The 113525-nt window shown below is 55.0% G+C and carries 109 protein-coding genes and 4 pseudogenes (2 of these 113 cut by a window edge); 64 read left to right on the top strand and 49 right to left on the bottom strand.

Annotation, left to right across the window (positions count from 1 at the left end):
• Nucleotides 1–303 carry the final stretch of a hypothetical protein gene (locus PSES9_RS0112725; protein ID WP_010487478.1) on the top strand. It extends 711 nt beyond the left edge of the window, so only the last 303 of its 1014 coding nucleotides appear in the window; its start codon lies beyond the left edge, outside the window; the stop codon is at nucleotides 301–303.
• A gap of 597 nt (nucleotides 304–900) precedes the next feature.
• On the opposite strand, the gene PSES9_RS0112720 is transcribed toward PSES9_RS0112725, so the two are convergent.
• Both PSES9_RS0112720 and PSES9_RS0112715 read right to left on the bottom strand, forming a co-directional pair.
• A complete protein-coding gene (locus tag PSES9_RS0112720; protein WP_010487476.1) occupies nucleotides 901–3189 on the bottom strand; it encodes a hypothetical protein in 2289 nt (762 codons plus the stop codon).
• Nucleotides 3186–4328, bottom strand: a complete 1143-nt coding sequence (locus PSES9_RS0112715; RefSeq protein ID WP_010487474.1) for a hypothetical protein — start codon at nucleotides 4326–4328, stop codon at nucleotides 3186–3188. Before PSES9_RS0112715 ends, PSES9_RS0112720 begins: the two co-directional genes overlap by 4 nt.
• Before the next feature lie 653 nt (nucleotides 4329–4981).
• Here PSES9_RS0112715 and PSES9_RS0112710 point away from each other — a divergent pair.
• The 3 genes from PSES9_RS0112710 (at nucleotide 4982) to PSES9_RS24320 (ending at nucleotide 7375) form a co-directional block, all read left to right on the top strand.
• Nucleotides 4982–5362 carry a hypothetical protein gene (locus PSES9_RS0112710; protein WP_010487472.1) on the top strand — a complete coding sequence of 127 codons (381 nt, stop codon included), beginning with the start codon at nucleotides 4982–4984 and terminating at the stop codon, nucleotides 5360–5362.
• Nucleotides 5355–5717: a hypothetical protein gene (locus tag PSES9_RS0112705; RefSeq protein ID WP_036988206.1), complete on the top strand. Its 363-nt coding sequence runs from the start codon at nucleotides 5355–5357 to the stop codon at nucleotides 5715–5717. The genes PSES9_RS0112710 and PSES9_RS0112705 overlap by 8 nt, the downstream gene beginning before the upstream one ends.
• A gap of 128 nt (nucleotides 5718–5845) precedes the next feature.
• Nucleotides 5846–7375 (top strand): hypothetical protein, encoded by a 1530-nt coding sequence (locus PSES9_RS24320; protein ID WP_010487468.1) that lies wholly within the window; start codon nucleotides 5846–5848, stop codon nucleotides 7373–7375.
• A gap of 464 nt (nucleotides 7376–7839) precedes the next feature.
• Here the strand turns inward: PSES9_RS24320 and PSES9_RS0112695 are convergent, their stop codons facing one another.
• Together PSES9_RS0112695 and PSES9_RS24595 are read right to left on the bottom strand one after the other, a co-directional pair.
• Nucleotides 7840–8838, bottom strand: coding sequence for a DUF2971 domain-containing protein (locus PSES9_RS0112695; protein WP_010487467.1), 999 nt, complete (start codon nucleotides 8836–8838; stop codon nucleotides 7840–7842).
• Between the two features lie 147 nt (nucleotides 8839–8985).
• Nucleotides 8986–9381 carry a site-specific integrase gene (locus tag PSES9_RS24595; RefSeq protein ID WP_010487465.1) on the bottom strand — a complete coding sequence of 132 codons (396 nt, stop codon included), beginning with the start codon at nucleotides 9379–9381 and terminating at the stop codon, nucleotides 8986–8988.
• Nucleotides 9382–9558: 177 nt separating this feature from the next.
• On the opposite strand from PSES9_RS24595, the gene PSES9_RS0112690 reads away from it, so the two are divergent.
• From PSES9_RS0112690 to PSES9_RS0112675, 4 genes are all read left to right on the top strand, one after another.
• The gene (locus tag PSES9_RS0112690; RefSeq protein ID WP_010487463.1) at nucleotides 9559–9792 is read left to right on the top strand and encodes a hypothetical protein; all 234 of its coding nucleotides are present in this window, start codon (nucleotides 9559–9561) and stop codon (nucleotides 9790–9792) included.
• Between the two features lie 112 nt (nucleotides 9793–9904).
• Nucleotides 9905–10615 (top strand): hypothetical protein, encoded by a 711-nt coding sequence (locus tag PSES9_RS0112685; RefSeq protein WP_138943102.1) that lies wholly within the window; start codon nucleotides 9905–9907, stop codon nucleotides 10613–10615.
• A gap of 61 nt (nucleotides 10616–10676) precedes the next feature.
• Nucleotides 10677–11171: a hypothetical protein gene (locus PSES9_RS0112680; RefSeq protein ID WP_010487458.1), complete on the top strand. Its 495-nt coding sequence runs from the start codon at nucleotides 10677–10679 to the stop codon at nucleotides 11169–11171.
• A 75-nt stretch (nucleotides 11172–11246) separates the two neighbouring features.
• Nucleotides 11247–11717 carry a hypothetical protein gene (locus tag PSES9_RS0112675; RefSeq protein ID WP_010487456.1) on the top strand — a complete coding sequence of 157 codons (471 nt, stop codon included), beginning with the start codon at nucleotides 11247–11249 and terminating at the stop codon, nucleotides 11715–11717.
• A gap of 1163 nt (nucleotides 11718–12880) precedes the next feature.
• Here the strand turns inward: PSES9_RS0112675 and PSES9_RS24315 are convergent.
• The gene (locus PSES9_RS24315) at nucleotides 12881–13618 is read right to left on the bottom strand and encodes a hypothetical protein (RefSeq protein ID WP_010487454.1); all 738 of its coding nucleotides are present in this window, start codon (nucleotides 13616–13618) and stop codon (nucleotides 12881–12883) included.
• A 1458-nt stretch (nucleotides 13619–15076) separates the two neighbouring features.
• On the opposite strand from PSES9_RS24315, the gene PSES9_RS0112660 reads away from it, so the two are divergent.
• On the top strand, nucleotides 15077–15658 hold the full coding sequence (locus tag PSES9_RS0112660) for a hypothetical protein (RefSeq protein WP_010487452.1): 582 nt from the start codon (nucleotides 15077–15079) through the stop codon (nucleotides 15656–15658).
• A gap of 26 nt (nucleotides 15659–15684) precedes the next feature.
• Here the strand turns inward: PSES9_RS0112660 and PSES9_RS24920 are convergent.
• Nucleotides 15685–15951 (bottom strand): annotated as a pseudogene (locus tag PSES9_RS24920) (tyrosine-type recombinase/integrase); the annotation flags it as partial.
• Between the two features lie 85 nt (nucleotides 15952–16036).
• Here PSES9_RS24920 and PSES9_RS24590 point away from each other — a divergent pair.
• Together PSES9_RS24590 and PSES9_RS0112650 are read left to right on the top strand one after the other, a co-directional pair.
• Nucleotides 16037–16294: pseudogene (locus PSES9_RS24590) on the top strand (transposase); the annotation flags it as partial.
• A gap of 224 nt (nucleotides 16295–16518) precedes the next feature.
• Nucleotides 16519–17868 (top strand): annotated as a pseudogene (locus tag PSES9_RS0112650) (IS110 family transposase).
• A gap of 35 nt (nucleotides 17869–17903) precedes the next feature.
• Here the strand turns inward: PSES9_RS0112650 and PSES9_RS25070 are convergent.
• Entirely contained in the window at nucleotides 17904–18062 is a 159-nt protein-coding gene (locus PSES9_RS25070; RefSeq protein WP_157998246.1) for a hypothetical protein, read from the bottom strand.
• Here PSES9_RS25070 and PSES9_RS25715 point away from each other — a divergent pair.
• The 3 genes from PSES9_RS25715 to PSES9_RS0112635 all read left to right on the top strand — a co-directional run bounded on the left by PSES9_RS25715 (nucleotide 18061) and on the right by PSES9_RS0112635 (nucleotide 22754).
• Nucleotides 18061–18531 (top strand): DDE-type integrase/transposase/recombinase, encoded by a 471-nt coding sequence (locus PSES9_RS25715; RefSeq protein ID WP_010487445.1) that lies wholly within the window; start codon nucleotides 18061–18063, stop codon nucleotides 18529–18531. The genes PSES9_RS25070 and PSES9_RS25715 overlap by 2 nt on opposite strands.
• Before the next feature lie 526 nt (nucleotides 18532–19057).
• Nucleotides 19058–21193, top strand: a complete 2136-nt coding sequence (locus PSES9_RS0112640) for a Z1 domain-containing protein (RefSeq protein WP_010487443.1) — start codon at nucleotides 19058–19060, stop codon at nucleotides 21191–21193.
• Between the two features lie 211 nt (nucleotides 21194–21404).
• On the top strand, nucleotides 21405–22754 hold the full coding sequence (locus PSES9_RS0112635) for a DNA cytosine methyltransferase (protein ID WP_010487441.1): 1350 nt from the start codon (nucleotides 21405–21407) through the stop codon (nucleotides 22752–22754).
• Between the two features lie 700 nt (nucleotides 22755–23454).
• Here the strand turns inward: PSES9_RS0112635 and PSES9_RS24580 are convergent.
• Nucleotides 23455–24616: pseudogene (locus tag PSES9_RS24580) on the bottom strand (IS3 family transposase).
• Between the two features lie 206 nt (nucleotides 24617–24822).
• Nucleotides 24823–24912 carry a hypothetical protein gene (locus PSES9_RS25710; protein WP_238530392.1) on the bottom strand — a complete coding sequence of 30 codons (90 nt, stop codon included), beginning with the start codon at nucleotides 24910–24912 and terminating at the stop codon, nucleotides 24823–24825.
• Between the two features lie 478 nt (nucleotides 24913–25390).
• On the opposite strand from PSES9_RS25710, the gene PSES9_RS0112615 reads away from it, so the two are divergent.
• The 4 genes from PSES9_RS0112615 to PSES9_RS0112600 all read left to right on the top strand — a co-directional run bounded on the left by PSES9_RS0112615 (nucleotide 25391) and on the right by PSES9_RS0112600 (nucleotide 29769).
• Nucleotides 25391–25999 (top strand): TetR/AcrR family transcriptional regulator, encoded by a 609-nt coding sequence (locus PSES9_RS0112615; protein ID WP_010487437.1) that lies wholly within the window; start codon nucleotides 25391–25393, stop codon nucleotides 25997–25999.
• 140 nt (nucleotides 26000–26139) lie between these two features.
• On the top strand, nucleotides 26140–27447 hold the full coding sequence (locus PSES9_RS0112610) for an amino acid permease (RefSeq protein WP_010487434.1): 1308 nt from the start codon (nucleotides 26140–26142) through the stop codon (nucleotides 27445–27447).
• 2 nt (nucleotides 27448–27449) lie between these two features.
• Nucleotides 27450–28730: an aspartate aminotransferase family protein gene (locus PSES9_RS0112605; protein WP_010487433.1), complete on the top strand. Its 1281-nt coding sequence runs from the start codon at nucleotides 27450–27452 to the stop codon at nucleotides 28728–28730.
• 7 nt (nucleotides 28731–28737) lie between these two features.
• Entirely contained in the window at nucleotides 28738–29769 is a 1032-nt protein-coding gene (locus tag PSES9_RS0112600) for a phosphotransferase enzyme family protein (protein ID WP_010487432.1), read from the top strand.
• A 93-nt stretch (nucleotides 29770–29862) separates the two neighbouring features.
• Here PSES9_RS0112600 and PSES9_RS0112595 read toward each other — a convergent pair whose 3' ends face one another.
• A complete protein-coding gene (locus PSES9_RS0112595) occupies nucleotides 29863–30531 on the bottom strand; it encodes a hypothetical protein (RefSeq protein ID WP_010487431.1) in 669 nt (222 codons plus the stop codon).
• Between the two features lie 283 nt (nucleotides 30532–30814).
• Between PSES9_RS0112595 and PSES9_RS0112590 the strand changes: the two genes are divergently transcribed.
• A complete protein-coding gene (locus tag PSES9_RS0112590) occupies nucleotides 30815–31498 on the top strand; it encodes a CatB-related O-acetyltransferase (RefSeq protein WP_010487430.1) in 684 nt (227 codons plus the stop codon).
• Between the two features lie 117 nt (nucleotides 31499–31615).
• On the opposite strand, the gene PSES9_RS0112585 is transcribed toward PSES9_RS0112590, so the two are convergent.
• Nucleotides 31616–32434 (bottom strand): AraC family transcriptional regulator, encoded by an 819-nt coding sequence (locus tag PSES9_RS0112585; RefSeq protein ID WP_010487429.1) that lies wholly within the window; start codon nucleotides 32432–32434, stop codon nucleotides 31616–31618.
• A 128-nt stretch (nucleotides 32435–32562) separates the two neighbouring features.
• Here PSES9_RS0112585 and PSES9_RS0112580 point away from each other — a divergent pair, with 128 nt between their 5' ends.
• A complete protein-coding gene (locus tag PSES9_RS0112580; protein WP_010487427.1) occupies nucleotides 32563–33081 on the top strand; it encodes a carboxymuconolactone decarboxylase family protein in 519 nt (172 codons plus the stop codon).
• An 11-nt stretch (nucleotides 33082–33092) separates the two neighbouring features.
• Nucleotides 33093–33347: a glutaredoxin 3 gene (gene grxC, locus PSES9_RS0112575; protein ID WP_010487425.1), complete on the top strand. Its 255-nt coding sequence runs from the start codon at nucleotides 33093–33095 to the stop codon at nucleotides 33345–33347.
• A gap of 114 nt (nucleotides 33348–33461) precedes the next feature.
• Here the strand turns inward: grxC and PSES9_RS0112570 are convergent, their stop codons facing one another.
• On the bottom strand, nucleotides 33462–34451 hold the full coding sequence (locus PSES9_RS0112570; RefSeq protein WP_010487424.1) for a sulfate/molybdate ABC transporter ATP-binding protein: 990 nt from the start codon (nucleotides 34449–34451) through the stop codon (nucleotides 33462–33464).
• Between the two features lie 399 nt (nucleotides 34452–34850).
• On the opposite strand from PSES9_RS0112570, the gene cysP reads away from it, so the two are divergent.
• The 4 genes from cysP (at nucleotide 34851) to PSES9_RS0112550 (ending at nucleotide 38181) form a co-directional block, all read left to right on the top strand.
• Entirely contained in the window at nucleotides 34851–35864 is a 1014-nt protein-coding gene (cysP, locus tag PSES9_RS0112565; RefSeq protein WP_029529534.1) for a thiosulfate ABC transporter substrate-binding protein CysP, read from the top strand.
• Nucleotides 35865–35935: 71 nt separating this feature from the next.
• Entirely contained in the window at nucleotides 35936–36787 is an 852-nt protein-coding gene (gene cysT / locus PSES9_RS0112560; RefSeq protein ID WP_010487419.1) for a sulfate ABC transporter permease subunit CysT, read from the top strand.
• Nucleotides 36784–37614 (top strand): sulfate ABC transporter permease subunit CysW, encoded by an 831-nt coding sequence (gene cysW / locus PSES9_RS0112555; protein ID WP_010487417.1) that lies wholly within the window; start codon nucleotides 36784–36786, stop codon nucleotides 37612–37614. The genes cysT (PSES9_RS0112560) and cysW (PSES9_RS0112555) overlap by 4 nt, the downstream gene beginning before the upstream one ends.
• Before the next feature lie 165 nt (nucleotides 37615–37779).
• A complete protein-coding gene (locus PSES9_RS0112550) occupies nucleotides 37780–38181 on the top strand; it encodes a hypothetical protein (RefSeq protein ID WP_010487416.1) in 402 nt (133 codons plus the stop codon).
• Nucleotides 38182–38187: 6 nt separating this feature from the next.
• On the opposite strand, the gene cysW (PSES9_RS0112545) is transcribed toward PSES9_RS0112550, so the two are convergent.
• The 4 genes from cysW (PSES9_RS0112545) to oscA form a co-directional block, all read right to left on the bottom strand.
• Nucleotides 38188–39060: a sulfate ABC transporter permease subunit CysW gene (gene cysW, locus PSES9_RS0112545; protein WP_029529533.1), complete on the bottom strand. Its 873-nt coding sequence runs from the start codon at nucleotides 39058–39060 to the stop codon at nucleotides 38188–38190.
• A gap of 9 nt (nucleotides 39061–39069) precedes the next feature.
• Nucleotides 39070–39888 carry a sulfate ABC transporter permease subunit CysT gene (cysT, locus tag PSES9_RS0112540; RefSeq protein ID WP_010487414.1) on the bottom strand — a complete coding sequence of 273 codons (819 nt, stop codon included), beginning with the start codon at nucleotides 39886–39888 and terminating at the stop codon, nucleotides 39070–39072.
• Between the two features lie 89 nt (nucleotides 39889–39977).
• Nucleotides 39978–40976 (bottom strand): sulfate ABC transporter substrate-binding protein, encoded by a 999-nt coding sequence (locus PSES9_RS0112535; RefSeq protein ID WP_010487413.1) that lies wholly within the window; start codon nucleotides 40974–40976, stop codon nucleotides 39978–39980.
• 166 nt (nucleotides 40977–41142) lie between these two features.
• The gene (gene oscA, locus PSES9_RS24570; RefSeq protein WP_010487411.1) at nucleotides 41143–41316 is read right to left on the bottom strand and encodes a sulfur starvation response protein OscA; all 174 of its coding nucleotides are present in this window, start codon (nucleotides 41314–41316) and stop codon (nucleotides 41143–41145) included.
• Nucleotides 41317–41561: 245 nt separating this feature from the next.
• On the opposite strand from oscA, the gene PSES9_RS0112525 reads away from it, so the two are divergent.
• From PSES9_RS0112525 to PSES9_RS0112505, 5 genes are all read left to right on the top strand, one after another.
• Nucleotides 41562–42143: an RBBP9/YdeN family alpha/beta hydrolase gene (locus PSES9_RS0112525; RefSeq protein WP_010487409.1), complete on the top strand. Its 582-nt coding sequence runs from the start codon at nucleotides 41562–41564 to the stop codon at nucleotides 42141–42143.
• A gap of 172 nt (nucleotides 42144–42315) precedes the next feature.
• Complete coding sequence (hmgA, locus tag PSES9_RS0112520) at nucleotides 42316–43608, top strand: homogentisate 1,2-dioxygenase (protein ID WP_010487408.1); 1293 nt, start codon at nucleotides 42316–42318, stop codon at nucleotides 43606–43608.
• 412 nt (nucleotides 43609–44020) lie between these two features.
• Nucleotides 44021–44815, top strand: coding sequence for an outer membrane protein OmpK (locus PSES9_RS0112515; protein WP_010487406.1), 795 nt, complete (start codon nucleotides 44021–44023; stop codon nucleotides 44813–44815).
• Nucleotides 44816–44933: 118 nt separating this feature from the next.
• The gene (locus PSES9_RS0112510; protein WP_010487404.1) at nucleotides 44934–45782 is read left to right on the top strand and encodes a DMT family transporter; all 849 of its coding nucleotides are present in this window, start codon (nucleotides 44934–44936) and stop codon (nucleotides 45780–45782) included.
• A gap of 99 nt (nucleotides 45783–45881) precedes the next feature.
• Nucleotides 45882–46379 carry an LEA type 2 family protein gene (locus tag PSES9_RS0112505; RefSeq protein WP_010487402.1) on the top strand — a complete coding sequence of 166 codons (498 nt, stop codon included), beginning with the start codon at nucleotides 45882–45884 and terminating at the stop codon, nucleotides 46377–46379.
• A gap of 1 nt (nucleotide 46380) precedes the next feature.
• Here PSES9_RS0112505 and PSES9_RS0112500 read toward each other — a convergent pair whose 3' ends face one another.
• Entirely contained in the window at nucleotides 46381–47466 is a 1086-nt protein-coding gene (locus PSES9_RS0112500) for a GGDEF domain-containing protein (RefSeq protein WP_010487400.1), read from the bottom strand.
• Between the two features lie 936 nt (nucleotides 47467–48402).
• On the opposite strand from PSES9_RS0112500, the gene PSES9_RS0112495 reads away from it, so the two are divergent.
• Nucleotides 48403–48744, top strand: a complete 342-nt coding sequence (locus PSES9_RS0112495; protein WP_010487399.1) for a zinc ribbon domain-containing protein YjdM — start codon at nucleotides 48403–48405, stop codon at nucleotides 48742–48744.
• Nucleotides 48745–48924: 180 nt separating this feature from the next.
• Complete coding sequence (locus PSES9_RS0112490; protein ID WP_010487397.1) at nucleotides 48925–49653, top strand: substrate-binding periplasmic protein; 729 nt, start codon at nucleotides 48925–48927, stop codon at nucleotides 49651–49653.
• A 3-nt stretch (nucleotides 49654–49656) separates the two neighbouring features.
• Here PSES9_RS0112490 and PSES9_RS0112485 read toward each other — a convergent pair whose 3' ends face one another.
• The 5 genes from PSES9_RS0112485 to PSES9_RS0112465 form a co-directional block, all read right to left on the bottom strand.
• Complete coding sequence (locus PSES9_RS0112485) at nucleotides 49657–50187, bottom strand: AAA family ATPase (RefSeq protein ID WP_010487395.1); 531 nt, start codon at nucleotides 50185–50187, stop codon at nucleotides 49657–49659.
• Nucleotides 50184–50750 carry a nicotinamide riboside transporter PnuC gene (pnuC, locus tag PSES9_RS0112480; protein ID WP_010487394.1) on the bottom strand — a complete coding sequence of 189 codons (567 nt, stop codon included), beginning with the start codon at nucleotides 50748–50750 and terminating at the stop codon, nucleotides 50184–50186. Before pnuC ends, PSES9_RS0112485 begins: the two co-directional genes overlap by 4 nt.
• A 282-nt stretch (nucleotides 50751–51032) precedes the next feature.
• On the bottom strand, nucleotides 51033–52529 hold the full coding sequence (locus tag PSES9_RS0112475; protein ID WP_010487392.1) for a CoA-acylating methylmalonate-semialdehyde dehydrogenase: 1497 nt from the start codon (nucleotides 52527–52529) through the stop codon (nucleotides 51033–51035).
• 96 nt (nucleotides 52530–52625) lie between these two features.
• Complete coding sequence (locus PSES9_RS0112470) at nucleotides 52626–52922, bottom strand: cupin domain-containing protein (RefSeq protein WP_010487391.1); 297 nt, start codon at nucleotides 52920–52922, stop codon at nucleotides 52626–52628.
• Complete coding sequence (locus tag PSES9_RS0112465; RefSeq protein ID WP_010487388.1) at nucleotides 52922–54268, bottom strand: aspartate aminotransferase family protein; 1347 nt, start codon at nucleotides 54266–54268, stop codon at nucleotides 52922–52924. The genes PSES9_RS0112470 and PSES9_RS0112465 overlap by 1 nt, the downstream gene beginning before the upstream one ends.
• Nucleotides 54269–54389: 121 nt before the next feature.
• Between PSES9_RS0112465 and PSES9_RS0112460 the strand changes: the two genes are divergently transcribed.
• The 13 genes from PSES9_RS0112460 (at nucleotide 54390) to PSES9_RS0112395 (ending at nucleotide 68990) form a co-directional block, all read left to right on the top strand.
• Nucleotides 54390–55310, top strand: a complete 921-nt coding sequence (locus PSES9_RS0112460) for a LysR family transcriptional regulator (protein ID WP_010487386.1) — start codon at nucleotides 54390–54392, stop codon at nucleotides 55308–55310.
• Nucleotides 55311–55577: 267 nt separating this feature from the next.
• A complete protein-coding gene (locus PSES9_RS0112455; RefSeq protein ID WP_010487385.1) occupies nucleotides 55578–56501 on the top strand; it encodes an aldo/keto reductase in 924 nt (307 codons plus the stop codon).
• A gap of 31 nt (nucleotides 56502–56532) precedes the next feature.
• Nucleotides 56533–57825, top strand: coding sequence for an NTP/NDP exchange transporter (locus tag PSES9_RS0112450; protein ID WP_029529530.1), 1293 nt, complete (start codon nucleotides 56533–56535; stop codon nucleotides 57823–57825).
• A 301-nt stretch (nucleotides 57826–58126) separates the two neighbouring features.
• On the top strand, nucleotides 58127–58792 hold the full coding sequence (locus tag PSES9_RS0112445) for a TetR/AcrR family transcriptional regulator (RefSeq protein WP_010487381.1): 666 nt from the start codon (nucleotides 58127–58129) through the stop codon (nucleotides 58790–58792).
• Nucleotides 58792–59376: an IMPACT family protein gene (locus tag PSES9_RS0112440; protein WP_010487379.1), complete on the top strand. Its 585-nt coding sequence runs from the start codon at nucleotides 58792–58794 to the stop codon at nucleotides 59374–59376. The genes PSES9_RS0112445 and PSES9_RS0112440 overlap by 1 nt, the downstream gene beginning before the upstream one ends.
• Before the next feature lie 218 nt (nucleotides 59377–59594).
• The gene (locus tag PSES9_RS0112435; protein WP_010487378.1) at nucleotides 59595–61136 is read left to right on the top strand and encodes an ABC transporter ATP-binding protein; all 1542 of its coding nucleotides are present in this window, start codon (nucleotides 59595–59597) and stop codon (nucleotides 61134–61136) included.
• 10 nt (nucleotides 61137–61146) lie between these two features.
• On the top strand, nucleotides 61147–62244 hold the full coding sequence (locus PSES9_RS0112430; protein ID WP_010487376.1) for an ABC transporter permease: 1098 nt from the start codon (nucleotides 61147–61149) through the stop codon (nucleotides 62242–62244).
• A 53-nt stretch (nucleotides 62245–62297) separates the two neighbouring features.
• Complete coding sequence (locus tag PSES9_RS0112425) at nucleotides 62298–63224, top strand: ABC transporter permease (RefSeq protein WP_010487373.1); 927 nt, start codon at nucleotides 62298–62300, stop codon at nucleotides 63222–63224.
• A 165-nt stretch (nucleotides 63225–63389) separates the two neighbouring features.
• A complete protein-coding gene (locus PSES9_RS0112420) occupies nucleotides 63390–64076 on the top strand; it encodes an SDR family oxidoreductase (RefSeq protein WP_010487371.1) in 687 nt (228 codons plus the stop codon).
• 152 nt (nucleotides 64077–64228) lie between these two features.
• Nucleotides 64229–65584: an 8-oxoguanine deaminase gene (locus tag PSES9_RS0112410; protein WP_010487369.1), complete on the top strand. Its 1356-nt coding sequence runs from the start codon at nucleotides 64229–64231 to the stop codon at nucleotides 65582–65584.
• 214 nt (nucleotides 65585–65798) lie between these two features.
• Complete coding sequence (locus tag PSES9_RS0112405) at nucleotides 65799–66881, top strand: BMP family ABC transporter substrate-binding protein (RefSeq protein WP_010487368.1); 1083 nt, start codon at nucleotides 65799–65801, stop codon at nucleotides 66879–66881.
• Between the two features lie 82 nt (nucleotides 66882–66963).
• On the top strand, nucleotides 66964–67938 hold the full coding sequence (locus tag PSES9_RS0112400; RefSeq protein ID WP_036988226.1) for a 2-oxoglutarate and iron-dependent oxygenase domain-containing protein: 975 nt from the start codon (nucleotides 66964–66966) through the stop codon (nucleotides 67936–67938).
• 104 nt (nucleotides 67939–68042) lie between these two features.
• Nucleotides 68043–68990: an adenosine deaminase gene (locus PSES9_RS0112395; RefSeq protein WP_010487364.1), complete on the top strand. Its 948-nt coding sequence runs from the start codon at nucleotides 68043–68045 to the stop codon at nucleotides 68988–68990.
• A 127-nt stretch (nucleotides 68991–69117) separates the two neighbouring features.
• Here PSES9_RS0112395 and PSES9_RS0112390 read toward each other — a convergent pair whose 3' ends face one another.
• The 5 genes from PSES9_RS0112390 to PSES9_RS0112370 form a co-directional block, all read right to left on the bottom strand.
• A complete protein-coding gene (locus PSES9_RS0112390) occupies nucleotides 69118–69585 on the bottom strand; it encodes a copper chaperone PCu(A)C (RefSeq protein WP_010487362.1) in 468 nt (155 codons plus the stop codon).
• 116 nt (nucleotides 69586–69701) lie between these two features.
• A complete protein-coding gene (locus tag PSES9_RS0112385) occupies nucleotides 69702–70121 on the bottom strand; it encodes a DUF302 domain-containing protein (protein WP_010487360.1) in 420 nt (139 codons plus the stop codon).
• A gap of 78 nt (nucleotides 70122–70199) precedes the next feature.
• Complete coding sequence (locus PSES9_RS0112380) at nucleotides 70200–71609, bottom strand: PepSY-associated TM helix domain-containing protein (protein ID WP_010487358.1); 1410 nt, start codon at nucleotides 71607–71609, stop codon at nucleotides 70200–70202.
• 96 nt (nucleotides 71610–71705) lie between these two features.
• Nucleotides 71706–72095, bottom strand: coding sequence for a DUF2946 domain-containing protein (locus PSES9_RS0112375; RefSeq protein WP_010487356.1), 390 nt, complete (start codon nucleotides 72093–72095; stop codon nucleotides 71706–71708).
• A gap of 61 nt (nucleotides 72096–72156) precedes the next feature.
• Nucleotides 72157–73074: a LysR family transcriptional regulator gene (locus PSES9_RS0112370; protein ID WP_010487355.1), complete on the bottom strand. Its 918-nt coding sequence runs from the start codon at nucleotides 73072–73074 to the stop codon at nucleotides 72157–72159.
• Between the two features lie 113 nt (nucleotides 73075–73187).
• Here PSES9_RS0112370 and PSES9_RS0112365 point away from each other — a divergent pair, with 113 nt between their 5' ends.
• The 3 genes from PSES9_RS0112365 (at nucleotide 73188) to PSES9_RS0112355 (ending at nucleotide 74893) form a co-directional block, all read left to right on the top strand.
• A complete protein-coding gene (locus PSES9_RS0112365; protein ID WP_029529527.1) occupies nucleotides 73188–73481 on the top strand; it encodes a putative quinol monooxygenase in 294 nt (97 codons plus the stop codon).
• A gap of 10 nt (nucleotides 73482–73491) precedes the next feature.
• On the top strand, nucleotides 73492–74508 hold the full coding sequence (locus PSES9_RS0112360) for a zinc-binding alcohol dehydrogenase family protein (RefSeq protein WP_010487352.1): 1017 nt from the start codon (nucleotides 73492–73494) through the stop codon (nucleotides 74506–74508).
• 181 nt (nucleotides 74509–74689) lie between these two features.
• Nucleotides 74690–74893 carry a hypothetical protein gene (locus PSES9_RS0112355; protein WP_010487350.1) on the top strand — a complete coding sequence of 68 codons (204 nt, stop codon included), beginning with the start codon at nucleotides 74690–74692 and terminating at the stop codon, nucleotides 74891–74893.
• A gap of 21 nt (nucleotides 74894–74914) precedes the next feature.
• On the opposite strand, the gene PSES9_RS0112350 is transcribed toward PSES9_RS0112355, so the two are convergent.
• From PSES9_RS0112350 to PSES9_RS0112340, 3 genes are all read right to left on the bottom strand, one after another.
• Nucleotides 74915–76105, bottom strand: coding sequence for a multidrug effflux MFS transporter (locus PSES9_RS0112350; protein WP_010487349.1), 1191 nt, complete (start codon nucleotides 76103–76105; stop codon nucleotides 74915–74917).
• A 241-nt stretch (nucleotides 76106–76346) separates the two neighbouring features.
• Nucleotides 76347–79487, bottom strand: a complete 3141-nt coding sequence (locus PSES9_RS0112345) for an efflux RND transporter permease subunit (protein ID WP_029529526.1) — start codon at nucleotides 79485–79487, stop codon at nucleotides 76347–76349.
• A gap of 11 nt (nucleotides 79488–79498) precedes the next feature.
• A complete protein-coding gene (locus PSES9_RS0112340) occupies nucleotides 79499–80644 on the bottom strand; it encodes an efflux RND transporter periplasmic adaptor subunit (RefSeq protein WP_010487342.1) in 1146 nt (381 codons plus the stop codon).
• 143 nt (nucleotides 80645–80787) lie between these two features.
• On the opposite strand from PSES9_RS0112340, the gene PSES9_RS0112335 reads away from it, so the two are divergent.
• Nucleotides 80788–81408, top strand: a complete 621-nt coding sequence (locus tag PSES9_RS0112335) for a TetR family transcriptional regulator (protein WP_010487341.1) — start codon at nucleotides 80788–80790, stop codon at nucleotides 81406–81408.
• Nucleotides 81409–81499: 91 nt separating this feature from the next.
• On the opposite strand, the gene PSES9_RS0112330 is transcribed toward PSES9_RS0112335, so the two are convergent.
• On the bottom strand, nucleotides 81500–82048 hold the full coding sequence (locus PSES9_RS0112330) for an RrF2 family transcriptional regulator (protein WP_010487339.1): 549 nt from the start codon (nucleotides 82046–82048) through the stop codon (nucleotides 81500–81502).
• A gap of 299 nt (nucleotides 82049–82347) precedes the next feature.
• Between PSES9_RS0112330 and PSES9_RS0112325 the strand changes: the two genes are divergently transcribed.
• A complete protein-coding gene (locus PSES9_RS0112325) occupies nucleotides 82348–83553 on the top strand; it encodes an NAD(P)/FAD-dependent oxidoreductase (RefSeq protein ID WP_010487337.1) in 1206 nt (401 codons plus the stop codon).
• Between the two features lie 61 nt (nucleotides 83554–83614).
• On the opposite strand, the gene PSES9_RS0112320 is transcribed toward PSES9_RS0112325, so the two are convergent.
• On the bottom strand, nucleotides 83615–83812 hold the full coding sequence (locus tag PSES9_RS0112320; RefSeq protein WP_010487335.1) for a heavy-metal-associated domain-containing protein: 198 nt from the start codon (nucleotides 83810–83812) through the stop codon (nucleotides 83615–83617).
• Nucleotides 83813–83962: 150 nt separating this feature from the next.
• Here PSES9_RS0112320 and PSES9_RS0112315 point away from each other — a divergent pair, with 150 nt between their 5' ends.
• From PSES9_RS0112315 to cueR, 3 genes are all read left to right on the top strand, one after another.
• Entirely contained in the window at nucleotides 83963–84355 is a 393-nt protein-coding gene (locus PSES9_RS0112315) for a hypothetical protein (RefSeq protein WP_010487333.1), read from the top strand.
• 85 nt (nucleotides 84356–84440) lie between these two features.
• Nucleotides 84441–86816 (top strand): heavy metal translocating P-type ATPase, encoded by a 2376-nt coding sequence (locus tag PSES9_RS0112310; RefSeq protein WP_010487331.1) that lies wholly within the window; start codon nucleotides 84441–84443, stop codon nucleotides 86814–86816.
• Nucleotides 86817–86872: 56 nt separating this feature from the next.
• A complete protein-coding gene (cueR, locus tag PSES9_RS0112305; RefSeq protein ID WP_010487330.1) occupies nucleotides 86873–87280 on the top strand; it encodes a Cu(I)-responsive transcriptional regulator in 408 nt (135 codons plus the stop codon).
• A gap of 153 nt (nucleotides 87281–87433) precedes the next feature.
• Here cueR and PSES9_RS0112300 read toward each other — a convergent pair whose 3' ends face one another.
• From PSES9_RS0112300 to PSES9_RS0112280, 5 genes are read right to left on the bottom strand one after another with little or no spacing between them, the layout of a single operon-like run.
• Nucleotides 87434–87889, bottom strand: coding sequence for a GNAT family N-acetyltransferase (locus PSES9_RS0112300; RefSeq protein ID WP_010487328.1), 456 nt, complete (start codon nucleotides 87887–87889; stop codon nucleotides 87434–87436).
• A 2-nt stretch (nucleotides 87890–87891) separates the two neighbouring features.
• A complete protein-coding gene (locus PSES9_RS0112295) occupies nucleotides 87892–88494 on the bottom strand; it encodes an HAD family hydrolase (RefSeq protein WP_010487325.1) in 603 nt (200 codons plus the stop codon).
• Nucleotides 88491–89360, bottom strand: a complete 870-nt coding sequence (gene tesB / locus PSES9_RS0112290; RefSeq protein WP_010487323.1) for an acyl-CoA thioesterase II — start codon at nucleotides 89358–89360, stop codon at nucleotides 88491–88493. Before tesB ends, PSES9_RS0112295 begins: the two co-directional genes overlap by 4 nt.
• Complete coding sequence (locus tag PSES9_RS0112285) at nucleotides 89353–90975, bottom strand: nitroreductase family protein (protein WP_010487322.1); 1623 nt, start codon at nucleotides 90973–90975, stop codon at nucleotides 89353–89355. Before PSES9_RS0112285 ends, tesB begins: the two co-directional genes overlap by 8 nt.
• Nucleotides 90968–91525: a GNAT family N-acetyltransferase gene (locus PSES9_RS0112280; RefSeq protein ID WP_010487321.1), complete on the bottom strand. Its 558-nt coding sequence runs from the start codon at nucleotides 91523–91525 to the stop codon at nucleotides 90968–90970. Before PSES9_RS0112280 ends, PSES9_RS0112285 begins: the two co-directional genes overlap by 8 nt.
• 76 nt (nucleotides 91526–91601) lie before the next feature.
• Between PSES9_RS0112280 and PSES9_RS0112275 the strand changes: the two genes are divergently transcribed.
• Both PSES9_RS0112275 and PSES9_RS0112270 read left to right on the top strand, forming a co-directional pair.
• Complete coding sequence (locus PSES9_RS0112275; RefSeq protein WP_010487319.1) at nucleotides 91602–92519, top strand: histone deacetylase family protein; 918 nt, start codon at nucleotides 91602–91604, stop codon at nucleotides 92517–92519.
• 39 nt (nucleotides 92520–92558) lie between these two features.
• On the top strand, nucleotides 92559–93806 hold the full coding sequence (locus PSES9_RS0112270) for a TIGR03862 family flavoprotein (protein WP_036988225.1): 1248 nt from the start codon (nucleotides 92559–92561) through the stop codon (nucleotides 93804–93806).
• Here the strand turns inward: PSES9_RS0112270 and PSES9_RS0112265 are convergent.
• From PSES9_RS0112265 to PSES9_RS0112245, 5 genes are all read right to left on the bottom strand, one after another.
• Complete coding sequence (locus PSES9_RS0112265; protein WP_010487315.1) at nucleotides 93798–95225, bottom strand: Na+/H+ antiporter NhaC family protein; 1428 nt, start codon at nucleotides 95223–95225, stop codon at nucleotides 93798–93800. The genes PSES9_RS0112270 and PSES9_RS0112265 overlap by 9 nt on opposite strands.
• Nucleotides 95226–96407 (bottom strand): trans-sulfuration enzyme family protein, encoded by a 1182-nt coding sequence (locus PSES9_RS0112260; protein WP_010487314.1) that lies wholly within the window; start codon nucleotides 96405–96407, stop codon nucleotides 95226–95228.
• Nucleotides 96408–96518: 111 nt separating this feature from the next.
• Nucleotides 96519–97850: a DEAD/DEAH box helicase gene (locus tag PSES9_RS0112255; RefSeq protein WP_010487311.1), complete on the bottom strand. Its 1332-nt coding sequence runs from the start codon at nucleotides 97848–97850 to the stop codon at nucleotides 96519–96521.
• Between the two features lie 80 nt (nucleotides 97851–97930).
• Nucleotides 97931–98542, bottom strand: coding sequence for a 3'-5' exonuclease (locus PSES9_RS0112250; protein ID WP_010487310.1), 612 nt, complete (start codon nucleotides 98540–98542; stop codon nucleotides 97931–97933).
• 85 nt (nucleotides 98543–98627) lie between these two features.
• Nucleotides 98628–99104: an NYN domain-containing protein gene (locus tag PSES9_RS0112245; RefSeq protein WP_010487307.1), complete on the bottom strand. Its 477-nt coding sequence runs from the start codon at nucleotides 99102–99104 to the stop codon at nucleotides 98628–98630.
• A 176-nt stretch (nucleotides 99105–99280) separates the two neighbouring features.
• Between PSES9_RS0112245 and PSES9_RS0112240 the strand changes: the two genes are divergently transcribed.
• Together PSES9_RS0112240 and PSES9_RS0112235 are read left to right on the top strand one after the other, a co-directional pair.
• Entirely contained in the window at nucleotides 99281–99859 is a 579-nt protein-coding gene (locus tag PSES9_RS0112240) for a cysteine hydrolase family protein (protein WP_010487305.1), read from the top strand.
• 120 nt (nucleotides 99860–99979) lie between these two features.
• Nucleotides 99980–100642, top strand: a complete 663-nt coding sequence (locus tag PSES9_RS0112235; protein WP_029529525.1) for a YciC family protein — start codon at nucleotides 99980–99982, stop codon at nucleotides 100640–100642.
• Nucleotides 100643–100666: 24 nt separating this feature from the next.
• Here the strand turns inward: PSES9_RS0112235 and PSES9_RS23480 are convergent, their stop codons facing one another.
• Both PSES9_RS23480 and PSES9_RS0112225 read right to left on the bottom strand, forming a co-directional pair.
• Entirely contained in the window at nucleotides 100667–101434 is a 768-nt protein-coding gene (locus PSES9_RS23480; protein ID WP_010487301.1) for a substrate-binding periplasmic protein, read from the bottom strand.
• Complete coding sequence (locus PSES9_RS0112225) at nucleotides 101434–102279, bottom strand: SDR family oxidoreductase (RefSeq protein WP_010487299.1); 846 nt, start codon at nucleotides 102277–102279, stop codon at nucleotides 101434–101436. The genes PSES9_RS23480 and PSES9_RS0112225 overlap by 1 nt, the downstream gene beginning before the upstream one ends.
• A 300-nt stretch (nucleotides 102280–102579) precedes the next feature.
• Between PSES9_RS0112225 and PSES9_RS0112220 the strand changes: the two genes are divergently transcribed.
• A complete protein-coding gene (locus PSES9_RS0112220) occupies nucleotides 102580–103578 on the top strand; it encodes an NAD(P)H-quinone oxidoreductase (protein ID WP_029529524.1) in 999 nt (332 codons plus the stop codon).
• Nucleotides 103579–103672: 94 nt separating this feature from the next.
• On the opposite strand, the gene hrpB is transcribed toward PSES9_RS0112220, so the two are convergent.
• On the bottom strand, nucleotides 103673–106195 hold the full coding sequence (gene hrpB, locus PSES9_RS0112215; RefSeq protein WP_010487294.1) for an ATP-dependent helicase HrpB: 2523 nt from the start codon (nucleotides 106193–106195) through the stop codon (nucleotides 103673–103675).
• Nucleotides 106196–106335: 140 nt separating this feature from the next.
• Here hrpB and PSES9_RS0112210 point away from each other — a divergent pair, with 140 nt between their 5' ends.
• Together PSES9_RS0112210 and PSES9_RS0112205 are read left to right on the top strand one after the other, a co-directional pair.
• A complete protein-coding gene (locus PSES9_RS0112210; protein ID WP_010487293.1) occupies nucleotides 106336–106755 on the top strand; it encodes a hypothetical protein in 420 nt (139 codons plus the stop codon).
• 85 nt (nucleotides 106756–106840) lie between these two features.
• Nucleotides 106841–107746, top strand: coding sequence for a cation diffusion facilitator family transporter (locus tag PSES9_RS0112205; RefSeq protein ID WP_010487290.1), 906 nt, complete (start codon nucleotides 106841–106843; stop codon nucleotides 107744–107746).
• A gap of 17 nt (nucleotides 107747–107763) precedes the next feature.
• Here the strand turns inward: PSES9_RS0112205 and PSES9_RS24310 are convergent, their stop codons facing one another.
• The gene (locus PSES9_RS24310) at nucleotides 107764–108171 is read right to left on the bottom strand and encodes a DUF6515 family protein (protein ID WP_010487288.1); all 408 of its coding nucleotides are present in this window, start codon (nucleotides 108169–108171) and stop codon (nucleotides 107764–107766) included.
• A 231-nt stretch (nucleotides 108172–108402) separates the two neighbouring features.
• Between PSES9_RS24310 and PSES9_RS0112195 the strand changes: the two genes are divergently transcribed.
• The 3 genes from PSES9_RS0112195 (at nucleotide 108403) to PSES9_RS0112185 (ending at nucleotide 109965) form a co-directional block, all read left to right on the top strand.
• A complete protein-coding gene (locus PSES9_RS0112195) occupies nucleotides 108403–108822 on the top strand; it encodes an MAPEG family protein (protein WP_010487286.1) in 420 nt (139 codons plus the stop codon).
• Nucleotides 108823–109150: 328 nt separating this feature from the next.
• Nucleotides 109151–109630, top strand: coding sequence for an Lrp/AsnC family transcriptional regulator (locus PSES9_RS0112190; protein WP_010487285.1), 480 nt, complete (start codon nucleotides 109151–109153; stop codon nucleotides 109628–109630).
• A gap of 125 nt (nucleotides 109631–109755) precedes the next feature.
• Nucleotides 109756–109965, top strand: coding sequence for a DUF2788 domain-containing protein (locus PSES9_RS0112185; protein ID WP_010487283.1), 210 nt, complete (start codon nucleotides 109756–109758; stop codon nucleotides 109963–109965).
• 26 nt (nucleotides 109966–109991) lie between these two features.
• Here the strand turns inward: PSES9_RS0112185 and PSES9_RS0112180 are convergent, their stop codons facing one another.
• Entirely contained in the window at nucleotides 109992–110624 is a 633-nt protein-coding gene (locus PSES9_RS0112180) for a pseudouridine synthase (RefSeq protein ID WP_010487282.1), read from the bottom strand.
• Between the two features lie 130 nt (nucleotides 110625–110754).
• Here PSES9_RS0112180 and ahr point away from each other — a divergent pair, with 130 nt between their 5' ends.
• Nucleotides 110755–111789, top strand: coding sequence for an NADPH-dependent aldehyde reductase Ahr (ahr, locus tag PSES9_RS0112175; protein WP_010487279.1), 1035 nt, complete (start codon nucleotides 110755–110757; stop codon nucleotides 111787–111789).
• A gap of 56 nt (nucleotides 111790–111845) precedes the next feature.
• Here the strand turns inward: ahr and amn are convergent, their stop codons facing one another.
• Complete coding sequence (gene amn / locus PSES9_RS0112170) at nucleotides 111846–113321, bottom strand: AMP nucleosidase (protein ID WP_010487276.1); 1476 nt, start codon at nucleotides 113319–113321, stop codon at nucleotides 111846–111848.
• A gap of 154 nt (nucleotides 113322–113475) precedes the next feature.
• A protein-coding gene (locus tag PSES9_RS0112165) for an acyl-CoA dehydrogenase family protein (protein WP_010487274.1) crosses the window boundary here: on the bottom strand, nucleotides 113476–113525 show its final stretch. The gene runs 1600 nt beyond the window's last position; only the last 50 of its 1650 coding nucleotides appear in the window; its start codon lies off the right edge, out of view — the gene reads right to left on this strand; its stop codon occupies nucleotides 113476–113478.

The following is a 113525-nucleotide window of genomic DNA, read 5'->3' as shown; positions in this document are numbered from 1 at the left end:
GAATTCTCGTTAACCGGCAAGCCTTGGAAAGCAGATAGCAAAGTCGATCGTGAGAACTTCTTTTGGCTGCCGTATGAGCCTTCGTGGAAGGCGGTCGTGTTTGCACGCGAAGTGGGCGGCTGTCTGACTGCTTCCCTAGAGATTAAAGAAAACACATCATTCTCCACAGACAAAAATTTGGAACTGTCAGTCAAGGCAAAGCTAGTAGAGGTTGGTGCGCAGGCCGGTATATCGAATCTCGAAACCGGAGAAATAACATATTTTGTGAAAGCAGAGTTCGCACCGGTAAGCCACAGCGCTTGACCAAAACCAAGCGATTTAGCATTGCGAGTAAACAGGAAGGAGTGCCCTTTACAGAGGCACTCCTTTTTTATTTGGCGATTATCACCGATTCAGGGAGTCGCGTCCGACTGCTCATCGAAATACTGACTGCTGATGGCAACTCACGAATGACTCCTTTTGGCCCAGAGTGTGTAAAAACGCTCAGTTCAAATCGAAGTACGTGCGTCTGCGTGAAATCTAAAATTTGTTGCTATGTCAGCAGACCAAGATTTCGTATAGAAGCGCGATTTTCTGCGCAGCTGTGGGCGCCTAGTGTGCTCAAAAACGTTTTGATGGTCTGACTCGGAACAAAAATCGCGTTCCTACGCAAACTTCAGGTCTGCTGACAGACCAAGCGGCGGTAGATTCTAAGTAGCAACGCAGACTTCAAAACGGCGCCTGCGTTTTTACACAGCCTGGGCCAATAGCGGTCGTCGAGTTACTATAAAATCCAGAGCGATGCAGCTAAATCTGGCAATAGGCGGGCAAAGCGGGACATGGCCCACCTAGACTTCAGTTGTTGTCTCAACTTAGATGGAAACAACGTAAGGCCGCTAAACACATACCCTGATTATCGCGCTAAAATGGAATCTCTGCGGGTGTATGCTCATTACCTTCGGATTTTCCAAATAATACGGACTTTGCGTGATCAAATAGTGCAGCTGTTAATGGGAATTTTTTCGAGTCCAGCGTTAGTGTGCTCAGGGTTTTGATGTGATCTTTTTTGATTTGCAGCTTTGCTGAACAAATTGCTAAGAGAAACTCGGGCAGCGCTTCGGAGGTGCTTGCTTCAGGGGTTTTGATCATACGCTCGATCAACGTGCCAATAATCTTGCTGCTTTCATCATCGGCACTGTAATCAAGCTCTCTTGGCTTCGCGGATCGAAGGACAGAAGCCTGTATAACTCCTTCATTGAATCGGTCAAATAACAGCGGATCAAGCTGCTTTAGGATATAGCCAGATTTAAGAGGGGAGGAGTCTTTGGGGGATTTTGTATGCCTCAATCCTTGCAAGACGCTTGAGATGGTGAAATAAACGCTCCCTTGATGTTCCCACTCCTGATTGTTATCCCGATCGCTCCAGAAGGCAAAAGTTTTACCCAATACCATGTCATTCCCTGCAGGGCTTTGCAGGAAAATTTTATCTCCTAATCCTTGTGTAGTGCTATCGGTGGCCTTGCGTAAATCTAGCGATCTTTTATTTAGTTGATTTAGCGCATTTTTTGATAGCTTAGTGCTCTGCTTGACGAGCTTTAAAACCTCATGCTCTCTCTCCCATGAAGTTTTTCTATGCTCATTTATTGGCAGCATGATTTCTTCGATAGCTTTGAATTGATGAGGGCCTAAATTAGGATTTCCATTATTGTAGCAAAGATCATTTTTTAATTTTGAGTAACCGGCCCAATCATTAAACTTAGCAAATCCGATAACATAGCTAATTGGCAGTTTATCAAATTCCCGCAATTTGCGACTAATGTCTAATAGTGACTTTCCTGTCTGGATTGAGCCTGCGACCACTACAATGCCATATTTTGGCGACTGGCTACTTATATCTTCAAGAGATGATATTGCGATGTCTTTGCCCAGCTCTTGTACCTTCGATTTTATTTTGCTCGCCAGGTCGCAAGCACCTTGGTCATTAGCGTGCACAATAAGGTCAGCGCTGAGTGGGAAGCTTCGTGCCACATAGTGTTTGATTTTTTGGTCGTACTTTGAGTTTTGCTTAACCAGAGTGCTTACGTCAATAAAGTACTCTGGTGTAGTGCTACTATTACCACCAAGCCCATCGTACAAACATTTGAAAACCTTGCTATCTTTATAGTTTGAGATTATTTCCTTCAGTGCAGCGCTGGAGTCTTTTGCAAGCGGCAAATAGAGTTCGGATTTTGGAGCCTCAAATACAAACTGACTATTGGATAATGAAAGCGGGATGGATTTTTCATAAATGCACATTTCACACTCATGTTCTGAGGCGGATGTAAAATTCGCAAACAGATCCATTTTATAGGTTCTGTAGTAACTTGTTAGATTAACAAGTGCCGAATATTTAGAATCTGTGGTGGGTGTGAATAGTGATACGATCCGAGATTTTTTTAAGCCTGATTTAATTTTCAACTTGTTTGACAAATCATCACTGGTTGAGGCCGATATAAGTACGAGTGTGTTTTTGCTACCTGCAAAGGTATAGCTGTCAAGTCCATTGTAACTTCCAAATGAGTCGATGAACTCGCAGGGCTCATCTGAGAAGCCGCGTTTTATTGAAATCAATTCATAGGCAAGCGGAAATATGCCGGCTGTGTCCGTATAAATTTTATCGATTCTAGGACTAATGTGCTTTAGAAGATTTATCGCTAGAAAAGATATCTCCGCGCTCCGCTGCATGACATTAGAAGCCTTCATGAATTTCTTCGAGTGCTTACCCGAGGGCTTTACAAAATGATAGTTTGATGACGACTCCATAACTAAATTATTTCTTGAAATAATATCTATCAAGCCGTGATCAATTATTTTTTTGAAACTGGTCTGCAGGCTAAATTCTGAGCCCGCATCATCTTCTATTTTTTTGTGAAAGGAGGCATCACCTTTCGAGTCAATTAGCGCCAAATGAAGGTTTAGGTTTTGATAGTTATTGATACTTTGCTTCAATTTCCTAATTTCATCTGGGCATTCAAAGAACTCATTTAGAATACAATTCTTATTAAAATCTGCTGCTACTAACACAAGCTCTCTGGAAAACGGGGAACCTTCAAACGCGTTTTTAATTGCAGATTTAAATCTAACTAGATCAAACCCAGTGCTTGCAATGTAACAGACTAGGATATTTTGGTAAGGAGCAATATCTGCTCGGTATAGGTAAAAGCTATTCATTTTAGCGGCACCAAAATGGTATAACTGACACCTTCCACTTCGCTCATCTCGGTAAAGATATTCTGATGATTGGTTACTTCATCGAAGAGCTGAATATCTGGAGCTTCTGTATCAGCCTGCTCGACAATGGGATTGGCCTTGTAATCTCTATACATAGCCAAACGCCCAGTTCTGACAGATAGGAAGCCTTGCCGGTCATTCAATATCTTACGCGCCCTGTCTAGACCTCGACCTACACCTATTCCATTCGGCTTTGACGTAATGCCATCTTTGAAGCTGTTAGTGACCAATTCAGACTCCTCCTCTAGGGAAGGGAAGTCTTGGGATTTTGGGAAGCTCCTATATATTCCTGGGCCACTATCGAAGACTGAAATTTCAAGTAGGCTCAGGGTTTTTTTGCGAGGTCTAACTGATTCAATGTAGGAAGCAATGGAGTTCTGTTCTCCGCAGATGCCAGATGCATCAACGCCAGTTTGAATCAAGTGGGAGTTCACAACTATAGCTCGTACAGATCGAGGACTCCTTCCCTTTGCATAATCTGATCTACCGTGCTGATCAGTGTTATTAGCCAACTCTGCGAGCAACTCACCGATCCCAATGTAGTCTCGAATTTTAAGTGTTGAGTCCTTTGCAACGTCCTTGAGATACTCTTGAATAACATCAAAATAGTATGATGGACTTTGAGGTATCTTTGCCTCTTCATTCGAATGGTAGAAACATTCAGGCCTGGCATACCTATCTATGGAATGGTCAATTGCAAACATTTGGATTTGGCGCCCTTTCTTAAACACAGGGGTATCAAATCTGTTTACAAGAAGACTAGACAACTCACGTTTTATTGGCTTTTTATCTGCACCAATGATGTCGTCGGCCATTAATAACGCAGCAAGGCAAATTGGATCTGTGACAATGTCGGTAGAGCTTTTTTTGTTCTCTGGATTCACCCAGGAGAAATATAAAGGAGCATTATGCTTCTTTTCTTGGGTAATGAAGAACTGGGATAATCTGGATATCAGCCCAATGCGCAGTGATTTAAATCCGTTTGGTAACAGTAAAGGATGTCCATTGCTATGACTTTCATATAGATTTTCGATGTGATCAATTGAAATGTCCTTGGCAATTAATTTTGGCGAGTTCATCAGCTAATTCCTTGTGGACTCTATTTCTGCCTATCTATCCGTAAAGGAGTAATGGGAGCTGTGACCATAGTGGTAGGTCCCTATGGGCGGGTCTATGGGCTGAGGTTAGCGTGGGAATGCTTGGGAAAACAACTGTGAATAGGCCGCTATTAGCCGAAAGCGGATGCTGCCCGCAGTCCGCCCTATGAAGGTGCGTTCACGGCTCGCTGTTTGAGCATTAGGGAAATGCCTTCCTTCCCCTTCTCAATTATCAGTTCATCTCCCAAAATCCAACCAAGCTTCTCAAGTAGCTCAAATGGAAGCTCACGATAACTTCTCCGCTGCCGTCTCCTAGATCTTGGCAGACAACTCGCCAGCTATCAGGCGTGCCCATAACGTCACCCTCACTACAGAAAGCTTAAGTATGGCAGTTTCATCTCGGGGAGACGCCACAGCTGCTGTTCGGCCATACGAGGCCGGAGAGCACCGTTTGTTATCTGGGGATTGAGGTCGATGACGCCCTAGAGATGGCGGAACAGATCGAGGTCTAACCGTGCACAGCGACGGTCGAAACCAGGTCGCCGCTAACGGCCAAGAGCAGCCGGTCACCTAGGCTAGCGCCACATTCAGCTATCATTCGACTGAGAAGATGCCCCCCTCAAAAGGAACTAGTGATGGATATAAGATGGATCCCTGCTCTATTGCTTTTTCTGCCGGCACTAAACGCTATTGCCGATGGAAAAAGTGCAGGTGTTATGGACGAAAGAAAAGCCGAAGCTTCGTCTGTCTCCGATATTATTCAGCCAAGGGGGCTTCACTTTTTGGGCCCTGAAAGCGGTTTCATTCCAGCACGGGATGAAACCGGAAACGTCTTCCTGCTCAATCTGGGAAAAGACTTCTCCCACGCATCGGTGCCTGCTTTTGCAATTGGCTCAAGTCAGACAGTGATAGAAATGCTCAAGGTACAAATGGATGCAATAAATGAGTTGTCGGCAAAAGTTATCCTGCTTGAAACTCGAATTAAGACACTTGAAAGTGGGTTGACAGATGAGTGAAGTGATGGGGAAGTCTGCAGTCGAGCGAATGAACGAAATATCCTTGCCCACGGCAGGATCCGGCTCAGATCAGGCTAGTGTCTGGTCGCCAGAGTTGATACAGGCACTTTCAGTCTCGATCCTGCTATTTACCTTGGCGATCATAGGGCTTTCCACTATTCTGCTGTGGAGACATAAGTCAAGTCCTCAGGTGATTCTACAAACATTTGGTATTATCACAATTATTGGGGCGTCCAGCTTTCTACTTGTGGTTGGTTACAGCAATGATCAGCTGACCCCAATAATTGGCCTATTTGGTGCTATTGCAGGGTATTTATTGGGTAAAGATGCTGGGCGGGGTAATGGCCAGAGCTGAGCGTTCGTTCATCGCTGGTGACCACCACCGTGAATTGGCCAAGAGCGGAGAGTCGGACATAAGCGGTCCTCTAAAGCTTGTGAGAGAATCCGAGTTAGGTTTCCCACGCAGAACGGACTCTCCCTTTTATGGAATTGAATCGCCCAACTCTCTACGACATCGCATGTCACTTCTGTGTCAGCCGCATTACCGGCGCGACAATTCCCGCTACTCGCCTAAGCAAGATCCTCGAAAGCATATTTCGTGGACAGCCTCTCTCCTCACTGTCGCTGAACTATCTGCAAGAGCAGAACCTCAATGAGCTTTATCAACTGGCGACTGGCCAGATTACCTATGAGGGTTTCATCGCAGCTTTAGATCCGGCTTTAGTAGCTCGAGAGCAGGCTGCCAAAGCAGAACACCAAGCTCAGAAGGCTGATCATTTAGCCCAGGAACGTGCGTGGCATATTGAGTCCCAGCGTAAGATCGAATCCACAAAGGCTGCTCGTATTGAGCGCGCTGCAGCGCAGAAGGCCCAGTCCGATCATGAGCGCAAAACTGTTGATGCAGCTCGCATCGCCCACGAAGCTGCGTGGGCACTGCAATGCAAGCGTAATCGTGACGCGGCTGAAGCAGCGTACAAAACTCGTATGCGCGAACCCGATTACACAGCCCCGACACCCCGAGACATTGCCCGTCACTTCCGTGTGAACCACCCTAAGGCGATTATTTCGCCGTTTAGCAATATCCTGGACGCTCTCTATCAAGGACGTCCGCTTGCAGCAGCCTATCTCAACTACCTAAAGGTCAAAGGGTTTCTCCGACTGTATGAGTTGGCCATTGGCCAAACCACCTACGAGTCCTATATTTCAGACATCGCTGCAGCTGAGGTCGCTCGTACAGCTGCCGAAGCAGCTCGCCTTGAACAGGCCGAAGCACAAAGACTCCGGAATAAGGCCGCCGAGGTTGCTCGCATTGCCCGCGAAAGCGATCCCGCATACATCCTGCGGAGGAAATACGGGATTTTCGCCATCGCTCAATCTTTGTTGCCACAGATGATGGACATCCTCCAGAACATCGACTCCGGCAACCGACTGGCCGATGACGACTTTGTTTGGCTCAATACTGAGGTCCAAGACCATTTCACTCAGGAACTGCGGAAGGCCTACCACCTCCGCGAGGCCGAATTCTGCGGCAATGAGTACCACAGAACCCAGGACCCGTGGAATGCAATCAACGCTAGTGGTCACTATCGAAAGTGCGATCAGCCAGAATCTGCACTCAAAGTACTCGCAAGCGTACCGACCAATCGCTTTAAACACCCCAAGATCCACTCAGCGATGTGTACCACCCAAGGCGGTGTCATGCGTGACCTAGGGCGGCGTACCGAAGCTCTTAAACTAGGCAAGAAAGGGCATGATTCACAGCCGCGAAACTTTCGTCCATGTACTTTGCTAGGCGCGGTGTGCATGGAGTTAGGCAACTTTGGTGAGGGACATGACTGGTACGCCAAGGCTGAGGAACGCGGTGCTAGCAAACAGAGTATCGACACCGAACTACGAGGCATCTTCCTTCGGGCGGACAAGGCAAGGCGCGAAACCATGAGAGCGTCCTTGCTGGCAAAAGATCCGAACCGTTACTGCTGGGTGAATGACAAGGAGTATCGCGGAAAAGGATGAGGTTCACCTCAATCAGATGAGCCTAGGTCCAGCCTTGGCGATCGACTGCTTCCGGCCCAGAGTGTGTAAAAACGCTCAGCTCAAATCGAAGTACGTGCGTCTGCGTGAAATCTAAAATTTGTTGCTATGTCAGCAGACCAAGATTTCGCATAGAAGCGCGATTTTCTGCGCAGTTGGGGGCGCCCAGTGTGCTCAAAAACATTTTTACACAGCCTGGGCCAAAAGCGGACTTCAAAATACTGCCCTGCGCCGTCTGCTCAACTTGGAGACTCACCGGCAGTTCAAGTAGCCCGTGCGTAAGGGAGTCAGCGCCGACACTTTGGAGACCTGGCTGGCCAGGACTACTGGCTGAGCGACCGGCTTATCTGAATTATCCTTAAGCAGGCGACCCAGCCCCGCCAGCCTAGTTTGTTTGCTTGACCCGCATAACAGCTCTGCAGAAGCGGGACTTTTGGTCACTCACTTCAGCACCGCCTGGGTGGGGAGGCGGGCTTGAACTGCTTATTGAAGTAACGCTGATGAAAGACCTCTCGGCCGCTTCGCAATTTGTATCTGGTGGTGAGGTACATTAACTGACTGTTGTCGGACGATATGCCGGCGACGTCGACTCCCTCCAGATTGGGCCTCAATGCGGTTTTGCGGCACTCATCTATCAGTCTGACGTAATTCATCTCCAGAAAAACTTGCAGCTCACTTTCTGGGTACAGGTCATTGGCTGGGTCGAATAGACCTCGACCCACCCTCTCGCATGCCCCCAATGGGGCAGCCTGTTGAAGCGTGTGAAAGTGCAGAGCGAAGTCCAGAGTCTCCCCCTTCATAACCTCGACTGGCCGATTTTTCAGGATTTGACACACAGCATCTGCATGCTTGTCAGATACACGGGGGCCCAGATACACCTTGGTGAGAGCATCATCCAGGTAGTGCTTTCGGCCAACGCAACCAGTGATATAGCGCCATTCCTTCTCGTGCCTCCACTCAACGCGCTTGCGTGCTAGTCGCGAAATCAGCAACGGCTCTACGCCACCAAGCATGCCCGATACCGTGATTGGGGGAGCAGCGCTTTTCGCATAGTTCACCTTAACTAAGTGCTCACCTTGGAAGTCACCAATGGTCAAATTTTCAGTATCAAACTCCAAGCACATCCCGGAAAATTTACTGCCGTAGTAGGCCCACATCGGCAAATCCAGATGGCTGGCTGAAAACGAAACCAGACCAAACCTACTGACCATTTCCTTGAATGGCTTGTGCAGTACGTTAGTGCTAAGCCCCGCACGTGAGAATAAGGCGTCGAAAATCTGATCATCAGGCCCACCAGTTGTATAGAAGGCCTCCATAGGGTCATTCATCTGAGAAAATGAAGGGGCATACAGGTAGCTTTGTCGCAGTGTTTCAAGCTCCCGCTCCAGCAAATCGCTTTTATCGCTCAGTGGTCGAAAACGGTACAACTTGGCAGGAGGTTTCATAGCTGCAAAGATACCTTCGTTTTAACGCCTACTGTTGGCCGGGAGTCACCGTTATACCAGGCTGGAGTCTGTCTAGGCTGTGTAAAAACGTTTTCGAGAATGAGCGCTGCTCAGAAAACGAGCAAAATCGGCACTTCCTCGCGAATTTCAGTCGGGGCAACTGAGAAAATTTTCGCAGATTGCGAGCCTCGAAATTGAGCGAGCGTTTTTACACAGCCTCGGCCAAGAGTGGACGTTTACGGATGACTTTAAGCCGTTTTGAGGCAAGGTACTATTCAATAGCTCCTTTCCCCCAGCTCCAAGATGAAACGGGTGAAGACTGAGGGTCAGCCAGGTAAGAAACTCGCTAACTTCCGCTGGCCCCATCTCCAGAGGGTGACGCATCCGGTGGTAGCGCAGGAAATAGCGTATCCAGTACCAGTAGGTCTTCGCGGTGCGAATGCTGTAGTGATTCACCCTAATAACGTTACGAAACTGTTCTCGCAGGCGTGACTTGGCTGGTGTGGTATCTATATCGCATCCATGCTGTATTTTTGGTTGCACAAAAAGAGGAAGTCAAGCGAATACAGGTCGTATGCAACAGTAAGAAGATAACCAACTATTTTATAAAGAGAATTTACGTATTGAATCGACCGGTCGAGGTGTTGTTATGAAGAAGTCACTAATATGCAATCATAAAGCCGTCGGGCCACTCAACTGTTATGTGCCAAAGGAAGGCCTATGTCGCTCCCTAAAATCAGAGTTGTAATCGCAAGCGATGTAAATCCTCGAGATGGGATCGGCGTTGAAATTTACAGAGATGACGAATTAGTCGTTGAGATTTTCAGGGATGATAGGGACAGAACTCGCACAGTAACTGTATCCAAAGAATCAATTTCGCTTGAGCTAATGGAAGAATCTATTCAAATTTTCAAAAAAGAGATTCCTTGGAATTTCATTGAGCACGAAGAATAGGCACATAACAATGCGCTCAAATCGCTCACTTCGTGAGCTGGAACTGGAACTGGAACTGGCTAAAGCCAGCCTCTTAGCTTAATCGTTAAATGCCAAGGAGTTATCATCGATAATGGCTAAAGATCCTAATGATTTTTCAGAAACAACCAAAACGAAAGTACTAAAAAGGGCGGGATATACTTGCTCCTTTCCAAAATGTAATCTCAGATTAGTTGGCCCACATTCTGATGCGGATGGAAAAGGAACGGTTTCCACAAGTGAAGTTTCACATATCAGAGGTGCAAGACCTGCTGAAAATAACCGGTTCGATGTATATATGACTCCCGAAGAACGTAGCCATCACTCCAATGCTATAGCTCTTTGTAGAACTCATGGGAAACTAATCGACTCTGATGAAGATACTTACTTTGTTAAGTTGCTGCATGAGTGGAAAGATGCTCACGAAGAAAAAATTAGGCTTATGCAGTCTGGAGAATATGTCCCCGATGATGAAGTAAATAAATCATATGACAAGTGTACTGATAATGAGCTTAAAGAGGATAGAGTACATAGATTTCAGCTCATTGAAAATGAGAACAAGAAAAAACAAGAATACTGCAAAAAAGTAGCGATGATACCTGTCGCTACTACTTTGGCCTTGGTGATTTGGTATTTAATTATTGGAAGCTTTCACATATTAATGTTCCCTATTGGCTTTGTTCTTATTGGTGCTCCAGTGAAAATAATTGTGGATATTCTTGAAAAAGATAATGAATTTCAGATTAGACAAAGACTTTCAATAAAAGAAATTAATTATCGCTTACAAGAGAGGGGTGTAGAGTGATTGCATTTAACAAGCGCATGTTGCCGGACTGGTTTTCCGCTGCGCTTAAAACCAGCCGCAAATGCGGGCGTTAGCGGTATATATGATTTTCCACGCATCAGAAAAATACAAACGTAGCGGCAAGCGAAAAACAGTACTCGCCGCATTACTGGTGGTTGGCATAATTTCAGTTGCTGTCTGGGTATTAATTGCCAGCGAGAGCCTGTATCACAAAATTCTATCTATGATTATTGCCTTGCTACTCTCAAAGCATTTGCCCGGCACGTATAAAAACATAAAAAATCATGACTCATCCTATCCGACCGTATCCATAATTGAGCCTGAAAAGAAAATCGAAATATCTCACAACGGCGCTGTTGTTAGCATGCCGTTATCGGATATAGAAAGCCTTAGAATCCAGAGCATTAAAGGCAATGTTAAATCCCTGCTGCTAACCACAAAATCTTTCAGCAATCTACGCTTCGAAGGGTACGAAAATTTGGCAGAAATGGCTGAGCTTCTAAGAAAATACACGCCGGCAGGAAAAACCAAAAATGCCACGTGGTATCACCGCTAACAAATGGTTCAAGTCGTTCGCTTCGCTCACTCGGGACGTGCTAAAGCCCGCCCCTTAACCAAACGTTAGGGCACTATGACTACGACTGCACGAAAAGTCCTTCAAGATTGCGAATATGCGTATGAATGTTTGGATTTTGAAGAGAATGAACGAAAGTTCAAACTCCTCTGGGTGTCTTGCGTTGCGCTGCTTAGAACGGTAGGCCACGTTCTGAGAAAAGTTGATTGTGAGGGGAATAATGACCTCCGCCAAAAAGTCGATATCTGGTGGCGCGGCATTAATGCTGAAAAGCACAGGCACCCGATATTCTTTCAATTTATTGAGGAAGAAAGAAATAACATCCTAAAAGAATACGAAATTGGTATGTTATCTGGCGAAATGGAGATACTAGTCGGGGAGCACGGCGAGCTATTTACACTGGCTGAAACAGAGTATTGTCCAATGGCATACGGGCTATTGGAGGGGGAAGACTGTCGTGAGGTTGTTCATATTGCAATTGCATGGTGGAAAAACCAACTCAGGCGCATCGATGGAACAATGCCCTAGCAAGCAGCGGCAGGGCGACAGCCAACGCTACGCACTGGGCGTTAGGGCGCAGACTTGAGGTTCTCACGTGTCGAATGAATGCGATGTACCGAGTGGACGCGCTTTCCTTGACTTGATCTGGAAGCACGACGAACAAATCCAGGCGCAAACCGACGCGCGAATACAGTCGTTCGGGAAGAAAGCACCTCGCTGCTTTGAGGCTATCGGGACGACTCTCTCTCATCTCGATCGAATATCATCTTGCTTCTACAAATGCCATGGCGGAGACCATCTAGTTGAGTACTTGCTGGGCCGCATCGTCGGATTGTCTCGAGCCACGATCCGCCTCATGCGCTTTGGGCACTACGATGAAGCGCTTTCCATGGTCAGAACAATCGGGGAAATGGCTAACCTTCTTCAGCTCTTTGCGCTGAGTTCTCAAGATTTTAGCGAGTGGAAGAATTCGTCAAAGTCTGATCGGATTTCACGTTACGGACCGGCGTCAGTAAGAAGACGGCTTGAGACCTTAGGAGAACCAGCTAGACTAGATCGAGACTGGTATTCATCTCTCTGCGAGTGGTCGGCACATCCAACCCCAAAGACAAAACCAAACGCATTCAATCCTTACGGGATTCCAGTTGGCGCACCGCGAGTGCAAGATGTGGGCATTCTTGTATGCATCAACGAGCTCGGCCGAGCACTCTGCTACGTCGTGGTTCCAGCGGTATCTCTAATTCCGCTTGAAAGGGGGCAGCGCCTCGCAGCCCTAAAAGAATCACGATCTTTAGCAGAGAATTTGGGCGGAGTCCTGTTAGATCAACTTCCACAAGTTTGGTCCGCACATCGTGAGACTGCCAACTAAACGATCTGCGCCCTAATAATTCGTTCAAGCCGAAGCGTGCTTCGCGGCTCGGCTTAATTCTGGTGCTAAATGGCATGGTGAAGCGTGAATCGTCCTTGGTGCCGTAGTCACTAGATGACCGCTCTTGGCCGTCTCCCGCCTGCTACGACAGGCTAGTCCCGGCCAAGAGGAGACACTAGAAACACTGATCCTAATTCTAGGGGAACAGCGCCCCGCTATAAGACGGCTGTCCGAGCAGTGACCACATAAGCATGTGATGCATCAGTTGGATCATCGCGGGCCGCTTATACGGTGAGCGGCGCGATGCGCTGGAGATCGTTGCTCAGTTTGAGGCCGTGAGCTTCTGCGTATTGGCAATCTGCAATCCGATTGACTTCCTGAGCGCTGCCAGAGCTTCGCTGAACCGCATCCACTCAGGGTCGTTTGCATTGCAGCGCAGTGTTCTCAGATCGGAGGCTTCTACAATATTGAAGAACTTCAGAATGGTCTTGGTCAGCGCGAACAAAATTCCATCCAGAGCGCTTCCCTCCATTAGCTCGCCGCGGATGGTCACGAGCCGAGACCGGAGCTCGTCTAGCGACTGCTGTACGCGGTCGGGAAACTCTGCATCGAAGGTTATCCAGAGAGATCGGCGATCCTCCATATTTGCGATAATTTTCTTCGCGATTTGGGGCTCGGTGCGACCAGCCTGGAGTAATGCGAGACTGCGCGAACACCCTCCGCTGCGCACTTCAGAAACCATGGCCTCGTGGCTGGTCTTCCATTCCCTCAATTGGACTTCTGTGTGTCCAGAGGCATCTGCGTCGACCAAGACACCACACTCTCTGCATAGCCAAATACCGTTCTCAATTGAGCGGCGCTCCTCTGGTGTTTGTAAGTCGTTGTAGCGGGGCCCACCTTTAGCGGCAGCGTGAATGTGCGCCGCATGGCCCGAATTGAGAGCTTTGGTCGGAACAGAGGAAGGCCCAACGGTAAGCTTGAGGCAGTATGGGCTCGAGCAAAAATGCGCGGCCCTCTGAGCAAGTGCGGTTTTTGTTGCCGCTTTGAATTCGTCTCTCATTGTCTCTACGAACTCCCTGTTCGTTATCGGTGCTTATATGTCTTGTTAGATAGCAGAGTGGAATAGCTTATGTCGCCTAGAAGGGCTGGGCAATTTGTGTGCGCCCAGCTTCTGGGGAGTCCTGCGCACGATCAACCGATGGTGCTAAGCACTGAGATAGAATTTTAAAGGGTGGCTAGCTCCAGCTCTGGAGCGATGGGCTACGGCGTGCGTTGCGAAGGCTGTTGGCGCCCAAAAAACAAAAGCCCGCGTGAGCGGGCTTTTGTTAAAGAATTCGACCCTGCACGCAGCACAACCTACATCAGGGGAGCAGCAGCAGAAACTGCGAAGCAGTTGTTGTGAACCGACAACACAGAATCTACGCGCTGCGCTGATATTACTCCTGAGGAGCACCACCGCAAAGATGTTTTTATCAAGCGAGCTCTTTTTGATCGTAAGGATAGCTCTGGGCAGGGATCATTTCGCATGACAGTGTGCACACTTGCTGAGCGGCAGAACCTGACCGATTCTGCCTTCCACATCATGATCACGGGTCAGCAATCAACAAACCAGTTGTTAAAATGATATCCCGCGCTAACCGACACAGCACATGTGCCCAGCTCCAATAAAGGCCACTGTCCTTCGACACCAAGCCACCACTGCACCTTGAACAGAAGAGCTCCCACCAATACGCAGGTCAGAATACCAAGAGCCAGGCCAACCAAAGCGAAAAGCCGAGCCCCTAACCCTGGATTTCCGCCGTGCCAGTTCTCACTCAGGCAAAAGGGACAGTGATTCGACGACGGCGAATGGCCCCAGAAACCACGACTATATGTCGCTCTTGGAACCATAGCCTTGCCACAGTTGTGACAGGTAACCATCGAGTGTCTCATACCGCACCTCAGCTCAAATCGTCGATGAGCCCATGGTGCGCTACCGCAGAAAAAACCCAACTACGTGACCTGGCATCTACTCAGCGCCCGGTCTGAGCTGGGCTCAAACCCTCCAGCCCAGATCACAGAGGTTATGCTGAAGGCGACCAAAATAGAATTCAAGACGCCAGTTCAACTCCTCAAATGGCCGCTCATCGGAAATGCGTGCAAGGGGGCATTTATGGGGGCACCTAACAGAAAACCTACAAATAAATCCATTAAATACAAAAGGTTATTCATACATTTTAAATCCCCCCCGGCTCCACCATTTGAAACACATTAAGCCCTTGAATTTCCTAGTGATTTTCAGGGGCTTTTTGCTTTCTGGGTGTTAGGTGTCGAAAAAGTGTCGAAACTCCAGCCTAGCAACTTGCCTCAACGACTAGCTCAGACTATATTCAGGGTAGGCATTGATGGATGCCTGCCGCTTGCACTGGCGAAGCCTTGCACCATCACATCAAAATCCTTCGCTTTGGCATCTATCCAAGACGCACAAAGTGGTATGCAAGCAACTGCTGAAGCTACATGCGTCGCTGGATGATTTGTCATGTCTAAATATTCCCCTCTTAATCTGATTAAACAAAACGCCAAATGCTTAAAAATCGCTGAAGGGATAACTCTGTCTGCTGCGCAAGAATCGATTGCAAAAGCATTTAGATTCAATAACTTTCATGAGTTAAAAAAGGTAGCTGGACAGCCCATCACTGATTTAAGAATCTTAGAAGCAGCATTTGGTGTACATGAGCTGGAACAAGCTATCTGGGAAGATGACCTGCCGAGTGAGCTTCAAGATCACCTCGACGAAATAATGAGCAGTGAAACCGCAGACACGAATGCAGGAAATTTTTCGTTCCGGGGCCTCGATATTGAGGAGCAAAACTATGACGAAAGTAACGGAAAGCTAACCCTTACGGGATCACTTGTTTACTCAGGAGAGCAAGACCAAGATCGTCCATATCACGGATCAGAGTTCTATTTAGACGTAGAAATCAACCTATGTCGACGTGAAAACAAATGGGTTTTCGACGAGGAAGACGGAGTAAAAATCCTTAATCTCGAGACAGATCGTGACCGCGACCACGCTCAAGAACAAACTGACTTATACAACGACTATCTAGCATCCCTTTAATTATTTAGCCCACAGGGATGTGGGCCTCAAAGCTCATACTTAGGGCCGAGCATTAGTGCATCTTTCAGATGATCAGGTGCAAGGTGTGCATAACGCATGGTCATGGCCAAGCTGGAGTGACCAAGGATTTTCTGCAGGGTCAGGATGTTTCCGCCGTTTTGTACAAAGTGACTGGCGAAGGTGTGGCGCAGTGAATGCGCGGCCTGCCCTTTGGGGAGCTTGATTGAAGTTCTCGCCAAAGCACGCCGAAACGAAGTGATGGACGAGTTGGGTTGCCCATGTTGCTTCCAATGATGGACGATCTTGGCTTTGTTGTGGCTCAATGATTCTGGACATCCCGATAGGGCGTTAAGCTTCGCCCAGCCATGAGGTGTTTGCGTGACCAGAAGATCATTCAGTACAGATTTCAAACTCGAAGCAGCTGGCCTGGTTTTGGATCAGGGGTACTCCATTCCCGAAGCCTGCAAATCGATAGGCGTAGGCCCGACTGCATTGCGTCGCTGGGTAGAGCAACTGCGCAGCGAGCGTGGCAGCACTACACCACCACGCAGCAAAGCCCTGACTCCTGAGCAAGGGCGCATACAGGAACTGGAAGCTCAGGTTCGGCGCCTGGAGCGGGAGAAAGAGATCCTAAAAAACTGCCTCCCCGGCTCCCCGCGGCCCACTGGACTAGAAACACGACCACTACACTGAGTCCGCTGGACAGTGGTCGTCTGCTTTTTGGAGGCTAAGTCCCCGTCAAAAAAACCTGACCCAGGGGAAGCTGCGGACCCGTTAGTGGTGGCACGTTTCGTGACCCCGTTTAGGAATGTGATTCGATCCGAGTCCCCGTCCAGCATTTCTTGTGTTGGAGGGTGCTCATGAAGAAATTCAGTTCAGAAAGTCACGGCCTGCCAGTCATTCATAACCGTGCAGCTGGCATCGACATCGGCTCGCGCTTCCATGCGGTAGCTGTGCCAGCCAACCTAGCTGAGGCGCCAGTGCGAACCTTTCAGGCCTTTACTGCCGACCTGGAAAGGATGGCCGATTGGCTGGTCGATCTTGGGATTACCACAGTGGCAATGGAGTCGACCGGGGTGTATTGGATTCCGGTCTACGAAATTCTGGAAACCCACGGCCTGCATGTCGTGCTGGCCAATGCACGGGACGCCCGTGCAGTACCTGGACGCAAAACCGACGTTAACGATGCACAGTGGATTAAACGGCTACATGCCTGCGGGTTGCTGCGTGCTAGCTTCCATCCTGATCGAGAGATCGCGGCCTTACGCAGTTATCTGCGTTTACGAGAACGGCATCTCGATTACGCGGCTGCGCATATCCAGCACATGCAGAAGGCACTCACCCACATGAACCTGCAACTGCATCATGTGGTGTCTGACGTCACCGGAGTCACTGGGATGCGGATCATCCGAGCCATTGTCGCTGGCGAGCGAAACCCGACTAAATTGGCAACCATGCGCGATACCCGCTGCAAGTCCAGCCCCGAGGTTATCCAGAGTGCCTTGGTCGGCAACTACCAGCCGGAGCATGTTTTTGCTTTGGCGCAAGCGCTGGCCATGCACGACGCTTATCAGGTGCAGCTTGAGGTCTGCGACCAACAAATTGCTCAGAGTCTGCTGCGGCTCTCCCCGCAAAAGACCCCACCCAGCGAGCCCCTACCGAAACCACGTCACCGGACTAGGCAGCCCAATACGCTCAATTTCGACGTCCGCTCCTTGCTCTATCAGTTGGTCGGCGTCGACCTGACTCAAATCCACGGCATCGATCCCTACTTGGCACTGCGGTTGGTCGCTGAGTGCGGTACCGATCTGAGTCGTTGGCGTACTGCCCACCACTTTACCTCCTGGCTGACCTTGGCTCCTGGGTGCCGTATTAGCGGCGGCAAGGTGCTCTCGGCTCACACTCGCAAGACCAAGAATCGAGTCACGGCTCATCTCCGGTTAGCGGCGGTAACCATTGGCAGGACGAACACTGCGTTGGGCGCCTTTTATCGACGGTTGTCGGTACGTATCGGCAAGGCTAAGGCGGTAACGGCGACCGTGCGCAAGATCGCTATCCTGTTCTACAACGCGATGCGCTTCGGCATGGTTTACCAAGATCCGGGAGCCAATCACTATGAGTAGAAGTATCGGGAGCGAGTCGTTAAAGGATTGCACCGTAGAGCGGCCGAGTTTGGTTTCACGCTACAGACCGTCGAAGGTGTTTCTTAGGAGGCTACCGCTCTCTTGATGTCGGACTCCCTCGATCAGTAGCGCTGATCGAGGCATTGGGCGAGCGGTATCCACGAGCCGAACTGTACCGAGTGCTTGATGTGCAGCGCAGCAGCGTTTACGAGGCCTGCAAACGCCGTCGCCGAGTTGATCACAGGCGAATTGCCTTGCGTCAGCTGGCTGCCGAACTTCATGCACAAAGTCGTGGTTCCGCAGGGGCCAGAACATTATCAGCAGGAGCAGGTTGGTCGCTTTCTGGCTCGACGCCTGATGAAAGAAGCCAGGCTATTCAGCTCGCAATGTCGCAAGCATCGCTACCGCAAGGCTGATGGCGAAAGCGCCATTGCGGCCAACATACTGGATCGGCAATTCACAGTGAGCGGTCCTAACCAAGTGTGGTGCGGTGATGTGACATACATCTGGGCAGGTAATCGCTGGATCTACCTGGCAGCAGTCATGGATTTGTATGCGCGCCGCATTGTCGGTTGGGCACTGTCCAGTCGACCAGACTCGCAGCTCACGACACGCGCGTTACGCGTGGCCTACGAATCCCGAGGCTGCCCGCAGCAGCTGATGTTTCATTCTGCCCAGGGTTGCCATGACTCCTGCCATCTGAGTGCGAGCTCTCGCTTTGAATTGAGCCCATCACACCAAGCACGATAACGACTGATTCTAGGTACGCTAATGGGGTCTGACCGCCTAAAGACTGGCCCTCAAGGGAAAGGCTCAATTACAGGATAAGCGGGAAGAAAAATATGCAGCTAACGACACCCGGAAATGATTAGTGTTCCTAACCAAAAAACTGGGCTCATATATACAAGCCTAGGCTCTGAGTATTTCGATATCGCAGCAAATTCGAAACCAAGAAAAAACTTAGCAACAAATCATCTCAGACTTACTTCAACCCAAATACTGGGTTCATTCTTACAACGGTTAGTTCTCTGAGCATACGGAACGGCTTTTATCAGAGATAATTAATAATCTGAAAATAATTACAAAACCTCAAATTATTGCCAGAGCTAAATTCGCTACAAAAAACGGAAGAACATTTTAAATCCAATACAACCCCAACATTAAGAAGCAACATATCACACAGAGCTCCAATAGCTAAAAAAACCATCACAAAGCTTTCAGCCCTATGGTAGCATATTGAAATCAGCAAGTATCAGCCCAAAATAAGGAGTATGCCATGCAAGGATTTTACGCAAGACTTCGCGTCACAAGCAATCACGATATAGAACTTCAAGACTGTGTTGAAAGCGTTGTAAACCGCCTCGAAGCATCAACAACATCAGAAAGTCAACCCGGCATGCTATTAGGAAAAATCCAATCGGGCAAAACTAGAGGTTTTTTAGGCATCATCGCAAAATCTTTTGACCGAGACTATGACATTGCACTTGTACTCACAAAAGGTACAAGAACACTTGCGCAGCAAACGGTAAGCAGAATAAGCCACGACTTCAAAGAATTTATTAAAGACGATTTGATAGCTGTGTACGACATAATGGAAATGCCATCTCCACTTACAAGATCGGAGATGAAAAGAAAAATAATTATAGTCGCAAAAAAAGAGGTACATAATCTTAATCGCGTGATTAGCTTTTTCAACAATCCCACCTACAATGGATTACTAAATAAAAAAGTGCTACTTGTTGATGATGAAGCAGATATGGCTAAAGTTCGCTTTTTCCCGAAACGCGGAAGCAAAGACGACTACTCACAAGGTTCCATTGCTCAAATAATGGATAATCTTAGGCAACTCGTACCAAAAATATCTTTTTTACAAGTTACAGCAACACCCTATGCTTTGTATCTTCAACCTGAAGAGTACGTAGCCTCTCCATCAAATCCGTTTGCGTTTTTTTCGCCAAAAAAACCAAGTTTTACGGAAATCCTACCCATACATGGCGGGTATGTAGGTGGAGACGATTACTTCGGTGATCATCCAGGTGATGACCCGCGCAACTACCTATATGTTCCTGTATTAGAGCAAGAGCATAACGCACTTCGTTCCGATGACGGAAGAGCAATACGTAGCGACAGAATCTGGACCTCCCAAAATATAAATATACTGAGAGAGTCCATTATGAATTTCCTGGTAGCGGTAGTTATCGGGCGCTGGCAACAAGCGGAGCAAGAGTTACGTCCAGGAAAGTATGCGATGATCATTCACAATGATACGCAAAAAGCGGCTCACCGCTGGCAGTTCGAAACTGTAGAAAAAATAAGACTCGCATTCGAAACTGGTGCAAAAAATAACGAAGCCCAATTTGACGCGCTATTTAATCGATCATTCGACAATATCAGTAAATCCGTTATTGCCCATGCCGGCAGGTTACCAAGCAGAGACGCAACAAACACAGCAGTAAAAGAACTTGTCCTCGACGGAGATTTGATCGCACAAAAAGTCAATTCCGACGTACAGGTCGCTTCTTTGCTAGACCCAGAAACGGCAGAGCTAAAACTCAGAACTCCTGCGAATATTTTTATAGGCGGAAGCTTATTAGACCGAGGAATTACTATTCCATCTCTTATATCTTTCTATTATGGCAGGAACCCGAAGAGAATGCAGGCAGACACAGTTCTTCAGCATTCAAGAATGTACGGCAACCGAGATCGCCAGGACCTAGCCGTCACTCGATTTTATACCTCCCAGGCAGTATATGACCGACTGAAACAAATTGACTCTCTGGAGCGAGCGTTACGCGATGAATTTGTTGAAAAAGGGCCAGAGGCAAGCGTTGTATTTATTCAAAGCGATAGTCGATTTGGTATTACACCATGCGCTCCGAACAAGGTAGCGATGAGTGACATTACAACTGTTCGATCATCTCAATTCTACGCACCAATACACTTTGATACTATTTCAAATAAAAAAACCACAGCAGCCCTTCATGATATCGACCAAAAACTGAGTCAATATAAAAGTGAAGGACAGCTCAATAGCATTCCACTTAAAAGCGCTATCGAGCTTGTTTTACTTGCGCAAAACGCGATCACTCTAGCTGGAAAGAGTTTTGACTGGGAAGCAATGACATCACTATTGAGCTACTACTCAAGGAACGCGGACAATTCAGAAGTTAAGTTACTGGTAGCAAGAAATCGAGAAATTGATAGAGAAAAAACTTTCGACAAAACAGGAAGATCCATCATTGGTGGTCAGAGCATAAGAGATAAGGTGCTTGGACAACGTAAAGAACCCGTACTTGCTCTGATTAGGCAAAATGGTGTGGATCTGAACTGGGGTGGGAATATGGCGTTTTGGTGGCCCGTTTTAGTTTCTCCTGCGGAAACGGCACCTTGTGTATTTTCTTCTAAAAAATAGGGTTTCCTCCTCTGACGGCGAAAGTGAGTGGTTACGTTCGCCAAATTAGATAAACCTGTAGTTTTTGCTTGCTAGCCGCGCTAAACGGTGTCTGGTGCGACAAGCGAGCAGGAACCGAAAGGTACAGAATTCGTAAGGTATCGACATTCAGTTTCGCCTAACCGCTAAGAATGCGATACTGAGCGATTTGAAAGGTGAAGGGCGAGGCAGCATGAGTAAAAAAAAGTATTCCATCGCAGAGTTTTTTAGCGGTTGCGGTGGGACGTCTCGCGGCTTCACGAAATCTGGACGCTTTAATGTCGTCTTCGGGAACGATGTAAAAAGTGAAGCTCTGCGAACTTTCGAATTCAATCATCGGCTGGATGATACGCCCCCTCTAACTATAAACAAAGATATCCGCCTTCTAGACATCGATGACATTCATAATTCTCTGAAAGACCGAGGGATTGCAGCGGGTGAATTAGACTGCATGATCGGTGGCCCGCCATGCCAAGGTTTTTCTCAACTAAGGCGTAGTGAGCAATTAAACAAAGGGAAAATAGTAAAATTCAGTGGCTATAGCCAACTAGCCCACGACCCAAGAAACGATTTGGTTTTACGTTATCTGGAGGTAGCAGAAGCTCTAAAACCAAAGTTTCTCGTTATTGAAAACGTGCCTCAAATGCTAAATCATGGATTTGATGGCCGACTTGGTAAACTTTCAGAAACAGTTATAAATATACTTGAGCGCGACCTAGGATACAATGTAGAAGTTGCAATTTTAAACTGCGCTGATTATGGTGTCCCTCAGCTACGCGAGCGTGCAGTGTTCATTGCAAGTTCTATAGGCCCTGCCTCACTACCCACAAAAACTCACACGTCCCCTCAAAACGAAATATTAATAGCTCAGGGGCTTAAACCTTGGGTTACTGTTGAACAAGCAATAGCCGACCTGCCCCCTCCCTCAACAAATGGCATAGACAGTTTAGGCGGTAAGTCTATAAACATCTATCGCGGCAGGAAAAACGATTACACTCAGCTAATGCGATCTCAGTCTACATTCCCACACAATCATATAACACGCCATTATAAACAATCAGTGTTAGACACTATAAAAGAAATGCAACCGGGCCAAACCTGGGACGCAGAAAGCGAAAGAATGCAGAAGAAATATCAGGAAATTATAAAAAATCACTCTTTGTCTCTAAATATAACGAGCGAAGAAGCCATGCAACAACTTATAGAAATGAAAATAATTAATCCTGTTTTTTTTAAACGTTACTATTGGAGTGCATATTCAAGATTAGCATGGAACGCACCCGCTTTAACGATTACAGCAAATGCTAATTTTCTAGGATCTGGCCGTTTCTCGCACCCATCAGAACAGCGAGGAATTACAATGCGCGAGGCTGCGAGGTTACAATCTTTTGACGATGATTTTCGATTCGTTACATCGATGGATGAAATACCAAACGGTACCAGAATCGGTGTGGGGATGGACATGATTGGTGAAGCAGTGCCTCCTCTCCTGTCCAAAGCAATTGCATTACACTTGGCAGATCAGTTAGATGCACAAAACTAAGCAGATTTAACAATACATACTTTAAAAGTGGTGGATACGCTCAACGAACGATCCACCACCTCAATGCGTCCTGCAAGCTAGAAACATTCAAGTGTAAAAATCATAGACACTTAGTTGTAAAATAGTTCCAACCTTAACTTTACCAAATCACCAAACAGGAGAGATTCTAGTTTTCAGCTTTTAATACGGCCAATTTAAACCGTTGCAACATCAATTCAAAACATACCAACGCCAATATAGCCATATCGATGAAAAAGGCAGTAACATGCCATTGCTTCGGCAGTAATGCCTACCCCATCAAACCAAATAATCTTCAAAACCAATCAAAGACCTAATACATATAGCAACCCGAGACCATGTTAACGAAAGCCTGCAACACCCATTGAGAGCAGTAACCAAGAAGATATCAGATCGCCTCCAGAGGTCGGTACCAAATTTATATCGTTCGCATCACATCAAATAGCATCCCCCTCAAGTTTTCATTTCTCTCCGACGGACAACTTAAATACTTATAATTAAAAGCCATAACTTCTCTCAAACTCATTTAGAACCTTTAACTTACCATACACATAGAAAAGCCAGGCTCATATTCTGCCGATTGACCTTATAATAAACACACTACCTGATTGATCCGCAGAGCCTTAGACGCTAACAACACTTGCCCCACATGCATACCCGACCTCAAGTCTTTATGTAGTGGTCAACTAATCCCAGACACGACGTTAAGTTTCTGCTCAGCCTGAGCGGGCGCTAGCCCGCCATTGAATAAATGAGGCCGTATCCAGTTGTAGCGATGCATCAAGTAATAGCTGATGTCCCGTTGCGCCTGCTGAACCGACATACAACCCACTGAAGGTATCCACTCGGTTTCAAGCTTCGAAATACACGCTCCATCGGCGAGTTATCGTAGCAATTGCCCCGGCGACTCATGCTCTGGCTGATGCGGTACCGCCACAGGCGCTGTCTGAAGTGGCGACTTCCATATTGCGACCCCTGATCCGAATGAAACAGCAGCCCTTGAGGCTTCCCGCGTTGCTCATAGGCCATATCCAGCGCCCTGGTGACCAAGTCAGCATCCGGGTTTCCTGACAACGCCCAACCCACTATCCGGCGAGCATAGAGATCCATAACCACGGCCAAGTAGTGCCATTTCCCTTGCGCCCAGATGTAGGTGATGTCACCGCACCAAACTTTGTTTGGCTCGGGAACGTTGAACTCACGATTCAGCGTATTTGGAATGTCAGGTCGCTCAATCGTTGCTTTTTTGTAGGCATGCGAGCCCGGCTGCTTGCTGATCAACCCCAACTCCCGCATCAAGCCACGCACCTTGAAGCGCCCGATTTGCTCACCATCTTCCTGCATCATCGACACGGTACTGCGGCTGCCAGCAGCGCTTCGACTCTGGGTGAACAGTTCGTTGACTCGACTGCGTAATCGAATTCTCTCAACACCCGGAGAACGTCGCCTGAGGCGATGGGCGTAGTAAGTCGAGCGGGTGATTTCGAACACCTCGCACAAACAATCAACAGGTTCATGGGCGCTTAGCTGATGGATCAGCGCGAACGCTCGAGATCTTCCGACATCAAGAGCGCGGTAGCCTTTTTTAATATCGATTTCTCTCGCTCGAGCCGAGCAATCCGAGCTTCCAGCTCTTGGATTTTTTGCTGCTCTGGAGTCAGCGCCTTACTTTTAGGCGTCACGCCTGTTCGCTCTTGCTGGAGCTGATCGACCCAACGACGCAGAGCTGTCTCACCAATACCCAGTGAGCGACTGGCCTCGATGAAGCTGTAGTTTTGCTTGAGCACGAGATCAGCAGCCTCGCGTTTGAATTCAGGGGAAAAGGTACGGCGTTGCTTGGTCATATGACACCTCGTTCTGACGAGTATTCTCGCCTAAATGGGTGTCCGGTTTCATTAGACCACTACATTAGGTGCCTCTTGACGAAAAGTTCAAGGTTTCCATATCAGAGAAGTTGGTAATCCTCACAGATCCATCAGGGAAGCGTGCCACTACCTCTAGCAGCCCAACCATCGCCTCGATGTGGCTTCGAAGCATAGAAATGTGCCTATCAGTACGCCTCTACATCCCAGCGACCATCGCCAGTTTTGTCTCCACCGATCAGCAAGATCGCAGAACGCCTAGGATCAAAGGCGTACAGTGTGCGAAATGATTGGCCATCATGTTGGGTACGAAACCCCTCATATGGCTACGAGGTGAACCATTTATCCCACCACTGTGAGGAAACCCCAGCCAAGGGCCCCGCGTCTCCTGCAACTGCACAGAAACAGCTAGAGATTCCTGTCCATCCTCTGACAGATATCCCAGCAAGCAGACAAACTCATCTGTGTATTTCTTCAATGGAATACGCAAATCACTTACTGGATACAAATAAAGGGCCTGGGTTGACTGCATCCCGCAGGGGCAGGATGTTGCCGCCGTTATGGATGAAGTGGCTGGCGAAGGTATGCCTCAGAAAGTGTGCAGTCTGGCTCCGAATGTTTGAAAATGCCCAGAAGCAGACCAGAGCGGTCATGCATTCGTTGACTTACACCACCACACTGCAGCTGCGTTCGGGTAACCTTGAGCGCTATTCATTTCACAGCGGTCCGACTCTCTGAGTTGACTCTGGAGGGTTCATGTCGAGAATTGTAAAAAAAGCCAATACTCAAGCCCGCGGTCGACTACGACGGCAACAATTAATCGCAGCTACCCGTCGCTTGCTTGCCAGCTTTGAACTTGACCAGATCACCCTGGCGGATGTGGCTGCAGAAGCGGGTGCCTCCAAAGGCTCTGCCTACCATAGCTATGCGAACATCGCAGAACTGTATATGGATGTAGTCGGCGTAATTGGCCAGGAGCTGTTCGCGGCAGTTGCAGCCCCCATTGAAGAAGACCTGGATGATTGGCGTGACATCTTTGTGCTCTGCCTGCGCCGGGGCACGGCACTTCTTGTCAGCGACCCGGCTGCGCGCCAGCTGATCCATGGCCCCAAGTCCCCACCCGCAATCAAACGCAGCGACCGAGCCAACGATTTACAAGCGGCTCAAGTCATACTCGGGCATTTGCACAAGCTGGCCCATATCGAAACCTCAAGCCTGACTGCAGAGACACTCTACTTTGCAATCGAAATTGCAGATGTCCTGTATTGCCTTTCGGTCCAGCAGCATGGGGAAATCATCGAGCAAATGGCCCCCGAAGGCGAGCGAGCCGCCATCGCCTACCTAGAGCTTTACCTCCCTTCATAACACCCCCCAACACTGAGCGATAACCGCACAGGTTTAGCTCAGGCAGGATTGACTCGCCCATAACCGGACTACAGACTGGTTTTGAGTCTGTTATCTCACTAATAACAATCTGGTCATCGCGACTGATAAGGGGAAAGACTGTGCTGAATAAAAGTGCTTTGGGCTGGCCAAAAATTGCGGGACTGGGAGTTGCACTGGTTATTGCCGGTCAGTTCTCCGGGTGGAACTTCGGGCTGGCCGCAGGTGGATGGATCAACATGCTGGCGGCAACATTGTTGATGGCCGCCCTCTGTAGCGGGTTGGCATTGTGCGTAGCGGAACTGTCAACCGCGTTGCCAAATGCGGGCGGTGTATTCTCCTATGCACAAAGTGCATTTGGTCCATTCGTTGGCTACTTGATCGGCATCGCCACCGCCCTGGCCCTGATCATAGGTACAGGCGCTGCAGCCACCTTCGTTTCAGCCTATACAGAGTCGGTGCTGGGCGTCGGGGGATGGCCAGTCAAGCTATGCCTGTTCTCCATCATCATCGCCATACACATTCGCGGCGTGGGGGAAGCCTTGGGCCTCACACTGCTGGCTGGAGCCATTGCGGTTGTGGCGTTGCTGGTCTTTGGCGCGGCAATGTTGCCATTTGTCCACTTCGACCAACTCTCCAACCAGATATCCGGCACAGAGTTGAGCCTGCACGGCATATTCGCCTGCATTCCCTTTGCGATCTGGCTGTTTATCACCGTCGAGCAAACAGGTTCTGCGGCCGAAGAAGCACAAAACCCCGGGCGTAACATGCCACGCGGAATACTCGCGGCAGTTGGTGTTCTGCTGCTGACGGCATTGACAGTACTGATCTGTGCCCCGGGCGCCGGTGGGGTTGATCTGGTCGGTTCGGCTAACGACCCACTGTATGCGGCAATGACCAGCCCCAATGCCTACGGCCAAGACAATTGGCTGGCAACAGTGGTTGGCCTTGGCGCCTTGTTCGGGTTGATCGCCACCTTTTTCTCCCTGACCTACGCTGGCTCAAGACAGCTGTTTGCCATGGCCCGGGACGGACATTTACCAGCATTGCTTGCCCAGACCAACGCGCGTGGCACCCCACGCAACGCCTTGATCCTCACGGCGGTTATCGGCCTGCCCATGACCACAGTCGCGCCTGAGACGATTCTGGTCGCGGTGGTCCTGCTGCTTAACCTTTGCTACCTGTTCCTGTTTGCCGCGTACCTGAAGATCCGGCGCAGCAATCCAGACTTGCCGCGCCCTTTCCGATTTATTGGCGGCAGTTGGGTAGCTTGCCTGGGCCTAGTGCTGACCCTGGTGGTTATTGCGGCCTGCTTTCAGCTGGAATGGACAATATTGCTGGCCATCGCTTTCACCCTCGCGCTGTTCACTGTCAGCTTCGCTGTTCAGAAGCTACGTCTGCAGCAGCCCTCGACCCTCGGAGATGCCTAATCATGCAAACCTCAACCCTGCTGCAACGCCGCTTTCAGGTGATGGGCAACCAGTCTCCGCTGTTTTATGAAACCCCATTGCACCTGGTTCGGGGTGAAGGGGTCTGGCTTTACGACGCCGATGGCCGCCGCTATTTAGACGTCTACAACAACGTGCCGTCAGTCGGACAATTCCAACCCCATTTCGTTGCAGCACTGAGCAAGCAAGCTGCAACCCTGAATATCCACACGCGCTACCTGGATGAAGGCATTGTCGAATATGCCGAACGCCTGTCCGCGACCTTTGCAGAACCACTGAATACCTTGATGTTCACCTGCACCGGTAGCGAAGCCAATGAACTGGCACTGCGTATTGCCCGCTTCACCACAGGGGGCAGCGGAGTGATCGTCAGTGACTATAACTACCATGGCAACACCGCCTCGCTGGCCGAGGTAACCACCGCATTGCCGTCCCCTGAGCCATTCGCCAGGCATGCCCGAGCCGTCCCCATCCCCAACCTCTACCACGCACCAGAAGGCATGAGTCCCGAGCAAATGGCCGAGCAGTACGCGGCCAGGGTGGCAGACGCAATTGCCTCGCTCAAAGCCGACGGCATACAGCCAGCAGCACTGCTGATTGACACCCTGTTCGCCAACGAAGGCCTGCCACGCTTGCCAGTTGGTTTTGTCGACAAGGCGGTCGCTCTGATTCGTGAGGCTGGCGGGGTATTTATTGCCGACGAAGTACAAGCCGGGTTTGCCCGTACCGGTGAACACCTGTGGGGACACCAGGCACACAATGCAGTGCCGGATATCGTCACCCTGGGCAAGCCAATGGGCAACGGCCACCCACTCGCCGGCCTGGTCTGCTCACGCGAAAGGGTCGAGGCATTCGGGCGCAACGCCATGTACTTCAACACCTTCGGCGGCTCTCCCGTATCAGCGGCTGTGGGCATGGCAGTGCTTGATGTCATCGAAAATGAAAACCTGCTGGCTAATGCCAGAACCGTTGGAGCTCACCTGCAGCAGCGCCTGGCGCAGCTCAAAGACAAACACGAGATTATTGGCGACGTGCGTGGCAAAGGGCTTTTCTATGCACTGGAACTGGTACGCGAGCGCACCCGTAAAGAACCTGCCGGCATCGAGGCCAGACGCATCGTTAACAGCATGCGTGATCGTGGCGTATTGATCAGCAAGATCGGGGCTGGAGACAACATCCTCAAACTGCGTCCACCCTTGGTGTTCACACAAGCCAACGCCGACCTGTTTGTCGACACTCTCGATGACGTATTGAACGGACTGTGAGGCGCCCATGAGCCATTTCTACGCCCTTGATAATGACCAGCAAGTATCCTGCCTACACGAACTGGCCAATACGGCCCTTCATCAATGGGAGGGCAGCTTCAGCGAACTCACCTTGGTGAAATATCGCGAAAACGCCGTCTTCTCCGCCCGCCGGGATGACGGTCAACGTGTCGCCTTGCGGGTACACCGGCACAACTACCACACAGAGGCCGCATTGCGTTCGGAACTGCAGTGGATGGAAGCCCTGGCAGCAGGGGGGCTGCAAGGACCCGAAGTGATTCCCACCCGAGACCGGCAACAACTGGTCAGCGTGTACAGCGAATCCATCGGCGAACCACGTCATATCGACATGCTGGCCTGGCTTGCCGGCAAGACGCTCGGCACCAGTGAACACGGGGTCAACGCCGATGACTCCACCCCGGATGTCTTCCATGCGGCAGGCGCACTGGCGGCCCGGATCCATACCCATGGGGAACGCTGGGAGCAACCCGATGAATTCGTCCGCCACGCTTGGGATGAGGAAGGCCTGATCGGTCACCAACCTTTCTGGGGCCGATTCTGGGAGCTGGATGCACTAACGACCGACCAACGCCAGTTGCTTCTGGCGGCTCGTCGCAGGGCTCGCATAGACCTGCGACGCTACGGCAGAAACCTGTCCAATTTCGGCATGATCCATGCTGATCTGGTCCCTGAAAACCTGCTGCTAGATAAAGCCAAGTTGCGATTGATTGACTTTGACGACGCAGGCTTTGGCTGGCATATGTTCGAGTTGGCGACCGCCCTGTTTTTTTGCCTGGATGACCCACGCTATGACCAGATGCAGGCGTCCCTGCTGGCGGGATATCAATCAGTCCGCGCACTCACCAGGCAGGACCTCGCCATGCTGACGCCGTTTCTCACGCTACGCGGCATGACCTACCTGGGTTGGGTGCATACCCGCGCAGGTTCGCCAACGGCGCTGGAACTGACGGACTTTCTGATTGAACGGACCTGCAAACTGGCAGGGCGCTACCTGGACAGCGCCCTGCCCGAAACATGATAGCAACTCGCACCAACACAGCTACACAGTAAGCGCAGCGCCCGGCCCACAAACCGGGCGTTGCTGTCTTTATCGATCCTGTTAATGCGCAGATTAAGGGATCTCGGCTGAACCTGCCTCAAGCTGCGCCAGCATATATTCAATTTGCGCATTGAACGGGTAGATCAGGGGTTTTCCGTTGCGGTGGGCGATTTGCAGGTATTTCCAGCGCATTGGTACTTGTTGGTAGGCCTTGGGGTTCTTGTTTGATAACGCGTCAATCTGTGCGCTGATGCGCTTGGCAAGCTGGTCAATGGTTTGCTGATCGCCGGTTTCTGCAAGCGGCGTGTCCTGGCGAATGCTGAGTACGGCGAAGCTGCGCAGGTTATCCGCAAGGCTTGGTGCCTGGCTGCTTGTATCGGCGGGCAGGAATGAGTCCAGCAACTTGAAGACGTTGAACGCCTGAGCCAGCGAGGTGCTCAAGTCCTGATTATTTTGCCAATACGCGGCTCGAACGTCATCGGCATAACCTTGATAGGTCGAGAGAATACCCTCCAGTGTGGCGGCGCCCTTCTCTGTCTTGATCTGCTCGCCGAGCTGATTCTGGGCTTCGTTCATCTGCGTCCAGAATCGCTCATCGCCACCGTTGCTGTAGAGCAACAGGTAACGCTCCACATCGAGTGCGGTTGAGCGGATATCGGCGCTGGTGTCTGCCTTTGCATAAGACAGCGGCAAAATCAGGGCGAGACTCAGTGCTCTAGCGGCAATGCGAAGATCGCGCATGCGGGCCTCATTGGTATGGAAAACCGCGCATATTGCAGGATCACAACCCAGGCCGGGAGCCGCCTTTTCTTACAGGGTCGTAGGACCAATCTGAAACCATCAACTCGAAGGCATTTGCATTATCCAGGCAAAGACTGGAACAGGGGCGCAGTGAATAAAGGTATCGACCGCCCACCACTTACAACGATGCAAGATTTACCGCACCAGGGAAGTGCCTGATAATCCAAAGCCACTAGGGGCACTGTTGGCTTCGAGTGTCCAGATAGGCGACGGGGAGAGAAAAATGGAGTGGGTGTCGTTGGTGCTGTCGGCAAGTGCGCTGATAGTGGTGTTGCTGTATATCGGCGTTGCGAGCCCAAACGCCAAGCGAAAACGACTCAAGCGCGTGCTTGAGCGTGTGCCCGAGTTCGAGCGGGGCCAGGCGCATTTCAAGCGCCGCTATCCACGCTACGAGTACGGCACTGGCAGCTACGGCATGCCTGAGGTCAAGGATTTCCGCGAAGGCACGACCCTCCGAATTGGTGCTTACTGCTCGATCGCCAACGGGGTTTTGATCGTGCTTGGAGGTGATCATCGCACCAACTGGATTTCCACCTACCCGTTCCCGGCCAAGTTGAAAGAGGCCAGTCACATCAAGGGTTACGGCGGATCACGAGGCGACGTGATCATCGGTAACGATGTCTGGCTGTGCACCAACAGCACGATCCTGTCGGGCGTCACGGTCGGGCACGGCGCTGTGGTGGCGGCTGAATCACTGGTCAACCGGGATGTTGCGCCCTACTCGATCGTGGCGGGTAATCCTGCGCGGGTAATCGGCTGGCGCTTTGATGAACCGACCCGCGAGGCACTGCTTGCGACCGGCTGGTGGGACTGGCCCAAAGAGGAAATCGCCAGCGTGGTCGAGCGCCTATGCTCCGAGGATATCGATGGCTTCCTGGATTACGCCCGCAATCGCGGCGCGGCATAACCAACCCCGGCCAATCCAATGGATGGCCCCGGGGAAGCACCGCCAAATGAAAAGGCGCCCAAAGGCGCCTTTGTCGTGATCGATCAGTGCCGATTTAGCAAGCCAGACTCATGTTGGTCAGGCTGTGCGCTGTATCCATTCACTGGGGCTGACGCCGACCTTGCGACGGAAGGTGCGTGCAAGAGCCGATGGACTTTCATAGCCAACCTCATCGGCAATTAGCGCGATGGGCCGCCCTTCGCGTAAGCGTTTTTGCGCCAGGCTGACTCGCCAGTTGGCCAGGTAATCCGCCGGGGTAACGCCCACCGTCTGGCGAAAGTGCGCAGCAAAGCTGGCCCGCGACATGGATGCAATACCCGCCAGGTCAGCCACGGTCCAATTGCGCTGGGGCTCGTTATGGATACTCGTGAGCGCCCGCGACAGGCGCGGATTAGCCAACCCGGCCATCATCCCGGAGGCAATGCTGCGGCTGGCAATAAGATGACGGAGCAGCTGGATCATCATCAGCTCAAACAGCCGATTGAGCACCACGTCGCGACCACATTCATCGCCGAATGCCTCTTCAAACAGCCACTCAAGGATGCCGTGCAAGTCCGGCAGCTCTCGAAGTGGTTTGATGATGTAAGGCGGCAACGCCATGGTCAGCGGATTATTGGCCCCGCCATCGAAGCTCAAGGTCGCGCACACCAACTCGGCCTCATCGGCCTCTGTTGCCACTAACTGATGCTGCAGTGGGCGAATCAACAACACCAGGCTCGGCTCAGTCAATTCGATAGCTTGATTGTGCCCATCCCTGAAACTCAGGCGGCCGGAGCGCAGCAGATGCACATGGCCATAGTCGCCCTCGGCGACATCCGCCACACCGCAAAAACCACCCTGATGATAGGTGGCCGCATGCAGGTTGAAGTGTTTTAGCAGGGTTGATAAGCGGTCCATTGAACAACACCTATTTAGACGATCTGTTGCATAACATCGACGATCTGAACCCAAAAGAAAAGTCCCGAGACCTAATATTCACTCAACGCTTGTTCAACAAGCAGGACTCAACTTATTGGAGAATCACCATGCCCCGCATCGCTGCTTTAACACCTGACCAAGCCCCTGCTGGTTCGCATGCCGCTCTTGAAGCCGTGCAAAAAACCTTTGGCTTTATACCCAACTCGATCAAGACACTGGCCCATGCCCCTGCGGCATTGAATGCTTACCTGGCCCTGAACCAGGCCTTGGGCAAAAGCTCATTGAGCACTGCCGAACGGGAAGTCGTAGCCCTCGCGACTTCTGAAGTTAACGAGTGCAATTATTGCGTCACCGCCCACAGCTTCTTCGGTAAAAAAGCCGGTTTGAGCGAAAGTGATATCGGCAGTGCACGATCGGGTGAGTTGAATGCGCTAGCTGCACTGGTGCGACAAATTGCGCAAAGTCGCGGCCAACTGACCGACGCTCAAATAGCGGCGGCCCATGAGGCAGGCCTGACCGACAGAAAGATCGTCGAAGTAGTTGCACACGTGACACTGCTCACCCTAAGCAATTACCTGAACAACATTGCCGACCCTGATGTGGACTTCCCACCATCGGCACGCTAAGGAGCCAGAACATGAGCCAGGTAACCATTTATACGACCCAGCATTGCCCTTACTGCGTACGCGCCAAAAGCTTGTTGGCACGCAAGGGGGCCAGCACTACGGAAATCGACGTTGCGGCCTCGCCCCAGAGACTCGCGGAGATGCTGCATAAATCCAAGCGCCGAAGCGTGCCGCAGATATTTATTGGCGACCTGCATGTCGGCGGCTTTGATGATCTGGCAAGTCTTGACCGCAAGGGCGAACTGGATGCATTGCTGCAGGCGTGACATCCGTGCAGATGCTCCGGACAACCTGCGCTATCGAGCAAAAGAGCCCGATGGCGCAGGCTTCACTGGGTCTGTTCGCACAGGCCTCGCCATCAGTGACAAGGCCCGTGCAGCTCAGGGATTGGACAGCGCCTGGCCGCCCTTGGGCTTGAAGTAGAGTGTTTCACCGCGCACAAGATCATCAAGGCTCATGTGATCCTTGGCGACTTCGGCTTCAATCAGGTCAGCCTGACCTTCTACCTTCAGGGTCACGCGGGTAATTGCCCCCAATGGCCGGATATCGCGTACTTCACCGGCCTGGTGGCCTTCTTCGGCATGGCGCGACAAGTGAACCTCATGCGGGCGGAACAATACGTGGTGATCCTGGCCGATATAAAGGCGGTTGGCATCACCCAGGAAGTGATAGACAAAGTCACTGGCCGGGTTTTCATAAACCTCTGCTGGTGAACCAATCTGCTCGATCACACCTTTATTCATCACCACGATCCGGTCGGCCACTTCCATGGCTTCTTCCTGGTCATGGGTAACAAACACTGATGTCAGGTGTACATCTTCATGCAGGCGCGCCAACCAGCGGCGCAGCTCCTTGCGAACCTTGGCATCCAGCGCCCCGAACGGCTCGTCAAGCAGCAAGACCCTGGGCTCAACAGCGAGTGCACGAGCCAGCGCAATACGTTGACGCTGGCCACCGGAAAGCTGTTCCGGATAACGGTCGGCAAGCCAGTCGAGTTGCACCAGGCCAAGCAGTTCGTGCACCTTTTGCGCAATGACAGTCTCACTGGGACGCTCGCGCTTGGGCTTCATGCGTAAACCAAAGGCGACGTTATCGAAAACCGTCATATGGCGAAACAATGCGTAGTGCTGGAACACAAAGCCGACATTGCGATCACGCACATCGTGCTCGGAAACATCTTCGCCGTGGAACTGAATGCTGCCGGTATCAGGAGTTTCGAGGCCGGCAATAATGCGCAGCAAGGTAGTCTTGCCGCACCCGGACGGCCCGAGCAGAGCGACCAGTTCGCCGCTCTGGATATTGAGATTGATCTGGTTCAGCGCCTTGAACGCATTGAAGTTCTTGCTGACGTTAGTGATTTCAATCGACATGCGTTGCGTCCTCAGCCTTCTGGCGCGGGCGGTTAATTCTGGTGACCCCACAGCCAAGGTTTTAGGAAAACGGCTGATAAAGGCGATGCGTGGGTGCGCGGATGATAGCGCCGCCCGCTATATTCTTAAAAATACTCTTTAGTCACACTTATATTCGAATGCGAAATATAAAAGAGACCCTGCCGCCCTGAAATGTGCGCATACACTAGCCACTGGGTGATTCGCTGTAAATCCACGAGGAGCGGAGATCAAGGTAGCAAATTCAATTTCGATCTATACATAGCGCTAAAAATTACTTTTTAAGAATAAAAAACTTAGGCAGTATCAGCCCCAATAATTTGGCCTAGGTTCGAATAATCGAACTATATGCCTGCCGCAAACATGGGGAATGTTTTGATCATGCTAAAGAAACTGCTTGTCGCCAGTATTATCTCCACGGGTCTGTTCAGTAGCCTGCCTGCCTTGGCTGAAGACAAGCCGATCCTCAATGCTTCGTACGATATCGCTCGTGAAGTCTTTGCCGCGATCAACCCCAAGTTTGTTGCCAAGTGGAAGGCTGAAACCGGCAAGGACCTGAAGATCGACCAATCGTTCGCCGGCACTTCGCGCCAGGCGCAAGACATTATCCAAGGTAAAAAGGTTGATATCGTCACCTTCAACCAAGTCACCGATATCGACATTCTCGCCAAGCGTGGCCTGGTGCGCAAAGACTGGGCCAAGCAGTTCCCCAACAACAGCTCGCCGTATTACAGCACCACAGCCTTCCTGGTGCGCAAAGGCAATCCGAAAAACATCAAGAACTGGGATGACCTGGCCCGTGATGATGTGAAGCTGGTTTTTCCTAACCCGAAAACCTCGGGCAATGCCCGCTACAGCTATCTGGGCGCCTGGCTGTTTGCCAATGAGAAGTTTGACGGCGATGAAGCCAAGATCAAGAGCTTCGTCGCAAAGATCCTGCATAACGTGCAGAACTTCCCCACCGGCGGCCGTGCGGCGACTGTAGCCTTTGCCCAGAATGGCCAGGGTGACGTGCTGCTGACCTTTGAATCTGAAGTGATCAACATCGCCAAGAGTGATGAGTTCAAATCCGGCGAGTATGAAATCGTGGTCCCGCCAGTGAGCGTTCTGGCTGAGTTTCCGGTCGCGCTGGTTGATAAGGTCGTCGACTCCAAAGGCACCCGCGAAGTTTCCAAAGCCTTTCTTGAGTTCCAGTACACCAAAGAAATCCAGCAACTGCTGACCACCTTCAACTACCGCGTGCATAACCCGGAAGTGGTCGCTGCAACGGCTAGCCAGTTCCCGCAAGTGCGACTGATCAACCCGAATGAAGTGCTGGGCACTTGGGATGAGATCACCGCGAAGCACTTTGCTTCCAACGGCGTACTGGATCAGTTGCTGGCTGAAGGCCGCTGATAGTTCTTTGCTTTGAGTCATACAATAGGCCACAGCCTTGAGCTGTGGCCTGTTCGTTCAGGAATTTGAGTGTGCAAACCACCTCTGCTCGTTTTTTTCTGCAAAAACCATTGCTGCCAGGTTTTGGCCTGAGCTTTGGCTTCAGCACCTTTTATATTTCCCTGGTCATCCTGTTCCCGCTGTCGGCGTTACTGGTGTATGTCGGCGACATGGGCTGGGCTCAGTATTGGCACGCGATCAGCGACCCACGTGTGGTGCAGAGTTACAAGGTGACCTTGAGCGGGGCCTTTTACGCCACCATTGCCACGGTGCTGATCGGCATGTTGCTGGCGTGGATCATCACCCGTTATGAATTCCCGGGCCGGCGCCTGATCGATGCATTTATCGACCTGCCTTTTGCCTTGCCGACCTCAGTCGCCGGCTTGACCCTGGCGACGTTACTGGCTCCCAGTGGCTGGCTGGGCGCATGGCTTGAGCCCATGGGCATCAAGCTGGCCTATGCCTACCCCGGCATCATGATCGCCATGGTATTTACCAGCCTGCCCTTTGTTGTGCGCACCGTACAGCCGGTAATGCAAGACATGGGGCACGAATACGAAGAAGCCGCCAGGACCTTGGGCGCCAATCGCGTACAAACCTTCTTCCACGTCATACTCCCGACTTTACTGCCTGCCTTGTTGACCGGCGCTTCGCAGTCGTTTATCCGCAGCCTCGGTGAGTTTGGTGCGGTGATCATGCTGGCGGGCAATATCCCGTTCAAGACCGAGGTGTCCTCGCTGATGATTTTCATCCGCTTGCAGGAGTTCAACTACCCGGCTGCCGCGGCAATCGCCTCGGTGATCCTGCTGGCATCTCTGACACTGCTGTTTAGCTTGCAAGTACTACAGGGCCATCTTTTCAAATGGCAACGGCAAGGCAAATGAAAAAACCTCAACACTGGCATCAATGGCTGCTGATCGCGCTTGGCTTGGGCCTTGTCATCCTGATCCTGCTGGTGCCGTTGCTGCTGATCTTCAGCAAGGCACTCTCGGGTGGACTGACGCTATTATGGGGCAACCTGAACGAAGACTACATGCTGCATGCCATCGGCTTGACGCTAATGGTTGCCGCCATGACCGTGCCGATCAACCTGGTGTTCGGTGTACTGCTGGCCTGGTGCATTACCCACTATGACTTCCGTGGCCGCAAGGTGCTGACCACCTTTGTCGATATTCCTTATGCGGTATCCCCTGTTGTGGCAGGCCTGTGCTACCTGGTGGTCTACGGCATCGAAAGCACGCTGGGTCAATGGTTCTACGATAACGATATCCAGATCATGTTCGCCTGGCCCGGCATAGTCATGGTCACCGTATTCGTCACCGCGCCCTATGTGGCCCGCATCCTGATTCCCGTCATGCAGACCCAGGGGCAGGATGAAGAAACCGCGGCGCTTTGCCTGGGTGCGAATGGTTGGCAGATATTCCGCAACATCACCCTGCCCAAAATCAAATGGGCATTGCTCTACGGCGTGGTAGTGACCAACGCCCGTGCAGTCGGTGAGTTTGGGGCGGTGTCGGTGGTATCAGGCACCATTATCAACCACACGCTGACCTTGCCCTTGCTGGTCGATCAGCTCAACAACGACTACAAGACCGCTGCTGCATTCACCGCAGCCGCCCTGCTTGCACTGATGGCGCTGCTCACATTGTTGCTCAAAACCTTTATGGAATGGCGCCAGCGTACATTGATGCAAAAGGCAGAAGCCCAGTAGGCCACACTGTTGCCAATTCGGCTGGGCCAGCTCCTCGCGCGGCGGCTGACAAAAAGCTGGGATATTCGATCAGGCCTGTGCTAAAAACGGCACAACCGCATCACGCGAACAGCCGTCCGCTCCAACATTGGGCGCGGCAGTTTGAACAGTTCTACCCCGGAGCCCATGAGCGAAACCTTTGCAACTCGCCAACCCTGTCCGCCCGGCGCCTGCGACTGCGGGCGCGAGCAACTGGAGACGACTCCAGGGGCGGACGTGCGCATCCTGCGATTGACCCGCCATGAAGAAAGACGCCTGATCGAGCGGCTTGAAAACATCCAGAGCCTTGAAGAACTCGAACGCCTGCAAGCGCGTATCTACGAACAGCTAGGTGTACGCGTGAAGGTTGCCCCCGGCTTTAACGAGGTACGCAGCATGCGCGGCATTGCCATAGAGATCGCAGAGCTGAGCGGGCTGTGCCGCAAGACTCGCCAATCGATTCCGGCAGCCATTCGCCGAGGCCTGGAAAAACGTCCAGAGATTGCCTTCCGCCTACTTGATAGCCACGACTTGCTGCGCGACACCTAAGGCCTGTCAATTCTCGTTGGCGACATGCTTGAGGTGATTAAGGCGCTGCTCACTCAGCTGCTTTAACAACAAAATGATCAGCGCCAGCAGCAATAACAAGCTGGCGACACTGAATGCCGCAACGTGGTTGTATTCGTTGTAGAGAATCTCGACATGCAGCGGCAATGTGTTGGTGTAGCCACGGATATGCCCGGAAACCACCGAGACAGCACCAAACTCCCCCATCGCCCGTGCAGTACAGAGCACCACACCGTAGATCAGCCCCCACTTGATGTTGGGCAAGGTGACATGCCAGAACATTTGCAAGCCATTGGCGCCGAGCAAGCGTGCGGCTTCCTCTTCCTGGGTGCCCTGCTGCTGCATCAGTGGAATCAGCTCGCGAGCCACAAATGGCACTGTGACGAACACTGTTGCCAGAATGATCCCAGGCAAGGCAAAAACAATTTGAATATTGCGCGCCTGCAACCACTCGCCGAAAAAGCCCTGGGCACCGAACAACAAGACATAAATCAAACCTGCAATGACCGGCGATACCGAAAACGGCAAATCGATCAGCGTGACCAGCAGGCTTTTACCGCGAAACTCATACTTGCTTACAGCCCATGCGGCGCAGACGCCAAACACCAAGTTAAGCGGCACAGAAATACCCACCGCAAGCAAAGTCAACTGCAGCGCAGACAAGGCATCAGGCTCGAATATGGCGCTGATAAATACCGCCCAGCCTTGCTTTAATGCGGCGCTGACAACCACGCCCAGTGGCAGCAACAGAAATAATCCAAACACCATCCAGGCCGCCATTATCAACAGCGGTCTGCCTGAATTATTGCGGCGCCTTAGCCGGTGATTTGAAGACGGCAAGACACTCGATTGTGATGACATGATCCACCCTCAAGTTTTGATAATTCTGCGCTGCAACAGATTGATCATTAGCAGCAAAGTAAATGAAACCACCAACATCAGTACGCCAATCGCGGTAGCGCCGTGATAGTCGTATTGATCGAGCTTGACCATGATCAGCAGTGGCAGGATTTCAGTTTTCATCGGCATGTTGCCGGCAATGAAAATGACCGATCCGTACTCGCCCACGCCTCGCGCAAAAGCCAATGAGAAACCGGTCAACCAGGCTGGCAACATCGCCGGCAAAATCAGATGACGCACAATCTGCAATGGCTTGGCCCCCAGACAGGCGGCGGCCTCTTCGATCTCACGCGGGATATCAGCCAACACCGGTTGCAAGGTGCGCACCACAAACGGCAAGGTGACAAACGCAAGTGCCAAGGTGATCCCCAGCGGTGTGTAGGCAATTTTCAAACCGATGTCGCTGGCCAACTTGCCGATCAAGCCATTGGGCGCATACAAGGCAGTCAACGCGATACCGGCAACAGCGGTGGGCAGGGCAAATGGTAGGTCGATCATGGCTTCGATGACCTTGCGCCCGGCAAACTCGTAGCGCACCAATACCCAGGCCAGCAGGGCACCGATAAACGCATTGATCATGGCGGCGGCAAAGGCCGTGCTAAAGCTCAACTTAAGTGCGGCACGTACACGCGGTGCAGAGATGATCGCCCAGAAATCAGCCCACGAAAGCTGCGCCGCATGGACGAACATCGCCGCCAAGGGAATCAGCACCAGCAAGCTCAGGTACAGCAGGGTAAAGCCCAGCGTCATGCCGAAGCCGGGTATGACGGGAGAAGTTCGACGCAGCATGATCAATCCTTAACAAACAACCACGCAGGTGCAGTGCAACTTTAAGTAAGCTGCGCTGCACAACTGCAATTGTGGGCCTGGCCCGCTGACTACTGGACCTGATAGATCTGGTCGAACACACCACCATCGTTAAAGAACTTCGGCTGCGCGACTTTCCAACCACCAAAGTCCATATCGACAGTGACCAGTTTCAAGGCCGGAAACTGCTTGCTGAACTCGGCGGCAATTTGTGGATTGCGTGGGCGATAAAAATGTTTGGCGGCAAGGCGCTGCCCTTCATCGCTGTAGAGGTATTCGAGATAAGCCTGCGCCACTTCACGCGTGCCTTTGCGCTCGACGTTCTTATCGACCACGGCAACAGGAGGCTCGGCAAGAATAGACAGTGAAGGTGCGACAATCTCAAACTGATCGCCGCCCTCTTCCTTCAGTGCCAGAAAGGCTTCATTTTCCCAAGCCAGCAATACATCGCCAATTTGGTTGTTCACAAAGGTGATGGTTGAGCCACGTCCGCCGTTATCCAGTACCGGCACGTTGCTACAAAGCTTCTTTACAAAACCCTGTGCCTGTTCGTCACTGCCAAGCTTTTGCTTGGCGTAGGCCCAGGCTGCGAGAAAGTTCCAGCGTGCTCCGCCCGATGTTTTCGGATTCGGCGTGATAACCGACACGCCCGGCTTGATTAGATCATCCCAATCCTTGATGGCCTTGGGGTTACCTTTGCGCACCAGGAAGACAATGGTCGACGTGTAGGGTGTGCTTGATTGCGGCAAGCGTTCTTGCCAATTTTCAGGGATCAACTTGCCGATGCGGTGTAGTTCGTCGATATCGCCGGCAAGCGCCAGGGTGACAACGTCAGCCGGTAAACCATCGATCACCGCCCGGGCCTGTTTGCCAGAGCCTCCATGGGATTGCTGAACCTTGATCGCCGGATGTCCTTCAGCCTGCCAATGTTTATTGAATGCAGCATTGAACTCGCTGTAGAACTCACGGGTTGGATCGTACGAAACATTCAACAAGGTTTGCGCTGCGGCGACGGGACCAGCAATGAAGGCGCTCGCCAGAGCGGCGAATACAAGACCACGAATAAGCATGATGCAACTCCCTAAACAGACATTTGATTTGGACATGGCCGCAAACAGCCTGGGGCTGATTAACGGATGCAATACCGGTACGTGTTGGGTTATCACGCCCTCCGGTGGTCCAGTCGGGCTAGGGTGAAAGCGGGAAATCCTTCGGAAACTGACGAGCTCCGCCAACCTATTGGTTTGCGGTTACCAACCTGAATTTTTCTTTGCGTTCTATTTGCACCACTTGGCCGTTATGCACGGCAATCTCTACCGAACCAAACTTGAGGCCGTTGAGCGCATTTTTGATTTCGCGCAACACCTGTGCGTCGTCCAGGTTGTTCGATTTTTTTTCTGTCGCAGTCATTGCTAGGCTCCTATCCCACACCCTGATCTTTGCCTGCGGGTGGGTCTGGGTCGATAGTAGGAGAGCCTTTTTATTCTTAAAAATACTATTTGTTCACATATTTATTACTTTTTAGAATAAATAAATTCAATCATCTTCATCTCGCCAAATCGATCAAAATGAATAAGAAAATAATTTTTTATTCTTTTATTAACCAACCAATATTACCTACCCTGCTGGCGTCAAACACTTAATGAGCCAAGCCCATGCCTGAGCAATCCATTCGCTACTTAATCATTCCAGGCTGGCATGGCTCACCTGCAGAACATTGGCAAAGCCACTGGCAACGGGTGCTGCCGAACAGCAGTCGGGTCGAGCAAGACAACTGGCAACACCCACAAAAAACCAGTTGGGTTAAGCAATTGCAACGTGCAATAGCAGATGACACACGGCCAGTCGTGCTTATCGCCCATAGCTTGGGCTGTGTGACTGTGGCTCATTGGGCCGCGCAAGCACCTAAAGAGCTGATCAACCGAGTACTGGGTGCGCTGCTGTTTGCTCCAGCCGATGTAGAACGACTCAACTGCCCTGGCCCACTGCGCAACTTTGCGCCCATACCAAGTGCCAGGCTGCCCTTTCCCAGCCAGCTAATTGGCTCGGATAACGACCCCGCCGCCAGCGCCAATCGGGCGCTGCAATTAGCGCAAGCTTGGGGCAGCGAAGTCTCAATTCTGCGCGGTGTCGGTCATATCAATGTGTCATCGGGCCATAGCCGCTGGGAGCAAGGCTTTAGTCATCTTTACCGTCTACAGCGGCAACTCGAAGACGATAGTCGGAAGATGGCCTGATTCACGCTCTAGCACTTTAGCCAATGCGGCTATTCACACGCTCTACCTTTTCTCAACTCACACCGATCTGCACTTGCCAGAGCGGCGGCTGTGCGTCTGATTTCGCCCTGGTTTGACGACCAACACAACTCAAGTTACGCTTAACGTAATTCAATTACACAAAAATAAAATCATGAAATCCCAAGACCTCGTCTACTTATCGGGCTTTGCCAACCACCACAGCAGTGAAGCATTGCCGGGTGCTTTGCCGATCGGGCAAAACTCGCCGCAAAAAGTACCTTACGGTTTGTATACAGAGCTGCTTTCAGGCACTGCATTTACTGTCCCACGGGCAGACTCGCGGCGAACCTGGATGTACCGCATAAAGCCCTCGGCCAATCACCCCGCCTTTGTACGCATGGATAAACAGATTTGCGGTGGCCAGCTGGGCCCGGTCACCCCGAATCGCTTGCGCTGGAACCCTCTGCAAATACCTGAACCTGCGACTGATTTCATTGATGGTTTAGTCACCCTCGCCGCCACCAACGCTGCCGATCAGGCAAGCGGGGTCAGCGTGCATGTCTACCGGGCTAATTGCTCGATGACCCGGGTGATGTTCAACGCCGATGGCGAGCTGTTGATCGTGCCGCAGCAAGGTCGCCTGCGAATAGCCACGGAGCTTGGTCTGCTTGTGGTCGAGCCACTTGAAATTGCAGTAATCCCGCGCGGCATGAAGTTTCGTGTTGAGTTACTCGATGCCAGCGCCCGCGGCTATATCTGCGAGAATCACGGCAGTGCTTTCCATTTGCCGGAGTTGGGACCGATTGGCAGCAATGGTTTGGCCAACCCGCGCGATTTCCTCGCACCGGTCGCCCATTTCGAGGATGTGGAGCAACCGGTACAGCTGGTGCAGAAGTTTCTTGGCGAGTTGTGGGCAACACAGCTTGATCATTCGCCGCTGGACGTGGTCGCCTGGCATGGCAATAACCTGCCCTATAAATATGATCTGCGCCGTTTCAATACCATTGGCACCGTCAGCTTTGATCATCCGGACCCGTCAATCTTCACGGTGCTGACCTCGCCAAGCAATACGCCAGGCCAGGCTAATGCAGACTTTGTAATCTTCCCGCCGCGCTGGATGGTGGCCGAAAACACCTTCCGTCCGCCCTGGTTCCATCGCAACCTGATGAATGAGTTCATGGGCTTGATCAAGGGTGCATACGACGCCAAGGCCGATGGCTTCTCGCCCGGCGGCGCTTCATTGCACAATTGCATGAGCGCCCATGGCCCCGACAACACCAGTACAACCCAGGCGATTGCTGCGGATTTGCAACCGCATAAGATCGATAACACCATGGCCTTTATGTTCGAGACCTGCAATGTACTTCGCCCAAGCCAACACGCCCTGCAGTGCCCGGAACGCCAGGCTGATTACGATGCGTGCTGGGCCGGCATGAGCAAGACATTCAATCCAGACCAGGTTTAATCCCACCATCACGGCACGGCTCAGGTGCGATTGATCCTGAGCCGATGCACCGCTCGCTCCCACGCCCCGCTTGACCTTTGCATACAGACCGTTAGTATGCCGCGCTTTTCATCTCGCCCGGATCCTAAATGCATCTCGTAGCAACAGCTATCAAAGCTGGCTGAGCAACGCTTGCCCTGCAACGCCCCAAACTGATGCAAAACTGTCCTTTTGGTCAGAAAAATGGCTGTTAATGGCGCCTGCGCAGTTGATCACTCTGTAACCAAATACAGCAAAACTCCCCGAAAAACCGGATTTATAACCGCACAAAGACAAAAAATTGCCGATTGGCTTTGTTTTTGCTCTAGAAGCGACAGCCTGACCGAATAGATAGGTTTAAAACTATAATTCTGCGCACCAGGAGCACCATCCGATGAACCGTTTTATCTCTACTCTGATGTTAGCCGGCGGGCTTCTGGCTGGCGGCCAGGCTGTAGCTGGCGATTACCTGCAATGGCAAAACAACAGCTTCACCTATCTTTACGGCAAGAACTTCAAGGTTGATCCGGAAGACCAGCAAACCGTAACTTTTGAACATGCCAGCGGCTGGAGTGTCGGTGACCTGTTTTTCTTCGTCGACGGCATCACCTACAACAGTGCCGAGCGCAATGGCGCCGGTGACAGCAGCACCTTTTATGGCGAGTTTTCACCGCGCCTGTCGTTCGGCAAGCTGTTCAACACCAAGCTGGAGTTTGGCCCCGTCAAAGACGTGCTGTTGGCCATGACCTATGAATTTGGCGAGGACGACACCGAGTCGTACCTGATCGGTCCGGGCTTTGACCTGGCAATTCCCGGGTTTGATTATTTCCAGATCAATACCTATTTGCGCACCACCGATGGCAAGCGTGATGGCGATAACGTCTGGCAGATCACGCCAGTCTGGAGCTACACAATCCCAGTGGGTAACTCGGATATCCTGATCGACGGTTTCATGGACTGGGTGGTCGATAACGACAACAGCTATCACGCCAACCTGCACTTCAACCCGCAAGTCAAATATGATTTGGGCAAGGCCCTGAGCTGGGGTGAAAAACAACTCTATGTGGGCATCGAATACGATTACTGGAAAGACAAATACGGTATCGATAACGATAGCTACCTGGGCGACACCATCCTTGATGGCACGAACCAGAGCGCGACCAACTTCATCGTAAAAGTACACTTCTAAAGGCCAAGCGCAGGCGAACACACGGTTGGCCTGCGCATTTTACAGCTTGAGCCTTCAGTACAATGCCATTGCCGTTGCTTGTGTGATTAGATGAGCCATCTGCATACAAGGATGCATCATGTCTTCACGCACGCTGTTGCTTACCGCCTTGGCAATGCTGGCATTTGCCGGTAACTCTATTGTTTGCCGGCTCGCGCTGAAAACCACTGAAATAGACGCTGCAAGTTTTACCAGCGTACGGCTCGTCGCCGGGGCAATCACCTTGCTGGTGATCCTGCGTTTGAAAACCGCTGCGCAACCCTTGTCCGGCACCTGGTCAGGTGCCCTGGCGCTGACGACCTATGCCATCGCCTTTTCATTCGCCTACCTCAATCTCGATGCCGGTAGCGGCGCGCTGCTGCTGTTTGGCGCAGTCCAGTTGAGCATGATTGCCTGGGGCTTTTATCGCGGTGAACGCTTTAGCTTTGCCACCACGATTGGCCTGGCAATGGCACTCGCCGGGCTCCTGGCCTTGCTGCTACCTGGCGCCAATACACCTGCGCTGGGCAGTGCCTTGCTGATGCTCTTGGCCGGGGTTGCCTGGGGTGTTTATTCCCTGATGGGCCGCGGTGCTACCGATCCACTGGCAACGACAGCCGGCAATTTCTTGCGGGCAGTGCCAATCGGCTTAATCATCAGCGTTGTCTTTATCAGCCGCCTGCAGTGGGACTTGGCTGGCTTGGGCTACGCTGTGCTATCCGGGGCGGTTACGTCAGGGGTCGGCTATGCGGTCTGGTACAGTGCATTGCGTGGGCTGAAATCCTTCCAGGCGGCCACCGTACAGCTCAGCGTGCCAATTCTGACCGCATTGGCTGGCAGCCTTTTACTCGGCGAAGCCCTGACCCTGCGCCTGCTGTTAAGCTCGGCGGCAGTGCTTGGCGGTATCGCCATCGTTCTCCAAAGCAAGCAGCGAAACACGCAAAACTAATAACCACAACCTAAGTTGTCGGACGTGGTCTATAGCATATACATCCGTTGGCTGCTGCGCGCCGCCCATATGCCTGCACAATTGAATGGAATCTTCATCATGTTCAACTTCACCACATCGCTTCAATCGCTGTTACGAACCGCGCTCATCGGTTTTTTGCTGATCAGCTTGACGGCTTGCAGCAGCCTGACGCCCCGCGATCCGCTCAAGATCGACCTGGTCGGCATCGAGCCCTTACCCGGTGAAGGCCTGGAAATGCGTTTTTCGGTAAAACTGCGGGTGCAAAACCCGAATGACAGCGCTATTGACTACAACGGCATCGCCCTGGACCTCGATGTAAACAATCAGCCGCTGGCCAGTGGTGTCAGCGACCAGAGTGGGCAGGTTCCGCGCTTTGGAGAGACGGTGATCAGCGTGCCCGTAACCATCTCGGCATTTTCGGCGATGCGCCAGGCAATGGGCGCGTCAAGCTATAAACCCGGCCAGGGCCTGCCATATGAATTGAGCGGTAAATTTGCAGGCGGCTTGTTCGGCACATCGCGCTTTAGTGACTCGGGGACCCTGAACTGGCCAGCCCCCAACAACATGACACCTTGAGCTAACTCGATTGCGGATCGCTTTTGACAACGCAATTGCGACTCGCACGCTTACCTTCATAAAGCGCTGTATCTGCACGCTTTATCAATTCAGCCAGCTTCTCATTCGGCATCAACATCGCCACCCCCAGCGTCAATTGCATCTCTAGCTCAAGGTCGTGTGCATTCAAAGGGGTTGCTGCAACCTGCTGCCTTATGCGCTCGGCGACTTGCATGGCACCCTGCAAGTTTGTATGGGGCAACAAAACCAAAAACTCCTCGCCCCCCCAGCGACAACAGCTGTCCGTATCGCGGGCGATAGCGCTGATCAACTCGCTGACATGCTGCAAAGCGACATCGCCAACCGGATGGCCATGGCGGTCATTGATCATTTTGAAATTATCGACATCCGCCAAAATCACCGATAAGGGGTATTGCTGACGTCGGCTTTGCAAGACTTCCTGCTCAGCCAGTTGCCCCATTCGCCGACGATTAACCAGCTGTGTCAGCGGATCATACGCCGCCAAATACTGCAGCTTGGACTGAATGCGCGAAACGGTGACAAAGTGGGTAAAAGTCAGCATGGATATGCTGATAAAGCAAATCAGCAAGTTCAAGATCCGCAACTGCTCCAATGCCTCGGTACTCATCGAGTTTGTGGCAGTTCCGGGCAATTTGAGTTCGGCTATAAACATACCAATGGCCATCAGCAGACAAATAAGCACCTTGAGCCTGAGCCCGATTCGCCCGGCGAATATAACAAGTGGAATCAATGACATAATCAGATAATGAAACCCTGCACTGGAACCAAAGTGTTCTGAGAACAGCCATATATATACGGCCACCATCGAAAACAACGCCAGCACGCTGGGGAGAAATACCGCAAAAGAACGCTGCTGCCCGCACAACGGATAGAATGGCAACTGAATAAACATTGCCATAAGACTGAGTTGCCACCACGCACTATGATTTAACCAGAGCACAAGCGCATGCAGTGGGTTTACAACCATGATTATAAGAATGCCGCGCTGTACAAAAGAGCGGAAGTTCATTCTGATGAAGTCAGTGTCGAGCGGGTCTCGTTCCATCCCTGACAGGAAAGATGGCATTCGTGTGCTCTCCATCATTCCAACGGCCTCTGGCGATGACAGTAGGGTTTCAGCATCTGTAATAAAGATAAGGCATCCTGCCTCATAACACCCTTGCCGTGTCGTCCATGAATTGAAAGGTCAGGTGAGCCAGGCACACGCGCGTGATGAGTGAAGCGATCAGGTTCGATAAACCGGAAGTATTCTCCGCTATAGAGTCCCGGTGCAGAAAAAATTACAGTGGCCATTGCCGTGACAATCCTTGTTACGTATAAGCGCTATTTACAGCAAAAAAACAAATACCTTTCGTCTGCTCCTTTGACCCGCTACCTCAGGGAAGGGAATTAGTTCCGAGGCCATACAAAAGATTCTTAGGCGTCCAAGCCTAGCCAAAGAGCGATATATTAAACCATGAGGTATAACACCCCAGGCTGAATTGACCTGCGAGCGACCCGTTTAATTCAATATCCAACACTGTGCGCGGTCATATAACGCTTTGTTTCTTGCAAAAGCAAGAATACCCCCAAAACAGGCAGGCCATGTTATTCACCTTGTAGGAAATATAGGATTATTAATTTTATTTTTCCGTCGGGGACACTTATTGTGAACTGGCTCACAGCCATACAGGCTTCACTAAAGACATCAATAATGGCGCAGTGATAGCGAGTGCTATTTCGAAGAAAATAATTATCATGAATAACAAGCGACTGCCACAGGTTCTTTCACTCGGTAAAGTTGATTGTTACTGGCCATTATTAAAGGCCTCTGGAAAAATCTCAAGCATCCGAATTGACGCCCGTAACTCTGACGAACAGAGGTACGTATCGCACTGCTTCAAACTATCTGACCCGCCTTCAAGCCATCGCCCTAGGCCGCAAGTCCAGTTTGTTGGCCGCCACGCGTGTAAAACCCTATATAATATACGGCCATTTATCAGACTGAACCCGAGGTCGCGCTGTGAGCTCCCTGCCGCCATGCCCCAAATGCAACTCTGAATACACCTATGAAGACGGCACCATGCTGATGTGCCCTGAATGCGCACATGAATGGTCTGCCAACGCCGAGGACAACGCGGCTGATGACATAAAAGTGATCAAGGACTCCGTCGGCAACCCACTGCAAGACGGTGACACAGTTACCGTGATCAAGGACCTCAAGGTCAAGGGCTCGTCGCTGGTGGTCAAGGTCGGCACCAAGGTCAAAGGCATTCGCTTATGCGACGGCGATCACGACATTGACTGCAAGATCGACGGCATCGGCGCAATGAAGCTTAAATCAGAGTTCGTCAGAAAGGTTTGATCTCGCAGATCTGGGCGGGTTCAAGCCCCTGGCCTGCCCGGATTCGACCCTTGGTTCCAGCCTTCTGAGACGCCCCTCGAGCAGCTCGAGTGCAAGTTTTACATATACAGCCAGCATTGGCTAGCATTGATATGTACTGCACCGTGCTTCTATCCGGCGCTCGACCAAGCGGGGCTCACCATGCGCTACCTTCTTCTCGGCCTATTGCTGTGCATCTGCGCACCTGTATCTGCGGCTCCCTTGCTGGCTGTGGCCGATGATCAGTTCGCGCCCTACAGCTTCACGCAAGCCCATAGTGAGACACCGATGGGCCTGGATGTGGACTTGGTCAGTGCAGTTTTGAGCGAGGCAAAGCTGGATTTCAGAATACGCCTGTATCCATGGCAGCGCGTCAAGCAAATGCTCGAACGCAATGAGGCCAACCTGGCATTTGCTTTCGCAGGCACTGCCGAGCGCATGAATCAATACCTGCTGGTGGGGCCGCTGCGTACTGGCGCCACGGTGTTTATGACCACCCATAAGACAGCTATAACCGACTGGCAAAGCCTCGAAGACCTGACGCCCTATGTAATAGGCCAGGTTAGGGGCTATGCCTACGAAACAACCTTTGACCACGCTGAACTTTCGCGTGACACCAGCGCACTCAATCCAAGACAACTGGTGTCGATGCTATTGGCAGGCAGAATTGACATCATCATCGGTGACAAGACCCAATTGATGTATTTCGTACAGGAACAAAACTCGGCGTCCAAGGTACGGATTTTACCGCGCGTATTGGTCGAAATGCCGCGCTACGCTGCATTCAATAAAAATGACCAACAACACGCCAAGGCGTTTGCAAGCGCCCTGCAACGGTTGAAAGACAACGGTAAACTGGACGCCATCCTCAAGCGCTGGCAGTACGATTGAAGGCTATGCCGGCGAGTCCGGCCACTGCCCGACACAGCTCAAGGCTTGGCGTTGGCGCTCAGCCCAATCACCTTGAAGGGGGAAAAAAGGCTGCTGATGAAAAACCAGCCAGTCACGACAGGCCTCGAAGAAACGCACCCGCTCAGCCAATTGCGGCTGGCAGCGTTGGCCATCCTCGACCCAGGGCACTCCTCGCGGATCGAGCAATAAATTCAGGTCATAACGGCGCGCGAGCAAGGCGTCCTCGATCCAGGCGGGACAATCGCCAAACAGCTCACGGCTCCACAGCATATTGCTCAACAGGTGCGTATCGAGAATCAAGAGTTCAGGCCGCTCGGCGCGGGCTTTATCTTCCCATTCCAACTGGCCCTGGGCGATGGTTGGGATATCCGCATAACAGGTATCACGCTGGTGTTGATCAATAAAATTGCGCACATACTCGCCAACCACGACACCGCCAAACTGCACCTGCAGGCTAGCCGCCAACCAGCTTTTGCCGGTCGACTCTGGCCCGGTCAGCACCAGCACCTTCATGCGTATGCAAGCTCAGGGGTGCGCCGCCAGCTGCGCCAGCCTTGCACTGCAAGCAATGTGAACAACGCATACAAAGCCGCTGTCAGGTACAGCTTTTTGCTGATAAACAAACCGACGAAAACGAGATCGACGATGATCCACAACATCCAGCACTCAAGACGTTTCTGCGCCATCCAGACTTGCGCAACCAAGCTGAACGCGGTCAGAGCCGCATCCAACCAGGGTGACGCGGCGTCTGTATGGGTCGCCATCAAGTAGCCCAGGGCGACACTGCCCAGCGCACCGATCAGCACACTGCCCGCCAGCCCCGATGCGCTCAGACGACTGACCTGCCGACCGTTATGCTCGCCACCGCCACGGGTCCACTGCCACCAGCCATAGAGTTGCAACACCGCATAGACAACCTGCAAGAGCATGTCCGAATAAAGCTTGATGTCGAAGAAGATCCAGCTATACATCAACACCATGACCAGCCCGACCGGCCAGCACCAGATGTTCTGTTTCACCGTCAGCCACACGGCAATGACGCCTAACGTGGCAGCCACAAGTTCAAGGGGTGACATACAAGCCTCAGAAGCGCTGCGCTCTCGTTCAAAAATTCTGCCGATTGTATCCAACTCTGCAGATCACTGCGCGCGCAGCCGTTGATGGCTGACTTTGATAATGGGTGGGCAAAACAGCGCTACCCACCCTACACACAGCTACCCGATGGCGCAGGGTCTGGCAACGCCAAGCTTGTCCACCAGCATTCAACACTGTAAATAAAAAGACCCGCCAGGTATGACGGGTCTTTTTATTTACTAACGCTTCAGAGGCTGCTCGCGCAGCCCTGGAACCAGCCCTTGTTAACCGTTGCTTGGGAAGGCAAAGGAAGCGGCTTCATGGCTGGCGCGTTGCGGCCAGCGCTGGGTGATGGCTTTGCGACGGGTGTAGAAACGTACGCCGTCCGGGCCGTAGGCATGCAGGTCACCAAACAGCGAACGCTTCCAGCCACCAAAGCTGTGGTAGGCGACTGGCACTGGCAGAGGCACATTGACCCCAACCATACCGACTTCGATTTCGTCACAGAACAAACGTGCAGACTCGCCATCGCGGGTGAAGATGCAAGTGCCGTTACCGTATTCGTGATCGTTGATCAGCTGCATGGCCTCTTCGAGGCTATTGACGCGAACCACACAGAGCACCGGGCCGAAGATCTCTTCCTTGTAGATGCTCATCTCAGGGGTTACGCGGTCGAACAAGCAACCACCGAGGAAAAAGCCCTTCTCGTTGCCAGCAACACTATAGCCGCGACCATCGACAACCAGTTCGGCACCAGCGGCAACGCCCGCATCGACATAGCCCTTGACCTTGTCACGGTGAGCGCCAGTAACCAGCGGGCCCATGTCCAGCCCAGTGGAAGTACCCGCGCCAATTTTCAGTGCCTTGATCTGCGGCACCAGCTTTTTGATCATCGCATCGGCAACCTGGTCGCCCACGCAAACGGCAACGGAAATTGCCATGCAGCGCTCGCCACAGGAGCCGTAGGCAGCGCCCATCAGTGCGCTGACTGCATTGTCCAGATCAGCATCTGGCATCAACACGGCGTGGTTCTTCGCCCCGCCCAGGGCCTGGACGCGCTTGCCGCGCTTGGTGCCTTCGGAGTAGATATATTCGGCAATCGGTGTCGAGCCAACGAAGCTCAAGGCTTTGACTTCTGGCGCTTCGATCAGCGCATCAACCGCTTCCTTGTCGCCATGGACAACGTTCAGCACGCCTTTTGGCAAGCCCGCTTCCTGCAGCAACTGGGCGATATACAGCGTCGAGCTTGGATCACGCTCGGAAGGCTTGAGGATAAAGCAGTTACCGCAAACGATTGCCAGTGGATACATCCACAACGGCACCATCGCCGGGAAGTTGAACGGCGTAATACCAGCCACCACACCAACCGGCTGGAAGTCGCTCCAGGCATCGATATTGGGGCCGACGTTACGGTTGTATTCGCCCTTGAGAATTTCTGGCGCAGCGCAAGCGTACTCTACGTTTTCGATACCGCGCTTCAACTCACCGGCGGCGTCTTCGAGGGTCTTGCCGTGCTCTTCACTGATCATCTTCGAGATGGCGGCTTCATGCTGCTCAAGCAATTGCTTGAAGCGGAACATGATCTGCGCACGCTTGGCCGGCGGCGTATTGCGCCATGCCGGGAAAGCAGATTTGGCCGAGTCGATCGCTTGCTGGATGGTCGCGCGATCAGCCAGTGCAACCTGGTGGATAACCTCGCCTGTAGAAGGGTTAAACACGTCTGCGGTGCGGCCAGTGCCGGCGACTTGCTCGCCATGGATTAAGTGATTCACTGCGCTCATGGAATTCTCCGTTGGCAACTAGTTTATGAGGGTTGGACCTTATCCAGCGCCCTAAGGTATTTGAAGCGAGGGGCACCTTGTGCGCCCCCCTGATATCTATTGCGCTGCTTTGATCTCGGTTTCGACGAACACCACTTCGTGATCGCTGGCGTTGACCACATTGTGCTCGACACCGGCTTTGCGGAAGTAGGCTTGGCCGGCAACCAAGGTTGCATGCTTCTCGCCTTCAGGCGTTTCCAGCAGCAGTGTGCCTGCAGTCATGGGCACCACCACATAGTCGTAGCCGTGGCAATGGGCACCGGTTTCGCTGCCCGGCGCAAACCGCCATTCGGTAACTATGACATCGCTGTTATCCACCTGAACGGTCGCCACCGCCTGTGTACGCTTGGTCATTAATCGATACCTTGTAGTGCCTGGCCAACGGCATCGAAGACGCGGTCGAGGTCTTCGCGCTTGGCATTGAAGGTTGGCCCAAACTGCAGGGTATCGCCCCCGAAGCGCACATAGAACCCAGCTTTCCATAAGGCCATGCCCGCCTCGAATGGTCGGATTACCGCATCACCATCGCGCGGCGCCAACTGAATGGCTCCAGCCAGGCCACAGTTGCGGATATCAATAACGTGCTTGGAGCCTTTGAGGCCATGCAGCGCATTGGCAAAGTGTGGTTCGATTTCAGCCGCTTGCTGCACCAGGTTTTCACGCTTGAGCAACTCAAGCGAAGCCAGGCCAGCCGCACAGGCAACCGGGTGCGCCGAGTAAGTGTAGCCATGGCTGAACTCAACCATGTGCTCGGGCGAGGGCTGGTTCATAAAGGTTTGATAGATTTCGTTGGACGCAATAACCGCGCCCAGGGGAACCGCGCCATTGGTGATTTGCTTGGCGGTGTTCATGATGTCTGGCGTCACACCGAAGTATTCAGCGCCCGACCACTTGCCCATGCGGCCAAAGGCGGTGATCACTTCGTCAAAAATCAGCAGGATATTGTGCTGGGTGCAGATCTCGCGCAAACGCTGCAGATAACCGACTGGCGGCACCAGCACCCCAGCCGAGCCCGACATGGGTTCGACAATGACCGCGGCGATGTTCGACGCATCGTGCAGTTCGATCAGCTTGAGCAGCTCATTGGCCAACTCAACGCCGCCGGTCTCGGCCATGCCCTTGGTGAACGCCATGCCCGGTTGCAGCGTGTGTGGCAGGTGATCAACATCCATGAACTGGCCGTACATCTTACGGTTGCCGTTGATACCACCGAGGCTGGTACCGGCAATGTTCACCCCATGATAACCACGGGCGCGACCAATGAACTTGGTCTTGGCTGGCTGACCCTTGAGGCGCCAGTAGGCCTTGGCCATTTTTACCGAGGTATCTGCGCACTCGGAACCGGAACTGGTGAAGAACACATGGTCGAGGCCAGCAGGCAACAAGTCGGCAATTTGCTCGGCCAGCTGGAATGACAGCGGATGGCCATACTGGAAGCCAGGCGAGTAGTCGAGCGTACCCAGTTGCTTGGCCACGGCATCCTGGATTTCCTTGCGCGAGTGACCGGCGCCACAGGTCCATAGGCCCGAAAGGCTGTCGTAGACCTTGCGTCCCTTGTCATCGGTCAGCCAACTGCCTTCGGCAGACACAATAAAACGCGGATCGCGATGGAAGTTACGGTTGGCGGAAAACGGCATCCAGTGAGCATCCAGCTTGAGCTGGCTGGATAATGGCGGAGTAGCAGACTGGGGCATGTTCATGGGACGGCCTCGCTAGAAGACAATGTTCGGACGTGAAGTACGCTTGCCATTAAAGGTGCCACGGGCATAAAGTCGGTAAAACTTAACTATTCATATCTTTAGTTCTCCGGTTACTAAACTAATGAGCACTCGCCGTCCCGATCCACTGGCCCAAGTCAGCGACTTTGATATCCGCCTGCTGAAACTGTTTCGTAGCGTCGTGGAATCCGGCGGCTTTTCTGCTGCCGAAAGCGTACTGGGCATAGGCCGCTCAGCCATCAGCCAGCAAATGAGCGACCTTGAGCAACGCCTGGGTTTGCGCCTCTGCCAGCGGGGACGAGCCGGTTTTGCCTTGACCGAAGAAGGCCGCGAGGTGTTTCAGTCGACCCAGCAATTGCTCGCTGCCCTGGAAAGCTTTCGCACCGAGGTCAACGGCTTGCATCAGAACCTGCGCGGCGAGCTGAATATCGGCCTTACCGACAACTTGGTGACCGTACAGCATATGCGCATCACCAATGCCCTCTCGCGGCTCAAGGAGCGCGGCCCGGATGTGCGCGTCCACATCCGCATGACGCCTCCAAGCGAAGTCGAACAGGGTGTGCTCGACGGCCGCCTGCATATCGGCGTAGTGCCGCAATCCGGCGCATTGTCCGGGCTCGACTACCAGCCGCTGTATGGTGAGCGTTCACTGCTCTACTGCGCCGTAGGCCACCCGTTGTTCTATGCTGACGACCAGTTGCTTGATGACGAGCGCTTGAACACCCAGGACGCTATCGCCCCGACCTTTCGTTTACCGCCGGAAATACAGACCCACTATCAAGTGCTCAATTGCACCGCCAGTGCCTCCGACCGTGAAGGCATGGCCTTTTTAATCCTGACCGGACGCTACATTGGCTATCTGCCCGACCATTACGCCAATGCCTGGGTCCAGCAAGGTCGCCTGCGCGCCCTGAAACCTGACGTGCGCTTCTATGACTTGAATCTAGCGGCCGTGACCCGCAAAGGTCGCCGGCCGCACTTGGTGCTTGAAAGCTTCCTTGAAGCCCTGGCAGCCGTAAGCTAAGGAACCACTGGAAACCACTACGCTTGATATTGCTGCATCAGTAACCAAGGGGTAAGCAAGGCGAATCAATTGCTCATTTGCCGGCACCCAGGATCGAGCGCGATCCCGGTCGTTGCATTTTAAAGGCAAGCAGATCTTGCCGATGAGTAGCCACCCGCTGAAACTGAAACAGCCGGTAACAACTAGTCTAATGCGGTGTCCCGAGGCCAGGCAGCATCAGGCTATCATCCCTTGATGCGCTGCTGCGCACCCTTGAAAGGAGGATTCATGTCCAGCCGCCGCCACTTTATTCAACGCAGTGCCACCTTGCTGGGCCTGGCAGCCGCTGCGCCTTTACTGCCCAGCCTGGCATTGGCCAGTGAACCCAGCCAGCTGCTGCGCCGCAAGATACCGGCCAGCGGTGAGATGCTGCCAGTCATTGGCATGGGTACCTCGCGCACCTTCAACGTGACTCCGGATGCAGACGGAATCAACTCGCTCGACCTGGTCATGCGCAACTTTATCAATGGCGGCGCGACACTCATCGACACCGCGCCGAGCTATGGCACCGCAGAGGTCGTTACCGGCATGCTGCTCAAGCGCATTGATACCCAGCGCAAGGCATTTCTGGCGACCAAGCTGTCGGCCACCGGGCGCGATAACGGTTTCGAGCAGTTCAGCTCCAGTCTCCAGGCGCTGCAGACCGACAAGGTCAGCCTGCTGCAAGTGCACAACCTGCAAGATACCGCGACGCAAATGAAGCTGATGCGCGAGCTTAAGGAACAAGGTCGCATTCGCTACACGGGGATCACGCATTACCTTGAGTCCGCACACGACGACTTGCTCGAGGCACTCAAGCAACACAAGCCCGACTTTGTCCAACTCAATTACTCGATCGGCGAACGCAATGCCGAAAAACGCCTGTTGCCTTACTGTGCGGATAACGGCATTGCCGTTCTGGTCAATCGACCCTTTATGCGCGGCCAACTGCTCAGCAAGGTCAAAGGGCAGTCTCTACCGGGCTGGGCGATTGATACAGACGCCACCTCCTGGGCGCAACTGCTGCTTAAATTCATCCTCGCACACCCCGCAGTTACCGCCGTGCTACCGGCCACATCAACACCTCGCTACGTGACCGACAATATCAAGGCGGGCATGGGTCGACTGCCGGATGAAGCACTGCGCGAACGAATCGTCCAGGCCTTTGGCTGATGATAGCCACGCCCGGGCACCAGCCACCTTCATGACTTGCGCGCAGCGGGTCGCCAGCGCCATCAATGCCAAACCTGAAGAACTGCTGGCTGCGCTAAGCGGATTCACCCTGTTTCTGTGTCTGTTCAGCGGCTACTTCATGCTGCGCCCGATTCGCGAGGCGATGGGCATTGTCGGTGGCGTGGACAACCTGCAATGGTTGTTTAGCGCAACTTTTGTCTTGATGCTGATCGCCGTGCCGCTGTTCGCATGGCTCAACTCACATGTGCCGCGCGAACACTACATCGACTGGGTCTACGGTTTTTTTATTCTCAACTTATTGGGCTTCGCAACGCTTTTTAGCCTGATTGAACGCGATGTATGGCTGGCCCGCAGCTTCTATGTATGGCTATCGGTCTACAACCTGTTCGTGGTTTCCGTGGCCTGGAGCCTGATGAGCGATGTGTTCGACAGCGAACAGGCCAAACGCCTGTTTGCCTTTATCGCGGCGGGTGCCAGTTGCGGTGGTTTGCTCGGCCCGGCCTTTGGCGCGTTGCTGATCAGTACGCTTGGCGAAAGCGGCTTTATTCTTTGCGCAGCAGCACTGCTGGCGTTGGCATTGCTGAGCAAAGGCTACCTGATGCATTGGCGCGCCATCAGCGGTTCAGGAAGACCGGGTGCAAAACACAACGAAAACCCACAAAAACCTGTGCTGGGCAACCCTTTTAGCGGCTTCACTCAGGTCGTGCGCTCCCCCTATTTATTGGGCATCAGCGCATTCGTGATTTTGTTGGCCACCGCCAGCACCTTTCTGTACTTCGAACAGGCGCGCCTGGTAGCCGAAACCTTCACCAGCCGCGACGAGCAAGTCCGTGTATTCGGCCTGATCGACTTTAGTGTGCAAGCGCTGTCTTTGCTCGCGCAGCTGTTTATCACCAGTCGTATCGCCCAGCGCTTTGGCATCCGCGCCCTGCTCGCCGGGGTACCGTTTTTAGTTTGCCTGGGCTTTATCGGCTTGGCCCTGGCACCGACCTTCGCCATGCTCGCCGCCTTGATGATAGTGCGGCGAGTGGGTGAATACGCCTGCGTACGCCCGGGCCGTGAAATGCTCTTCGCACCACTTGATGCGCAGACCAAATACAAGGCCAAGAACTTTATCGACACCCTGGTCTATCGCGCCGGTGATGCCGCCAGCGCCTGGGTCAAGGCGCTGATCGACAGTTTGTCCAACGGCGTAATGGTTGCTGCACTGGCCGGAGCCCTGTGCGCGGCAGTTTGGGGCTTTCTGGGCTTGTATCTGGGCGGGCAACGTGAACAGCAATCTATGGCAGGAAAACAAACCTAAAACCTGCGAATAACTAACCACCACGGCTCCGACACTGCTGACAGTGCCAAGTGTTTATAGTCACCGAGAGGCGGGTTCAAGCGCTAAAAGAACCAACAACAGTATTATTGAAGTTTGCGCAGGCCCGACTGACAATCTCACACAACAAGCAGCACCAAGATCACTCAGATGCGAAGAAACTCGCACCAGTATCGTGCAGACGGCCCGACCGTTGTATTTTTTTACCTGCCGAGCTTGTCACCTAGGCGCCACTCGGGTATCTGTTCACTCGCCCAGCTAACTGAATGAATCGGAACTGCTCATGACTCTCGAAGTGCCAGCCCATAGCGCCAACAATAGCGGCAAGCCTGCGGGGCGCATCCGCCAGAAAAATGAAGAAGCCATTCTGCGTGCTGCGGAAGAAGAGTTTGCGCGCCATGGCTTCAAGGGCACCAGCATGAATACCATTGCGCAGAATGTGGGCCTGCCCAAAGCCAACCTGCACTATTACTTCACCAATAAACTTGGGCTTTACCTTGCAGTCCTGAGCAATATCATCGAGCTTTGGGACAGCACCTTCAACAACCTTACGGTTGATGATGACCCAGCAGAATCTCTGAGCCGCTACATTCGGGCGAAGATGGAATTCTCACGGCGCCAGCCAAAAGCCTCGCGCATTTTTGCAATTGAAGTGATCAGCGGTGGCGAATGCCTCAACGAATACTTCAATGAAGACTACCTCACCTGGTTTCGCGGTCGAGCGGCAGTATTCGACGCCTGGATTGCGGCCGGCAAGATCGACCAGGTTGACTCCACCCATTTGATTTTCCTGTTGTGGAGCAGCACCCAGCACTACGCCGATTTTGCCGCGCAAATCTGCCGGGTCAGCGGCCGCTCTCGGCTGACCAAGCAAGACTTCGAAGCAGCAACGAACAACCTGATTCATATCATCCTTAAAGGCTGCGGACAAACACCGCCAAACGTCTGATGGCCCATACCCTAGCCAGCCCCTGTCAGTTTCACGAAGATATACGCAACAGCCGCTTTATCACCCTGGCCGGGCATGCGGACAGCCCAGCAGCAGCCCAGGCATTTATTGATCAGTTCAGTGACAGCAACGCCACCCATAACTGCTGGGCGTGGAAGGTTGGCCAACAGTACCGTTTCAATGACGATGGCGAGCCAACTGGCACTGCCGGACGACCGATTCTGGCAGCGATCGAAGGCCAGGGGTTCGACCAGGTCGTGGTTTTGGTTATTCGCTGGTACGGTGGCATCCAGCTGGGTACCGGTGGTTTATCTCGCGCTTATGGCGGCGGCGCCAACAAATGTTTGCAAGCCGGCGAGCGCCAGCAATTGGTCGAACGCATCCGTTGCAGCTGCCACTGTCAGTTCGCTGAGTTGCCGCGTCTCAAGCCACGGCTTGCTGAGTTCGATACGGTGATTGAGCATGAAGCATTCACCGCGCAAGGCGTCGACCTGGACCTGGCGATCAATGCCGAGCATTTCGACGGCTTCGCCCAGTTCGTCGCCGACCTCACCCGCGGCCGTGAAACACTGATCAGCCCTTGAAGCACGTCCGCGCCTGATGCCCGGCCAGGCGCGAGTCATGCAGTAACACCACACGCACTGAAATTGCTCCCTGCAATCACAATCCCGCCCCAAACTGGCGCAATAAAACGACCTTTTTTGCAGTCCCCCGCAAACACCAGCGCTAGGACGGGCTTTTCTGACCTACTGGCCAAGTTTTTGCTTTAGCTGCGCTAGTCGTTTTTTTCGAGTCACTGCCCATGTCTAGCTCCACTCCACTTGCGCGCCTGCAATTGCGCGGCATCACCAAACGCTACCCCGGCTGTGTGGCCAATGATCAGATTGACCTAAACATCAAAGCCGGTGAAATCCATGCATTGCTTGGCGAAAACGGCGCAGGCAAAAGCACCCTGATGAAAATCATCTACGGCGTCACCCAGCCCGATGAAGGTGAAATCCGCTGGCATGGCGAAACGCTTAAGATGCGTGACCCGTCCATGGCGCGCACCCTTGGAATCGGCATGGTGTTTCAGCACTTCTCGCTGTTTGAAACCCTCACCGTTGCCGAAAACATCGCATTGGCCATGGGCCGCCAGGCCGGCACCGCACAGCAGCTGGAGCCGAAGATACGCGAAGTGTCAAAGCGCTACGGCATGCCACTTGAGCCGGAACGATTGGTGCACAGCTTGTCGATTGGTGAGCGCCAGCGCGTCGAGATCGTGCGTTGCCTGATGCAGGACATCAAGCTGTTGATTCTCGATGAGCCCACTTCGGTGCTGACCCCACAAGAGGCCGACGAGTTATTCACCACCTTGCGCAGGCTGGCAAGCGAAGGCTGCAGCATCCTGTTTATCAGCCACAAGCTCGGTGAAGTTCGCGCACTCTGCCAAAGTGCGACCGTCTTGCGTGGCGGCAAAGTCTCAGGCCACTGCATTCCGGCAGACTGCACAGATTTGGAGTTGGCCAGGTTAATGGTTGGCGACGCGCAAGGGCTGGAAACACGCCATGCCAAAGTCAGCGGCGCCAACCTTTTCCTGCAAGTTGACCAACTGTCCTGGTACAACCCCGACCCATTTGGCACTTCGCTCAAAGATATACAGCTCAATGTGCGCAGTGGCGAGATCGTTGGTATCGCAGGTGTCGCGGGCAATGGCCAGGATGAGATTCTGGCGTTGCTCAGTGGCGAGCAACCACTGCCCAAACGTGAAGCATTGCGCATCAACTTCGCCGGCCAACCGGTGGCGCATTTGAAACCTGATGCACGTCGTCAATTGGGCCTGGCGTTTGTGCCAGCCGAGCGCCTCGGCCACGGCGCGGTGCCGGACATGAGCCTGAGCGACAACGCCTTGCTCACTGCCTTCCAGCAAGGCCTGGTCAGCAAGGGCCTGGTCAAACGCAGCAAAGTGGTGGCGTTCGCCGAGGAAATCATCCGCCGCTTCGCGGTTAAGACACCGAACGCCGAAACCGCTGCGCAGAGCTTGTCAGGCGGTAATCTGCAGAAATTCATTCTCGGCCGCGAGATCATGCAAAACCCCAAACTGCTGATCGCCGCGCACCCGACCTGGGGAGTTGACGTGGGTGCTGCAACGGCGATTCATCGAGCGCTGATCGCCCTGCGTGATGCAGGCGCGGCAATTCTGGTGATATCCGAAGACCTCGATGAACTGTTCCAGATTTGCGACCGCATTGGCGCACTCAGCAGCGGCAAATTGTCGACCCTGGCCAACACCCTTGAGACCAATCCGGTCGAGGTCGGTCGCTGGATGGCTGGCCAATTCAACACTGATGCAGTTCTGAGCTGACGGAGTTTTTATGTTGTTATCCCTTGAACCTCGCGGCCAGCAATCACGCGCCATGCTCTGGTTTTCACCCTTGCTGGCGGCTGCATTGACCTTGCTCTGCGGCTCCTTACTGTTTTTATTGCTCGGCCACGACCCACTGCTGACCTTGCACACCTTATTGATTGCCCCTCTTAGCGACTGGTATGGCGTGTCTGAACTACTGGTCAAGGCCTTGCCCATTCTGCTCTGTGCGCTGGGGCTGGCCGTGGCTTACCACGCCCGGATCTGGAACATCGGCGCCGAAGGCCAGTTACTGCTCGGCGCCTTGGCCGGTAGCGCCGTGGCGGTACATATCATCGGCTGGGAAAGCCGCTGGGCGCTGGTGCTGGTCATCAGTGCCGGTGTAGCCGCAGGTGCGGCCTGGGCAGGGCTCACGGCATGGCTGCGGACGCAGTTCAACGCCAATGAAATCCTCACCAGCATCATGCTCAACTACATCGCCCTCAACCTGTTGCTCTATTGCGTCCATGGCCCGCTGAAAGACCCAGAGGGTTATAACTTCCCCGAGTCGGCGATGTTTGGTGACTTCAGTCGGCTGCCACTGCTCAGTGAAGAGGGTCGGGTCCATGCGGGCCTCTACTTCGCTTTGCTGGCATTGGTTGCGGTGTGGGTGTTGCTGCAGAAAAGCTTCCTTGGTTTCCAGATCAAGGTGCTCGGCCTTGATCGTCGTGCGGCCGGTTTTGTCGGCTTTAGGGAGAAACGCCTGGTCTGGTTCGCCCTGCTCGTCAGCGGCGCATTGGCGGGCCTGGCCGGGGTCGGCGAAGTGGCCGGACCGATCGGCCAATTGGTGCCGCAGGTGTCGCCTGGCTATGGCTATGCCGCAATTACCGTGGCATTTCTCGGGCGCCTGAACCCGTTGGGCATCCTCTGCGCCAGCCTGCTCATGGCACTGCTCTACCTGGGTGGTGAGAACGCGCAGATGGCGATGAATCTACCGCAAGCTATTACCCAATTGTTCCAGGGCATGATGCTGTTCTTCCTGCTCGCCTGCGATGTGCTGATTCTGTATCGCCCACGATTGAAGTGGAAATGGACAAAACGCACAGCCACCCAAGACGCCTTGGCCTGAGAACAGCAGCGCCTGGCAATGACCGGCGCGTTAAAAGAATATGAGGATGCTGTATGGATATCGATCTACTGAGCAACATTTTCTTCGCCATGGTGCGCACCGGCACCCCGCTGCTGCTGGTCGCACTGGGTGAAATGGTCTGCGAAAAAAGCGGCGTGCTCAACCTGGGCCAGGAAGGCATGATGCTGTTTGGCGCGGTGACGGGTTTTATCGTCGCGTTCAGCACCGGCAATCTCTGGCTTGGCGTCATGCTGGCAATGGCAGCGGGCATGCTCCTGTCGATGCTGTTTGCGGCTGTTGCCCTGGGCTTCAACGCCAATCAGGTGGCGACCGGCCTGGCCCTGACCATCTTCGGCGTTGGATTATCGACCTTTGTCGGCGCCGCCTGGGTGGGTAAGCCACTGACCGGTTTCGAGCCGGTGGTTATTCCCTTGCTGAGCGATATTCCACTGATAGGCCGCATGCTGTTCGCTCAGGATCTACTGATCTACCTGTCATTCGTCTTGTTTGCATTGGTGGCCTGGGTAATGCTGAAACCCCGCATCGGCCTTATCGTCCAAGCCGTTGGCGAAAACCCGGATGCCGCCAGTGCCATGGGCTTGCCGGTACTGCGCGTGCGCACCCTGGCCGTACTGTTCGGCGGCGCCATGGCCGGGCTGGCCGGGGCTTATTTGTCGCTCGCCTACACCCCTATGTGGGCGGAAAACATGACCGCAGGGCGCGGCTGGATTGCTCTGGCGCTGGTGGTATTTGCCAGTTGGCGGGTATTTCGCGTATTGCTTGGTGCTTACTTGTTTGGCCTGGCAAGCATCATTCATCTGGTCGCCCAGGGCGTTGGCCTGTCGATTCCATCGAACCTGCTGGCAATGCTGCCTTACCTCGCGACCATAGTGGTCTTGGTGTTGCTATCGCGTGATCCCATCAAAACCCGCCTGTTCGCTCCGGTATCTTTGGGTAAACCCTGGCAACCCGGTCATTGATAAAGAGCGCCTGGCAAGGAGATCCACCTCGACAGTTTCTGCGCTTTAACCCGAGCAGCAACAACACAACGCCCCGAATTTTCGGGGCGTTTTTTATTGCCTGATGCTTGCTCAAGCCAGATCATGCACAGTGTCGAGATCCGACTAACGCTTCAGGAGTATTTCATGACCGAGCCAAAAACAGCATTGATCATCGGTGCCTCGCGGGGCCTGGGCCTGGGCCTGGTGAAGCAATTCAACCAGTCAGGCTGGCAAGTCACGGCAACGGTGCGCGTCCCACAGCGGGCGGATGAACTAAAAGCGCTGCACGGGGTGCAGGTCGAAACCCTGGATATCGACGATAGCCAGTCACTGGGTGCACTGGCCCAACAGCTTCGCGGCCAGGTGTTCGACCTGATCTTCGTCAACGCAGGCGTGCTGGGCCCCGAGCATCAGTCGGCCAGCGCTGCGACGCAGGCTGAATTGGGCCAACTGTTTATGACCAATGTCAGCGCACCGATTCGCTTGGCCGAAAAACTGGTCGATCAGCTTCGCCCAGGCACTGGCGTGCTGGCGTTCATGAGCTCGGTACTGGGCAGCGTCACCAACCCCGAAGGCAATAACCTGGCGCTGTACAAGGCCAGCAAGGCGGCGCTCAACTCCTTGACCAACAGCTTTGTATGCTCCTTGCCTGAGCCGCGCCCGACCGTGCTTTCCCTGCATCCGGGCTGGGTCAGAACAGAGATGGGCGGCCCCAATGCCGAGATTGATGTCGAAACCAGTTGTGCAGGATTGGCCGCTCAGGTGCAACACTTTGCTGGCAAAGGCGGTCATCATTTCGTTTACTACAAAAGCCAGGCAATCCCCTTGTAAGACGCAAGCCAGGTCGCAACGCGCTGTGGTTGAACTGCATCGCGTTGACGGTTATCGTAAGCAGCTGTCGCAATCCCCTGCGGCACACCTGGATCAGCAGACAGGGTTAACACTGAGCTGGCTACCTGAAATCAACTCAGAGGGCCTGCACGGTGCCTAATACTCATATCTGGATCAAAACGCCTCTCGCTACTTTCACTGCCAACGGCCTTGATGCCTCGGGCGGCATTGTTGTGGAACATGGCGTCATCAGCGAAATTCTCGGCGCAGGCCAGCAGCCTGCCAAACCCGGCTATGCGGTCTTCGACGCCCGCGAGCATGTGGTGCTGCCGGGGCTGATCAACACCCATCACCACTTCTACCAAACGCTCACCCGTGCCTGGGGGCCTGTTGTCAACCAGCCGCTTTTCCCCTGGCTGAAAACCCTGTATCCGGTATGGGCTCGACTGACTCCGGAGAAACTCGCGCTGGCCAGTAAAGTGGCACTGGCCGAACTTTTGTTGTCCGGCTGCAGCACTGCCGCCGACCATCATTACCTGTTTCCGGGCGGGCTGGAAAACGCCATTGACGTGCAGGTCGAGGCTGTTCGCGAGCTAGGCATGCGCGCCATGCTCACCAGCGGTTCAATGAGCCTGGGCGAGGCCGATGGCGGCCTGCCACCGCAGCAAACCGTGCAGCAAGGCCAGGTAATCCTGGAAGACAGCCAACGGCTGATCAAGCAATACCATGAGCGTGGCGAGGGTGCGCAAATCCAGATCGCCCTGGCGCCCTGCTCGCCCTTCTCGGTGACCCAGGAAATCATGCGCCAAAGCGCTGACCTGGCTGAAGAATTGGATGTACGCCTGCACACCCATCTGGCCGAAACCCTGGATGAAGAAGACTTCTGCCTGCAGCGCTTTGGCCTGCGCACCGTTGACTATCTCGACAGTGTTGGCTGGCTGAGCTCACGCACCTGGCTGGCCCACGGCATCCATTTCAACCCGGATGAAATCGCACGCCTGGGTCAGGCGGGCACCGGCATCTGTCACTGCCCCAGCTCCAATATGCGGCTCGCTTCAGGGATCTGCCCGACGATCGACCTGGAAGCAGCAGGCGCGCCAATCGGCCTGGGCGTCGATGGCTCGGCATCAAATGATGCCTCTAACATGATCCTCGAAGCCCGTCAGGCGCTCTATATCCAGCGCTTGCGCTACGGTGCCGAAAAGATCACCCCCGAACTGGCGCTCGGCTGGGCCAGCAAAGGCTCGGCGCGCTTGCTTGGCCGCACTGACATTGGTGAGCTGGCCGTGGGCAAGCAAGCCGACCTGGCTTTCTTCAAGCTGGACGAACTGCGTTTCTCCGGCAGCCACGATCCTGTCTCGGCCCTGCTGCTATGCGGCGCAGACCGTGCTGACCGCATGATGATTGGCGGCCAGTGGCGCGTCATCGACGGCCAAATCGAAGGCCTTGATGTGGCCCAGCTGATTGCCGATCACCGTCAAGCGGCCAAAGAATTGATCGCCGGCTAACAGGCTTGCACCACTTGGCAGCACGCAGGTGATTTTCGCCCGAACGGCTGCACCAACACAGAACCCTGCTCCGGCAGGGTTTCGTGTTTTCACGGAAAAGAAATCGCCTGACGCGGGTAATTGTCTAGTTGGTCAGTTTTTTGCAACCGACTCAGCGCCAACAAGAATTGAGCGCTTAGCCGCAATTAATTTCACCTACGGAGCAATACCCGCTATGCAGAAGAAGAGTAAAAAGCCACTGCTGCGTGCCCTCGTCGCCGCCCTCGGTTTCAGCGCCGCCATGAGCGCCTCCGCAGCTGACCCATTGAAGGTCGGCTTCGTCTATATCGGCCCTATCGGCGATCACGGCTGGACCTATCAGCATGAGCAAGGGCGCAAGATGTTGGCTGAGCAGATGGGCGACAAAGTCGAAACCAGCTTCGTCGAAAACGTGCCGGAAGGCGCTGATGCCGAGCGCGTGATCCGCAACATGGCGAAAAGTGGCTACGACCTGATTTTCACCACCTCCTTTTGTTACATGAACCCAACGCTGAAGGTCGCCAAGCAGTTCCCGAAAGTAACCTTTGAGCATGCAACGGGTTACAAGCAGGCCAAGAACCTCGGTACCTATCTGTCGCGCTCGTACGAGGGCCGTTATGTCGGGGGTTACCTCGCCGCGAAGATGACCAAGACCAAGAAAATCGGTTACATCGCCTCCTTCCCGATTCCTGAAGTGATCCGCGACATCAACTCGATTCAACTGGCGCTGGACAAGTACAACCCGGGCACCGAAATCAAAGTGGTGTGGGTCAACTCCTGGTTCGATCCTGGTAAGGAATCAGACGCAGCCAACGCATTGATCGACCAGGGCGTTGACGTGGTATTCCAGCACACCGACAGTCCGGCTCCGATCCAGACCGCAGAACGTCGCGGCGTGTATGCGGTTGGCTATGCCTCCGACATGCAGCATTTCGGCCCGAAAGCCGTGCTCACCTCAATCGTCAATAACTGGGGCCCGCACTACATCAAGTCGGCCCAGGCGGTGATTGATGGAAACTGGAAATCCCAGGATTACTGGGGCGGCGTGAATGACGACACCATCCAGCTGCCAATCAGCGACCTGGTGCCTGCGGATGTCAAAGCTGAAGCCGAGCAGATTGAAGCAAGCATCAAGAGCGGTGAGTTCCATCCGTTCACTGGCCCGATCAAGGACCAGAGCGGCGCCGTCAAAATTGCCGATGGCGTCGTAGCCACCAATGCCGAACTGGCGTCGATGAACTACTACGTAGAGAACGTCAAGGCAGAGCTGCCCAAGTAACCTGCAGCAATGCAAATTGGCTCTTAATAACTGATTGGAACTGCCGGCCATCAAAGCCGGCAGTTTATTCTCAGAGAAGATCATGAATCCAAATCAACTGCCCCTGATCGATATCGCGCCGCTCTACAGCACAGATGAAAACGCCTGGCGGCAAGTCGCCAGACAGATAGACCAAGCCTGCCGCGAGTGGGGCTTTTTCTATATCACCGGCCACCCGATCAGCACTCAGCGCATGACCCAGCTGGCCGATGCAGCAAAAAGCTTCTTCGCCCTGCCCGATGCAGAAAAGCTCAAGATTGATATTACCCAGACCCAGCTTCATCGAGGCTACGGCGCCATTGCCACCGAGCAGCTCGATCCGAACAAGCCCAGCGACCTCAAAGAAACCTTCGACATGGGTTTCAACATGGCCGCCGATCACCCGGATGTAATCGCTGGCAAACCCTTGCGCGGTCCCAATCGCCACCCGCAGATAAGCGGCTGGAGCGAGCTGCTGGAGCAGCACTACAACGACATGCACGAGCTGGCAAAAACCTTGTTGCGCAGCATGACAATCGCCTTGGGAGTTGAACGCGACTTTTTCGATTCGCGCTTCGAAGAGCCGATCAGCGTGTTCCGCATGATCCACTATCCACCACGCCACACCGCCAGCAGCGCAGACCAGCAAGGAGCGGGCGCGCATACCGATTACGGCTGCGTAAACCTGCTCTACCAGGACAGCGCAGGCGGCTTGCAGGTGCAGAATGTCAACGGCGAGTGGATTGATGCGCCGCCCATAGAAGGCAGCTTTGTGGTCAATATCGGCGACATGATGGCGCGCTGGAGCAACGACCGCTACAAATCGACACCGCACCGGGTTATCAGCCCGCTGGGCGTGGATCGTTATTCGATGCCGTTCTTCGCCGAACCGCACCCCGACACCGAAATCAGTTGCCTGCCCGGCTGCTCCGACGCCAATAACCCGCCCAAGTACGCAGCCACCACCAGTGCCGAATACCTGCTTTCCCGCTTTGCCGATACTTACGCCTATCGCCGCACCGAACCAGCCCAGGGCTGAAATTAACCACAGAGATCAACGGCGGGGTCATGGCATTGCCCTCGCCGATTCCTGACCCAGTGGTTAAACTGGAGCCTGACTCAAATAGCTGACGAGAACTGACCATGTACGATTGGCTCAACGCCTTGCCCAAAGCCGAACTTCACCTGCACCTTGAAGGCTCGCTTGAGCCTGAGCTGCTGTTTGCCCTGGCCGAACGCAATAAAATCGCGCTGCCCTGGAATGATGTTGAAGCGTTGCGCGCGGCCTACGCGTTTAACAATCTGCAGGAATTTCTCGACCTGTATTATCGCGGCGCCGATGTGCTACGCACCGAGCAGGATTTCTACGACCTGACCTGGGCGTATCTGGAGCGCTGCAAGGCGCAGAACGTGATTCACACCGAACCCTTCTTCGACCCGCAGACCCATACCGATCGCGGCATTCCATTTGAGGTAGTGCTCAGTGGCATCAAGCAGGCGCTGGATGACGGGCAAAAGCAGCTAGGCATCAGCCACGGCTTGATTCTCAGTTTTTTGCGTCATTTGCCGGAGGAGCAAGCCTTCAAGACCCTTGAGCAAGCGGCCCCCTTCCGCGATGCCTTTATCGCCGTCGGCCTCGACAGTTCAGAAATGGGCCACCCGCCGAGCAAGTTTCAGCGGGTGTTCGACAAGGCGCGCAGCGAAGGCTACCTGACCCTGGCCCACGCAGGCGAGGAAGGCCCGCCGGAGTACATCTGGGAAGCGCTGGACCTGCTGAAAATCGAACGTATTGATCACGGCGTCCGGGCGATTGAAGACGAGCGCCTGATGCAGCGCATCATTGACGAGCAGATTCCACTGACCGTTTGCCCGCTGTCCAACACCAAGCTCCGCGTGTTTGACGACATGCGTCAGCACAACATCCTTGAAATGCTTGAGCGCGGCGTCAAGGTTACAGTCAACTCCGACGACCCCGCCTATTTCGGCGGCTACGTGACCGAGAATTTCGCAGCGCTGCATGCCAGCCTCGGCATGACGCAAGACCAGGCCAAGCGCCTGGCACAAAACAGCCTCGACGCACGTATAGCGTAAAACAAGCTGGCGCTGTCACTCCCAACGGATGATGTCTACTCCGTTGGGCGGACAGCGCCTTTCTGTCCGCCATTTGCAAGGCAAAACAGGATTGCCTGGCGCTTTGTGGTGGAGTCACACCCTGCGACTAGTGCTTATGCGCTTCGCCAGCCGCTGGTGCGTCCTTCTGCACATTGACTTGCACCTCGACATCGCCGGCCTTTTCAAAGGTCAAGGTCATTGGGAAGTGCTCACCGGCCTTCATCTGCTGCTCCAGGTTGAACAGCATGACGTGGTAACCCATGGGCTCGAACCTGGCCTGGCCGCCAGCAGGAATGTCCACGCCTTGCACCTGCTGCATTTTCATCACATCGCCGGCATGTACGTGCTCATGTATCTCGGCCTTGCCAGCAACCGGAGTGTGGACGGCAATGAGACGATCAGCCTCCTTGCCCTTGTTATCCACAACAAAATAAGCCGCTGCGGTTGGCGCAACGGGTGGCATCTCGCGAGACCAGGGATGCTCGATGTGCAGATCACCAAGGTCGAACTCATGGGCATTGGCCAAAATGGCTGGGCTCATTAGCGCCGCGACCATCAATATTTTTTTTAACATTCAAGCTCTCCAGTCACATTGAATACAACAAATGGCATGACAGCCCTGCCAAGCTGCAACCCTGGCGCTTATCGATTACAACTCGACATGGGCTATCAATAATCAAGCCGGTTCAATCAGCTCGCCGCGACCATATAAAAAAGCCAGTCAGGCAGCAGTGAATTAATCGCCGCAATCGCCCCATCGGCACCATTAAGCTGGTATGCGCTATCCAAGTGATCGATATCGGTACAACGCACCCAGACCTGGCCGTCATCGGCTTGCCAGATAAACACCCGGATTGGCAACTCGAAACCCGCTTCAATATTGGCACTCAACAATTTGCCGACCAGAGCGGTGTTCTGGATCAGCAGGCATTCCGTGGAATTAACCTCCTTCCCGGATAACCCGGCAACCTCTTGTTGATTCAGACGCGCGACTCGCATGACTTCAGGAAAGGCGTCCAACTTGGTAAACAGACGATCCGCCGTCTCTTTTACCGAGTTGGAGCTTTTACGCACCCAACGTCCTTCATTGATAGTGTTTTTGTCTTCCATGGCAATCTCCTTGAGTGATCAGATAAATCATCTGTGCAACCGCGCGTACTGCTTCCCCGCGTTCACTGTTGATACCGTTCAACCGGTTTGCAGTTGAGCGTAAATACGACGACGTGTAAACAACCAATCTAATGGCGCAACCAACAATAATGAAGCACCACCCAGGGGAAACAAAAAAGCGACCACCAACATGATCGCCAATCCCCCACGCCAGACCGGCAAGTCGTGGCGCAACGGCGGCACACCGAAGCCCCCTTGCGGGCGACGCTTCCACCACAATACCAAACCACTGATGCTGCTGAGTAAAATCATCAGGCACACCGCCAGCATTAACAGCTGGTTGGCTAGGCCAAACATCTTGCCCTCATGCAACATGACGCCGGTTTCCACGGTTCTGGCGACCAGCCCGTAATCGCTCCAGCGGATATCCGCCAGTACCTTGCCGCTGTATTGATCGATATGCAGCGTGGCATCGTTACGTGGGTCGTCGGCAAACACACTGACGCTGTAGACCCCGCGCTCGCCCGCAGGCAAGGTCACGCTGTAGCCAGGGTGCACACCAAGCGCATCCGCGCTATCGACCACATGCTGCAAACTGACTTGGGCGCTGCTGGCCTGCCCATGCATCTGCGCCATGCCCTTGTGCGCGGCATGGGGATCGGATTCAGGCAGCGGCGTGACTTCCGCCGCCCAGGGCACGGTTTGGTTGGTGCTGGTGTTGAGGCTACCGGCCAGCTTGGTCGATTGCGGCACGTTATCCCACATGGCTGCCGGAAAGTGATTCCAGGCACCGGCAAACTTGGCGCCCCAGAAGCCAGTCCAGGTCATGCCGGTCAACAGCATGAATAACAGCAGCAGCGAGCCCCAGAAACCGACAACGGCATGCAGGTCGCGCCAAAACAGCCGTCCGCGATTGGCCAGGCGCGGCCAGAACAGCGCCGTTTTACTGGAACCCCTTGGCCACCATAGGTACAACCCCGAGATAACCAGGACTATTGCCCAGCCGGCCGCCAGTTCTACCAGGCGATCGCCAACAGTACCAATCATCAACTCGCCGTGGATCTTGCGCGCGATTGCCTGCAAGTTGTTCTCGGCATCCTGCACGCCGAGAATGTCACCGTTATAGGGGTTCACGAATACATTGAGCGTGGCCTCGGGCGTGGCCACTACAAATTGCGCACTGGCCTGTGCATTGGCCGGCGGCAAGTACTTGCTGATACTTGCCTGCGGGTACGCCTGCTTGACCAAGGCCATCTGCTGATCAGCACTGATGCGCTGTTCGGCGACTGGCACCTGCATCAGGTCCGCGTACATCAGCGAATCCAGCTGTGGTTTGAACAGGTAAATAATTCCGGTGACCGACAGCATGATCAAGAACGGAATGACCAACAGTCCTGCGTAAAAATGCCAACGCCAGGCCAGGTTATAGAACGACGGCCTCGATGAGCCAGCCCTTGCCGGCTGCTCTGAAATCTGAATATCTCGCATCAGTGTTCCCCAATCCAAATGCACTTGCCCAGCGCACAGCGCTGGCAGGCATCAAGCAATTCTTATGGTGGCTGCCACACAAGCGGCAAGTAGAAGCTAGGCGCTGAAGGGGGATGCGCGGGGATTGGCTGAAGGCCAGAGGTAGCGGACTGGCCGCCTTGATAATGGCGCAGGTGAAATCAATCTGCGCGGCGAACTCAGGAATAAACCGAGCACGCCAAAGAACGCGGCCAGGGCAATGCCAAGGAATGTCGAGCACATTGAACAGCCAAAGCCTGTCGCGGGGTTGAACAACACAGTGTCGGAATCACTGATATCCAGAGCGCCGCCACTATTGCCCTGAGCGGAGCAATAAGCACCGTCGATACCGCTGAGTTGCAACGCTGTCATCTGCCCATGGCTGATACTGCAGGCGAACGCACTGAACAGGACACTGGCGTACAGTATCCAGGCAATCAACGAACGATCTGCCCGGTTCATTTTCATGGTGGACGACTCTAAAACTCTATGTCTGGAACATCTGCGGCTGTTATGCCGCAGTGCAATATTAATCGGCCCATGGCGCTTTAGCCAGCAGCGCGCTACAGCGAGCCTGCACAAAGTCGCGCAGCACATGCACCGGTTTACTTAACTGCGAGCGGTGGGCGCAGATCAGGTTAAGTGGCGTCAACTCGCCAAGGTAGTCATTCATAAGCACACGCAATCGCCCTGCCTGAACATCGGCGGCAACGTCCAACCACGACTTGTATACCAAGCCCTGCCCGGCGACCGCCCAGCGCCGCACCACATCGGCATCATCACTTTGGCGGTCACCTTGCACGGTCATGCTCTGCTGGCGCCTGCCTATACTGAATTGCCAACGATCATGAATACGGCCGCCCAGCATGTACAGCAGGCAGTTGTGCCCTGCCAGTTGTTCCAGGGTTTGTGGCTCACCGTGGCGCGCAATATAGGCTGGAGAGGCACAGAGCACCCGGCGATTGGTTGGCGCTACCGGCAACGCCACCAGGCTTGAATCCTCTGGCGCGCCGTAGCGCAAGGCGATATCCACGGGCTCGCGAAAGAAATCGGTTATCCGATCCCCCAGCAACAGGCGCAGTTGAAGTTGCGGGTGGGCTTGCTGGAACTCATCGAGCCAGGGAAGCAAGGTGTTGCGACCAAAATCCGAAGGGGCGCACAGCTGCATCAAGCCACTGATCCCGACCTTGGTGCCCGCTAATTGCAGCCGGCCTGCTTCAATACTCTGCAATGCCTGGTGCGCGTGACTGAGGAAAGCCTGGCCCTGCGCGGTCAGGCGCAAGCTACGGGTCGAGCGGGCGAACAAACGCGCATCAAGCTGTAGCTCCAAACGTTTCAATGCTGCGCTGGCCACCGCTGGAGATATCTCCAGCAAGCGAGCCGCGGCTGACAAGCTGCCAGCTTCAGCGGTGCGTACGAACAATTGCAAATCGTCAAGACGAAGCATCCGGGCTGCCTATTATCAAAATAATATTGAAATAGACTCTAGTTTCTCCGGCTTTTTCTAAAGGATCAATTAATTCAACATGACCTATCCATCCGGCATCCGAGGCTTCAATCATGAGTAGAACATTGGCTTTAGTCGCCACGATCACCGCACTTCCCCAGCACCAGACACAGGTGGAAGCACATTTGCGCACACTGGTTGCTGCCAGCCGCGAAGAAACCGCTTGCATTCAATACGACCTTCACCAGCAACAGGACGCGCCCGCAGTATTCGTCATGATCGAACAATGGCGTGACGCAGCCGCACTTGAAGAACACAAGCAAACCGCGCACTACCAACACTTCTCGACGAGCTGTAGCGAACTGCTGCAGGGCGTTGAAATCAAGTTACTAACCCAGATTGCCTGAGGAGCCAACCATGAAAGCAGTTGCTTACTACCAATCCCTGCCGGCAGATAACCAAGAGTCGCTGGTCGATGTAGAGCTTGCCGCGCCCACTCCGGGCCCGCGTGATTTGCTGGTCGAGGTCAAGGCGATTTCGGTAAACCCGGTGGACACCAAGATCCGCCGGAACGTCGCCCCGGAAAACGCTCAGCCCAAGGTACTTGGCTGGGACGCAGCTGGCGTGGTCAAGGCGGTCGGTGCGGATGTCAGCCTGTTCAAGCCCGGCGACCAGGTGTTTTACGCAGGTGCGATCAACCGTGCGGGCGCCAACAGCGAACTGCACCTGGTGGATGAGCGCATTGTCGGCCACAAGCCCAAAAGCCTGTCATTTGCAGAAGCGGCCGCCATGCCCCTGACGGCCATTACCGCCTGGGAACTGTTGTTCGACCGCCTGCAAATCACCCAGGGCAGCATTGACCAGGGCCAAAGCCTGTTGATTGTAGGCGGCGCTGGTGGCGTGGGCTCGATGCTGATCCAACTGGCCCGCACGCTGACTGGCTTGACCGTAATTGCTACAGCCTCGCGCCCGGAAACCCAGGCCTGGGTGCGTGAACTGGGTGCCCATCATGTACTCGACCATAGCCAGCCATTGCATCAGGAGTTGCAGCGTATCGGTCTTGAGCATGTCAGCCATGTTGCCAGTCTGACCCAGACCGACCAGCACTTTGCCCAATTGGTTGAGGCACTCGCGCCACAGGGCCGCCTGGCGTTGATTGATGATCCGGCTGAGCCACTGGATATCATGCAACTCAAGCGCAAGAGTCTTTCGCTGCATTGGGAACTGATGTTCACCCGCTCGTTGTTCGAAACGGCCGATATGATCGAACAGGGCCGCCTGCTCAATAAAGTTTCGGAGCTGGTTGATACCGCAGCGATCAAGACAACCCTTGGCGAACACTACGGCGTGATCAATGCCCAGAACCTGCGCCGTGCACATGCACTTCTCGAGTCAGGCAAGGCCAAGGGCAAGATCGTCCTGGAAGGGTTCTAACGGCAAGCCGGTGGCGTTTAGCTGCCGGCCAAGCCCTTTGCTGGTGCTGGTCGGGCAGCGCTCACACAGCAAAAATATTCAAATTATCGATTCTAACTGCCAAACGCGAAATTGATTTGCGTCAGTGAAATTTCATATCCCAAGTCTAAACTGGTTCGACCAACCGCAGGAGGCGAACCACATGGATATCCGGATCAGCCCACTCAGCCAAAGTCAGGATTCGCGCTGGCAGGTTATTTTTGACGGTCATAAAGTCACGTTCAACAATGAAGCTGATGCACGTAACTTTGCCTCCACTCTGTTGGAACGCCTGCAGGCACCACACGACCTGCCTGACGATGGACAGTCCCAGCAAACGGACGCTTCAGACAATCAGGGTTCCTGAAATAACCATTCCAGCGAAATCCTAGATCGCCGGATAACCTGCGCGGTGCTCAGCCCAGACGGTAAAGCGCGAGCACAATGCAGCCAGCAATGCGCAGCCAAAAATAACCAAAGCCATTGGCCATGCAGTGCCATTATGCAAATAGCTCACGAGCGCTGCGGCACTGGCAGCAATAGAGAACTGCAGGCTGCCCAGCAACGCCGAAGCGCTACCTGCATGACGTCCCTGCCCAGCCATCGCGCAGGCGGAAGCATTCGGGAGCAGAACCCCCAAGCTGGCGATGCAACCAAATAATGGAATCAGCAGCGGCCACAAATGCTCAGGCTGGTTCAGGGCGATAATCAACAACGCCGAACCACAGGCCAGATAAAACCAGACAACCCGGCGCAAGCAATAGCTTGGTCCATGCTTGGCGACCAGCCAGGCATTGACCTGTGCCATCAGAATAAAGCCTGCCGCATTACTGCCGAAAACCCAGCCATAATGCTCGGCGGGTACACCATAAAGCTCAATAAAGACAAAGGGAGAACCGGCGATATAGGCAAACATTCCCGCCACAGCCAATCCGCCTGTCAGCGCGTGACCAATAAATGGCCAATCAGAAAACAAGCGCAGATAGGCCCCGAGCGCACCCGACAAAGGCGCACTCGCATGCGTGTCATCCAATGTTTCCGGCAGCCCACGCCAAACCGCGACCGAACACAGCACACTGAAAATAGTCAGGCAGACGAAAATCGATTGCCAGCCAAAAGTGCCCAGCAACACCCCGCCCAGCACCGGTGCCAGAATCGGCGCCAGCCCCATCACCAGCATCAGTTGCGAGAACACTTTTGCCGAGGTGATCGGGTCGCAGAGATCACGCACCACAGCGCGCGAAATCACCATGCCCGCGCATCCGCCCAGGGCCTGCACAAAACGCGCGGCGATCAGCCACTCAAGGCTGGGTGCCAGCGCACAGGCCAACGACCCCAGCGAAAACAGGCTGACGCCAATCAGCAATGGCTTGCGGCGACCAAAACGATCGGCCAGTGGCCCGTAGACGAGCTGCCCGATTGCCAAGCCAAGGAAGTACACCGCAAGCGATTGCTGTACATGCTCGACATCGGTTGCAAATGCGCTGGCAATACTCGGGAAGCTTGGCAAATAGAAATCAATTGCCAATGGCCCAAAAGCGCTGAGAGCGCCGAGTATCAGTAAGGTCGATAATTTCATGAAACGCTCTGCATTAAGCCAAAAACAGGTATTTACCGCGCAACGGAACCGTCAGGGAAAGACTGCGCCAGAGCCTGGGGCTGCGTGCAATGGCTTTGCCTGAGCGAACTTTAGTACAGTCCTGCCAGGCCAGAGAGAAGCGAGGCAATTGCTCGCGGCCTCTGTCAGAGCAGCCTTGCGCCAATAATACAAACAGCAACGCCGCCACTCTTGCGAATGGCGGCGTTGTTTTACTTCATGATTAAACCGAGTCGCTATGTGCGGGCTGGTCCTTCTTGCCCTTTTTGCTGAGTTTTTCGCCAAGGGACTCAACCAGCATAAAGAACATTGGAATCAGGAAGGTCGCCAGCAACGTTGCCGCCAACATGCCACCGATTACCCCGGTACCAATCGAGTGTCGGCTAGCAGAGCCCGCACCACTGCTGATGGCCAGCGGTACAACACCGAGGATAAATGCCAGCGAGGTCATCACGATTGGCCGGAAACGCAAGCGCGCAGCCTCCAGTGCCGCCTCGAAGATACCCAAGCCATCACGGCGCAGCATCACCGCAAACTCGACAATCAGAATTGCGTTCTTCGCCGCCAGGCCAATGAGGGTAATCAACCCGACCTGGAAGTACACATCGTTCTCAATGCCGCGCAGCCAAACCGCGAGAATCGCACCGAATACCGCAAAAGGCACAGCGGTGACAACCGCAAGCGGCAATGTCCAGCGCTCGTATTGGGCAGCCAGAATCAGGAACACCATGATCAGGCCGAATACAAAGGCCAGGCTACCCGACCCCTGGGTTTCCAGTTCCTGGAATGCCGAACCTGTCCACCCGATGCTGTAGTCGCTACCAAGCACTTCGTTGGCCACTTCCTGGATGGCTTGCAACGACTGACCCGAGCTATAGCCTGGAGCAGGCCCACCGAGAATTTTCGCCGATGGGTATACGTTGAAGCGGGCGTAGGTATCAGGCCCCAGAATACGCTCGACCTTGACCAGCGACGCCAATGACACAAGGTCACCGGAGGCCGAACGCACATAGACCTGGGACAAGTCCGACGGCTTGCGGCGGAACTCAGGCTCTGACTGCAGGCTAACCTGCCAGGTACGTCCATAGAGGCTGAAGTCGTTGACATAGTAGCTGCCGAAGGTCGACTGCATCGCCGTGAATACGTCACTGACGGCAACCCCAAGCGAACGCGCCTTGGTACGGTCCAGATCGATGTAGTACTGCGGCACATCAGCGTTAAAGGTGGTTTGCAAGCCGGCCAGTTCCGGGCGTTTGCTCGCCGCAGCAAGGAACTCCTTGACCTTGCTGGCCAATTGCTCCGTGGTGCCGCCGCTACGGTCTTGAATGTAGCCTTCGAAACCACCGGTGGTGCTCATGCCGGTAATAGGTGGCGGGTTGAAGGTCAGTACCACACCGTCTTTCTGCGAAGCGCCCATGCCCATGAACTCATGGGTCAGGTTGCGTGCATCAAGCTCTGGAGTGGTGCGCTCGCTCCAATCTTTCAAGGGCACAAAGGACACACCGGCGTTACTGCGGGTACCGAAGGTCAAGATGTCGAAACCGGCAAAGGTCACCACATCTTCCACCGCTGGATGCTTCATCAATTGCTGGGTCACATCACCTGTAAGCTTCTCGGTCCGGGTCAGCGACGCGGCTGGAGGCAAGAAGTAGGCGTTGATCACATAACCCTGGTCCTCATCCGGCACCAGCGAGCTAGGCACCCGGCCAAACAGCATCACCATCAGCACTATCATGCCGCCAAACAGCAGCAAACCGATGGCCGAACGCTTGAGGAAGAAACGCACACCCGAGGTATAGCCGCTGGTGAACTTGTCAAACCCACGGTTAAACCAGCGAAACGGTGCAGCAGGCTCCTGGTGATCGGGTTTAAGCAACAAGGCGCAAAGTGCCGGACTCAAGGTCAAGGCAACGATGCCCGAGATCACTACCGACACGGCAATGGTCACCGCAAACTGTTTATACATCTCCCCGGCCAGGCCTCCGAGGAACCCCACCGGTACGAACACCGCGCAGAGCACCAGAACGATGGCCACGATTGGCCCCGTCACTTCCTCCATGGCCTTGATGGTGGCTTCTTTCGGGCCAATCTTGTCGGTTGCCATGACCCGCTCGACGTTCTCGAGTACCACAATGGCATCGTCCACCACGATACCGATTGCCAGCACCAGACCAAACAGCGTCAGCAGGTTGATGGAGAAGCCCAAGGCATACATACCGGCAAAGGTACCGATCAAGGAGACTGGAATAGCCAGTACCGGAATCAGGGTTGCTCGCCAGTTTTGCAGGAAGATAAACACCACCAGTACAACCAGCACCAGTGCTTCGAAAAAGGTGTGAATAACCTCTTCAATCGATACCTTTACGAATTTGGTGGTGTCGTATGGGATCTTATACGCCATGCCGTCCGGGAAATTCTTCGATACCCGCGCCATGGTTGCCTGAACCGCCTCGGCGGTGTCCAGCGCGTTGGCTCCCGGCTGCAGGTACACACCGAACGCAGCGTTCTGCTGGCCATTCATCGAAGTCATCAGGGAATAGTCCTGAGCCCCCAACTCGACTCGCGCAACGTCTTTCAAACGCAGGCTTGCACCTGTCGCATCGGAACGAAGAATAACGTTCTCGAACTCTTCAGGCTTGGAAAAACGCCCCTGAGTGGTAACGGTATAGGTAAAGTCCTGCTCTTTTTTCAGCGGCTGCTGGCCAAAGCTACCAGCGGCGAACTGCGAGTTCTGTTCACGAATGGCATTGACCACGTCAGTCGGCGTCAGGTTGAACTGGGCCAGCTTGTCCGGCCGCAGCCAGATACGCATCGAATAGTCCTTGGAACCGAACTGGGTGACGTCCCCCACACCGGGCAGGCGCTTCAACTCATCGATCACGTTGATCAGGGCGTAGTTACTGATAAACACCGGATCACGGGAGTCATCCGGTGAAAACAAGGTCACTACCTGAAGAATGTCGGAAGACTTCTTCTCCACCTTCACGCCCTGGCGACGGACCTCTTCGGGCAGCTTGGCCAATGCAGCCTGCACCCGGTTGTTGACGTCGATTGTGGCTTGGTCGGGATCACTGCCAACCTGAAAGTAGACCGACAAACTCATGGTGTTGCCACCCGAGTTTGACTGCTGGTAAATCATGCCCTCGACGCCGTTGATCTCTTGTTCGAGTGGCGCGGCTACTGTCTCGGCAATAACCTGCGCACTCGCTCCCGAGTAGGTTGCGGTCACCGACACCTGCGGCGGGAGAATTTGTGGGTATTGGTCAACTGGCAACGAGCGCATGGCCATCAGGCCTGGGAGCACTATCACCACCGAAATAACCGTTGGGAAAACCGGTCGTTCAATAAAGAAAGGAGAAATCACCTAGATACCCATTACGATTTCTTATCAGCGGCGGAAACGTCCGACGCGACCTTGACAGGTGTATCCGGGCGAACCTTGGTCAGGCCTTCGACAATGACCTTGTCCCCCGCGCTGACGCCGGACTTGATCACCCAGCGACCTTTTGAGGTCCGACCTACGCTGACCTGACGCACACGGGCAACGCCTTTGTCATCGACGACATAGACAAAGGTGCCATTGGGCCCTTGCGCGACTGCACGCTCAGCAACGGTCAGCGCATTCGGTATGGAGATACCCTTGATCTGCACGCGAACGAACTGCCCGGGCAACAGGGTCTGCTTCGGATTGGGTACCACTGCACGAGTGCTGACGGTGCCGGTGCTGCGGTCGATCAGGCTATCGGTAAAGTTGACCTTGCCCTCCAGCGGGTAGGTCGAACCGTCACCATAGGTGATACCAACGCGCACGGCCTCGCCATCAAGCACCAATGAGCCATCAGCCAATCCATTGCGCATGCTTTCGACATCACTGTCAGGCGCGGCAAAGTTGACGTAGATCGGATCCAGTTGGGTAATCTTGGTCAACAGGCTCGCATTAGGGTCACCAGCGACCATCAAGCTGCCTTCGGAGACTGTTTCCTTGCTGGTGATACCCGAAATCGGCGCGGTAACTGTGGTGTAGTCGAGATCAATCTGCTTGGCCTGCACTTCGGCCTTGGCAGCCTGGATATTGGCTTTGCTTTGCTCGAAGTTGGAGACAGCGTTATCCAGTTCGCTCTCGCTGGCATAGCCTTTTTTCTGCAGCTCGCGGATACGCCTGAGGTCACGCTCGGTCTGACGATAGCGCGCCTGTTCCTGCGCCAATGCACCCTTGGCCTGGGCCAGCGCAGCCTGGTAGATACGCGAGTCAATGCGGAACATCAACTGGCCTTGCTTGACGCTGCTACCTTCAAGGTAGGTACGTTCCTGAAGAATTCCGCTGACTTGCGCACGCACTTCGATCTCACGGAAACCCGCGGTGCGAGCCGGGTACTCAAGCTCTAGCGGTAGAGGTGCGACTTTAACTGTTTCGACTGAAACCTCAGGTGCAGGAGGCGCATCTTCAGCACGAAGCTGTGTGCTCAAAGTGCAAAAAGCCAGGAATCCCAGGGCGACCGGGAAAGAACGTACAAAAACCATAGGTGTCTCCGAGACAACGCAGCGCGCAAACTAAAGGCGAGAATGCTAATTACATACAGGTGTGTTTGTAAATAGAACTATACAGCTAATTTATCTACAATCGTTTCAATAACCTGAGCCTAGTCATAAATAACTAATCCGACATGCGCCGAACTAAAGAAGAAGCCGAAAAAACCCGTGCCGCCATTCTCATGGCGGCCGAAACATTGTTCCTGGAGCATGGCGTAGCCAAGACCAGCCTTGAACATATTGCCAGGCATGCCGGTGTCACCCGTGGCGCGGTGTACTGGCACTTTGAAAATAAAGCCCATTTGTTTCATGAAATGCTCAACCAGGTGCGCTTGCCCATTGAGCAAATAACCGAGCAACTGTGCACAGGCTTTGAAAACAACCCAATACTGGCGCTTCGTGACCTGTGCGTAGACGCCTTGCAAGACCTGGCGCTCAACCCACAAAAACAGCGGATCTTTACAATCTTGCTCCATCGCTGTGAATTGACCGAAGAACTGCAGGAGGCGATGGATCGTCACACTGAATTCATCAATCAGTTTGTTGCATTGTGCGAGCAATATTTCAGCCAACCTTCAATATCTGCGCATTTACAACCAGGTGTCACCCCGCGCCTGGCTGCAAGAATGCTCAATGCATTGATTGTCGGCCTGCTCAGCGACTGCCTTCGCGACCCAAGCCTGTTCGACCTGAATCAAGACATCAAGCCGGTTTTCGCCGCCTTGTTCAACGGGCTGCTGAGGCAAGCGGCATAGCAGCCTGCCCAGTATTACTACAAACCCATCAAGCCTAGACCACTGACGCGAAAACGCACCATTTTCGCGCAGTTGTCCTGATAGTTGATGCTCAATCCACCTGCCTATGCTCGATTGCCTCGTTGCGCGCGGGCTTGGGTTCGCGGCGCTGTGCCATCCACTCACCGACCTGGCTGGCAAACGTCTCAGGCACTACACGCCCAACGCGGCGCGCCATATCGAGGATTGTTTGCTGCGCCAGCGCCTCCTCCATGCGCTTTTGCGCAGTCAGCATGACCCCATGAACGGTGCAGGTGCCAGCCTGCGCCCAGGTCGGCGGAGAGCCTGCAAACAAAGCGCAGCGGCTGCGAATTTCGCGGCAATCAAAAATATCCTTGCGTCCATCGATCGCGGTCACTATATCCAGCACATTGATTTCATCGGCTGGCCGCGCCAGCTTGAAGCCGCCCTTGACCCCTTCCGTTGACGCCACCAACCCCGCCTTGGCGAGCTTGGTAAAAACCTTGGCCAAATATTCTTGCGGCACACCTTGCAACTCGGCCAGGTCACGCACGCTGGCTTCCCGAGGGTTGCCCTGCTCGTCCACTAAAAACAGCAGGCAATGAATCCCGTACTCAACGCCCGCACTGTAAAAAGACATCACAATCTCCGACTAATCTGGTCGTAAATCTAACAAATAGCCGCCATTGCAACAAGCAAGACGGCTGTTTCCGGCGACGCACCCGACTCATCCACAAGCATTTCCACGCACAGGCTGCCCGCGCATCCGACCAAAGGTAATGCAATAATGCTTGCCGTTTTTAACTACGACCAATATAGTCGTAGTTATGTGCTTGAGCTCGCAGAGCCATTGCAAGCGAATCACCAAGGAGTCGTGCCCTCCGGCCAGACGCCGCTCTAATCAATATGTTCAAACTCGTTATCATTCTGGAGCTAACCATGAAACAGCAGATTTTGATTCTCGGTGCAGGCTTTGCGGGTATGTGGAGTGCATTAAGCGCGGCCCGCTTGCTGGATCAACATAAGCGCAATGACATTTCAGTCAGCGTACTCGCACCTCAAGCAGAGCTACGTGTTCGCCCGCGCTTCTATGAGCCGGAAGTGCACAGCATGAAAGCGCCGCTTGATGCGCTTTTCGACGCCGTTGGCGTGACCTTTATCAAAGGCTCGGCGCAGGCCATAGACACCGCCAGTAAAAGCGTCAGCTACCGCGATCCCGAGGGCCAGCAACACCAGGTCGCTTATGACCGTTTGATCCTGGCAACGGGCAGTGCCGTTGCGCGGCCAGACCTGCCCGGGATCAATCAATACGCATTCGACGTTGATCAGATCGAACAAGCTGCGCGGCTGGAATCGCACATCAAGGCACTGGCCAAACAACCTGAAACCGCCGCCCGTAATACCGTCGTGGTAGCAGGCGGTGGCTTTACCGGGATCGAAACAGCTACTGAAATGCCTGCCCGGTTGCGCGAAGTGCTTGGCAAGGATGCAAAAATCCGGGTGATTATTGTTGACCGGGGCCAGCATGTCGGCGCCGCGATGGGTGAAAATATCAGCCCGATAATCGCCCAGGCCACTTCCGAGCTGGGTGTTGAATGGCAACTGGGCGTTGCGGTTACTGCTGTCGACGCAGGCGGCGTCACCCTCTCTGACGGCCAGCGCATCGAAGCCAACACTGTAGTCTGGACAGTCGGTGTGCGCGCCAGCGCCTTGACCGAGCAAATTGCTGGTGAACGTGACAACCAGGGGCGACTGCATGTCGACGCCAACCTCAAGGTGATTGGCCAGGCCGATATCTTCGCCACGGGAGATGTGGCCTACGCCGCCACGGACGACCAGGGCAACTACGCCCTGATGACCTGCCAGCACGCCATCGCTCTGGGCCGCAGCGCCGGTAATAACGCAGCGGCAAGCCTGCTTGATAGCGCACCAGTTCCTTACCGCCAGGAGAAATACGTGACCTGCCTGGACCTCGGACAATGGGGCGCGGTGTATACCGAAGGCTGGGATCGTCAGGTCAAGCTGGTAAAAGAGGAAGGCAAACAGCTTAAGACCCAGATCAATACCCAGTGGATCTACCCGCCTGTAGCTGATCGCGCGATCGCCTTGGCAGCAGCCGATCCACTGATTCCGGTCGTCGCCTGACCCCCTCCGGCACGGGACGGATAACAGCGTGCTCATCCGTCCCGTGATCGACCAACAAGCGCTACTGAAGATGGGCGGCGTAGCCTGCCTTGCTGATCAGCGCGCCCAGTTGAGTCGCATCCAGGATGCTGTCTACACGAACCTCGGCGCTTGCCAGATCCACCTCGACTTGCGCCTGTGCGTCAGCGGTTTTGATCGCGTCGGTAATGGCTTTTATGCAGTGCCCGCAACGCATGCCATCGACTTTGAATAGTTGCATGTTCAATCTCCAGGGTTACTGATTCAGGATCGTTTGGCGCAGTATCAAGCTTGCTGCACTGGGAAGGTCAAGCGCTGGCGGTTATGCTGTTTGGCAATGACCTGCTGCGCCCTAACCCTCTGCCCGGGCCCTGACTCTTTGGTGATCAATATGCGTCGATTAGCCCTATCTGTGATTTGTACTGCCATCGCCGCCAGTTGCTTGAACGGCGCTGCACAGGCTGGCGACTACAGCCGCGCTGAAGGCTATGCGGTTTTGATTATTTCTCGCGAACGCCTGCAAGTGTCGACCCAATGCGAGATTGGCCTGTATTTGCAAGACGAACTGACCGCACGCCTGGATCAGGGCCAGTCAGCTTCGTTCAACCTACCGCCAGGGCAAGTCTCGGTGCGCTTGGCCACCGTTGGCAACAAGAACTGCCAACCGGGCATCAACCAACTGGACGGCCAGCGCTTGCAACTCAGAGCCGGGGAAATCAGCCGCTACAGGATCAGCCAGACCAATGCCGGTTATAAATTGATTCCTGCGCCCCCCATGAACTAGCCACGTTCGACAATATTGCCAAAGCACTTGACCTTGCCAAGATGGTAAGGTTGATCATGTGGATGAACTTCAAGGAGATCGCCACATGTCCGCCCCTCAGACATTCAACCTGCCTATCGCAGGCATGACCTGCGCCAGCTGTGCCGGACGTGTCGAGCGCGCCTTGCGCCAATTGCCTGAGGTCAGCGACGTCAGCGTCAACCTGGCCGGCGAATACGCTCGCATCCAGGCGCCGACAAACAGCCTGGGCACGCTCCTCGACACCATTCAAGACGCAGGTTACCAAGTGCCCAGCGCAGCCATGGAGCTTTCGCTCCAAGGCATGACCTGCGCCAGTTGCGCTGGCCGTATTGAGCGGGCGCTGGCCCAGCAACCGGGTGTGCTCGAAGTCAACGTCAACCTGGCCACCGAACAGGCTCGACTCAGGGTCTTGCCTGGCACGGACAGCAAGCGGCTAGTCGATGCCGTCAGCCAGGCTGGCTACAGTGCGACCTTGATCAATGGGCAGGCTGAGCAGCCGGACAGCGTCGGCCACAACCTGCGGCGTGAACGCTGGTTATTGGTCACAGCATTGCTGCTGGCCGCCCCGCTGGTATTGCCAATGCTCCTGGCACCATTTGGCGTGCATTGGATGCTCCCCGCCTGGGCGCAGTTTGCCATCGCCACGCCGGTACAGTTCATCCTTGGCGCCCGCTTCTACCGAGCTGCCTGGAAAGCATTGCGTGCCGGTGCCGGGAACATGGACCAACTGGTTGCCATCGGAACCAGCGCCGGCTATGGCCTGAGCCTTTACCAATGGCTGATCACTCCAGCCGGGCAAACACCGCATCTGTACTTCGAAGCGTCAACGGTGATTATTGCGCTGATCATGCTCGGCAAATATATGGAGAGCCGTGCCAAACGGCAAACCACCAGCGCCATTCGTGCCTTGCAGGCGTTGCGCCCCGATCAGGCCCTGCGCTTGAAGGACGGCGAAGAACAATGGGTTGCACTGGGCGATCTGGCGCTGGGCGACCAGATCCTGGTCAAACCCGGTGAGCGTTTTCCGGTGGACGGCAAGGTGCTGGAGGGACAGAGCCATGCAGATGAAGCGCTGATCAGCGGCGAAAGCGTGCCGCAGGCCAAGCAACCAGGCGACTCAATCACCGCAGGTGCGATCAACGGCGAAGGTCGCCTGCTGATCGAAACCACGGCGCTGGGCGCAGAAACCGTGCTGGCCAAAATCATTCGACTGGTTGAAGACGCCCAAGCCGCCAAGGCCCCTATCCAAAAGCTGGTGGATAAAGTCAGCCAAGTATTTGTACCCGCCGTTTTGGGCATCGCCCTGATTACCCTGATTGGCTGGCTGATCGCTGGCGCCAGTGTCGAGACAGCCCTGCTCAATGCCGTGGCGGTACTGGTGATCGCCTGCCCATGCGCACTGGGCCTGGCGACACCCACGGCGATAATGGCGGGCACCGGCGTGGCGGCGCGGCACGGTATTTTGATCAAGGATGCAGAAGCACTTGAAGTCGCGCACAAGGTCAATGTTGTTGCCTTCGACAAGACCGGCACGCTTACCTCAGGCACGCCGCAAGTGGCCCAGCTGCAAGCGGTCGATGGCGACACTCAAAACGTGCTGCAACTGGCGGGGAGCCTGCAAAGCGCTAGCGAACACCCGCTGGCCAAGGCCGTGCTGGATGCCTGTGCTGAACAAAACATCACACCGCTGGCTGTGACCGCCAGCCAGGCCTTGAGCGGTCGTGGAATCGCCGGAACATTGGCTGAGCGCAGCCTTGCCCTTGGTAATAGACGTTTGCTCGAAGAGCATGGCTTGAGCCCAGGCGACCTGGCCGCCAAAGCCGAAGCCTGGGAGGCTGAAGGGCGCACCCTGTCGTGGCTGATCGAAAAAAAACCGCAGCCACGGGTGCTGGGTTTATTCGCCTTCGGTGACACCCTCAAAGAGGGCGCCAAAGAAGCGATCAGTCGGCTGAAGGCGCTGGATATCGACACCCACCTGATCGGTGGCGACAACCGCGGCAGCGTCGAGAACGTCGCCCATCAACTGGCCATCGACTCGCTCCACGCCAATGTATTGCCTGCGGACAAAGCCTCCATCATCAAGCAGCTGAAAACAGGTGGCGTGGTGGCAATGGTCGGCGACGGGATTAACGATGCACCCGCTCTGGCCTCGGCCGATGTCGGTATCGCCATGGGTGGCGGCACTGACGTGGCGATGCAAGCGGCAGGCATTACGCTGATGCGCGGCGACCCACGCCTGGTGGCTGCGGCGCTGGACATCAGCAATCGCACCTTTAACAAGATCCGGCAAAACCTGTTTTGGGCCTTTGCCTACAACATAGTCGGCATTCCACTAGCCGCCCTTGGTTACCTCAACCCCATGGTGGCTGGCGCGGCGATGGCGCTTTCCAGCGTCAGCGTGGTGGCCAATGCCTTGATGTTGAAACGCTGGCGCCCCTGAGTCATGCCTGGCGGCGGTCGAGAAGTATGGCAAAGAATGCCTGATGGAGACTTGATATGAATATTGGCCAAGCAGCAAAGAAGACTGGGCTTAGCGCAAAGATGATTCGCTATTACGAGTCGATCGACTTGCTGCCAGAGGCTGGGCGCAGCGACAGTGGCTACCGAATCTACAGCGCCGATGACCTGCACCGCCTGACCTTTATCAAGCGCTCAAGGGACTTGGGGTTTTCCCTGGCGGAGGTCGCCAAGCTGCTGGCCCTGTGGCAAGACCGTGACCGCGCCAGCGCCGATGTGAAGAAGCTCGCGGGCGAGCATATTGCGCAGCTCAACTGCAAAATCCGCGAGTTGACGGGCCTGCGCGACACCCTGCAAGAGCTGAGCGATCATTGCCACGGCGATCATCGCCCAGACTGCCCGATCATCAAGGCACTGGAACCAAACGCAAAGGATGACCATACATAGGGTGCGATAACGCGAAGCTTGTCCACCAGAAAGCGCCAAGCAATCCTGTTCCGTGCTGCAAATGGCGGACAGAAAAACGCTGTCCTCCCTACGAAATAAGCATCACTCGTAAGGCGTGACAACGCGAAGCTTGTCCACCAATGCCCACGCCGGTCAGGGCACAAGCGTCTTGGTCATGACGATTATTTTTTCGACGCCTTCGTACACCTCACCAATGGTGGCGTAACCAAGGCGCTTGTAAAAGCCTTCGGCGGTAATCGATGAAGGTACGCTCAAGGTGCTGATTGAACGCTGCAGCGCCAGCGCTTCTATTTGCGTCATAAGTGCCAAACCAGCGCCACGCCCTTGATACTCCGGCAAGACAAAAACCGAGCGGACGGTCATGTCGTCCAGGCTGGCAGTGCCGATCACCACACCAGCGTCCAGCGCAACATAGGTGTCTCGCATCGACATGCGCGCGGCAATTTGCCCGGCAGAAAAGTGCTCGGGCAGGGACTCGATCAGTGCGGCGGGGTAGTCATTGGCATTGGTTTGCCTGATCGCGGCAATGATCAGCGTGCTGATCGCTGAAGCGTCGTCCAACTGCGCCTTGCGCAACACGAGCCCCATGGCTAATTCGAACGTCCATCGAGCTGACCGAGCAGCGCGCCGCAGTCCAACGCAAAGTGATCAACCAACTCTGGCCAGGGGTTGCTGGGCAAATTGACCAGCACACTGTAGGCCCCAGCCGCACGGGCGCATTGCAGGTCAAACCGATAATCCCCGACCATGATCAACTGCGAGGGCGCGACCTGCCAACGCTGCGCCAGACGCAATAAACCATCGGGGTCTGGCTTGGGCAGCGCTTCATCCCGGCCAATCACGTCAGCCGTGGCAAAGCAGTCGCCAACACCAATGGCCTGCAAGGTCAGCAGCGCCAGCTCATGGGCATTACGCGTCAATATACCCAGTTGATAACCACGCCCGGCCAACTCACGCAGCAGCTCGACCGCGCCCGGGGCAGGCTGCGCATTGAGTGCCAACTCACGCTCATGCTCCAGTAACCAGGCGTGCTTGGCCTTGGCTTCATCGGCAGGCAGCGCAGCGAGGTGGTGCAGGATATCCTGCTCAAGCGGAATTTCCAGCGCATGCTTGATCGCCTCGAAGTCATGCACGGCCAGGGTCAGGGTGCCATCCATGTCGAATACCCAATGACGGGCTTGGTGCAAACTCATTTCCAGTCTTCGCGCAGGCGGATCAAGCCTTCCTGGGCGACCGAGGCAACCAGTTTGCCCTGGCGGTTGAATACGCTGCCGCGTGCGAAACCACGGGCATTACCCGCCCAGGGGCTGTCCATGGCGTAGAGCAACCAATCGTCCATGCGCAGGTTGCAATGAAACCACAGGGAATGATCAAGGCTGGCGACCTGCATAAACTTCTGCCACACCGAAATACCATGCGGCAGCATCGAGGTGGTAAGCAGGTTGAAGTCCGAGGCGTAGCCCAGGATGTACTTGTGCAGCGCAGGGCTCTCGGGCAGGGTGCCATCTGCCTTGAACCAGACATACTTAACCGGCTCGGTAACTTCCGGCTTGAACGGATTGCCGACGGTGACCGGGCGAATATCAATCGGCTTGTCACTCAAGGCCCGCTCGCGCATGCGCTCGGGCAGCAGGTGCGCGACCTGGCGCGCCAGCTCTGTCTCGGACTGCAAGTCTTCCGGGCCGGGAATATCCGGCATTTCAATCTGATGACTAAAGCCAGGCTCGTCGGCCTGGAATGATGCACTGCAGGTGAAGATCGGTTGGCCCTTCTGGATTGCCATCACCCGTCGGGTGCTGAAGCTGCCGCCATCACGCACGCGATCAACCTGAGAAACGATCGGCAGGGTTGGATCACCCGGGCGCAGGAAATAGCCATGCATCGAATGCACATGCCGGGCATCATCCATGGTCTGGCTCGCCGCGGATATGCATTGGCCTAGCACCTGGCCACCAAACAGCTGACGAAAACCCAGGTCCTGGCTCACACCGCGAAACAGGTTTTCCTCGATGGTTTCCAGGCTCAGCAACGCCACCAGATCATCTAGAACTTTACTCATCAATCCGCTCCTCATCGCCCGCTGCGGCCGGTAATCGTAACCTTGGATAGGCTGGCTGAGCAGTCAGACGCTCATCCCATACAGCCTTGCCCAAGGTGAAATGGTAGAGACTTTGCCAGTGCGTGTCGGCCAAGCCCAGCAATTCGTGCACGGCATCGTCGAAATAGCAGCCGATGCCAGTCGCAGATAAGCCTGCTGCATCTGCTTCCAGATACAATAATTGGCCAATTTGACCACACTCCCAATACAGGCGCGGATAACACCACGGCCCGGCCGCACCGGCGTTATCAAGCCGCGCAAGCATGGCCAGGGCCATGCAACCATCGCTGGCAATGTCTTGCCCGCAGGACAAAAAACCGGCCAGCTCACGTGCATCGCCCTCAAGCAGGCGATACAGCGGTAGCTCGTCATCAACCCGCTGCCAGCTGAAGTCGCCACGCAAGCCGGGCTCCGGCTCGCCCGTTACGCGCGCCAACCAGTACAGTCCCGGCTGCAAACCTTGCACCCGATGCACAAAGACCACGACATCGACCTGCGCGGGCTCCCCAGTGACGGCAAATGGCACCGGCGAGTTGCCCGGCATGAGGCGACGTAACCAGGCCAACAATAACTCGGCATGAATGCCCGTCTTGCCATCCATGGACTGGGCGCTGCGCCTGCGGTGCAAGATAGGCCGCAGCGGTAGTCCCGGATTATCTGCCTGCATCCGCCCTGCCCCAGTTTGCCAGCTTTGCCTGGCCAGCGCTGGCGCACGGCAGAGCGCCTGTATGCGCTGCAACTCTGGCCAGTCACGGTACTGGCGCGACAAGCGATTGGGCGTTCCAGCAAGCTCAAGGCCAGCCAACCCCTGAAGCACGCTTGCGGGTAGCGCAAATTCAGTACTTTGCCCTGGGCCAATCCACAACAGGCAGTCGGCGTGCTCGGCCTCGGCAAAACCCTGACGGTCCAGCCCTAGCATGGTATCGAGCTGCCACTCGGCAACAGCATGCAACCGCCGTACCTGCCAGCCCTGGATGTTGGCCGCTATCGCCAGCGCCGCCAACGCATGGCCCAGGTCATGATTGCAATAACGGTAGGCACGCTCGCCGTACTTCCAGGCCTCGCGCCAGGCGATGCTGCTCAAACCGACCAGCAAGCCAGTCGCTGGCAATGCACTGTGCAGTTGCTCGGCCAAAGAAGCGGGCAACTCGCCGCGCACCTCCAAGGCATGGGCATCCGGGGCGTAATGCACCAGCAAGGCGGAGGAGTCGACAGCGCCTGCCGGAATCAGCGCATAGGCCTCGGTGGGGTGCAGATTGCCGGACGACGGATTGACCCGCAGCGCCCAACGTGTCGCGCCCGCCTGCTTCCACGCGGACACCGCCAGGCTGTCATAGAACAGCTGCGAAATACTTGCCAGGTTCAACTCGGCAGGCACCTGGGCCGACTCACTGAAGGCACTGTCGTATGCAGGCGACTCTTCCAGCGGGCGGTGCCACAACTCGATCAGGCGCGCCGCGTTATAGCGGCGAAACGGTGCGGGTTGCGTCGCCCAGTCGAGCTGACCGGGGCCGGGTGCAAAGTGACCAGGCCGGTGTTTGCTGAGCTGATGATACGCCCTGACCAGGTCATTCATGGGCTTGCTGCCAGTGTTCGCGGGTTAGCCGATAAAGCACATGCCGGCGCAGTGCATGGCCAACCGGCAAGCGCGGATGCTGGAAGTCTCCCTGGCGGTCATGCTGCATGCCGAGGCGCTGCATCAAAGCCTGCGATGGCCTGTTTGCCGGGACGGTAAAGGCCAGGATCTGCTCAAGCCCAAGCTCAGTGAAGCCCTGGCGCAACACCGCCCGCGCCGCTTCCAGCGCATAGCCTTGGCGCCAGTGGCTTGAATCCAGTCGCCAGCCAATCTCGACAGCCGGGGTAAAGGGCGCCGAAAAGCTGACATGCTGCAAGCCCACTACACCGATCAAGCCTGGTTGACCAGCCCGCTCGACCACCCATTGGCCAAAACCATGGTCGGCAAAGTGCTGGATAATCCGCCGCGCCAGCGCATCACTTTCATCAAGACTCATGCATGCTGGAAAGTGGCGCATCACCTCTGGGTTGGCATTCATTGCCGCGAACGCCGGTAGATCACCCTCGCGCCACGGACGCAGGATTAATCGCTGTGTTTGCAACTCGTTCATTTGCGCTCCACTTGAGTCGCCATGCATTGCAGCGCCATACTCACGCCCTGAAAAAGCCCGTTACAGAAGCCATTGTATGCGCCTACCGCTGGTCTATCACCCTGACTACAGCCCGGAGTTTCCTGCGGAACATCGTTTCCCCATGGAGAAATTCCGCCTGCTGCATGACCACCTGATCGACAGCGGCGTAGTCAGCGATGAAGAACTGCATAGCCCCGCCCTTTGCCCCAATGAGATTTTGGCGCTGGCCCATTGCCCGGACTACATCGAACGCTACATGAGCGGCGAGCTGCCCCACGCCGACCAACGCAGGCTCGGCCTGCCCTGGAGCGCAGCACTGGCGCAGCGCACGGTGCGCGCCGTTGGCGGCTCGATCCTGACGGCTGAACTGGCCCTTGAACACGGCTTGGCTTGCCATTTGGCCGGCGGTACGCACCATGCCCATTATGATCACCCCGCAGGCTTTTGCATTTTCAATGACCTTGCGGTGATCAGCCGCTACCTGCTCGCGGCTGGCAAGGTGCAGCGCGTATTGATATTCGATTGCGACGTTCACCAAGGCGATGGCACCGCACGTCTGCTCGCCGACACGCCAGAAGCCATAACCGTATCGCTGCACTGCGAAAAAAACTTTCCGGCACGCAAAGCCGACAGCGACTGGGACATCCCATTGCCGATGGGCATGGGCGACAGAGACTACCTGCAAGTGGTCGATGACGCATTAAATTACCTGCTGCCACTGTATCAGCCCGACCTGGTGCTGTACGACGCCGGGGTCGATGTGCATAAGGATGATGCCCTGGGTTACCTGAAGCTCACCGACCAAGGTGTCGCCACACGCGACAAAGCAGTACTGCAGCACTGCGTGGGCCGCAATATCCCGGTAATGGGCGTGATCGGCGGTGGCTACGATAAAGACCGCAAGGCACTCGCGGCTCGCCACGGCATCCTTCATCACAGCGCCACACAGGTTTGGGCCGAGCGCATGGTGTAGAATCGCGCCTATTTCCCTCGCGATATGATTGACCAGCCGATGACTCCCAATGCCACGTCCACCACACCACAGGTTGCCATCATTGGTGGAGGTCCGGCTGGCTTGATGGCGGCTGAGGTGCTGGCGCTCGCCGGTATCAAGGTCGAGTTGTTCGACGCCATGCCCTCGGTGGGACGCAAATTCCTGCTGGCAGGCGTTGGCGGCATGAACATCACCCATTCCGAAGCCAAAGCCGCGTTTATCCAACGCTACGCCGAACGCAGCGACGAAATCGGCCAGCTACTCGAAGCCTTTGACGCCGATGCCTTGCGCAACTGGATTCACGAGCTTGGCATCGAGACCTTTGTCGGCACCTCAGGCCGGGTATTTCCGACTGATATGAAAGCCGCGCCGCTGCTGCGCGCCTGGCTCAAACGCCTGCGTGAACACAACGTCAGCATCCACACTCGCCACCGCTGGCTCGGCTGGACCAATGACGGCCAGCTACGCATGAAGAATACAGAGGGCGAGTTTCAATGTTCACCTGACGCAACGTTGCTGGCACTCGGCGGCGCCAGTTGGTCACGCCTGGGCTCTGATGGCGCATGGGTTGAGCTGTTGCAAAATCGCGGCGTTGAAATCAGCCCCTTGCAACCGAGCAACTGTGGGTTTGAAGTGGCGGCCTGGAGCCCGTTCTTGCAGGACAAGTTTGCCGGTGCACCGCTGAAAAACGTCAGCCTGAACCTTGCAGGCGATGCGCCACGACAAGGCGAGTTTGTACTCACGGCCAAAGGCATCGAAGGCAGCCTGGTCTATGCGCTTTCTGCGAAAATCCGCCAGCAGATCGACCAGCACGGCAGCGCCACGATTTACCTCGACCTATTGCCGCACAACGATATCGCCAGCCTGGAAACAGCCCTGGGCAAGCCACGGGGTTCACACTCAATGGCAAAGCACCTGCATCGCCAGGCCAATATCGACGGAGTCAAATCAGCATTGTTGCGTGAACGGGTGGCGGCCGAGGCATTCCACGACCCGGCGCTTCTGGCCCAGGCGATCAAAGCCTTGCCCATTACCCTGGTTCGGGCCCGCCCGCTTGATGAAGCCATCAGCACCGCTGGCGGCGTGCCATTCGCCGAGCTTGATCGACAACTGATGCTCAACAAGCTGCCCGGCGTATTCTGCGCTGGCGAGATGCTTGACTGGGAAGCGCCAACCGGCGGCTACCTGCTCACCGCCTGTTTCGCCAGCGGCCGACAAGCAGGCCTGGGTATGCTCGACTGCCTGGCTGGCCCCTGCTCAAAATAAACCAACACCAATAAAGAACAGCAGCGCCACCGCACCCGCAGCTAGGCCATAAGGCAGTTGGGTGTTGATGTGGTCGATGTGATCATTGCGCGTGGCCATCGAAGTGACGATACCGGTGTCGCTGATCGGTGAAATCGAGTCACCGAAGATGGACCCGGATATCGCCGCGCCAATCAGCGGATATGGATCGACACCGGTTGCCGCGGCAATCTGGATGCCGATGGGGATCATTATCGCGAAGGTGCCCCATGATGTGCCGGTCGACAGCGAAATCGCACAGGCCACGACAAACACAAAGGCCGCCGATAACCCGGCAGGCACATAATCGTTGATGTGCTGCGCCAGATAACCGCCGACATTGAGGTCACCGCTGATATTGCCAATCAGAAATGCCAGCGTCATGACCACGGTCAAAGGCACCATTGACTGATACCCGGCCAACAGCTCGCGAAAGTATTCATCCAGGGTAAAGATTCGCTTGACCAGCAGGTACTGCACCGCCCCGACCAACTGGCCGCAGAGCACACCCCAAAGCACGGCAGTCGAGCCAGAACCCTTGCTCAGTTGACCATCACCGGTGATATACAAGCCAATGGGCACGCTGATAATCATTGCCAGCAGCGGCAGCAGCAGGTTCCAGACACTGTGCGAGCCTGGCTCGCGCACCGAGCTCTCATCAAACTCAGCCATCAGGGGAATCGCGCCTTCGCGCAACTCGATGCCTTGCGCCGCGCGCTCGTTTGCCCGACGCATTCCAGCAAACGAAAAACGGCTGAATATACTCAACAAGACAAAGCCAATGGATGCCCAGGCGTAAGCGTTGTAGAGCATTGACTGAGCGAGAATGCTGAAGGGTTCGCCGCTGACAAACCCCTTGCCGACTTGCAGCGCGATAACGCCCATCATCGCCGCGCCCCAGCCATTGAACAGAATCGACGACCACACACTAAGCCCGGTGCCCTGGATCACATAGGCCATTTGCTCGCGCGACACCCGGTACTTGCTCGCCAGCCCACTGGTCACTGTTCCGGCGGTGAGCAGCGACAAATTGCTTTCGATAAAGATCAATGCCGCGATGGCCATGCCCAGCAATTGCGTGCTGACTGGTCCCTTGACCACCCGCTCTCGATCAGTCAGCAACTTGACAAGGCTGGCCATGCCACCGGTGATGCGCGCCAAATGAATAATCGCGCCGACCATCAAGCCAAACAGCAGGGTCTTTAACGCGCCATCCGACTTGAATACACCCACCAAGCCCTGCCCCGAACCTGCCAATGCCGGGCCAATATGGAAGTCCGAAAGTACCAGGAAACCTGCAATAACGCCGGCAACCAGTGACAGTATTACCTGGCGGGTAAAGACGGCCAGAAAAATGGTCAGCAGCGGCGGCATGATTGACCAGATACCATGATCCGTCATTTATTGACCTGCCTTCTCGGGTGACACAGCCGCAAAACCACGCTGCAGATCTGCAATCAGGTCATCGGCATGCTCAATACCGATCGACAGCCGCAGCAGATTCTCGGTAATCCCAAACGCTGCTTTTTGTTCATGGCTCAACGAGCAATGCGACATGCTGTAGGAATGGTTGATCATGCTTTCGACCCCGCCCAGTGAATCCGCCAGGACGAAAATTGATAGCTGCTCGATAAAGCGTGCAGTGCCTGCGCGATCAGCTTTCAAGCGCAGTGACACCACGGCGCCACCGCTGCGCATTTGCCGCTGGCCGAGGGCATATTGCGGATGGTTCGCCAGCCCCGGATAAAACACCGCTTCGACCTGCGGGTGCTGGCTGAGAAACTGCGCAACGCTCAATGCATTGCTGCATTGGCGCTCCATGCGCACATCCAGCGTCTTCAAGCCACGCAGGGCCAGGTAGCAATCAAAGGGCCCCTGCACCGCACCGATGGCCATGCTGATGTTGCGCAAACGCTTGAGCAGGTCTTGGCTGGCTGCGACCACCACACCGCCAATCAGGTCGGAGTGACCACCGATGTATTTACTCGCCGAGTGCATGACCAGGTCGATCCCATGCTCCAGCGGACGCTGGTTCCAAGGCGAGCAAAAGGTGTTGTCGACGCAAGTCAGTATCCCCTGCTCGCGGGCGAATGCGGCTACCGGTGCAATATCGACCAGTTGCAGAATCGGATTGGTCGGGGTTTCGATCCAGATCAGTTGGGTCTTGTCGGTGCGACTGGCGGCCAATGCTTCCAGGTCATTGAGGTCGACATAGCTGACCGTCACCCCAGAGGTTCTGCTGCGGTAATCGTTAAGCAGGCGGAATGTGCCGCCGTAGACGCCAGCCATTACGATGACATGGGCGTCTTTTTCCAGCAGCTCGAACACCGTTGAAGTCGCAGCCATGCCAGAGGCACAGGCCACAGCGCCGGATCCCCCTTCAAGCTGGGCGATGCAACTTTCATAGGCATGCCGCGTCGGGTTGCTGACCCGGCTGTATGCGTACTCGCTAGGCTCATCCAGGCTGCGCTGGATAAATGAGCTGGCAGTTACAATCGCCGGAAAAATAGCATTATCGGCATAGCTCGACTGGTCACCAGCGTGGATCACCTGGGTCGAGAAGTTGGCTTTGTCCTGGCTCACTATGTGGCTCCTGGTCGCTGTACTTGACGCCGAAAGAAGCGGATAAAACTTGATCCGACCGACGAATTGCAGCTATTGAAGGCGGCTACATCAACACCTTTGACAAAAACTTTACTTGCTGCGTTTCACTGGTTTGCCGCCGAAACTTGGCACCTTGCGGATGGCTTTGATCGGTGGCTCTGCAGGCTCATCGCTTTCCAGCCAGCGCCCCAGGCCGCCGGCCTTGTTACCGCCCACTACCTTCGGTTTTTTGGCTTTCTTTGGTTTTTTGATCACCGCACCACCGGCCACGGTTTGTGGCACACGGTGATCGGGAATGAAGTCGGGCTCATCCACACGCGGCAGGACTTGCTGGATCATGCTTTCGATTGCCGCCAGCAGTTGCACCTCATCGGCGCAGACCAAGGATACCGCCTGCCCCGTAGCGCCGGCACGACCAGTACGGCCGATGCGGTGAACATAGTCTTCAGCCACAATGGGCAAGTCAAAGTTGACCACCAGCGGCATGTCGTCGATATCGAGCCCACGCGCCGCCACATCGGTGGCGACCAACACCTTGACCTCGCCTTGCTTGAAGCGCTGCAATGCACGCAAGCGAGTCGGTTGCGGCTTGTCGCCGTGAATCGCATCGGCGCTGATACCGTTGCGCTGTAATTCGCCCTCGAGCTCATCGACCCCTTTACGCGTCTTGACGAAGACCAACACCTGCTGCCAACGCTTGGTTTTGTACAGGTGCAGGAACAGCTCGGCCTTACGCTTTTTATCCACAGTGACCAGCCATTGCTTGACCGACTTGGCGGCAGCATTACGCGGGCTGACCTCGATACTCAGTGGGTCGCGCAACATCTCACCGGCCAGGCGCCGAATCGCATCGGAGAAAGTCGCGGAGAACAACAGGGTCTGGCGCTTTTTCGGCAGAGCACTGAACAGATCATCCAGTTCGCGGGCAAACCCCAGATCGAGCATGCGGTCTGCTTCGTCCAAGACCAGCACCTGCAGCTGATTAAACTTGACCGCGTTCTGGCGATACAAGTCGAGCAAGCGTCCTGGCGTTGCCACCAGCACATCAAGCCCTTTGCGCAGCTTCATCATCTGCGGGTTGATGCTCACGCCGCCATACACCGCATAACTACGCAGCGGCAGGTGCTGACCGTAGGCCTGGAAACTCTGCTGGACCTGTTCGGCCAGCTCCCGAGTCGGCACCAGCACCAGCGCCCGTATGCAATTGCTGGCAACGCTGGGGCCTTCCATCATCAGGCGTTGCAACAATGGCAAGGCAAAGCCTGCGGTCTTGCCGGTGCCGGTTTGCGCCGCGGCCATCAAGTCACGGCCTTGCAGGATCGGCGGTATGGCCTGCACCTGCACTGGCGTCGGGTTTTTGTAATCTAGGCCGTCAAGGGTGCGCAGCAGCGGCTCAATCAGCTTGAGCGAGGCAAAAGTCATGGCAAATAACCTGGTGAAGTAACGCGAAAAATAATGCCGCGTAGTTTAGCAGGCCGCGTCAGGTTTCAGGTGTCGTCAGCTCAAGCCTGACGCAGGCCTTCAAGTACCTGCCCAATCTGGGCCGCTGGAATTTTCTGCAAGGTGCAAAACAATTCATGGGATATGTCATTAATGCCATGACGTTCACGAAGCAGTGTACTCATGTAGCAAGTCAGGTTCGCCGCCATCTCGGCATCGGCCAAGGCACGGTGAGCCCGACCGGTTGAAGGCAACTGCGCCCAACGATTGAGATTACCCAGCTTGTGGCTAGGAGCCTGTGGCAACAGGCGACGCGACAGCAGCAAGGAACAGGCGAACGGCTGGACGCGCCTGCGTCGCACCAGAGCCAACTCGGCATCCCAGAACTTCTGGTCGAAAGCGGCGTTGTGCGCCATCAGCGGGATATCGCCAACAAAATCGGCGACTTCGTTCATTACCTGGGCAGCAGGTGGTGCATCACGCAGCATGGCGTTGCTGATGCCGGTCAACTGTTGAATGAACGGCGGTACCCAGGCACCAGAGTTCATCAAGCTCTCATAGCGCGCCACAATCTGCCCATCTTGCACTATGGCAACGCCAATTTCGGTGGCACGAGCTTGTTGCTCGGGAGACATGCCGGTGGTTTCGAAGTCGATAACAGCAATGGGACTCACGTTAAAATCCTGATATTCAAGCTTCAATAGTGACTTGGCCCACGGGCCAAGGTTTCACTGTATCGACTCAGGATAGGCGCAAAAATTACTTGAGCAATAAACCGCCTTCAATTGGCACATATTTACTGGCTGCACGCATCAGGGCCTGGGCCGTTAGCTCAGGCACGCCATAGGCAACGGCTTCAACACCCTGGCTGGCGCGAATTTTATCCAGCAAGATGGCGAAATCGCCATCGCCCGAAGCAAGTACAACCTCATCGACTCGCGTCGCTGCATCCATGATGTCGATGGTGATGCCCACATCCCAGTCACCCTTGGCCGAGCCATCACTGCGCTGGATATAGGGCTTGAGCTTTACGGTGAAGCCAAGGTTGCGCAATATCTGCTGGAACTGCTGCTGTTTCGGATCGCCACGATCAATTGCATAGGCGTAGGCCTCGACAATCTCGCCGTTCTGACTAACCCGCTCCCACAATGCCGAATAATTGAAGTGGCAGCCATAGGCCTGGCGAACTGTGTAGTAGAGGTTTTGTACATCGGCGAACAAGGCTATTTTTTTCACCGGATTTCCTCGGGTGGCGGCTGAGGGACAACAACATGCAAGATAAACAGCAGTATGCCAGCCCTGCATCCATGCCGCAGGAAAAAGGCCGCTAAAGCGATAAAACCACCTGTAAACCAGCAGTTCGTTTGCCTGCTACTGTCACTCAGTCACATCCCAGAGATCAAAGGTGAAGCATGTCCACAGTTGCCCTGCCCGACTCACCCGTCGCCCTGCTGACAATCGACATGCAGCAGGGCATTCAGCGCGTCAAGCTGCCGCGTAACAACTCTGGTGCCGAACAGCAAATCGCCACGCTTCAACAACACTGGCGTAACCTCGGTTGGCCACTGGTGCATATCCGGCATGTTTCCAGACAGCCCGACTCGGTCTTTGCGCCGGGCCAGAGCGGTGCGCTGTTTCAACCCGAACTGCAGCCACTGGCCCACGAATACGTGTTGGAAAAAAATGTCACGGACGCCTTTTGTCACTCGGCACTTGAACGCTGGCTCCATGTGCGCGGTATCAGACTGCTGGTGATTGTTGGCGTGGCCAGCGAGAACTCGGTCGAGGCCACCGCGCGCACCGCCAGCAACCTGGGGTTCGGGACATTGGTGGTCCATGACGCCTGCTACACCTTTGACAAAACCGACTTTGCCGGCAACCCACACAGTGCCGATGAGGTACACCACATGGCAATGGCCAACCTTCGCGATGAGTACGCAGAAGTCGTCAGTTGCACCAGCGTGGTTGAACGTTTCGCCAACCAATCCTGATCCAGGTCATACAGGGTTACAGCTTGGCCTGATGCGAGAAGCTACCGGGCTTGGGCTGGCACACTCAGATCGGCTAGAGTGACGACCTTTGGCGACCCACCACAGATGATCAAGACGACGATGAATATCACTGCGATTTTGCGCGATTCCTGGTTTTTCTTCAGCAATAACCTGCTGAGCATCGCCAAGCTGTGCCTGCCGCTGATTCTTGTCGAATCGCTTTTGCATCAATGGGTCAGCTCAATCGCGGGGCCAGAGAACGAGATGATCTACGGGATCATGCTCGGGCTGGTGTTCTACCCGCTTTATACCGGCGCGTTGATTTTGTTTCTCGATGCGCGCAGCCGCAACGAATCGCCACAGATGCGCAACCTGCTCGCCACCAGCCTGTGCATGTGGCCAGCATTTGCCCTGCTCACCGCCATCAGCACCCTGGTGATTGCTCTCGGAGCCTCGCTGTTCATCATTCCGGGCTTATGGTTCATGATCAAGCTGGCGTTTGCCGAGTACCTGCTGGTATTGCGCGGCCTGAGCCCGATCAAGGCCTTGCATGAGAGCTTCGAGCTGACTCGCAACTATTTCTGGCAGATTGCCGGTTGCGTGCTTATTGTCATGGTTCCGCTGTGGCTGCTTAGCGGCTGGCTGCAAACCACTCAAGGCGCGGATGCAGATGGCCTTTTTGCCATTTTGCTCAATAGCACCGACAACTTCTTGCAGCTTTTTGCCAGTGTTGTGCTGTTCCGTATGTTTATGCTGCATGAACAGGCGCCGATCGAGAACTGAACCAGCGCAGCAGACCAATTTTCCCTAAGGTGCGCTGTACTCGACAAGGCCTGTTTTTTCTAACCCATAATGCTCGGCGCGCTGTTGTATCCAGCCCTCGGTGAGCAATTGCTGCAGCACTTCAGTGACGCGCCTTATCGCCGCCACATGATCGCCCTGTCGACTGAACCCCAGGTACAACCGGATATGACTCGCGGGTTTGTATGCCGCCTTGGCAATGGCCTTGGCCTTCTGCGGATCGCGCAGTTCGTAGTCAACCTGGCAATCAGTGCCGACAAAGGCCTGGATACGGCCACGGGCCAACATTCCCAACAGTTGAGACTCACTGGAAACAGCGACCTTGCTGAGTGATTTATCGCTGTAAAACGGTTCGAAGTAAGCTGAGTCGAGCACATAGCCAATACGCAGACCGGCAAGTTGTGTGTAGTCGGTCAATAAGGGGGCAAACTCGGGCGTCATGTAAATTCGCGGGGCACAAGCAAAGTAGGCGGGCTCCAAATAATTGATATAACGCTCTCGTGCCGGAGTTTTAGCCAGCCCGCTCATCATATCCGCCCGACCGGACTGCAACGCCGCCAGCCCTCGCGCCCAGGGCGCCCGCTGAACCACCAGGCGATAGCCGCTGCGCTGTTCGATTTCATGCAGTAAATCGATGTCCAGGCCATATAGCTTGCCCTTGTCGTCGAGCATTCGAAATGGCGGCCAAAGGTCAGTCATGACCTTGAGCGACAAGGACTCGGCAGCAACCGGAGCGCCCAGCAGCATGAAAAACAGCAGCCAGGCAGCCCGCATTAGTGCGATCCCGAACGTTGCGGTTTTAACCCAGACAAACGCGGCAATAACACCCGCTCGAATAAACGCGGGAAGAAACGTGCGAGCAATCTGGCCCGCCAGTTGACATTGGACAAGACCAACAGGCGCTTACGCTTTAATGCCCCCTGGTAGATTGCCTCGGCGACATCCTGGGCAGAGGCAACCTTGCCAATCGCCAGTGGCGGTTGGGGTGCAACTGAGCCATCACCGACCAGAGCGTTCTTGCGCAAGTCCGTGGCGGTAAAGCCGGGGCAAACCAGCATCACATTGACGCCAGAGCCCTTGAGTTCGGCGCGCAAGGTTTCGAACAACCCATGCAATGCATGTTTACTGGCGTTGTAGGCGCTGCGATACAGTAGCGGCGCAAAGCCCGACAATGAACTGAGCACGATAATCTGCCCGCCACGGGCAATAAGGCTCGGCAAAGCGGCCTTGGTGCAATGCACGGCACCGAAATAATTGACCGCCATGACCCGCTGAAACACTTCAAGTTGAGTGTCGGCGAAATTGCTGCGGTGAGTAATGCCAGCGTTATTGACCAGCACATCGATCCCGCCAAAACGCTCGACTGCATGCGCCACGGCATGCTCGACCGCCTGGGCGTCGGCAACATCGCAACACAGGCCCAGGGCCTCGACATTGTGATGATCTTCCAGATGCTGGACCAGGCTGTCGAGCGACTCCTGCTGCAAGTAAAGAATCACCAGGCGGCCACCGCCTTGAGCTGCACGCATGGCTATTGCGCGACCAATACCCGCGCAACCACCGGTAATCAGCACGACTTTTCGATCAAAAACTTTACTGGCGAATACCTTGCGGTGCATTGAACGCCCTCGATAATACCGGCTACAACAGGTTAAGCCCGGCCATGCTCATGACAGAGTTGTACCAATCGTGAATTCGTCACCTTTATGCAGGGTAGTCAATTCGCGGATACTAGCGCAAAGCCATGAGCCAAATGGTCATCATGCCCTGCTCTGGTAAACACCCATGCCGGCCAGCCTATCGCATTATTTGGCAATCGGCCGTGCTCCAATCGTCATCGCACTTATCTGGGAACCCGCCATGGCTTTAGCCAGTCGCACACTAGATGCAATTCAACCCTGCTGCGGAGGCACTGAATCATGACTCTTGCTACACAAATGACCCTTATTGAAATTACCGAACCCGGTGGGCCAGAGGTTTTGCAACCTCGGCAAACGGCCGTACCAAGCCCAGGCGCAGGGGAAGTTCTGATAAAGGTACAGGCTGCCGGGGTCAACCGCCCCGATGTCATCCAGCGCGCGGGAAAATACCCGATGAAGCCGGGCATGAGCCCGATTCCCGGCCTGGAAATCGCCGGCGAAGTGGTTGCGCTGGGCGAAGGTGTCAGTGCATTCAAGCTTGGCGACAAGGTCTGCGCACTGACCAACGGCGGCGGCTATGCGCAGTACTGTGTGGCCCCGGCCGGACAAACCCTGCCTATTCCCGACGGGCTGGACTGGGTCCAGGCCGCAGCGATTCCAGAAACCTTCTTCACCGTCTGGGCCAACGTATTCGGCCTTGGCGGGGCGAGCAAAGGCCAGCGAGTGTTGATTCACGGCGGCACCAGCGGTATCGGCACCACCGCCCTGATGCTCTGCCGCGAGTTTGGCATCGAAGCCTTCGCCACCGCTGGCAGCGAGCAAAAGTGTGCGGCAATTCGCGAGCTCGGCGCTGAACCGATCAACTACCGCGAACAAGACTTCGCACAGGTGATCATGAACAAGACCGACAACCAGGGCGTCGACGTGATCCTCGACATCATGGGCGGCTCCTACTTCAACGACAATATCAGTGCACTGGCCATGGACGGCCGCCTGGTCATGATCGGCTTCCTCGGTGGTGCAAAAGCCCAGGATGCCAACCTGATGGCGATTCTCGGCAAGCGTGCAGTCGTCCCCGGCTCACTGTTGCTTCCACGCACCGACGCCGAAAAAGCCGCCATCGCACAACAACTGCGCGAACAGGTATGGCCTGCCCTTGCCGCCGGGCGCTGCACACCGATCATCGACAAGGTCTACCCCTTCACCGAAGCAGCACAGGCCCACAAACGCATGGAAGACGGCGAGCATATCGGCAAGATTGTTCTGACGATGGAGTGAACAAGCGGCACTGCTGCAAGCCTGGCAGCTCAGTGGCGGCAGAGCATAGCGCTGGAGGTTGCCTCGGAATCAGGCAGCCTCCGATCGTAGCTGATCAGCCTTTGCGCGGTTTGGCTCTTGCGGTTGGCTCCGCTTCCATCGGGTCATCCGGCCACCAGTGTTTTGGATATCGCCCCTTCAAATCCTTCTTCACATCGATATAGGTATTAGCCCAGAAGCTGGCCAGATCCTGTGTCACCTGCACCGGGCGCCGCGCTGGAGAAAGAAGGTGCAACAAGAGGCCTTGCCTGCCGCCCGCGATTCGCGGCGTCTGCGCCAACCCGAACAGTTCCTGCAGTCTCACCGCCAGCACGGGTGGATACTCAGAATAGTCGATGGTGATACGCGAACCCGAAGGCACTTGCAGCGTCTTGGGCGCCAACTCGTCCAGCTGCTGCGGCAACGGCCAGGGCAGTTGGGCGAGCAGGATGTTGGACAAGTCGAGATTGGCGAAATGGCTCAGCCGATTGACCTTGCCCAGATAAGGCGCCAGCCACAGCTCAAGAGAATCCAGCAGCGCTGCATCCGTCAGATCTGGCCACTGGCTCGCACCGCTTTGCGCAATATCCAGCCTGCGCAAAAACGCGATGCGCGCTTGCCACTGGCGCAGCTCGGGACGCCAAGGCAAAAGCTCCAGGCCCTTGCGCCGAACCAAGCCGGCCAAGGCCTTGATCCGGGCGTCTTCATTGAGTCCCGGCAAGGCATCACGACTGAGCACCAATTCGCCCAGGCGTCGCTGCCTTTCGGCCTTGAGCACGCCCTCTCGCTCGTCCCACTCCAGTTCATCGCGCTGCACCACCTGCTCGGCAAGCACGGTATCGAACAGGGAAGGATTAAGCGCAGCCGCCAGATAGATCCGCTCTTCGCGCTGGCCCTGGCGGCTGCCAAGATCGGCGATAACCAACCATGGCTGCTTCATCAATCCATCCGGCTCGCTAAACTGCGCGGCGCGACCGTTGGCCAGCCGGTACTCGGCACTGCCCTCGCGCCGTTGGCGGGCCACGCGATCAGGATAGGCAAAGGCCAGAAGCGCGGCGAGCCAACGGGGGTGGTCGGGGTCTGCCACTGGCGACGATACCGGCCCTCTCAGATGGCTGCGGAACTGTCGGGCCAGTTGGCGAGCGCGCTGCACCGGGCCTCGGCTCGCCGGGTTACCGGTCATGGCTACAATGCGGTCATGCAGGTCTGCACCCGCGCCCCGAAGGATGTCCTTCTCGCCGAGCAATGCGGCGATATCGCAGGCAAGATTGCCCAGGCCAAGCGCCTGCCCGCGCAACAGCAAATGAGCAATGCGCGGGTGAGTCGGCAACTCAGCCATCGCCTGGCCATGGGCGCTGAGCACGCCACGCTCATCGAGCGCACTGAGGCGTCGCAACAAATCTCGCGCCTGGGCATAGGCCGCTGCTGGAGGCAAGTCGAGCCAGGCCAGTTCGTCCAGCTCGACGCCCCAGCGCGCCAGTTGCAGCGCAAGCCCGGCCAGGTCGGCCTGGAGCATTTCGGGCACGGAAAAATTCGCCAGTTGCTCATGCTGGGCTTGCGACCAGAGCCGATAACAGACACCGGGCTCAAGCCGCCCCGCCCGCCCTGAGCGCTGGGTCGCGCTGGCCTTGGAAATGCGCTGCGTGTCGAGTCGGGTCATGCCGCTGCGTGGATCGAAAAGTGGCACCCGTTCCAGCCCCGCATCAATCACCACGCGCACGCCGTCGATGGTAATGCTGGTTTCCGCAATATTGGTTGCCAGCACAATTTTGCGCTTTCCGGTCGGAGCGGGATTGATCGCCGCGCGCTGGGCATTGAGATCAAGCTCACCATGCAGCGGGCAAAGCAGGACATCCTGGCGATCGCCGAGGCTTTCATGCAGCCCTTGATGGACACGTCGAATCTCAGCCTGGCCCGGCAGGAAAACCAGGATGCTGCCCTGTTGCTCGTCCAACGCCTCCAAACAGGCTGCGATAACGCGAGGCTCGATATATTGGCCCGATGGCTGGGGTTTGCTCCAGAGAATATCCACCGGAAACATCCGCCCCTCGCTGGTCAGCACGGGCGCATCGTCCAGCAACTGTGCCAGTCGCGGGCCTTCAAGGGTAGCCGACATCAACAGCACTTTTAATGGCGGCTCGCCGGAGTCCGCCGCACGAAACATGGCCCGGCCATTGAGGGTCAACGCCAGCGCCAGATCCGCGTCGAGACTGCGTTCATGGAACTCATCGAATATGACCAGCCCCACGCCCTCCAGCGCCGGATCTTCCTGCAGGCGGCGCACGAGAATACCTTCGGTGACCACTTCAATGCGGGTTTCAGGCCCGACCTTGCTGTCCAGGCGAATTCGATAACCGACGGTTTGGCCAACCTTTTCGCCCAGCTCACTGGCCAGTCGCTCAGCCGCTGCACGCGCGGCCAACCTACGGGGTTCGAGCATGATGATCTGCTGTCCGGCAAGCCATGGCTGGTCGAGCAGCGCCAGCGGCACCCGCGTGGTTTTACCTGCGCCCGGCGGCGCCTCAAGCACTGCTTCATCGCGCGCGCCCAGGGCATCGCAAAGTGCGGGTAACAGGTGGTCGATTGGCAGCGAATTCATGAGTTCTCCAGTACGAATGTCGATTATACCGGCGAACTGATTGAGCCTTGCACAGTCATCATTGATGACAGTATTCAAACCCGCAGCAATACGGCTAACGCCTTGCTATAGTTGCGCGCCAACCCCCAAGGAGAACTTGAATGCGCACCTCTACCCGCATTATTGGCTGTGTACTCAGCGCCAGCTTACTCACGCAATTGAGCGCTTGCGGCACCTTGTTTTATCCTGATCGTCGCGGTCAAATCGAAGGCAAAGTCGACCCTGTTATTGTCGCGCTAGACGCCATCGGCATTCTGTTCTACGTGCTGCCGGGCCTGATCGCCCTGGGCGTCGATTTCGCCACAGGTGCTATCTACCTGCCAGGTGGCAAAACCGCCCAGGTTGACCCACAGGCACTGAAAAACCTGGTCGACAGCCAGGGCCAGGTCGATCGCGCCAAGCTCAAGGCGTTGATCATGCAGCAAACCGGTAAAAACCTGCCGCTGGACGATCCGCGGGTGATTGAACACCGTGGCGACCTGCAACAATTGGCTGCGTACGGCCTGCGTCCGGCGGCATAATCAAGCTTCGGTGCTGTGACAGACCTTGCACCAAAGCCCATAATGAGCCTTGCCCTATCGCCAGCTACAGGTTTACGGACGATTTATGACTGTACTGCCGCAGCATGCTCGACTGATGCGCCAGGCGTCTTCTGCCGCATTGGTGGTGGCCTTGGCGCTCGCACTGGCCAAGGCGGTTGCCTGGTGGTTGAGCGGCTCGGTCAGCCTGCTTGCCGGCCTGACTGACTCATTGCTTGATGGCGCGGCTTCGCTGCTGAACCTTATCGCGGTGCATTACTCATTGCGCCCAGCCGACGATGATCACCGCTACGGGCATGGCAAGGCCGAAGCACTCGCGGGTCTAGGCCAGGCGCTGTTTATCGGCGCCAGTGCCGTCTTGGTTGGCGTGCAAGGTGTGGAGCGCTTGATAAACCCACAACCCCTTACCAGCGAAAGCCTGGGTATTGCGGTAATGCTCCTGTCCTTGGCGGTTACCGTCGCACTGCTGATGTTTCAACGTCATGTCGTGAAAGTCACGGGCTCAACCGCGATTCGTGCGGATTCATTGCACTACCGTTCGGACTTACTGCTCAACAGCAGCATTCTACTGGCGTTGTTTCTGGCCAGTTTTGGCTGGCTGCAAATTGATGCCATCTTCGCCATAGGCATTGCCTTCTACATTCTCTGGAGTGCAATCAGCATTGCTCGCGAGGCTGGCGCTGTGCTGATGGATAAAGAGCTCTCGCCCGACGTCAGCGAGCATATGCACAATTTAGTCTGCGCCGTGCCGGGTGTGCTCGGCGCGCATGACCTGCGCACACGAATTTCCGGCACCCGCTGGTTTGTGCAACTGCACCTCGAGCTGCCCGGCGACCTGAGCTTGTCTAAAGCCCATGCGTTGTGCGAGCAAGTCGAGGATGCAATCCGTGCAGAATACCCGCAAGCCGAGGTGCTGGTGCATGCCGACCCGCCGGAAGTACTGCCGGCCCCGCCAGCCGTCGCGCAGCCATGATCATCACTGCGTTGCAATTACCAGCGCGGCAAACGCACGACCTGATAATAGCCTCGCTTGCCCTGCCAGCGATAATAGCTATCCGCAACCCGGTGATATTTAACCCCGCGCACCCAAACCTGATGTGCGCCACGTGGTAGCTGCCGGACCGTGAAACCATAAGGCGGCGCCACCCGTACATAGCGGCCTGCAGTTTGTTTGTACCAACGACCATCCCTCATGTAAAAATCGCCCTGGTTGAAGCGAACCCGCTCATACCTGACAGGCTGGTGCGAAATCCTCGGTGATATTCGTTCAACCTTCACCACTCGAACCTCTGGATGCCTATCGCGGTGTTGTTCATGCTTGGGCGATGCCTGCACCAAAGGTGAAAGGCCCAGCAGGACCAGTACGCCAATTTCGACCCACTTAAAGCGCTTAATCATCGCTGCCACCTCATTGGTCTGTCTGAGTTACAGAATGACTAAAGTCCGGTCAAATCAGGGTCAATGCTGAGTAAAGAGTCGGTAAATAGGCCCGGCGACTAAAAAGCCGCTGCACTCGTCAGGTTTCTCGCGTTAAAACAGTCCTAGCCATATAGAGCAAAAACTCTAATTATCCTAAGCTGCTCAGGCGATCTTATAAAAACAATATCATTCACTCTCAAGGACTCACTTATGACCCTTTCGCCTAGCGCTGTTGCGCTGCTCGGATTGCTTGGCTGGACACTGTTTCTACTGATGCTGATGCTCAACCAGCGCGGCTTGCTGGTGCTCAGCGGCAAACTGGCGGTCAATGGCTTCTCCCCGGATGGCAGCAATATGCCGGGCGCATTTGGCCAGCGCCTGGTTCGCGCCCATGCCAACTGCGTGGAGAATGTTCCGATAATGGCAGCGGTGCTGCTCTACGCAATGGTCGTCAGCCAAACCAGTATCACCGATCCGCTGGCTGGATCTCTGTTGGCGGCACGGATATTTCAAAGCTGCATGCACCTGATCAGCACTTCAGCCTTGTTCGTCTGGTTGCGTTTTGCTGGTTTCCTGGTGCAGATCGTCATCACGCTATGGTGGCTACTGCGTTTGGCAGGCTTGATTTGAGGCTTATCCCAACCCATAAAAAAGGGAGGCCTTGGGCCTCCCTTCGGGAATGCTGTCCTGTGCTGGCAATTGTGTCGCCGCCTTTATCGCCCGTCTGGTTGGACAGTGCGGACCCGGGTGCCGTGACGACCCTGTTGGATCGGCGGCGGCCGCTCACCTGATTGAGTGAGGCGGCGTGGACATGTCGTCCGGGCCTTGAAACTGAGATAAATAGTACGGTGATGCGGCGAGTGAATGATTGCTAACATTGCTCAAATAAGTATTAGTTGCGCAATTTTTAACTAATAATGCATTATTAAACGCAACCGAAACACAAATTGTGGCCAGCATGAACAAACTAGATCGTTACGACCTGAGTATCTTGGCAGAATTGCAACGCGACGCTCGCCTGTCCAACCAAGAACTGGCCGAACGCATTGGCCTGTCGCCCTCCCCCTGCTCGCGCCGGGTCAAGCAGCTGGAAGACGACGGCTATATCGCCAGGCAAGTGGCCCTGCTCGACAGTAAAAAGCTTGGACTGAGCCTGACCGCCTATGTGCTGATAGGCATGGACCGGCATACACCGGAACGCTTCGAGCACTTTCAGGAAGCCATACGCAATTGCCCGGAAGTACTTGAGTGCAGCCTGGTCACTGGTATGGACGCCGACTACCAATTGAAAGTGGTGGTGCCGGATATGGACCATTATCAAAAGCTGTTGCTAGGCACCCTAACCCGGATCGAAGGGGTGTCCAGCGTACGTTCGAGCTTCGTCCTGCAGCAGATCCTGTCGAGCACCCAGTTACCACTGGAGCACTTGCGCAGTTAGGCGTCATGCTGAGTTCAGTGAGCCGATGGGGCCTGACAAATTACCGTGCTGACGTATAATCGCCAGCCTGCGCCAGTGTCGACAGACGCCTGGCCAAGGCTATTTACCCGGTAATTGAGGCCACGATGGACACCGAAGTTTTCGAAGATCTAATGACAACAGTGCTGGTCAGCGCCCTGATCCTGTTCATGGCATTTATTGTCTGGGACCTCGCCAAAAAGTCCAAAGCAGGCCGCTTTGGCAGCATGATCCTGTTTCTTGCCCTGGGCCTGGGCGTGCTGGGCTTTGTGATCAAGACCTTTGTCATTGCCGGACTCGAAATCGAAGGCCACTGACCCAAGACTGCCGCTTCGGGCAATACCTAAAGGCGTGGCTCCAGGTCCTGCCACTGTCCCGGCTGCAACTCGCCAAGGCTCCAGGGGCCAATACGCACCCGTACCAGGCGCAACGTCGGCAAGCCCACTGCGGCGGTCATCCGCCTGACCTGGCGGTTACGTCCCTCGCGTATCACCAGCTCCAGCCATGTGGTCGGGATGCTTTTGCGAAAGCGCACTGGCGGGTTGCGCGGCCACAGATCCGGCTCACCCAACTGACGGGCTTCGGCGGGCAAGGTCATGCCATCATTAAGCTCGACACCTTCACGCAAGCGCTCTAGCTGTTCGTTAGTTGGCTCCCCTTCAACCTGCACCCAATAGGTTTTCGCCAACTTGTGCTTAGGGTCGGCGATTCGCGCCTGCAAGCGCCCGTCATTGGTCAGCAGCAACAAACCTTCGCTGTCACGATCCAGCCTGCCGGCCGGGTACACACCGGGCACATCGACAAAGTCCTTGAGCGTGGCGCGGCCTTGCTCGTCATTGAACTGGGTCAGCACATCAAAAGGTTTGTTCAGGGCCAGCAAGCGTGGCTCGGCCGGCGGAGCCTTGGCCTGACGACGTGGCGCCGACTTGGCGGCTGCAGACCGTCGTGGCGTAGCTGGACGTGGTGGACGCGGCATCAAAGAGTTCCCAATGACATAGCTAAACCCGCAGTTTACCCGAGCATCACCGCTGATTATCTTGATTCTGCATTTCGAACAAGGGTCTATGCTGCTTGTCACCTGATTACTCGTTTCCAGGAGTCCGCACATGAGCACACCCGAATCTGTCGTTTCTACCTTCACTGGCTGGGCTGCAACCCAGGCAGGCGCGCCCCTTGAACAGTTTGAGTATGACCCAGGACCGCTCGGTGCCGAGGAAGTCGAAGTCGCCATTGAATACTGCGGTATTTGTCATTCAGATCAGTCGATGATCGACAACGAATGGAAAAACGCGCGCTACCCCTTCATCCCTGGCCATGAAGTGGTCGGCACCGTGGTGCGCCTGGGCGAACAAGCACAAGGCCTGAAGATAGGGCAGCGGGTTGGCATCGGCTGGCTGAAAGGTAGCTGCATGCATTGCAACTCATGCATGGAAGGCTCGCACCAACTGTGCAACATGATCAAACCCACCATTGTCGGCAGCCACGGGGGCTTTGCCAATCGCATGCGCGCCCATTGGGCATGGACCCTGCCGATTCCCGACAGCCTCGACCCCAGCCTGGCCGGCCCCCTGTTTTGCGGTGGCTCGACAGTGTTTGCCCCGTTGCTTGAGCTCAACGTCAAGCCAACAGACCGCGTCGGTGTTGTGGGCATTGGCGGCTTGGGCCACCTGGCGTTGCGCTTTTTGAATGCATGGGGTTGCGAGGTCACGGCCTTCACTTCATCTCTAAATAAGCAGGAGGAAGCCAAACGCCTTGGCGCACACAATGTGGTCGCCTCAACCGACAGCGCGGCCATGAAGAAAGTGGCGGGCACGCTGGATTTCCTGCTGATAACCGCCAGCGCCGATCTAGACTGGAACGCGCTGATCGGCACCCTGGGCGGTAAAGGCAAGCTGCACTTTGTCGGGATTGTGCCAAGCGCGATCCCGGTGCATGTGTTCAACCTGATCCCACGGCAACGCAGTATTTCAGGCTCTCCGGTTGGCTCGCCGGCCATTATGCGCAGCATGCTCGAGTTCTGCGCGCGCCATCAGATATTGCCGCAGGTCGAGCACTTCCCAATGAGTAAGGTGAACGATGCCATCCAGCATCTGCGCGACGGTAAAGCCCGCTATCGGGTGGTGCTCGACGCCAGTCAATAATCCATAAAAAAACGCCTCGGTCCAGGACCGAGGCGTTTTGTCGTTCATATGCTGCGCTAGCGGAATGGCGGCTCGTCGAAACTCCTTAATTTACGCGAGTGCAGCGAGTTAAGCTGACCACGCAATAAATCCAGGGCAGTGATGCCAATGTGCAAATGCTGGGTCACGGCACGCTCGTAGAATGCTCCCGCAGCCCCCGGCAGCTTGATCTCGCTGTGCAGCGGTTTATCCGAAACACACAGCAGCGTGCCGTATGGAACGCGCAGGCGATAACCCTGGGCGGCGACAGTGCCACTTTCCATGTCTACCGCGACGGCCCGAGCCTGATTGATCAGCGGACGCTCCTGGGCCCAGCGCAACTCCCAGTTACGATCGTCATAGGTCAACACAGTGCCAGTGCGCAGGCGGCGCTTGAGATCATCACCCTTTTCGCCGGTCACCTGCGCTGCGGCATCCTGCAAGGCTTGCTGCACCTCGGCCAGTGCAGGCAGGGGAATGTTGGGCGGCAAAACCCGGTCAAGAATGCCATCGCGGCGCATATAGGCGTGGGCGAGCACATAGTCGCCAATGGTTTGCGACTGGCGCAGACCGCCGCAGTGGCCAATCATCAGCCAGCAATGTGGCCGCAATACAGCGAGGTGATCGGTGATGTTCTTGGCGTTGGAAGGGCCTACGCCGATATTGACCAGGGTAATGCCATCGCCGCTATCACCAGACAGCAGGTGGTATGCCGGCATCTGGTAGCGATGCCACACCACGCCACCGATAATCGCCTGCATCTCGCCTTCGGACATACCGCGCTCAATCACCACGTTGCCCGGCAGCACCATACGGGTAAAACGAGACTCACCGACCAGCATATCCAGGCCGTGGCGAATGAACTGATCGACATAGCGATGATAGTTGGTCAGCAATATCCAGGGCTGCACATGGCGCCAGTCACTGCCGGTGTAATGCACCAGCCGGCGCAAGGAAAAATCCACCCGCGCAGCATCGAACAGCGCCAGCGGCATGGGGTCCATGCTTTCCCAGCTATACAAGCCATCGGCCGTGCTGTCCGTCGCAGCCGACAGATCAGTGCTCGGGAACACCCGTGCCAGCTCACCGGCAGTCACTCCGGAGCCAGCCAGTTCATCGCCTTGTTCAACCACATAGGGATAGGGAATATTCTGCTCGCTCAGCCCCACTTCAACGCGCAGCGTGTAGTCGTGCATCAGGGGTTGCAGCTGCTCGAGCAAGTACTTGCGAAAGGCGCCAGGATGGGTGACGGTGATGCTGTAGGTGCCCGGCACCTGCACCTTGGCATAGGCGCGCACGGTGGCTGGCGCTTCGCCATGGCACAAATAAGTCAGGCGCAGTTCCGGATAGCGGAACTGGCAATGCGTGGCCGGATCGGGCTTGACCCGGTCCTTGAGATAGGCCTTGAGCGCCAGGCTCAAGGCCCGCGTGGCTTGATCATGCAATGCGGGAAGGCGGTCAACGGCCTCTTCAGGGCTGTCTACAACAATAAAGTCATCTGAACATGGATTCACGGCAAGGCTTCCTGACTGAACGTCCAGGCTAATAGTGCACCTTAGACCGCCTGCTAGGCCAGTCTAAGGATTACTTGACATGATTGGGCCAGCCCCAGATGACACTTGATGCACTGTTTAGCCAGCCGATCAGCAAACGCCGCCCGGAACCCGATCAAGCCAGATGCGGCGTGCTGCGCGCGACCAAAGCCGAGGCATCAACGC

It is taken from the genome of Pseudomonas sp. S9 (assembly GCF_000222125.1).
GTDB lineage: Bacteria > Pseudomonadota > Gammaproteobacteria > Pseudomonadales > Pseudomonadaceae > Aquipseudomonas > Aquipseudomonas segetis.
The sequence above is the reverse complement of the archived record's forward strand: the minus strand, read 5'-3'. Positions and strand labels throughout refer to the sequence as shown.

Coding starts and splice junctions, on each gene's coding strand:
- PSES9_RS25715 (WP_010487445.1), top strand. CDS start 18,061: ATGCACAAAGTCGTGGTTCCGCAGGGGCCAGAACATTATCAGCAGGAG.
- PSES9_RS0112375 (WP_010487356.1), bottom strand. CDS start 72,095: ATGAAAATGAACCGGGCAGATCGTTCGTTGATTGCCTGGATACTGTAC.
- cysT (WP_010487414.1), bottom strand. CDS start 39,888: ATGCTGCGTCGAACTTCTCCCGTCATACCCGGCTTCGGCATGACGCTG.
- PSES9_RS0112380 (WP_010487358.1), bottom strand. CDS start 71,609: ATGCGAGATATTCAGATTTCAGAGCAGCCGGCAAGGGCTGGCTCATCG.
- PSES9_RS0112535 (WP_010487413.1), bottom strand. CDS start 40,976: ATGCTTATTCGTGGTCTTGTATTCGCCGCTCTGGCGAGCGCCTTCATT.
- PSES9_RS0112360 (WP_010487352.1), top strand. CDS start 73,492: ATGAAAGCAGTTGCTTACTACCAATCCCTGCCGGCAGATAACCAAGAG.
- PSES9_RS0112720 (WP_010487476.1), bottom strand. CDS start 3,189: ATGAATAGCTTTTACCTATACCGAGCAGATATTGCTCCTTACCAAAAT.
- cysP (WP_029529534.1), top strand. CDS start 34,851: ATGCTAAAGAAACTGCTTGTCGCCAGTATTATCTCCACGGGTCTGTTC.
- PSES9_RS0112285 (WP_010487322.1), bottom strand. CDS start 90,975: ATGAATGACCTGGTCAGGGCGTATCATCAGCTCAGCAAACACCGGCCT.
- PSES9_RS0112505 (WP_010487402.1), top strand. CDS start 45,882: ATGTTCAACTTCACCACATCGCTTCAATCGCTGTTACGAACCGCGCTC.
- PSES9_RS0112590 (WP_010487430.1), top strand. CDS start 30,815: ATGGAGTGGGTGTCGTTGGTGCTGTCGGCAAGTGCGCTGATAGTGGTG.
- PSES9_RS0112615 (WP_010487437.1), top strand. CDS start 25,391: ATGTCGAGAATTGTAAAAAAAGCCAATACTCAAGCCCGCGGTCGACTA.
- PSES9_RS0112685 (WP_138943102.1), top strand. CDS start 9,905: ATGGCTAAAGATCCTAATGATTTTTCAGAAACAACCAAAACGAAAGTA.
- PSES9_RS0112240 (WP_010487305.1), top strand. CDS start 99,281: ATGTCCACAGTTGCCCTGCCCGACTCACCCGTCGCCCTGCTGACAATC.
- PSES9_RS0112370 (WP_010487355.1), bottom strand. CDS start 73,074: ATGCTTCGTCTTGACGATTTGCAATTGTTCGTACGCACCGCTGAAGCT.
- PSES9_RS0112385 (WP_010487360.1), bottom strand. CDS start 70,121: ATGGAAGACAAAAACACTATCAATGAAGGACGTTGGGTGCGTAAAAGC.
- PSES9_RS0112300 (WP_010487328.1), bottom strand. CDS start 87,889: ATGGGGCTCGTGTTGCGCAAGGCGCAGTTGGACGACGCTTCAGCGATC.
- PSES9_RS0112420 (WP_010487371.1), top strand. CDS start 63,390: ATGACCGAGCCAAAAACAGCATTGATCATCGGTGCCTCGCGGGGCCTG.
- PSES9_RS0112500 (WP_010487400.1), bottom strand. CDS start 47,466: ATGCCATCTTTCCTGTCAGGGATGGAACGAGACCCGCTCGACACTGAC.
- hrpB (WP_010487294.1), bottom strand. CDS start 106,195: ATGAATTCGCTGCCAATCGACCACCTGTTACCCGCACTTTGCGATGCC.
- PSES9_RS0112585 (WP_010487429.1), bottom strand. CDS start 32,434: ATGGACCGCTTATCAACCCTGCTAAAACACTTCAACCTGCATGCGGCC.
- PSES9_RS0112440 (WP_010487379.1), top strand. CDS start 58,792: ATGGCCCATACCCTAGCCAGCCCCTGTCAGTTTCACGAAGATATACGC.
- PSES9_RS0112295 (WP_010487325.1), bottom strand. CDS start 88,494: ATGAGTTTGCACCAAGCCCGTCATTGGGTATTCGACATGGATGGCACC.
- oscA (WP_010487411.1), bottom strand. CDS start 41,316: ATGACTGCGACAGAAAAAAAATCGAACAACCTGGACGACGCACAGGTG.
- PSES9_RS0112235 (WP_029529525.1), top strand. CDS start 99,980: ATGAATATCACTGCGATTTTGCGCGATTCCTGGTTTTTCTTCAGCAAT.
- PSES9_RS0112265 (WP_010487315.1), bottom strand. CDS start 95,225: ATGACGGATCATGGTATCTGGTCAATCATGCCGCCGCTGCTGACCATT.
- PSES9_RS24310 (WP_010487288.1), bottom strand. CDS start 108,171: ATGATTAAGCGCTTTAAGTGGGTCGAAATTGGCGTACTGGTCCTGCTG.
- PSES9_RS0112315 (WP_010487333.1), top strand. CDS start 83,963: ATGCGTCGATTAGCCCTATCTGTGATTTGTACTGCCATCGCCGCCAGT.
- PSES9_RS0112365 (WP_029529527.1), top strand. CDS start 73,188: ATGAGTAGAACATTGGCTTTAGTCGCCACGATCACCGCACTTCCCCAG.
- PSES9_RS0112195 (WP_010487286.1), top strand. CDS start 108,403: ATGACCCTTTCGCCTAGCGCTGTTGCGCTGCTCGGATTGCTTGGCTGG.
- PSES9_RS0112695 (WP_010487467.1), bottom strand. CDS start 8,838: ATGAAACCTCCTGCCAAGTTGTACCGTTTTCGACCACTGAGCGATAAA.
- PSES9_RS0112710 (WP_010487472.1), top strand. CDS start 4,982: ATGGATATAAGATGGATCCCTGCTCTATTGCTTTTTCTGCCGGCACTA.
- PSES9_RS0112460 (WP_010487386.1), top strand. CDS start 54,390: ATGAGCACTCGCCGTCCCGATCCACTGGCCCAAGTCAGCGACTTTGAT.
- PSES9_RS0112525 (WP_010487409.1), top strand. CDS start 41,562: ATGCCTGAGCAATCCATTCGCTACTTAATCATTCCAGGCTGGCATGGC.
- PSES9_RS24320 (WP_010487468.1), top strand. CDS start 5,846: ATGGAATTGAATCGCCCAACTCTCTACGACATCGCATGTCACTTCTGT.
- PSES9_RS0112185 (WP_010487283.1), top strand. CDS start 109,756: ATGGACACCGAAGTTTTCGAAGATCTAATGACAACAGTGCTGGTCAGC.
- PSES9_RS0112310 (WP_010487331.1), top strand. CDS start 84,441: ATGTCCGCCCCTCAGACATTCAACCTGCCTATCGCAGGCATGACCTGC.
- PSES9_RS0112600 (WP_010487432.1), top strand. CDS start 28,738: ATGAGCCATTTCTACGCCCTTGATAATGACCAGCAAGTATCCTGCCTA.
- PSES9_RS0112510 (WP_010487404.1), top strand. CDS start 44,934: ATGTCTTCACGCACGCTGTTGCTTACCGCCTTGGCAATGCTGGCATTT.
- PSES9_RS0112335 (WP_010487341.1), top strand. CDS start 80,788: ATGCGCCGAACTAAAGAAGAAGCCGAAAAAACCCGTGCCGCCATTCTC.
- PSES9_RS0112580 (WP_010487427.1), top strand. CDS start 32,563: ATGCCCCGCATCGCTGCTTTAACACCTGACCAAGCCCCTGCTGGTTCG.
- PSES9_RS0112715 (WP_010487474.1), bottom strand. CDS start 4,328: ATGAACTCGCCAAAATTAATTGCCAAGGACATTTCAATTGATCACATC.
- PSES9_RS0112475 (WP_010487392.1), bottom strand. CDS start 52,529: ATGAGCGCAGTGAATCACTTAATCCATGGCGAGCAAGTCGCCGGCACT.
- cysW (WP_029529533.1), bottom strand. CDS start 39,060: ATGTCATCACAATCGAGTGTCTTGCCGTCTTCAAATCACCGGCTAAGG.
- PSES9_RS0112465 (WP_010487388.1), bottom strand. CDS start 54,268: ATGAACATGCCCCAGTCTGCTACTCCGCCATTATCCAGCCAGCTCAAG.
- pnuC (WP_010487394.1), bottom strand. CDS start 50,750: ATGTCACCCCTTGAACTTGTGGCTGCCACGTTAGGCGTCATTGCCGTG.
- PSES9_RS0112570 (WP_010487424.1), bottom strand. CDS start 34,451: ATGTCGATTGAAATCACTAACGTCAGCAAGAACTTCAATGCGTTCAAG.
- PSES9_RS0112255 (WP_010487311.1), bottom strand. CDS start 97,850: ATGACTTTTGCCTCGCTCAAGCTGATTGAGCCGCTGCTGCGCACCCTT.
- PSES9_RS0112275 (WP_010487319.1), top strand. CDS start 91,602: ATGCGCCTACCGCTGGTCTATCACCCTGACTACAGCCCGGAGTTTCCT.
- PSES9_RS0112330 (WP_010487339.1), bottom strand. CDS start 82,048: ATGTCTTTTTACAGTGCGGGCGTTGAGTACGGGATTCATTGCCTGCTG.
- PSES9_RS23480 (WP_010487301.1), bottom strand. CDS start 101,434: ATGCGGGCTGCCTGGCTGCTGTTTTTCATGCTGCTGGGCGCTCCGGTT.
- tesB (WP_010487323.1), bottom strand. CDS start 89,360: ATGAGTAAAGTTCTAGATGATCTGGTGGCGTTGCTGAGCCTGGAAACC.
- PSES9_RS0112390 (WP_010487362.1), bottom strand. CDS start 69,585: ATGTTAAAAAAAATATTGATGGTCGCGGCGCTAATGAGCCCAGCCATT.
- PSES9_RS0112470 (WP_010487391.1), bottom strand. CDS start 52,922: ATGACCAAGCGTACACAGGCGGTGGCGACCGTTCAGGTGGATAACAGC.
- PSES9_RS0112660 (WP_010487452.1), top strand. CDS start 15,077: ATGTCTAAATATTCCCCTCTTAATCTGATTAAACAAAACGCCAAATGC.
- PSES9_RS0112675 (WP_010487456.1), top strand. CDS start 11,247: ATGACTACGACTGCACGAAAAGTCCTTCAAGATTGCGAATATGCGTAT.
- PSES9_RS0112225 (WP_010487299.1), bottom strand. CDS start 102,279: ATGCACCGCAAGGTATTCGCCAGTAAAGTTTTTGATCGAAAAGTCGTG.
- PSES9_RS0112515 (WP_010487406.1), top strand. CDS start 44,021: ATGAACCGTTTTATCTCTACTCTGATGTTAGCCGGCGGGCTTCTGGCT.
- cysW (WP_010487417.1), top strand. CDS start 36,784: ATGAAAAAACCTCAACACTGGCATCAATGGCTGCTGATCGCGCTTGGC.
- PSES9_RS24315 (WP_010487454.1), bottom strand. CDS start 13,618: ATGAGAGACGAATTCAAAGCGGCAACAAAAACCGCACTTGCTCAGAGG.
- PSES9_RS0112450 (WP_029529530.1), top strand. CDS start 56,533: ATGACTTGCGCGCAGCGGGTCGCCAGCGCCATCAATGCCAAACCTGAA.
- PSES9_RS0112350 (WP_010487349.1), bottom strand. CDS start 76,105: ATGAAATTATCGACCTTACTGATACTCGGCGCTCTCAGCGCTTTTGGG.
- PSES9_RS25070 (WP_157998246.1), bottom strand. CDS start 18,062: ATGAAGTTCGGCAGCCAGCTGACGCAAGGCAATTCGCCTGTGATCAAC.
- PSES9_RS0112400 (WP_036988226.1), top strand. CDS start 66,964: ATGAATCCAAATCAACTGCCCCTGATCGATATCGCGCCGCTCTACAGC.
- PSES9_RS0112270 (WP_036988225.1), top strand. CDS start 92,559: ATGACTCCCAATGCCACGTCCACCACACCACAGGTTGCCATCATTGGT.
- PSES9_RS0112425 (WP_010487373.1), top strand. CDS start 62,298: ATGGATATCGATCTACTGAGCAACATTTTCTTCGCCATGGTGCGCACC.
- PSES9_RS0112640 (WP_010487443.1), top strand. CDS start 19,058: ATGCAAGGATTTTACGCAAGACTTCGCGTCACAAGCAATCACGATATA.
- PSES9_RS0112355 (WP_010487350.1), top strand. CDS start 74,690: ATGGATATCCGGATCAGCCCACTCAGCCAAAGTCAGGATTCGCGCTGG.
- PSES9_RS0112490 (WP_010487397.1), top strand. CDS start 48,925: ATGCGCTACCTTCTTCTCGGCCTATTGCTGTGCATCTGCGCACCTGTA.
- PSES9_RS0112325 (WP_010487337.1), top strand. CDS start 82,348: ATGAAACAGCAGATTTTGATTCTCGGTGCAGGCTTTGCGGGTATGTGG.
- PSES9_RS0112405 (WP_010487368.1), top strand. CDS start 65,799: ATGCAGAAGAAGAGTAAAAAGCCACTGCTGCGTGCCCTCGTCGCCGCC.
- PSES9_RS0112635 (WP_010487441.1), top strand. CDS start 21,405: ATGAGTAAAAAAAAGTATTCCATCGCAGAGTTTTTTAGCGGTTGCGGT.
- PSES9_RS0112210 (WP_010487293.1), top strand. CDS start 106,336: ATGCGCACCTCTACCCGCATTATTGGCTGTGTACTCAGCGCCAGCTTA.
- PSES9_RS0112550 (WP_010487416.1), top strand. CDS start 37,780: ATGAGCGAAACCTTTGCAACTCGCCAACCCTGTCCGCCCGGCGCCTGC.
- PSES9_RS0112690 (WP_010487463.1), top strand. CDS start 9,559: ATGTCGCTCCCTAAAATCAGAGTTGTAATCGCAAGCGATGTAAATCCT.
- PSES9_RS0112455 (WP_010487385.1), top strand. CDS start 55,578: ATGTCCAGCCGCCGCCACTTTATTCAACGCAGTGCCACCTTGCTGGGC.
- grxC (WP_010487425.1), top strand. CDS start 33,093: ATGAGCCAGGTAACCATTTATACGACCCAGCATTGCCCTTACTGCGTA.
- PSES9_RS0112435 (WP_010487378.1), top strand. CDS start 59,595: ATGTCTAGCTCCACTCCACTTGCGCGCCTGCAATTGCGCGGCATCACC.
- PSES9_RS0112395 (WP_010487364.1), top strand. CDS start 68,043: ATGTACGATTGGCTCAACGCCTTGCCCAAAGCCGAACTTCACCTGCAC.
- PSES9_RS0112595 (WP_010487431.1), bottom strand. CDS start 30,531: ATGCGCGATCTTCGCATTGCCGCTAGAGCACTGAGTCTCGCCCTGATT.
- cueR (WP_010487330.1), top strand. CDS start 86,873: ATGAATATTGGCCAAGCAGCAAAGAAGACTGGGCTTAGCGCAAAGATG.
- PSES9_RS0112705 (WP_036988206.1), top strand. CDS start 5,355: ATGAGTGAAGTGATGGGGAAGTCTGCAGTCGAGCGAATGAACGAAATA.
- ahr (WP_010487279.1), top strand. CDS start 110,755: ATGAGCACACCCGAATCTGTCGTTTCTACCTTCACTGGCTGGGCTGCA.
- PSES9_RS0112320 (WP_010487335.1), bottom strand. CDS start 83,812: ATGCAACTATTCAAAGTCGATGGCATGCGTTGCGGGCACTGCATAAAA.
- PSES9_RS0112605 (WP_010487433.1), top strand. CDS start 27,450: ATGCAAACCTCAACCCTGCTGCAACGCCGCTTTCAGGTGATGGGCAAC.
- PSES9_RS0112680 (WP_010487458.1), top strand. CDS start 10,677: ATGCGGGCGTTAGCGGTATATATGATTTTCCACGCATCAGAAAAATAC.
- PSES9_RS0112205 (WP_010487290.1), top strand. CDS start 106,841: ATGACTGTACTGCCGCAGCATGCTCGACTGATGCGCCAGGCGTCTTCT.
- PSES9_RS0112485 (WP_010487395.1), bottom strand. CDS start 50,187: ATGAAGGTGCTGGTGCTGACCGGGCCAGAGTCGACCGGCAAAAGCTGG.
- hmgA (WP_010487408.1), top strand. CDS start 42,316: ATGAAATCCCAAGACCTCGTCTACTTATCGGGCTTTGCCAACCACCAC.
- PSES9_RS0112445 (WP_010487381.1), top strand. CDS start 58,127: ATGACTCTCGAAGTGCCAGCCCATAGCGCCAACAATAGCGGCAAGCCT.
- PSES9_RS0112180 (WP_010487282.1), bottom strand. CDS start 110,624: ATGCCGCGTCCACCACGTCCAGCTACGCCACGACGGTCTGCAGCCGCC.
- PSES9_RS0112280 (WP_010487321.1), bottom strand. CDS start 91,525: ATGAACGAGTTGCAAACACAGCGATTAATCCTGCGTCCGTGGCGCGAG.
- PSES9_RS0112190 (WP_010487285.1), top strand. CDS start 109,151: ATGAACAAACTAGATCGTTACGACCTGAGTATCTTGGCAGAATTGCAA.
- PSES9_RS0112430 (WP_010487376.1), top strand. CDS start 61,147: ATGTTGTTATCCCTTGAACCTCGCGGCCAGCAATCACGCGCCATGCTC.
- PSES9_RS0112220 (WP_029529524.1), top strand. CDS start 102,580: ATGACTCTTGCTACACAAATGACCCTTATTGAAATTACCGAACCCGGT.
- PSES9_RS0112340 (WP_010487342.1), bottom strand. CDS start 80,644: ATGGTTTTTGTACGTTCTTTCCCGGTCGCCCTGGGATTCCTGGCTTTT.